This is a genomic window from Kribbella sancticallisti (assembly GCF_039530625.1).
Lineage (GTDB): Bacteria > Actinomycetota > Actinomycetes > Propionibacteriales > Kribbellaceae > Kribbella > Kribbella sancticallisti.
The window spans coordinates 261,118-369,035 of record NZ_BAAAOS010000019.1 but is presented as its reverse complement, the minus strand read 5'-3'; the positions used below and the strand labels follow the sequence as shown (position 1 = coordinate 369,035).

The window sequence follows — 107,918 nt, the reverse complement described above, 5'->3', positions numbered from 1 at the left end:
GGCGCTGTTGTTTGGTCAGGCGTGGTCGCCGTCGAGGCGTTTGTGGAGTTCTACGACGGCGTTCTTGATGTCGTCGTAGTCGTTCTGGGCCGCCCGTGACTCCGCGCTGATCACGCCGCAGCGGTGCACCCGGCGGAAGTCGCCGTACGGGAACTTGTACCGGCCCTTCGTCTCCTCGCCCATCTCGTCGTCGACCCCGAGATACCACAGCGAGTAGTCGTTCCAGCCGTGCTTGTCGACGTACTCGTTCTCCTGGTCGGCGGTCGGCGCGTGTTCGCTCCAGTCGTCGTGCTCGTCCAGCCGGGTCTGGCCCTTCGAGATCAGGCCCTTGGCGTGGTCGAAGGCCTTCTTGTTCAGCGTGACGGACATCTTCGCTCCTTCCAGAGGGACTCCCCGCCCAACGCTCTGCCCGGTGCCCTGACCGGCCAGTCAGCTAACCCGGAGCAGCGCCTTGCCCAGCAGTTCGCGGTTCTCGATCGCGGCGTGCGCGGCACCGAGTTGATCGAGCGGGAAAGTGCGGTCGATGACCGGGATCAGGTCGCCGCGCTGGACGCGGTCCATCACGTCCGCCCCGCTCACGGTGATCTCCCGGCTGTCGGCGCGAAGATCCATGATCCCCTTCACCGTGATGCCGCGCCGCTCCGCCTCGGCCGGGTCGTACTCCGCGAAGCCGCCGCTCGGCGCACCGTGGGCGGAGAACCAGCCGCCGTCCTTGACGGTCGTGAACGCCGCGGCTCCGAGCGTGCCGCCGGCGCCTTCGAAGACGACGTCGACGCCCCGGCCGTTGGTTGCCTCTAACACCAGCTTCTCCCAGCCCGGCTGGGAGTAGTCGATCACTACGTCGGCTCCCTGGGCTTTGACCAGGTCGAGCTTGGCTCGGCCGCGGGCCGCTCCGATCACGTGGGCGCCGGCTTTGCGGGCCAACTGGACCAGCAGCACGCCCATGCCTCCGGCCGCCGCGGTGATGAGGACCTCCTTGCCCTGCAGATCGGGTGCGAGCTGCTCGAGGAGGAGCGCGGTGAACCCGTCGCCGAAGACGGCGACCGCTGTCTCGAGGTTCAGCTCCTGCGGTACTTCGATCAGGCTGTCGGTCGGCGCTATGGCCTGCTCGGCGTGCGCGCCGAAGTCGAGGGTGCGGCCGAGCACTGTCTTGCCGATCCACTCCTCGGGGACGTTCGGCCCGACGGAACGGACTGTGCCGCCGAAGGAGTTGCCGGGGACGTAGGGCGGCTTCACGTCGAAGAACCCGCCGTGCTCGCCCTGCCGGATCGCGGTCTCGACGAAGATGATGTCGCTGATCTCGATGTCGACCAGCACCTGGTCGTTCGAGGCGACCGGAGCCGGCCACTCCTTGGTCTGGATGACGTCCGGTCCGCCGAACTCGGTCACTACTGCTGCGCGCATATCTTTCACTCCAGTCCGTGTTCGTTGGTGGAGTCGAGCCTGCAACCTCAACTTGAGTTCAGGTCAAGTCGGGACTGTCGGTGGGGATGGGTAATCTGCGAGGGGTGTCGGAGGTCGTGTTCCTGCCCGCTGACCCGCCGCGGGCGGGCCGGCTGGTCCTGTACGGCGATCTGGGTGCCCGCGAGGCGGACGGAAAGGTCGAGCTCGTGCTGCCGCGCGGCGAACAGGTCAGGCGGGTGAAAGTCCCCGCCCGGGTGCTGACCGTGTCGGAGGGGCTGGAGCTGCTGACGCAGCTGGTTGATGGGCAAGAGCCGGGCGCTGGCTCGGATGTGCGGCTCAGGGAAAGCGCAGGGCACGCGAGGCGGTTGGGGGTTGGCGCGTCGGCGGGGGCGGGCGAGGTGTCGGGTAGTTGGCGGGCTTGGGCGGCTGCGGCTTGGGCGGGGGTGGGGTTGATTGGGCGGGGGCGGTTGGTGCCTGATCGGACTGACTCGGGGGTTGGGGCTTGGCGGGTGGCGCCGTTGGATCCGGCGGATCATGGGTGGTTGAAGAGGCTGGCGGCGGCGATGCCTGCGTACGGGCATGCGCTGGCGGTTGAGGGGTCTCGACCGTTGCGGTTGGTGGAGCCGGAGCAGCTGATTCGGGCGTTCTGGGATGCGCTGGCGGACACGTTGGTGCGGACGCCGGCGGCAGGCGTCGCAGTACGGGGTGGTGCGGGTTCGTTCGCGGAGGTGGAGCCGCGGGAGTTGACCGGGTCCACGGCGTGGCTGGAAGAGACCGCGTTGAGCGAGGAGGCAGGCGCTCGCCTCGTACTGCGTATCGAGCCGCCGGAGGACGATTCCGAGTTCAAAGCCGTGCTCCAACTGCGAAGCGGAGTAGACCCGAGCCTGCTCGTGGATGTCGCGGACGTGTGGAACGCGCCGGCCGCGGTACTGGCTGCTCTTGGGGAGCGGGCCGAGACCGATCTGCTGCTGGCGCTGCGACGTGGGGCCAGGGTGTGGCCGCCGCTCGGAGCGGCATTGAAGGACGCGGCGCCGGCCGAGGTCGCCGTCGACGATCAGGCGCTGGACGAGCTCGCCGGCGACAGTGACGCGCTGGATGGCGCCGGCATCGAGGTGTTGTGGCCGGCCGAGTTGTTCGCCGGTGAGTTGGCTTTGCGGGGCGCCGTGCAAGCCACACCGACTCCGGGCGCGGTAACTGGGCCGGACTTCAACCTGACGGATCTGCTGGCATTCAAGTGGCGGCCGACGCTCGACGGCAAGGAGCTGACCGAGGCCGAGATCGCGGCGCTCGCCGAGGCGAAGCGGCCGATGATCCGGATGCGCGGCCGGTGGGTGCGGATCGACCAGGACTTGGTACGGAAACTCCGCAGCGGTGGTTCGAGGAAGCTCACGGGTGCGGAGGCGCTCGCGGCGGCGTTGACCGGGACGCTCGAGATCGACGGTGAGCTGGTCGCATTCGATGCGGACGGGTCGCTGCAGACGATGGTGGATCGGTTGCGTGTCGCCGAGGAGCCCGAGCCGTTCACCGAGCCGGTCGGATTGCGGGCGACGCTGCGGGACTACCAGCGGCGGGGTGTCGCCTGGATGGCGCAGCTTGCGGAGCTGGGGTTCGGCGGCTGCCTCGCGGATGACATGGGGTTGGGCAAGACGATCCAGGTGATCGCGTTGCACCTGCATCTGTCGAAGCGTGGCCGAGGGCCGACCTTGGTGGTGTGCCCGTCGACGCTGCTCGGGACCTGGGAGCGGGAGCTGGCGAAGTTCGCGCCCGACGTGCCGTGCCGGCGGTACCACGGCGCCGGGCGATCGTTGAGTGACCTGGTGGCCGACGAGGTGGTGCTGACGACGTACGGGGTGGTGCGTCAGGACCATCGAGTGCTCGGCGAGATCTTCTGGGGACTGGCGGTCGCGGACGAGGCGCAGCACGCGAAGAACCCGTTGTCCCGGACCGCCCGTACGCTGAGGACGTTGCCTGCGGCAACCAGGCTGGCCTTGACCGGTACGCCGGTGGAGAACAGGTTGTCCGAGCTCTGGTCGATCCTCGACTGGGCCGCGCCGGGGTTGCTCGGGACGCTGGACCGGTTCCGGCACGACGTGGCGGTGCCGGTCGAGCGGTACCGCGACGAGGAGGCGACCGCCCGGCTGGCGCGGGTGACCCGGCCGTTCCTGCTACGCCGGAAGAAGAGCGATCCGGGCATCGCGCCGGAGTTACCGCAGAAGACGGAGCACGACGTCGTCGTACCGCTGACCGCGGAGCAGGCCACGCTGTACCAGGCGGTCGCGAAGGAGACGCTGGCGAAGATCGAGGAGGCCGAGGGGATCGCGCGGCGCGGGCTGGTGCTGAGCCTGCTCACGCAGTTGAAGCAGGTCTGCAACCACCCGGCGCAGTTCCTGCACGAACACGGGCCGCTCCCCCGGCGTTCAGGGAAGCTGGCCGCGCTGGACGAGTTGCTCGACGTGATCCTGGCCGAGGGCGAGTCGGTACTGATCTTCAGCCAGTACGTCGAGATGTGCCGGCTGATCGAGTCGCACCTGGCGGCGCGGCAGGTGCGGACGTTGTTCCTTCACGGTGGGATCGGGGTGCGCAAGCGGGAGCAACTGGTCGAGCAGTTCCAGGCCGGCGAGGCGCAGGTGTTCCTGCTGTCGCTGAAGGCCGGCGGGGTCGGGCTGACGCTGACGAAGGCGACTCATGTCGTGCACTACGACCGCTGGTGGAATCCGGCGGTCGAGGATCAGGCGACGGACCGGGCCTATCGGATCGGCCAGGACCGGCCGGTTCAGGTGCATCGACTGGTCACCGAGAACACGCTGGAAGACCGGATCTCGACGGTGCTCGCGGCGAAGCGTGACCTGGCGGATGCGGTGGTCGGCTCCGGCGAGGCCTGGTTGAGCGAGCTCTCCGACACCGAGCTCACGGAACTCGTCGAGCTGTCGACCACGCCCGCGAAGTCGGGGGCGGCGAGTGCCTACAACCCTTCTGCTGTGGGGAAGGGCGAATGAACGAGCGGACGCCGTGGCAGGGGTGGCGGCAGCGGGACGGGGAGAACGCGGGTCTGCCCGCGGCCAAGGGACCGGGGAGCCGACGGCCGTTCGGGGCCACCTGGTGGGGCAAGGCCTGGCTGGACGCGTTGGAGCATCGGGCACGGCTGGATCCGAATCGGCTGGGGCGTGGGCGGTCGTATGCGCGGCGCGGGAGTGTGCTGGAGCTGACTGTCGATCCCGGCGTGGTGACCGCGTCGGTGCAAGGCAGCCGGCTCACGCCGTACCAGGTGACGGTGAAGATCCGGGCGTTCACCGATGCCGAGTGGGACGCCGTGCTGGACGTGGTGTCGGCTCAGATCGGGCGGGTCGCGGCGCTGCTGGACGGGGAACTTCCGCCGGAGGTGGTCGACGACGCGCAGGCCGCCGGCCTGGAACTGCTACCGGACGCCGGTGAGGTGCGGACCGACTGCAACTGCCCGGACTTCGCCGTGCCCTGCAAGCACTCGGCCGCTGTTTGCTACCTGATCGCGGACGCGTTGGACGACGACCCGTTCGAGCTGTTGCTGCTGCGCGGGCGCCAGAAGGACGAGTTGCTGTCGGCTCTGCGATCGCGTCGGTCGGCCGGAGGCGATCATCCCGCGGTCAAGACGCGGCCCAGCGGAGTACTGGCGAAGGCGGCGTTCGCTCGGGAGCCGGCGGCGGTGCCGGTGCCACCGAGGCCGTTGAGTCAGCCGGGGGCGCCGACCGCGGTACTGGTTCTGGAGCCGCCGCGGCAGTCGGGGGTCGAAGGGCGGGATCTGGTCGCGTTGGCGACGGACGCGGCGCGGCGGGCGTGGGAGTTGGCGTCGGGTGACGGCGACGGCGGGCTCGGGCTCACGCGCGACGAGGATCTGGCTCGGCGGGCCGCCGGCCTGCTCGGTACGTCAGGCCTGGCTGACCTCGCGCATCGGGCGGGGGAATCTGCCCGGGTGCTGACGAACTGGGCGGTCGCTTGGCGGGAGGGAGGCGCGGGAGGGCTCGCCGTTGCGGTCGCCGAGCCGTTCGACGTCGACCCAGCGACCCTCGCGGAGGGCCGAGAGGCGCTGACGACGTACCGGCCCGGCGCCGCCCCGCTGTCGGTCGAAGGGAACCGGATCACCGCGGAGCGGCTTCAACTCCGGCTGGGTTCCGACGGGCTCTGGTATCTGTTCACCCAGCAGTTCAGCGACTGGACGCTGAGCGCGCCGCCGTCGGCCGACCCGGTGGAGTTACTGCGTGCGTGACGCGAGGAAGGCCTCGGCGAGGCGTCCGATCAGGTCGTACGGGATCGGCTTGTTCAGCGGGAACTTCAGCGTGCCCTCGCCGGATTTGTACGGCTCGATCTCTTTCGCCGGCACGTCATCGAGCGGTGGGATCGGGTAGATCGAGATGTGCTTCTTCCAGCCGCTGAAATGGACCAGGTTCTTGCCGTCGAGGGTGAACGTCGGCATCTGGTAGCTGATTTTCTCCCCCGCGTCCGGCACCACCGCCCGGATCGTCTGCCGCACCCGCTGCAGGATCTCCTGGACGTCCTCGGGGAACGACGCGATGTACTCGTCGACGCTGCCGAAGTCAGTGGTCGCCATCTGCCCATCGTGCGCGCCGAGGGGCATGGGGGCAACTACCGTTCCCGCGGGTCCTCGCGACAACTACCTGCCGAGGTCGGCCTTGAGCTCCTCGACCAGGCGGGCGGCGATCTTGGCGTGACCCTCGACCGAGGGATGCACCCGGTCGGTGCAGTCGTCCTCGGTGATCCAGCCCTCGGTCCCGACGTACCGGATGCCTTGATCGCCGACCAGCTTCACCGCCGCCTCGATCTCGTCCGCGTACTTCCCGCTGAACGGGCTCAGAGCAACGATCTTGCTGTCCCCGTACTCCGCCCGCACCCGCCGCAGGTAGTCGCCGTACTGCGCGGCCGTGAGCGTGTCGTCGTTCACGCCGAGGTTGAGCACCACCAGATCCGGCTGCTCCACCCGCTCGGCCCGTGAGCCGGCGTAGTTCCAGCCGAACGACTCGGTCCCCGGCGGCACCTCGCCGTTGCCCGGCTTGATGATCCCCTGCCGCCCGAACCCCACCTGGTACGCCGAGGCGCCGAGGGCGCGGGCGGTCAGGTACGCGTACGACTTGCTGCCGTCGGCGCCGTCGGACTCCGGGTGTGCGCTGAGCGAGCGGACTCCCTGGGTGATCGAGTCGCCGTAGAACTCCAGCCGGGGACCGCCGGGGCGTCCGCTCAATCGCAAGCGGGTGTCCTGGTCGAGCACGAGCCCGGCGAAGACCACGGCGCAGCCGAACGGCGGGTTCCACCGGTTCGCGTGCTCGTTGACGTCCTTCACCACGATCTCGACCTTGTGCTGCCCGCGCTCGGCCGCCAGTTCGATCACCGGCTGGTCGACGACGTAGAGCCGGGGCTCGCCGTCGTCCAGGGAGATCCATAGGTGCGGCGGGACGGTCAGGCCGTCCACGTCGAACAGCGCCTGGACCCGCTCGCCGTTGAAGGTGAACGAGATCCGCGACCCGGAGTTCACCGTGGTGGCGATTCCCGGCTGCTGCCCCCACTGGCCTTCCAGCACGATCCGCGGATCCGCGGCTGCCACGACCTCGCCCGGCACGAATGCCACTGCCCACTCCCCTGCTCTGGTCCTCACCGATCGGTCGCCATTCTGCCGGATCGCGCCGGCCGGCCGACGACACGCGTCCACTTCCGGTCAAGTGCCTTTTGATGGAAACATGATTCCGGTGAAACGGGTTACGGAGGAAACAGTCGGGCTATCGCGCTATCTACTGGCAGCCGTGCTGATCCGCGGGGCGAATGACGGCGCGGCGATCGGGCTGGTCCTGCTTGCGGTCAGTGTGTATGGCGGAGTGGCCGCTGGCGGAGTGCTGGCTGGTGCTCTCACGTTGCCGCATGTCGTGGGGCCGCTCATCGGGCGCCTGCTGGATCGCGGCCGGGACAGCCGGCGCACCTTGGCGCTGGGCTTCGTCACGTACGCCGTAGCCCTCGGCAGTGCGGCAATGCTGCTAGGACGGGCGCCTTTGGCCGTAGTCGTGGCAGTCGTGCTGGTGGCCGGCTGTGCTGGTCCCCTGTTCGGAGGAGGCCTCAGCAGCCGCCTCAGCTCCCGGCGGGCGATTGCCCTCGACACAGGAACCTGGGGCGTGGCGACCATCGCCGGGCCGGCTGCTGCCGGTCTCCTCGCGGTTCACGCCGGTCCGCTCACAGCAGTACTCATCCTCTGCGCCACGGCCTTGGCCTCGGCTGTCGTGACGCTCACCCTGCCTGCACTCGAGACCTCTGGTGGTGGTTCCAAGAGCCGTGGCGTACTACGCCTGTTCCTGGGCGACCGGCAACTGAAGAGAGTGGCTTGGTGCTTCGTCTTCGCAGGCCTGGGAACGGGCATCTTCCCGGTAGCAGCCCCACTCCTCAGTACTGCGGTACAGCACTCCCCCGGCTCGGGTGGTCTGCTCTTGACCGCGTACGGCGCCGGCAGTCTCATCGGGTCGCTCCTGGTTGCGGCGCGTCCTCCGACGGGTCCACCGCTCAGACGAGCCGGGTGGTGTCTGGCGGCGATGGGGCTCTTCCTAGTCGGCGCGGCTGCCGCACCGGAGTACGAGTTGGCTTTGGTGGCGTTCGGGTTGGTGGGGCTGGTGAACGGGCCCTTCCTGGCCGCTGCGATGGAGGCGTGTCGTCAGAACGCGCGCCGGCTGACCTCCGTGCTCAGGTCTTCGTCACCATTGCGAGCCTGAAGATCGGCGCGGCCTCGCTGGCTGGTGCGGCAGCCGGTCTGCTCGGGAACGGCGGCGGCCGGGACATTTTGCTCGCCGCCGCCACCGCCGTCGGCATCGCCGCCCTCGCTGCAGTTGGGACCCGGTCCCGCGGCGGGCAGGTGCCGCGGGACCGGGTGGTCGAGGGGGCGGTCAGAAGCCGGAGTTGCCGGGGCCCCGGATGAGGTTGAAACCGAAGGCGTTGTTGAGTCCGCCCGAGCCGGTGCCGGAAACGGTCACGTAGTTGAAGGTGGCGCTGCCCGCGACCTGGATGTCGATGCCGTAGGTGCCCGTGTTCTGGACCTTCACCTTGTCGAAGGTCAGGTTGGTGACGTTCTTCTGCCAACTCATCGAGATGCCCTGGTACGTGCTGTCGATGATGTCGACGTCCTTGACCAGCACGGGCGCGGTGATCTCCCGGGCCTCGGCGTAGATCCACAGACCACCCTGGCTGCTGTTCCAGTCGGTGTTGAAGCCACCGGCCCGGGTGATCGTGTTGCGCTGGACGACCGTGGTGCCGCTGAACGGCTGGGCCGAGTGCCACGTGCTGACGGTGATGCCGGCCGCCGTGTAGACCGTGTCGGAGAGCAGGTTGTCCTCGATCCGGTTGCCGTTGCCGCCGTAGATCGCGGCGGTGTTGGCCAGCGCGGGCAGGGTCGCGGTGTTGAAGGTGAACGCGCAGTTGGCGACCGCGCTGTTGAACGACCACATCGCCATCGCGTCGTCACCGGTGTTGCGGAAGACGCTCTGGTCGACCCGGCTGTTGCTGACCGGGCTGCCGTCGCCGCTGAAGGTGTTGAGGTTGAGCCCGTCGGCGAACATGTCGCGGATGCGCACGCCGGCGACGTACAGGCCGTTGGTGCCGCTGTTCGCCCAGAGGCCGACCTTCGAGTGCTCGAGCCAGACGTTGTGGATCAGCGAGCCGGTGCCGAAGTTGCCCTCCAGCGCCGCGTCCGTCGTCACCGAGCCGTCCGGGTCGCGGTACCGGACGTCGCCGGCGAAGTAGAAGTCGGCGAGTTGCACGTTGCCGCCGGTCGCGAAGAAGCCGCCGCGGCCGGCGTTGCCGCGGATCGTCGAGTACCACATGCCCGCGCCGCGGATGGTGATGTTGTCGACGTTGACCCGCGCCGTCAGGTCGAAGGTGCCGGCCGGGATCCACAGGGTCTTCCCGGCGGACTTGGCCGCGCTGATCGCCGCGTTGAAGGCTGCTGTGTCGTCACCAGAACCCGACACAGCGCCGTACGCCGTGAGGTCCACCGAGTTGGCCGGCATCGTCAGCGCGGGCGCGACGACCTCGGTGTCGATCAGGTCGATCGTGATCGGCGTCGACGTGTCGTTCTGCAGCCGCAGGACCGTACCGGCCGGGTACGACGGCAGCGTGGAGCGGACCTCGTCGTAGAAGCGGTGACCGCCGCCCAGTCCCGGGTCGTTCGGGAACGGGTAGAGGCCGTAGACCCAGCTGTACGCGGACGTCAGCGGGAGGTCCTTCACCTTCGAGCCCCCGACGTAGACACCCAGCGGCGCCGTGATCCCGGTCCCCGCAGCGTTATCGGGGATGGAGTAGCGCACGACGATCGAGTTGGCCGGCTTGGTCAGGGTGAACTGCGTGTACTTACCAGCGTTGTCTAGCCGCACGGCACGACGCCCCGACGACTCGGACGCCACAGTGCGGTAGGTCCGGTCCGGGCCGATGACCACACCGTTCGTACTGCTGCTCTCAGCCTCGTACTCCGTGTACGGAACCGTCGCGCCTCTCGTAGCGAGCGCAGCAGATCCCATGACAGCCAAGTCGTCGAGTGCGACGTTCCCGCTGTCGCCACTGTCGTACTGGTAGCCGACCAGGTTCAGTCCCGCGCGGAGTGGCAAGGTCTGCTGCACGGTCGACCAGCCACTGGTGACAGGTAAGGAGACCTGACCTGCCTTCACACCGTTGGCGTAGACGCTCAGGGTCTTCGTGCTGCCGCTGGAATTGCTGTAGCGAAGCGTGGTGGTCGCGTTGCCTGCCGCGGTGATGTTCACGGTCCGGATCGCGCGACTGCCCACTGAGGTGAACCCGGTGACGTAGCCGGTCCCGGCGTACCCGGCGATCGCAGTACCGACTGTGGTGCCGCCGGAGAGGAAGGAGCCTTCCAGTGCTGCTCCGCCGGACGGCGGTGGGTCGGTGGGTGCGGCGACGGTGATGTTGTCGAGGTTCACGTTGCCGGAGTCCGTGCTGTCGAACTTGTAGGCGATGCTGTTGGCACCGGCGACAACGGGGACGGCCTCGGCAGCAGTGCCCCAGGTGTCCCAGTTGGCGGTGGCAGGCAGGCTGATCTGCCGTACCTTGCTGCCTCCGGCGTAGAGGGACAGCGTCATGGCTGCGCCGGTCCCGTTCGCGTACCGCAGGGTGATAGTGCTCGAGCCCGCTTTGGGCGAGGTGACAGAGAAGGTGGTTGCCGCGTTGCCCTTGTTGGCGTCGGTGTAACCGCCGACGAAGCCCGAGCCGCTGTAGCCCGGGTGGTCGGTCGCTACCACCGCTCCCCCGGACAGCGTCGCCGACTCTGCTTCCAGAGTCCCTTCGGCAGGCGCGGGTGTGTCGGTCACCGTCAGCTTGTCCAGGTTGACGTTGCCCGAGTCTGTGGAGTCGAAGCGGTAGCTGAGGGAGTTGGACCCCGACGGCAAGGTCAGCGTGGTCTGAAGGTCTGCCCACGCGTCCCAAGATGCTGACGGCGGCAAGGTGACCTGCTGAACCTTCGTGCCGGCGCGGTAGAGCGACAGCGTTTTGGCAGAGCCGGTGCCGTTCGCGTACCTCAGAGAGAGCTTGTAGCTGCCTGCTGAAGGGACCGACACAGAGGCTGTGACCGCTGCCGTGCCCTTGTTCGTATCAGTGAAACCACCGACGAAACCTGAGCCGCTGTATCCGGAGTGATTGGTCTCTACGACCGCTCCTCCGCTGCGGGTGGCGTTCTCTGCCTCGACGATCGACGTGAAGCCGGCCGCTGATGCTGGAGACAGATAGGAAGTGGCCAGCAGTGCGGCCAAGAGCGCGACGAACCTCTTTTTGGGCATGACTGTGGAGCCCTTCTGTCAGCGAAACGGGGCGGAAACTAACCTTTGACTGCACCACTGAGGGCGTTGGACTTCAGGAACAGCCGTTGGAACAGCAGGAACAGCGCCACCGGAATCACCGTCGAGATCGCGAGTGCCGCCAGGAACACATCGAGCTCGACGAACTGTTGCAGCGCGGGTAGCCGGACGGACAGCGGCTGGCGATCAGGATCGGGCAGCACCAGCAGCGGCCAGAGGAAGTCCTTCCAGGCCGCGATGATCGCGAACACCGAGACCACTCCGAGGATCGGTTTGGACATCGGCAGCACCACCGACCAGAACATCCGGAACGGCCCGGCGCCGTCGACCCGAGCGGCTTCGAACACCTCCCTGGGCAGATTGTCGAAGAACCGCTGCACCAGCAGGATGTTGAACGCGTTCGCCCCGGCCGGCAGCCAGACCGCCCAGAACGAGTTGATCATCGAGGCCTTGAGCAACGGCGGATCCACGATGGTGAGATACAGCGGGACCAGCAGCACCACCGACGGGACGAACAAGGTCGCCAGGACGACCCCGGTGAGCACCTTGCGGTACCGCGGTCGCAGTACGGACAGGGCGTAGCCGGCAGTGGTCGCCACCAGCAACTGGACGAACCAGGAGCCGGCCGCCAGTACGACGGTGTTGAGGAAGTATTTGTCGATCTCCACTCGCGACCAGGCGGTCGCCAGGTTCGCCCAGTCGATCCCGTTCGGCCACAACGCGAGTGGTGCGCGCAGAGTGTCCTGAGTCGGGGTGATCGCGGCCTTGGCCAACCAGAGCATCGGCCCGAGACCCACCACGAACAGCAGAGCCAGCAGCACGACATGCACGCCCAGCGCCGTACGGCGTACGCGAGGGCGGCGCCAGTCGGACGAGGAGAGGATGCCCCGGGTCATGAGCGGCTCCAGGACCGGGTCAACCGGAAGTACACGGCCGAGAGGATGCCGAGAACGACGGCGAGCATGATGCTCAAGGCGGTCGCGGCGCCGTACTCCCCGCCCAGGCTGTTCGCGAACGCGTAGTCGTAGATGAGCAGCAGGATCGTCATCGTGGAGTTCGCCGGACCGCCGCCGGTGAACAGGAACGGCTCCAGGAACACCTGCGACGTCCCCACGATCTGCAGAATGAACGTGATCAGCAGGACGCCTCGCAGTTGCGGCAGGGTGATGTGCCAGATCTTGCGCCAGATGGAGGCCCGGTCGATCTCAGCCGCCTCGTAGAGGTCAGTGGAGACACCTGTCAGTGCGGCCAGGTAGATGATCACCGTGCCTCCTGCAGCGGCCCACGTTGCCTCGAGAACCAGCGCAGGCATCGCACTGCCCGAGTCCTGCAACCAGGAGACCGGACCGAGCCCTACCGTGCCGAGGATCGTGTTGAACACTCCGTTGGGGCTGGCGTCGTAGAAGAACTTCCAGAGCAGCACGGCCACTACAGGCGGGATCACCACCGGCAGGTAGGCCAGAGCGCTGTAGAGACCCTTGAAGCGACGCACCTCGCTCATCAGGACTGCTGCGACCAGCGGCACGGGGTAGCCGAACAGCAAGGCCAGCAGGGCGAAGTACAGGGTGTTCTTGACGGCGGTCCAGAGGAGGGGGTCCGCCAGGACGTCCTGGAAGTTCTGCAGGCCGACGAACGTCGCCGGGGTGACCAGGTTGGTCTCCTGGAAGCTCATCACCACGGCCCGGCCGATCGGGATCCAGGAGAACACCCCGAACACGATCAGCAGCGGGAGCAGGAAGACCAGGGTGCTCAGGCCGCCGCGACGAACCCAGCTGACTGGGCTCCGAACGGCTGCTGTCTTCCTGAGCAGGGGAATGGTCTCGGTCGCCATCGGGCTACTTCCGGTCGAGGAGGGCCTGGGCCTCCGCGTCGGCCTTCTTGAGCAGGTCGGCGATGTCTGCGTTCTTGTTGGTCAGTACGGACTGCACCACCGGGTCCAGGATCTTGTAGACCTCCTGGGTGGACTTGGTCGGCTCGTTGACCAACTGCTGGTCGAACATCTTGTCGGTGTAGGGCTTCATCTGGGCCAGCGGCACGTTCACGTAGTCGGCCACCCACCCCAGCGACTTGTCGTAGGTCGCCTTGTCGAACACCGGCAGTTCCGGCGCACCGACGGGTTGCTTGGAGGCTGCCTTGGTCTTCGCATCCAGTACTGCGGCGTCCTTGTCAGCCAGCTTCTTCAGGTAGAAGAAGTCGATCCACTTGACCGCCGCTGACTTCACACTGTCGTCGGCCTTGGCACTGACCGTCGCCAGCGTGCCGCCACCCAGTACTCCGGCGTCGGCGTTGTCGGCGAGCGGAATGACCGTCACGCCGTAGTCTGCGGGCTTGAGCGCGTTCTGGGTGAACAGCGAGCCGTAGTTGCCGCCACCGGAGACGTACATGCCGATCTGCCCGGCAGCGAACGCCTGGTTGATCCCGGCCCAGTCATAGAGGAAGTTCGATCCCATGCTGTTGTCGTCCCAGCGCATGGCCTTCAACCGCTGCAGTACTTCGGTCATCTGCGGTGAGTCGATCTCGGCCGTCGCCGTGTCGCCCTCGAGCTTCTCGGTCCGGCCGCCGAAGGCGTAGTCAAGCGTGGTGAGGATCCAGCCGCCGGTGTTGCCGGTGGTCAACTGGGCATAGCCCGCATTCCCGGTCTTCTCGGCGATCTGCTTGGCGGCTGATCGCACCTCGTCCCAGGTGGCCGGCGGCTGATCAGGGTTGAGCCCCGCCTGCGCGAACAAGGTGCGGTTGTAGTGCAGCGCCTGCCCGTACGCGGCGATCGGGACCGCCCACAGCTTGCCGTCGGCCGCTTGGCCCGCCTTCGCGACGGTCTCGCTGAACTGCTTGCCGTAGGGCAGCGCCTCGACCTGACCGCTGATGTCGGCGATCTGTTTGCGCTCGATCAGCCCGCGCCCGTCCGTGAACGGCACGGTGAAGACGTCCGGCAGGGTTCCGCCGGCCAGTTGGGCGGTGAACGTGGTCGCCGTCCAGTTGTACTCCTGCGGCACCACGTCGATCATCGGGTTGTCCTTCTCGAACTGCGCGACCCGGGCGTCGAAGGCGGCGATCGCGTCCTTGTCGAGACCGGGGTCCCGGGCGACCTTCACCGTGACCGGGCCGTCCGGCGCTGCGGCGGTGGGGCTGTCGTCCGAACAAGCTGTCAGACCAGCCGCGAGGGCGACCACGAGGGCGATGGGCGTAATGGACTTCATGGTTCTCCTACGAGTTCGTGGTCAGCCAGACGGCTGTGTCAGTGGGTAGACGGTCACCAGCAAGGGCGGAGCTGGCGAGAAGAACAGAGGCGTACCGCGGTAACGCGACCGGCTCGTCGCCCAGGTTCACCAGGCAGAGCACCTCGCCCCGCTGGAAGGCGATCACGTCGTCGGTGTTCAGCTGGTGCCAGGACAGCTCACCGGCCAGTCGTCCGCGCAGGGTGAGCGCGGACCGGTAGAGCGCGAGCATCGAGTCCGGGTCGCGCTCCTGCGCCTCGACCGAGTGCCTGCCCCAGCCGGCGGGCTGCGGCAGCCACGGCGTGAAACCCTGCGAGTTGAACCCGAAGCTCGGACCGGTCGTTGTCCAGGGCAACGGTACTCGGCAGCCGTCCCGGCCGGGATCGGCGCCTTCGGAGCGGTGGAAGATCGGGTCCTGCAGCGCGGCGAGCGGTAGATCCTCGACCTCGGGCAGGCCGAGCTCGTCGCCTTGGTAGATGTAGAGCGAGCCGGGCAGCGCCGCGGTCAGCAGTGCTGCCGCGCGCGACCTGCGCTGCGCCTTGTCCAGGTCGGTGGGGACGCCGAACCGCTTGCTGTCGAAGGCGAACGAGCTGTCCTCCCGCCCGTACCGAGTAGCCGGCCTGGTCACGTCGTGGTTGGACAGCACCCAGGTCGGCGGTGCGTTGACCGGCTCGTGCGCGGCCAGCGTCGCCTGGATCGACGCACGCAACTCGGCCGCGTCCCAGGGCCGGGACATCAGGTCGAAGTTGAACGCGGTGTGCATCTCGTCGGGCCTGAGATAGCGGGCGAACCGGACCGGATCGGCGAGCCAGATCTCCCCGACGAGCACCCGCGGCTCCTCGTACGAGTCCGCCACCGCTCGCCACGCGCGGTAGATGTCGTGCAACTCGTCCCGGTCGACGTACGGGTGGTCGGCGCTCTCCTCGTACGACGGGAACGCCGGGTCCTTGACGGGCATGGTCGCCGAGTCGATCCGGATCCCGGCCACTCCACGGTCGAACCAGAACCGCAGGATCTCCTCGTGCTCCCGCCGTACGTCGGGGTGGTTCCAGTTGAGGTCGGGTTGTTCGGGGGTGAACAGGTGCAGGTACCACTCGCCCGGCGTACCGTCCGGGTTCTTCGTCCTGGTCCAGGTCTGGCCGGAGAAGCTGGAGACCCAGTTCGTCGGCGGCTCCTCGCCACCGCGGAACCAGAACCGCTCCCGCTCGGGTGATCCCGGACCGGCTGTCAGCGCGGCCTGGAACCACTCGTGCTCGCTGGACACGTGGTTCGGGACGACGTCGATGATCGTGCGAATCCCGAGTGCGGCCGCGTCGGCGATCAACTGTTCGGCCTCCTCCACGGTGCCGAAGACCGGGTCGATCACCCGGTAGTCGGCCACGTCGTACCCGCCGTCGGCCAGCGGCGACAGGTACCACGGGGTGAACCAGATGGCGTCGATGCCGAGGCTGCTGAGGTAGGGCAGTCTCGACCGCACGCCGGCCAGGTCGCCGGTGCCGTCGCCGTTCCCGTCGGCGAAGCTGCGCGGGTAGATCTGGTAGATCACCGCGTCCCGCCACCACTGCTCTGTGCTCACCCGGACTCCGTTCATTCATGGTAGGTTTAGCGCTCCACCTTGGAGGGACCGTAGAGGTCCCCGAAAGGTGCTGTCAATGGATCAGCGGGCTCGTATCCTGGCCGCGGACGATCGAGAGGAGCTCCTGTGCGGGTCACGCTGAAGGACATCGCCGACGAGGCCGGGGTCAGCATGATGACGGTCTCGAACGTGGTGAACGGCAAGCGCGCCCGGGTCTCGCCGGAGACGATCGAGCGGATCCAGCGGATCGTCGCCGAGCGCGGCTACGTGCCCAGCGCGTCCGCCCGCAGCCTGGCCGCCAAGTCGTCCCGGCTGATCGGGCTGCTGGTGCCGGCCGCCGACGAGGACAGCCTGATGATCAGCCCGCACAACGTGGCGATCGTCGGCCAGATCGAGCGCGAGCTGCGCAAGGGCGGCTATCACCTGCTGCTGCGCGGGATCGCCGAGCCGGCCGAGGTCGCCGAGGCGCTGCAGTCGTGGAGCCTGGACGGCGCCGTCCTGCTGGGATTCCTGGACGAGGAGATCGATCGGCTCACGCCGCGCACGGTCGGCAAGGTGTCGCTGCTCGCGATCGACAGCTACTCGGCGAACCCACTGACCACCGGCGTACGGTCCGACGACTACACGGGTGCGCTGCTGGCCGCTCGGCATCTGCTCGAGCTCGGCCATCGTGAGATCGTCTTCGCCGGACCGTCCTTCTCCGAGGTCGGTGTGGTGCACCAGCGGTTCGAGGGGTTCCAGGCCGCCTTCGCCGAAGCGGGTCTGCGGTGGCGCGAGCGGCTGGTCACCGCGACCACGACACATGCCAGCGGGCGCGAGCTCGGCGGCCGGCTGATGACCGAGCACCCGGACGCGACGGCGGTGTTCGCGACCGCCGACATCCTGGCGATCGGGATCATGGAAGGTCTGGCCGATAGCGGGTACTCCGTGCCCGGCGACGTTTCCGTGCTCGGGTTCGACGATCTCGACCTCAGCGCTTACGTGACGCCGAAGCTGACGACGATCGCGCAGGACATCCCGCAGAAGGCGGCGATCGCGGTCCGGCTATTGCTCGGCACGGTCGAGGGGAAGGAACATCCGGCGGATCCGATCACGCTGGATGTCCGGCTGATCGAACGCGGTTCGACCGCCGCCCCGCGCTGAGTCACTGGGCCAGAACAGCGATCACTTCCTGATCGGTGGTCTGCCGGAAGTCGTGGTACCACTGCCCGACGCCGACGAAGAGCCTCGGTGTGTGCGGGCAGACGACCTCGTCCGCCACGGCCCGGACCCGCGACAACCCGGCCCGCGCCGCGACCGGTACGGCGACGACCACGCGCTCGGCCTCCCGGGCACGCGCGACCAGGCACGCCGCCAGCATCGTCGAACCGGTCGCGATCCCGTCGTCGACCAGAACGACCGGATGGCCGGCGAGCGCGACGGCCGGGCGGTCCACCCGGAACCGCCGGGCCCGCAGCGTGACCTCGGCCCGCTCTCGTTGTTCGATCGCGGCCAACTCGTCCGCACTGATACCGGTCGAGTCGACGAGCGACTGGTTGATCACCCGGACGCCGTTCTCCCCCACGGCGCCGAGGCCCAGTTCCGGCTGGCTCGGCAGGCCGAGCTTGCGCACGATGATCACGTCGAGCCGCGCACCGAGCTGAGCGGCCACCTCCGCCGCGACCGGTACTCCGCCGCGCGGCAGCCCGAGGATCACGGCGTCCGACGTCACCCGGCCTCGCAACTCCTCGGCGAGCCGGCGTCCCGCGTCCTCACGATCGGCGTACAGCATCAACTTCCTTTGTACTCTCACCACCCGTCCTTGCGGGCCCGGGCCTCGAAGAGCAGGATCCCGGCGGACAACGCGACATTGAGCGAGTCCGCCTGCCCGAGCATCGGAATCGAGACAGCCCCGAACCCCTGCTCGAACCACCGGCAGTCGAGCCCACGCCCCTCCGAGCCGACCACGAACGCCGTCGGCCCACCCCTGTACTTCGGTACGCGGTAGCTCCCGGTGGCGTCGGGATCAGCGAGGTGTACTTCAAAGTTGTGCCGGCGCAACCACGCGGCAGCTCCGGCGATGTCGTCGAACTCGAGAACCGGGGTGGTGAGGACCATGCCACGGCTGGCGGCGTACACGGTCGGGTGGTTGAGCCGGGCCCGTCGACTGGTCAGCACGAGGCAGTCCGCGCGAGCCGCGTCGACCGTACGAATCAGCGTGCCGAGGTTGCCGGCGTACTCGACTCCGTCGGCGACCAGGACCAGCGACGAGTCGTCGAACCGGAATCGGTCCGGCTTCCAGACGGGAAGTCGCGCGATGGAGAGGAGTCCGTCCGACCTGCTTTTGCGGGCAACCCGGGCGAACAGCTTCGGTGAGATCCGGTAGACCTCATGAGCGCGCGCGGCGGCGCGTTCCGCAGTACTGGGGTCGGGTGCTGCTTCAGGGCAGTAGTACAGAGTGTCGATGGTCGTCGGGGTGGTGAGGAGCTGGCTGTGCTCCCAGTTGCCCTCGACCAGGATCCGACTGGGAACGGAATCCTTGCGAACGGCGAGCAGCGCGCGGGCTCGCGGGTGCTGCGTGCCGATCGGCAAGGCATCGAGATAGGACGGTGCCATGGGTGACTCCGGTGAATGAGAACAGCAAGCTGTCCGGGGACGACCGCCTGGGTCGCCCGCACCGGTACAGCTGCTGGGGTCGGCTAGAGCGTTCGAGGACGCACTAGCCGAGCAGTCTCATCATGGTTCGGATGGTAGACAGCGCCCACCCGGCCGTCATCCGCTTTTTTTCGCTGGACTTGTCGGTGGCGCGTTCTACTGTGGGCGGATGGCTACTGGTCCTGCGGTGGAAGCGGTTGATCTCGTCAAGCAATTCGGCACGAATCGAGCGGTCGACGGCGTCAGTTTCGTCGTCCCGGAAGGGACGGTGCTGGGCCTGCTCGGTCCGAACGGGGCCGGCAAGACGACCACCGTGCGGATGCTGACCACGCTCAGCGTGCCGACCAGCGGGACCGGCCGGGTTGCCGGCTACGACGTCCTCAAAGAGCCTGCGGCCGTGCGCCGCAGCATGGGACTGACCGGCCAGTCCGCCACCATCGACGAACTGCTGACCGGCCGGGAGAACATCCGGCTGATCGGCAGGCTCTACGGGTTGCCGACCAAGTACCTGCGCAAACTGGCCGACGAACTGCTCGAGCGGTTCCTGCTGACCGACGCGGCCGACCGGGTGGCGAAGACCTACTCGGGCGGGATGAGGCGACGACTGGACCTGGCGGTCAGCCTGGTCGCCTCGCCACCGGTGTTGTTCCTCGACGAGCCGACCACCGGACTCGATCCCCGGAGCCGGGCGGACCTGTGGGAGGTGTTGCGCGGACTGGTCAAGGACGGGACCACCCTGCTGCTGACGACGCAGTACCTGGAAGAAGCCGACCACCTGGCCGACGAGATCGTGGTGATCGACAAGGGCAAGGTGATCGCGGCCGGAACGCCGACGCAGCTCAAGGATGAGGCGGGCCGGGCGAGCGTGGTCGTCACGGTCTCGTCTCCGGCCGACCTCCAGCGCGCCGCGGAACTGCTGCGCGGGCACGCGAGCGAAGTCCACGTCGAGGAGGTGAGCCGGCGCCTCACCGCACCCGCGACCGGTCTCGCCGACATGACCCGGATCGCCGGGGTCTTCACCGACAGCGGTATCGACATCGACGACCTGGGCCTGAAGAGACCGAGTCTCGACGACGTCTTCCTGCATCTGACCGGTCACCGCGCCGAGGAGACCGACGAACTGGACGAGGCGCTGACCAGCACCGAGAAGGAGGCCCTCCGATGACCGCCACGGCCGTCGCCGCCCGTCCGCCGATCCACCAGCGCACCTTGCTGCAACAGTCCCTGACGGTCGTGTGGCGCAACCTCCTGCACATCCGGCGGATGCCGGAGATGCTGCTGGACGTGACGATCCAGCCGGTGATGTTCGTGCTGCTGTTCGCCTACGTCTTCGGCGGTTCGATCAACGTGCCCGGCACGTCGTACCGCGAGTTCCTGCTGCCCGGCATCATGGCGCAGACGATGGTCTTCTCCTCCGCGGTGGTGGCGCTCGGGCTCACCAGCGACCTGGAGAAGGGCATCGTCGACCGGTTCAAGTCATTGCCGATCTCGCGGGCCTCGGTGCTGGTCGGGCGCAGCATCTCCAGCCTGATCCACTCCAGCATCGGCATCGTGGTGATGGGACTGACCGGCCTCCTGGTCGGCTGGCGGATCCGCGAGGGCGTCGCGAACGCGGCGCTGGCCTATCTGGTGCTGCTGCTCTTCGGCTTCTCGATGATCTGGCTGGGCATCTGGGTCGGCTCGCTGATGCGCTCGGTGGAGGCGGTCAACGGCTTCATGTTCACCGTGATGTTCCCGCTCACCTTCGTCGCCAACACGTTCGCGCCGCCGGAGAACATGCCCACCTGGCTGCGGGTGATCGCCGAGTGGAACCCGGTCTCCGCACTGACGGCGGCGTGCCGTGACCTGTGGGGCAACGGCCCGGCCGCGCCTGCCGACGCTCAATGGCCGCTGCAGCACCCGGTCGCCGCCTCCATCGGGTGGTCGATCATCTTCACCGTGATCTTCGCTCCGCTGGCACTGGCCGCCTTCCGGCGCCGCTCCCAGGACTGAGCCGCCGCTCCCGCGAGTTGTCCACAGGTTGGTGACGGCCCGATTTCGATCCGCCGGTGGCGGTCGATAAAGTCCGGTCTCTGGCCGTCTCCCGGGGCGGCCGGACCACGGGAGGAGATGCGCGATGGATGCGACGTTGCTGGACGCGGAGGCCGAAGCGGCCGTACTGCGCGTCTACCGTCAGGTCTTCGCCGTGCTCGCCCGCGAGGCCGGCGCGATGATCGTCGACCCCGAACTGCTCGACGCCGACCAGGCGATCCTCGACGCGTTCGCCGAGGCGGGCAGCGACGGGCTGACCGTCGAGCAGGCCACCCTCGCCTGCCGTGGCTACCCGCACGACGTGATCGTCCGCCGGTTCGAGGTGCTGCGGCAGTACGGCGCGATCACGAAACTGGTGGACCGGCCGAACGAGTTGCGCCACCGAGCCGCCTTCGCGCCGTACGTGATGCTGATGTTCCTCAAGCGGATGTCGGTGCAGGGCGGTCAGGCCGAGCTGCACCAACTGCTCACCCTCGAAGCACACAGCGTGAGCGACCCGCGGGCCGTCGCCGAGCAGGGGCAGGCGTCGGTCGAGCGGCTGACGAAGGTGTTCCGGCTGCTCGGGAACGAACTTTCCATCCTGGTTTCCACCAGCACCACCACGCAACTGCGGGAGAACGCGCAGCTCGCCTGGGGCAACGAGCGGCTGATCGAGCAGGCCGAGAAGGTGCACCGCATCGTGCTCGACCGCTGGCCGACGCTGCACCAGGCGTGCACGCAGCTGCGGATGTCTTTGGCCGCGTATGCCGATGCTGTCCAGCTCGCCGCCGGGCGACTGGTGGAAAGAGCCGGTACTACGCGGGCGCTGGGGTTGCTGCCGATCGAGACGTGGCTGACGTTCACCCGCGGCAGCGATACCGAAGTACTGGCTGGTGTGCTTGACGGTCTGCTCTTCGACGCGGCCGCGCCGGAGTTCACTCCCGAGGGGATGCTGGAGGCGGTCGAGTCGGGCCGCCGAACCGGTACTGCGCGAATGGCGCCGCCTCGGCCTTCCTCCGAGACGGACGCGCCTGAGTCCGCTGCTGCGACGGATCGGGAGGATCTGCGCGCGCAGGCGGAGCGGATTCTGGCCGGGCGGGACAGCGTGAGCATCGTCGACGTGGTGGACGACGCGGGCGACTGGATCACCGCGCGCCGGGTGCTCGCTGAGCTGACCGCCGCCCATCTGCACGACGAGCTCGACTATGAGCTGATCTGGGAGGACGGGATGCGGATCGATCCGTCGGCCGGGACTCCGTGGGCGACGCATGGTTCGTTCCGGCGGGTGACGCGATGACGTCCCCGGAGGTCGCGGACAGCGGACGCGGTAACAACGGCGCCGTGGACAGCGGGCGAAGCTATAACGCGTTGTGGTGGGCGAAGGTGCAGTCCGCCGGGCCGTTGCAGGTGTCGCCTGACACCCCTGCCGTCGCCGGCCTGACCCGCGCGGCGGAGCCCGACGGCCAGACCATCTGGATGCTCCCGACCCTCCCGGACGGCGCCGGACACGCAGTACTGGAAGAGCTGGGTACTCCCCCGGTCGCCGTCGAGCAGCCGAACGAGACCGCCCGAGTCCTCGCAATCTGCGTAACCTGCTGCTGGCCCGACCGAAGCGGCCCCACTTGGCCCGGCGTCGTCGGCACCCTGGCACAAATCAAGGCTGTCTACGCCGGCCTCCGAGGTCGCCCCGAGCAGTCCAGCGACCTAACCCTCATCATCGGCAGTCTCCGCCGCCTCCACGCCACCGGCTGGCTCCTCTGGAACGAAAAGGCAGGCGAGGTCCGCCTAGGCCCCCGCACCATCACCTGGGGCCCTACCCAACTAACAGGCCTGAGAGAACTCTGCAGAATCCTCCCGGACCCACCACCCGCAGTACTAGCTGCACCTCCCGCCCCTGAGCCCACCCCCGACCCCCTCCCCTCCGCAGACAGCTCTCATTCAGGCACTTCGTCTGCGGCGGAGGAGGGCGCATGACCGAGCAGCACGCCTTGTTCGATGCTCTGTTGCAGGACCTCAGCGACCGCAGCCGGGACGAAGTACTGGCTGCCTTCAGCGCCGTGCAGTACGCAGCGCATCCAGTTGCCGAAGTCCAACTAGCCGGACTCCGTGACGTCACCCTCCGCCGCCAGGTCGGCAAAATGCTGAAGCTGATCGGCCGCACCCTCGTGCACGTCGACGGCACCCACTGGACAGCCGGTTACGCCGACGACATCGCCGAAACCCTCACCGCGCAAGGCTGGCAACCACTCTCGGTCGTCGACCGCGCAGTACTCGTCCTCGTCCTCGTGCACTCGGTCGCAATCCCCCGCAGTGAAGGGATTCTGACCGGCGACAGCTGGAAGTCCGCCCGCCCGACCACGGTCGACGAGCTCCGGACCACCAGGATCAGCAGCGAGGAGCGGCGACTCGCGCTGCAGCGACTCCGCGCCGCCGGCCTGATCCAGCTGTCCGGCGACCACTCCGGCGGACCGAGCTACATCCCCGGCCCACAACTCCAACGCCTCACCCCGGCCGCACGACGAAGGCTGCAGGACCAACTGATCCTCGCAGCCGCCCCATCCAGTCCCATCGCGGAAGCCATCCGCGCCCGCAAAGGCATCACCACTGAAGAAGGAGCGGCATGAGCAGTCCCGTTGAGGACGGACCGTTCGACATCCTCGGCTCGAAGGTGCTGCTCGGCGTTCAGGTCGTCGACCTGTCCCGGCTGTCGACCCACCCGATCCCGATGGTCGGCCAGGGTCTCGTCACGGTCGCGGGCCAGGGCCCGGTCGACTCGAACGGCGCCGGCAAGTCCTCCTGGATCGCCGCGCTCTCCCTCCTGCACGCCGACGACCAGTGGCGCCTGACGAGCGGTGCGCCCGGCGCGGCCGAGCTCCTGTTCACCGCGGAAGCCGCCGGCCAGGAAGGCAGCTGGTCCAACGTCGACCGCGGCTACATCGTCGGCGTCTTCTCCGATCCCGACCTGACGGAGCTGGCCGAGATCGAGGCCGCCGCGATCACCGTCTGGTTCCGGATCAACCGCAAAGCGTCGTACCTGGATCTGCGCTGGAAGAACGGCCTGCACGTCCCGTACGGGTCGACCGAGGCCGAGCGGGCCGCCGGCGCCGACGCACTCTGGGCGGCGCTGCCGCACTCCAACGGCCGCACCGACTTCCACGCCAACAAACTCTCCACAGTCCTGTACGGCGGCCAGGTTCGCTGCGTGTCCTTCCTCTCAACGTCGGTCAGGTCATCGCCAACGGCCAACCTGCTCGCCGAGCCGTTGAACGAGCTGGGCCCGGCCCGCATCTTCAACGCGATCGCCACCCTGACCGGGCTCGATCACGAGCTCGAGCAGGAGCAGGCCCATCGCTCCGCCGAGCACACCCAGCGTGAGGCGACCAAGCAGGCGTCGGCTGACCTGCTGCGCTGGGAGCAGGAGATGGCCACCGTCGAGGCGGGCATCCTCCAGCGAGGTGCGGCCCGGGAGGCGCTGGCCGCGGCCCGCGAGTCCTGGCAGGCGCGCAACGCCCGGCACCTGGTCGACGGCGACGCGCGGAACACCGAGATCGTCCACGAACTGGCCGAGCTCGACCTGCGCATCGCCGAGCAGGAAGCCAAACGCGAGTCCGTCGACAGCGAGATCGAAGCGTTCGGCAGCGAGGAGAACCTGCTGCGCGACGTCCAGCTGACCCGCCAGGAGCGCGACAAGCTCGACGCCCGCGACCGCGAGCTCGATCTGGCTCAGCGTTCGGTTCGGGAGCAGTTGGAGCGGCTCGGGCAGGAGCACCGGCGACTGCTGGAGGTCGGGCGTTCCGCCGACGGTCGGGACCTGGCTGCGGCGGCCGACGAGCAGGAAGAAGCTCGGGCGGTGCTCGAGGAGCACATCGGGCGGGACCACGCGGCGCGGTCGTTCGTGGACCAGGCGACGGCTGAGCTGCGTGAGGCGGAGAGCGGTCAGACGGTCTCGGCTCCGCAGCAGCAGGTGCTGGAGAACGCCGGGATCGAGTGCGGCGCGCTCACCGATATCACCGAGCTTTCTACGGCCGATCGTGTCGAGTGGGAGCCACGGCTGGCTCCGTATCGCGAGGCTGTCGTCGTCGATGTCGACGACGCCACTCTCGCCGCGTCGGCCTTGGCTGACGCCGGTTATGCCGGCTTCCTGCTGGTCATGGCGAATCGGCCCGGATCTGTTCGCCTGAAGGGCGGCCCGGCCTCTGCCGACAAGCGATTCAAGCTGGACGCGTTCTTCGCGGCTCTCGCCGAGCGGTCAGCGAAGGAGATCATCGACGACGCCGCTGGTGTCGTCGCCGTCGGGCAGTTCGAGGAGGCGATCACCGGGCGCACTGCTCGGATCGAGGCCGCCCGCCGTCGACTCGAGGCTGCCGTCGAAGCTCGCTCGGCCGCTTCCGCCGCTCTGGAGCAGGCCCGCGCCCGAGTAGAGCAAGCCGAGCGCCGTACTGCGGCCGCCCGCGCGCTGGGGGCCGCCGCCGACATCCAGGAGCAGATCCTGGCGCTCCGCGAGGCAAACGACCGCCACGAGGACGACCGCGACACCCTGGCGCCCGCACTCCAAGCCGCGAAGGAATCAGCCGAGGCCGCGGCCGGGCAGCAACTCGTCCGGGACGAGCGCCTGAAGAACCTCGAGGCGACCCGGCGTGACCACGGCCGCATCCTCGACGACCTGGCCGGCCGACGGCTCGTGCTGCTGGAGGAGCAGGTCGGGCTCGACCTCGTCACCCGCACGACGGCCTGGGGAACCACTCCGGACGAGGCGTCGGAGTTCCTGCTCGGCTTGCCGGACGACGCCCAGCGCCGTACGACAGCAGACTGGAATCACCTGGCCTGCACGCAACTGGACGACGTAGTACGGCGTTGCTTCCCGAACGCACGGTCGCGTGAGGAGATCCCGTCGGAGTTGTGGGAGATCCTCAACGGTCCTGACGGCTGGTCGAACGGGACGCTGGGCGCGCGCGTCAGCCTCGTACCGGCCTTGCAGCGAACGTTGGCGAGCCACCTGGCGCAGCACGAGACGTTCGACAGCCTGCAGCAACAGCAGATCGCGAACCAGCGCGTTGAGCGGAACGCAGCGTTGGAGCGAGCCCGCGAGGGACTCGGCGAGGCGGAGAGCACGGCCCGGGCGCACCGCGCATCGCTTGCCGACGGCATCAAAGCGCGGCTCCGGCTGGTATCGGCCGAGTTCGACCGACTCGACCAGCAGTACGGCGGGTATGGTGCGAAGCTCGAGTACCCTGAGCCCGACCCGCCGGCCGAGCCCGACAAGCCGTGGCGGTGGACCGTCACGCCGAAGTGGCGCCGGTCCGAGGGCGGCCCGTTCTCGGCGTTCAACGTCAAGGGCAACACCGCGCAGATGGACGAGAAGGCCGTCAAGCTGGTGTGCGCTGCCGCCCTGGCCGGGGGAAGCGACCGGCCGCTGCTGCTGATCCTCGACGAGCTCGGCCGGAACCTGGGTTCTCAGCACCGTCGCGAGGCGGTCGCCCTGTTCGAGCAGATCGGCCGCGACCGGAACATCACCGTCATCGGCGCCTTGCAGGACGACATGGAGCGGTATGCCCTGTCGTCGTCCCGGCTGTACGTCAAGCTGCGGCGAAGCTCCGACACGATGGCCTACAACCAGGCACCCGTCGTCAAGGGCAACGAAGACTATGCAGATCGAGTAGAGCTTCTTCGCACCTGGCTCGACTCCTACCGAGGTCCCACGCCGACCCTCGAGCTGGCACCAACCCTCGACGCCCCGCCAGACCCGGAGCCGAGCGCCCCGGCGACGGACTCATCCACAGAGGCGAGTTCTGCCAAGCCCATCAAGAAGGCAGCTCGCCGGAAGCCATCAAGCAGCCTCAGCAGTGACGATGCGTCGCCTGCTTCACGAGTCGCGGCCGGCTCGGCATCCTCCGAGGACCCCCAAGATGCCCGCGGTGAGGCCGGCTGAGGAGGGCGGGGTGCGCGTGGCGGGTGGATTTCCGGCGGAATCTTGCGGAAAACCGACCCCAGTGGTCAGGCATGACCTACTGCTCCTTCACACTGGAGCGGTGAGGTGTCAGCAGCGGGGCGTTCAAGATCGCTTCAGCTGTTCACACGGAGTAGGCGGAGCTCTGGCCAACCTCTCATCGAGCGGCGTACCGTCCGTGGGACAGGTCCAGCCGGCAGTCGATCGGAGGGCGTGAGATGTCATCTTGGCTACTACGCGCCCAGTGGTCTCACCGCGACGAATCAGTCGAACACCGCGCGCTCCGCGTCGGTCGTACGCTGACCGCGGTCGCCGTGGCCTTCCCGGACGTCCACCTGTGGACGCAGGACGAGCGCTGGGGATACCACGTGCTCGAGGCCGACGCCTCGACGCCGCTGGAAGAGATGGTCGAAGCGACCACCAAGGTCTTGTCGAACGGTTCGAGCACCACGCGCCTGCACCTGCAGAGCACCGGCGAGCTTCCCTGGCTGTTCGACCTGTCCATGGGCGGCACACTCACGACCGTCGCCGATCAGCTCACTCTGCACTGGAGTGACGAAGACGCCCTGAACCAGTCAGAGCGCTTCGCCCAGGTACTACGCGCCGTCGTCACGATCTGGGAACCCGAATGGGCCAGCATCGCCGACACCGAACTGGCGGCAGCCGCCGGCGTCTTCCGCCGAGGTATCCCGATGATGGGTTGGCTCACGTACGTCCGCGGCCTGGTCGCCGGCGCCCACGGGATCGACATCAACCTGACCCCGTTCGAACGCGGCACCCTCCTCCAGGCCCCGGTATCGCCCGCAGACCTGACCCCCATCCACATCTGCGCAGCCGCTGCCCTCGTCGGCATCTCCCCCGACGACCTGTAGATCCAACCGGCAACTCCGCGCACCGAAGCGCTGCGGCACCGAAGCTCTGCGGCGCCGAAGCTCTGCGGCGCCGCGAACAGACAAAAGCACGGCTGCGGATGCCGTGGCATCCGCAGCCGTGTTGGTCGATCACCGCGACGGTTGTGGCGCTTCGCAGTCGATCTTCGGATTCGCTCCGACGTAGTTCAGCGGACCGGCGACGATCGTGACGAGGATGGTGCCCACCTTGGCACACGAGGCGTCCGAACCGGCGAAGTAGTTCCGCTGCGCTGCCGCGGCGAGACCGATCAACAACCAAACAACCACGATGACTGTGACGACGCGAGAACCGGTCGTTGAGGCTCTACGAGTGCGCATGTGCACCTCCTGGCAGTGGTCCACCCCCGTGGATCCACAAACTGGTGCCCCCAGGTGACGCAGCGAAAACCCCCGCCTCGCTTGTCGATCCCAGCGACGGCTGTTCGTCATCCAAGAGACCGCCCATCCCGGACGGCCCGGCCGGTGCTTGGCATCGGCGGAAAGAAGGGATCGACCATGAGCAAGTTCCTGTACCTGTACCGCGGGCCGGCCACTCCGATGGAGGACTTCACCCCGGAGCAGGGCGAGGCGCAGATGAAGGCGTGGACCGACTGGATGGGCAAGGCGGCATCGGCGGTCGTCGACCAGGGCAACCCGCTGGCGCCGCGAGTGTCCGTGCGCGACGACGGCTCGACCGGCGAACCGAGCGACCAGAACGGCTACACGATCGTCGAGGCCGACGACCTCGAGGCTGCTCGCGCGCTGCTGACCGGACATCCCTTCCTGACCGAGGGAAAGGGCCGCTTCGCCGTGGAGATCTTCGAGATCCAGCCGATGTAGCAGCCGGGTTCAGACCTCGGCGAAATCGAAGTACGGCTTGATGTTGGTGTTGACGTAGTTCCCGATACTCGAGGCAGCCATCAGCCCGGCGAAGGTCGGCTGCGGCACCTCGTAGTACTGGTAGACGCTGCCGCTGACGTACTCCACCTCCAGCGTCCCGCTCGCCACGTCATACCCCACCGACCGCACACTCGCCGAGGTCACCACCCGCCGCAGCATCCGCCGTCTCCCTTCCAGAATCCGAGCAGCCGACGGTACGCCGTACTGGGGTTAAGGCGGGCCTTTCGGGCCGGCGGGTTGGAGTGTCGCGAGGATGCGGGAGAGCTCACCCAGCGCGGCATGCAACTGGTCGACGGTCGGGCTGTCCAAGGCACCCGGCCCACCGGGTTCCTCTTGCGATGCTCCCAGGCCGGCCGCGAATCTGGTCCGGACGTCAGCAGCCGCAAGGTTGAGCGAGGTGTCCAGCGCCTCCTGCAGTTGAGGGCTGGGCACCATCTCCGGACGCTTGCGCCACTTGGCCACAGTGCGTGGCGAGATCCCGAGATGCTCGGCGAACGCCTCGCTCGTCAGGCGCATCGCCAACTGCAGGGCCCGCGCGTGGTGGCCCGTCCACTGATCGATGACTGTCATCGGCTCGCTCCCAGCTTGATCACTCTGTGCAATCAGATTACGTCGATCAGGTGACGCCGTGGGTGCATCATCGGTGACCTGTGGATACAGCTCCAGTTCATGGTCGAGCGCTCCGGCCAGGCGTTGACTGTCGGCATGGACGAGATCAGCGGCAGACCCGCGACGATGCTCCGGCCGAGAAGACGCCACCTGAAAGTCGCGTCCCCACCCGGCCCCCGGCGGTTCCACCTCATCCGCCACGTCGACGTCTCCGGCGTGAGCGGCACCGGCGTAGTAGCCGAAGGCGTCGAATGGTCCGACGGCACCGTCACCCTCCACTGGTCCGGCCGCTACCCCACCACCACAGTCTGGCAAGACGGCATAGACGCCCTCCTCACCATCCACGGCCACAACGGCGCCACCACCCTCCGATGGCTGGACAACTAATCCCGGTAGGGCCGGCCCGTCCCCAGCGCCGGCTCTACCGACCCATCACCTCAGCGTTCGCCGGAAGGCCAGCCCTCGCCGGACGGCTTGTCCTTCTGCGCTGCTGCTTGCTCCTGGCTCTCCGCCGACTCCGGTACCAGGGGTGGTCAGCCGGCTAGGGAGCGGAGGGCTCGGCGGGAGGGGGTGAGGAGGACGGGCTTATAGGGGCAGCGGGCGTCGGTGAGGGTTTCGTAGGCGCGGATGGCTCGGTCGGCGGCGTCCCAGCCTTGCTCGGCGGGGCTTTTGCCGAGGCCTCGGTTGCGGACCAGGGCGCCGTAGAAGGCGGAGCAGAAGACGGTCGCCTCGTACCAGCCGATCACTGTGCTGGTGCCGATGTAGGTGATGTCGTCCTGGAGGCAGTCGCGGATCGCTCGTTGCCACTTGCCGATGCCGGTCTTGCAGCCGTCGGCGATGACCACGCCGCTGGCGATGCCCCAGGAGCGGTCGAGGAACCAGTCCGCCAGCGCGGTCAGCGAGACCTGGGTCTGGCCGTCCGTCGACAGAAAGGAGGGCTCCTCGCTGTGGTCACCGTGCGCCATCACGTGCAGCACCGTCGAGGGGGTGGTGAGCGCGGAGAACGCGGTCTCGTGGTCGCGGGTGCGGACGAAGTTCACGTCGATCACAGGGCTGTTCCAGCCGGCGTTGATGTTGCTCGTGATGCCCTGGACGAACGTCATCGACGCGTCGAAGGAACTGTCCAGGCCGAGGTCCACCAGCGTGATCAGACGGTTCTTCATCGCCCACCCCTCGACCGAGTCCCGGTCCCCGCCTCCGAGGCCCCGACCCATCATGACCCAGGCCTCGGACAGTTTCGCCCCGCCGTCCACGGATACGGTGGCGGCAGCGGCCCCGACCCGAAGGATGTCCGATGAGCGAACTGGCACCGACCGTCACGCTGAGCAACGGAACCGCCCTGCCCCGGCTCGGGCTGGGTACGTCGCCGATGAAAGACCAGGAGGTCGAGCAAGCCGTAGTACAGGCTCTGGAGGTGGGCTACCGGCTCATCGACACTGCCGAGGCCTACCGCAACGAGGTCGGGGTCGGCCGCGGGCTGAAGGCTGCCGGAGTACCGCGCGAGGACGTGTTCGTCACCTCCAAGTTCAACAAGGAGTTCCACAGCATCGAGGGCGCGCGGAGGGCATTCGAGGCGAGCGCGGAAAGGCTCGGCCTCGACTACCTCGACCTGCTGCTCATCCACTGGCCGAACCCGGACCACGACCGGTACGTCGACGCCTGGCGCGGCCTGATCGAACTCCGCGAGGCCGGCCTGGTCCGCGCGATCGGCACCTCCAACTTCAAGCCGTCCCACCTGCAGCGGCTGATCGACGAGACCGGCGTCGCCCCCGAGGTGAACCAGGTCCAACTGAGCCCGGTCTGGACCAAGCAGACCGAGCGCGAGTTCCACGCCACCCACGGCATCGTCACGGAAGCCTGGAGCCCACTCGGCAAGGGCACGGACCTCCTGGACCACCCGACCGTCACCGCAGCGGCCAAGGCTCACGACAAGACGCCGGGCCAGGTAGTACTCCGCTGGGAGGTCCAGCAGGACGTAGTACCGATCCCCAAGTCCTCCAACCGCCAGCGGCTCGAGCAGAACCTCGCAGTGTTCGATTTCGAACTCACCCCTGAGGAGATGACCGCTCTGTCAGCACTGGACGGCACCGGCAAGGCACCAGCCGACTCGGACCAGTTCGGCCACTGACCTTCCTCCTGAGCTAGGCCTTGGTAGCGATGTAGTACGCGTTGAACACATCCTCGTCGACGTGGGTGACCTCGACCGAGGTGAAGCCCGCGTCGGCGAGCATCTGCTCCGCCTTCTGCTGTCCCCAGACCGTGCCGAGTCCGTCGCCGTCCAGGGACAGGGAGACGGTCAGGCAGTGCATGGTGGAGATGCCGTAGAGGAACGTGGCGAACGGGTTGTCGAGGTTGTCCTCGAGGTTGCTCGACGCCTGGATGTCGACCATCAGGAACACCCCGCCCGGCCGTAGCGCTGCGGAGACGCCGGCGAGCACCTGTGCCGGGTGTGCCTGGTCGTGGATGCTGTCGAACGCCGTGATCAGGTCGAACCGTTCCTGCTCCCCCAACTCACTGACATCCCGTACTGCGAACTCCGCGTTCCGCAGGCCGAGCCTGCTCGCCTCCTCGCGAGCCGCGGCGATGCCCTCGTCCGAGAAGTCGTAACCGACGCAGTGGCTCTGCGGATACGCCTGGGCGATCAGGTTAACGGCGTGCCCGCTCCCGCAGCCGACATCGGCGACCTCGATCCCACTCCGGAGGCGCTCCGGCAGCCCGGGTACGAGCGGGAGGATGCCGTCGATCAGCGCGGCATCGAACACAGCGCCACTGTCCTCGGCCATCAGCCGGTGGAACTCGGTGTACTCCGAGTAGGGCACTCCCCCGCCGTTGCGGAAGCACTCGACCAGGTGGGACTCGACTCCTGCGAGTAGAGCGATGAACTGCATGGCTCCGGCGAGGTTGCCGGGTCCGGCGGCGCGAGTGAGCGACGCTGCGTGCTCCGCTGGTAGCCGGTAGGTGCGGTCGGCGGCGTTGTACTCGACTACTCGCGCCGTGGTCATCGCGCCGAGCCACTCGCGAACGTAACGCTCCTGAAGGTTCGCTGCGCCGGCAATCTCGTGACTGGTTGCGGCTGGCAACTTGGCCAGGGTCTCGTAAAGCTCTACCTGGTGGCCGATGCTGACCAGGAGCGCCAGCGTGGCGTTGTTGAGTACTCCGCTCATTTGCTCGCCGAACGCATCGGCACGAGCCTGGTCGAAGGCGGGGGTGACTGTGTCGGTCATGGTGAGCTCCTCGGGTCGGTCATCTCCCAGCATCGACCGGCCACCGGGCGCCGGGCATCGGTGAACTCGCCTACTTCTGGTCGTGCAGAGCGAAGGCTGCAGCCTCCGTGCGATTCCGCAGGCCGAGCTTGGCCAGAAGGCTGGCGACGTGGTGCTCTACTGTCCGGCGGCTGATGTAGAGGCGCTCAGCGATCTCCGGGTTCGGCAGGCCTTGCGCTAGGAGGCGGAGCACGTCCTGCTCGCGCTTGGTCAGTGCGCCGAGGCTCCTGGCGCCGACTCGTGCAGCTGCGGCTCCTGCAGAGCGCAGCCAGGCTGCGGCCGCATTGGCATCTGTGGATGCGCCTAGATCCTCGAAGACCGCCAGGGCGATCCGTGCTTCGGCGGCAGCCGGCTCGGGGTCCTCTCGAGTCATGACGAGTGCTAGGGCCATCCTGGTTCGCGCTGCCTCTAGCGGCATGGCCAACTGGCTGAACCTCGCCTGCGCGGAGGTCAGCAGTGCCGTAGCGCCAGTAGCCCGTCCTAGGAGGCGTTCGGCGCGCGCTGTGATGAGCAGGCTGTCGGTGCGATTACCTAGCTCTGCAAGGCGTTTCGCCTCGCTCCTTGCTGCGTCTACCTGACCTGTTGCCAGGTACGCGTCACCTAGAACTTCACGAAGGCGCGCCTCTTCCGGGTAACGACCCGCGGTGGAATCCAGCTGACGCAGTACGAAGGAGATTGCGGTAGGAGCCTCCCCCGCGGCTAGGTAGGCGGCAGCCAGTACAGGCCGTACTACCAGGTGATCCTCAAAGCCTTCCAATAGGTGCCGGGCCTCAGTCGCTCGCCCCTGGGCGAGGCGGAGATCCGCAAGATAGGCAACAGCCTCCGCCCGTACTGCGGGTAACGAGTCCCGCGCCAGGTTCGCTGCAGCAGCCAGCTCATTCTCGGCCCTCGCCCAATCACCAGTGGACACCAGTACTGCGCCGTACGACGCCCGGCAGGCCGCGTGGAGATACGGGCATCCGTAGCGCGCGATGAAGTCGTCCAGCGAGTGGCTCCACTGCACGACGCGGCTGAAGTCGGCGCCACGGACACAGCACTGCATCAGCTGGCAACTGGTGAACACCACCGTGTCCAGGCTCGATCCCTCACCACCCAACGCACCTGCCATCGCCTCGTCCAGTAACGCGGTACCAGCCTCGACCTGCCCGAGGCCGATCAGCACCGAGCCGCGCATGCTGAGTGCGCAGAGCTCCAAGTCGTGGTCGCCGACCTCCAGGGCGATCCGGTGGGCCTCGTCAGCACAGACCGCAGCCTGCGCGGGATCGTCCTCCGTGTCTGCCTTGGCCAGCAGCGCCCAGGCCCTGAGCACCGGAAGGTCCAACGGCTCGGCGAGCCGAACCGCCCGCGCTGCCCAACCTCTCGCCACGGCACGGTTCCCCGCGTTCGCCACGTAGAGCAGGCTGAGCCCCACGGCGACCTGGACCGCCTGGGCAGGGTCGGTGCGGCTGAAGTCCGCATAGGCCCGCTCCCAGCAGGAGAAGGCCGCCCGGACATCGCCCAACCACCAGTACGCAGTACCCAGGCCGGAGAGGCCTTCGGCGCTCTCATCCGCGCCGAACGCGTCCCGTGCCACCAACCAGTCCCCCGCGGCCAACGCCCTCTCGCCGGCCTCCAGGGGACCACCACTCCCCGTCACCCTTCGACGGTACTCCCGCTCAGGTGGTGAAGGAGCCGGTCACGACCGAGTAGGACTCGACACCGTTCTTCTGGGACCAGAGGCGGATGCGGACCAGGGTGCCGTCGGTGACGGAGAAGTTGCAGAACGACCAACCCTGGTAGTCGGCGGTGGTGGTGTCGTCGAAGCACTCGTGGGCGTCGTACCAGAAGCCGACCGGGCTCTGGTAGAGCTGGATGGCGGCCCGAGCGCTGTGCCCGTCAGCCTGGTCATCGTGCACCCCGAGCCACTCCCCGTCGGTGCAGTAGACCGCCGCACTGAGCCGCGAGTTCAGCAACTCCTTGGACGGATTGGCGTAGCAGTTGGCGGGCGTATTGGCGGACGCAGGCGTGCTGGTCAACAGCGTCGCAGTCAACACACCGACAGCGGCCAGCGCGGCCGAAGTACGTCGAAGAGAAACGGGCATGAGGCGGCTCCCGGAAGAATCGGTCTGGGTCAGACGCGATCCTAGGCACCCGATCGCCGCCGCAGACCAGGTTCCTCTGTCCAGAACCGGACCCTGTCCACTACTTGCCATAGGCAAGCTGACACGCTGCGGCCCCCGGGGAAGGTGGGAAGTTCCCGGGGGCCGTGGCGCTATCAGCCAGGGGTTGTCAGCTGCAACCCGAGGTGCTGCCGCAGCCTTCGCAGACGTAGCAGGAGCCGCTCGGGCGCATCTTGGTGCCGCACGTGAAGCAGAGCGGCGCGTCGACCGAGGTGCCGGTGATCAGTTCGAACATCTCGGCGGTGGTACGGACCTCGGAGGACAGCGGCTTGGCGGCCGCGGCCTCGGTCGGGACCTCTTCGACCTCGACCTTCTCCGCCACCGGCTCGACGGTCTTCAGGGACTCCGCCTCCGAGATCTCGACGGGGGCCGGCTCGTAGGAGCCGGTGTCGAGTTGGCGGGAGCGCTCGTCGGCCGAGTAGATGCCCAGGGCGGCGCGGTCGTCGAACGGCAGGTAGTCCAGCGCCAGCCGGCGGAAGATGTAGTCCATGATCGACTGCGCCATCCGGACGTCCGGGTCGTCGGTCAGACCGGCCGGCTCGAACTTCAGGTTGGTGAACTTCTGGACGTAGGTCTCCAGCGGCACACCATGCTGCAGCGCGATCGAGATCGCGATCGAGAAGGCGTCCATCACCCCGGCCAGGGTCGAGCCCTGCTTGCCCATCTTCAGGAAGACCTCACCCAGGCCGTCGTCGGGGTAGGAGCCGGCCGTCATGTAGCCCTCGGCGCCGCCGACGCTGAAGGAGGTGGTGCGGGACGGGCGCGACTTCGGCAGCCGCTTGCGGGTCGGCCGGTACTCGATGACCTTCTCGACGACCTTCTCGGCCGCGGCCTCGGTCGACGCCTCGGCCTTCTTCGCCTTGGAGTCCGACAGCGGCTGACCGACCTTGCAGTTGTCGCGGTAGACGGCCAGCGCCTTCAGGCCGAGCTTCCAGCCCTGGAAGTAGACGTCGGCGATCTCCTCGACCGTCGCGGTCTCCGGCAGGTTGACCGTCTTCGAGATCGCGCCGGACAGGAACGGCTGCGCGGCCGCCATCATCCGGACGTGGCCCATCGGCTTGATCGCCCGCTCACCCATCGCGGTGTCGAAGATCTCGTAGTGCTCGGGCTTCAGGCCCGGCGCGTCGACGACGTGGCCGTTCTCGGCGATGTACTCGACGATCGCCTCGATCGTCTCCTCGGTGTAGCCGTACTGACGCAGCGCCCGCGGCACCGTCTGGTTGACGATCTGCATCGAGCCGCCGCCGACCAGCTTCTTGAACTTGACCAGCGAGAAGTCCGGCTCGATACCGGTGGTGTCACAGTCCATCATGAAGCCGATGGTGCCGGTCGGTGCGAGCACCGAGGCCTGCGCGTTGCGCCAGCCGTTCTTCGCGCCGACCTTCAGCACGCCTGCCCAGGCGGCGGTGGCGTGCTTCTGCACGTCCTTGTCGATCTCGTGCACGGTCCGGATCGCGTCGTTGGCCGCGGCGTGCTTGCGCATCACCCGGGTGTGCGCGTCCTTGTTGCGCTCGAAACCGTCGTACGGGCCGACGATGCCGGCCAGCTCCGCGGACCGCTTGTACGACGTACCGGTCATCAGCGAGGTGATAGCGCCCGCCAGTGCGCGACCACCGTCGGAGTCGTACGCGTGGCCCGTTGCCATCAGCAACGCACCGAGGTTCGCGTAGCCGATGCCCAGCTGCCGGTACGCGCGGGTGGTGTCGCCGATCGCCTCGGTCGGGAAGTCGGCGAAGCAGATCGAGATGTCCATCGCGGTGATGATCAGCTCGACGGCCTTGACGAAGTTCACCGAGTCGAAGGAGTCGTCGTCGGTCAGGAACTTCATCAGGTTCAGCGACGCCAGGTTGCAGGACGAGTTGTCCAGGTGCATGTACTCCGAGCACGGGTTGGACGCGGTGATCCGGCCCGTCTCCGGGGTGGTGTGCCAGTCGTTGATCGTGTCGTCGTACTGGATGCCCGGGTCGGCACACGCCCAGGCGGCGTGGCTGATCTTGTCGAACAGCTCGCGGGCGTCGACGGTCTCGATGATCGAGTTGTCGATCCGGGCCCGCAGGCCGAACTCGCCCTTCTCCTCGACCGCACGCATGAACTCGTCGGTGACGCGCACCGAGTTGTTCGCGTTCTGGTACTGCACCGAGGTGATGTCGCGGCCGCCGAGGTCCATGTCGTAGCCGGCGTCGCGGAGGACACGGATCTTGTCCTCCTCGCGCATCTTGGTCTCGACGAACTCCTCGATGTCGGGGTGGTCGACGTCGAGCACGACCATCTTGGCCGCGCGCCGGGTGGCGCCGCCGGACTTGATCGTGCCGGCCGACGCGTCCGCGCCGCGCATGAAGCTGACCGGGCCGGAGGCGGTGCCGCCGGAGGACTGCAGCAACTCCTTCGAGGACCGGATCCGGGACAGGTTCAGACCGGCACCGGAGCCGCCCTTGAAGATCAGGCCCTCCTCCTTGTACCAGTTCAGGATCGAGTCCATCGAGTCGTCGACGGCGAGGATGAAGCAGGCCGACACCTGCTGCGGGGACGTGGTCCCGACGTTGAACCAGACCGGCGAGTTGAAGCTGAAGTACTGGTGCAGCAGCATCCAGGTGAGCTCGTGCTCGAACACCTCGGCGTCGGCCGGGGCGGCGAAGTAGCCGTGCTCCTCGCCGGCCTTGCGGTAGGTCTTCACGACCCGGTCGAGCAACTGCTTGAGGCTCCACTCGCGGTTGTCGTGACCGACCGCGCCGCGGAAGTACTTGGTGGTGACGATCGTGGAGGCGTTCACGCTCCAGTAGTCGGGGAACTCGACCCCGCGCTGCTCGAAGACCGTCTCACCCGTCTTCCAGTTCTGCTGCACGACGTCGCGACGCTCCCACGTCACCTCGTCGTACGGGTGAACACCCTCGGTCGTGAAGATGCGCTCGATGGTGAGTCCCGCGGGCGCGTTCTTCCGCCCGCGGAACCCGGCCGTCGACCTCTTGGTCGACCCCGAGTGGCCGGTCACCGTCTCTGTCATGTTGGCTCCTCGCCTGTCCAATGTCGCGGTCTGTCGGGACCGCCCCGTTGAGTGCTGCTGGTACTGCGTACTGCTGGTTCCCCGATTTATGTCTGGGTCGTCTCCTGCCGCGGCGGCTCGGTGCCTTCCGGCTCCTTCTCCGCTCGCAGCAGCGCGATCTCCGTCTCGAAGTCGTCGGCGGACTCGAACTGCCGGTAGACGCTCGCGAACCGCAGGTACGCGACCTCGTCGAGCTCGCGCAGCGGACCGAGAATGGCCAGTCCGACCTCGTGCGCGGGCACCTCCGGCGAGCCGCCGCCCTTCAGCGCGTCCTCGACCTGCTGGCCCAGCCGGGCCAGCGCGTCCACACCGACCGGCCGGCCCTTGCAGGCCTTGCCGACGCCCTGGATCACTTTTTCCCGGCTGAACGGCTCGGTGGCGCCGGAGCGCTTCACGACCGTGAGCTGCATCTGCTCGACGGTGGTGAACCGCTTCTCGCAGACCGGGCACTGCCGCCGGCGGCGGATCGCTCCGCCGTCCTCGGCGACCCGGCTGTCGACCACTCGGGAGTCCACGTGCCTGCAGTAGGGACAGTGCATGGCAGACCACTCCTCCCGTGAGCGACCACCCCCGCCTGGGGATGAATCTGTGGATCAGCTGGGGACAACTTGTGTATGACCTGTGCGTAACCAACCACTACCTGTGGATGACTTACAGGCTTGTAACTACTACATCTAGGGATGCTACGTCCGGCCTCCGACAGTTTGCAAGAACGGCCGAATCTCGCGCGCGTCTCTTTGTTCCAACACCCGCGCGGGCCCGTGTACTCCCGCGTGGCGCCGCCGGGACGACCTTTTCGAGGAGCAAAATGCGCCCCGGTCAATCCCCCGTGCGCGGCACGCAGAAGTCGAAGTCGCAGCCCCTGTCCGCCCCCAGGACGTGGTCGTGAAATAGCCGCCGGTACCCCGTCGCCGGGGCCGCCGCGGGCGCCGGCAGCGCGGCCCGGCGGGCCTCCAGCTCCTCGGCAGGGACGAGCAGGTCCAAGCTGCCGGCCGACACCGACAGCCGGATCAGGTCACCGGTCCGGACCAGGGCGAGTGGACCACCGAGCGCCGCCTCCGGCGTCACGTGCAGCACGATCGTCCCGTACGCCGTACCGCTCATCCGCGCGTCCGAGATCCGGACCATGTCCCGTACTCCGGCCCGCGCGAGCTTCCCCGGAATCGGCAGATAGCCCGCCTCCGGCATGCCCGCCCCCAGCGGACCCGCGTTCTGCAGGACCAGCACGTCCGACGCCTCCACGTCCAGCTCCGGGTCGTCGATCCGCGCAGCCAGGTCCGCCAAGGAGCTGAACACCACCGCCCGCCCGGTGGTCTCGAAGAGCGCGGGATCTGCCGCGGATCGCTTGATCAGGGCCCCCGACGGCGCCAGCGAGCCCCGCAACCACACGAGCCCACCCTTGTCCCGGCTGGGTGCGTCCAGGGGCCGAACCACGGAACGATCCACCCAGACAGGACCGTCCCCCAACCTCTCTCCTAGCGTCTCCCCAGTCACTGTGAGTACAGAGAGGTCTAGTAGGTCCCGCAGTTCATGCAGTACTGCGGGCAGTCCCCCAGAGGCATGCAGATCCTCCATGTAGTGCTCCCCGGTCGGCTTGAGCTCCACCAGCACCGGTGTTGTCTCGCTGAGCTCATTCAGCTCGTCAGGGTCTACCGACAGCCCGAGCCGACCTGCCATCGCCGTCAGGTGGATCAGCGCGTTCGTGGAGCCACCTATCGCCAGCAGCACCCGCAGGGCGTTCCGCAGGGAGGCTGCGGTCACCACCTGGTCCGGAGTACGGCCGGCGGCGGCGATCTCGACAGCCGCAGTACCGGTGGCTTCTCCTAGGCGTAGGCGATCAGCGTGGACCGCAGGGGCAGCGGCGCTGTCGGGCAAGGCCATCCCGAACGCCTCCACCAGACAGGCCATCGTGCTGGCAGTTCCCATCACCGCACAGGTGCCGGTAGTAGTCGCCAGGTTGCGCTCTACCCGGGCGATCTCAGCCGCATCGACTTCACCGGCGCGGTAGCGGCCCCAGAAGCGGCGGCAGTCAGTACAGGCGCCGAGCCGCTCGCCCTGGTAGCGACCGGTCGACATCGGCCCGGTGACGAGCTGGATCGCGGGCCGGCCAGCCGAGAAGGCACCCATCAGCTGGGCCGGCACCGTCTTGTCGCAGCCGCCGACGAGCACAACCGCATCCATCGGCTGCGCCCGGACCAACTCCTCGACGTCCATGGCCATCAGGTTGCGGTAGACCATCGCTGTCGGCTCGAGGAAGCTCTCCCCCAGCGAAATGGTCGGGAACTCCATCGGCAGCCCTCCGGCCGCGAGCACGCCGCGGACCACCGACTTCACCAGCTCTGGTTGTTGCCGGTGGCAGGGGTTGTAGTCGCTGAAGGAGGTCGCGATGCCGATCACCGGCCGGTCCAGCGACTCCGGCGACCGGCCGCTGGCGTGCAGGAAGGTCCGCCGCAGGTAGCGGGAGAAGTCCCGATCGCCGTAGCTGACCAGCCCGCGGTAGATCCCGCTCTCGTCGCTCATCCGGCCAGCACATCATCCGGCAGCACGATCCCGGGCGTCTGTCTCAGATGTTCGGCCAGCAGCGAGAGCATGGCGGCGGGCGGAACGGCTCCGGGAGCCCGTACGGCGTCGGACTCGATCAGGCCGCGCAACAGCAGGCTGTGCTTGCGCAGCCCGAGTGCGATCCCCGCCTGGAACTCGAAGTTCACCAGCGGCAGGTAGTCCATCCAGACGGCGCGCGCCGCCTCGAATCCACCCTGGCAGTACGCCGAGACGCAGGCGAGCAGTCCTTCGGGCACGGAGAACCCGGTCATCGCACCGGCGGCCCCGACGGCGAGTTCGTCCAGCAGGCAGGTGCCGCCGAGTCCCCCGAAGACAGGCACGTCGAGTCCGGCCACCAGCTCGGCCACAGCCGGCGGGCTCGGGGACGACTCGGACTTCACCGCCACCACAGCGGGCACCATCCGGATGGCGGCGACCAGGTCGGCCACAGCGATCGAGACACCGCTGACCACCGGATAGTCCTGCACCACGATCGGCTGATCGGTGCGGTCGGCAACCGCTCGAAGGTGCTTGCCCAGGGCATCCGGATCCGCGGTGTTCACCTGAACCATCAACCCGGCCAGCCGATCGCCGGCGGCGGGCAGGATGTTCTCGGCCTCGGCACACACCTGATCGAGCTCGAGCGCGCTGATCCCGACGACCAGCGGCAACGAGGCGGTGGAGGCGACCACCGTCTCCACCACGGTCCGGCGCTCGGCGGGACTCAGCCGGGCAGCCTCGCCGAAGACACCGAGGACGGTCAGCCCGGCAGCGCCGATGCTCTCGTAGTGCCTCACCTGGCGAGTCAGCGAGTCCATGTCGACCGCCGAGCCGTCGGCGGTGAGCGGCGTGGCCAGCACGCCCCAGACCCCGGGTCGCAACGTCACGGAGCTCCTTTCGTCGTGACCGCGGTGGCGACCGTGTAGGCCTCGAGGCTCTCGGTGCCGCCCTCCCTGCCGTATCCGGACGCCTTCACGCCGCCGAACGGCGAGGCCGCCGAGGCGAGCGCGACCTCGTTGACGCCGATCATGCCGACGTCTAGTCCCGCGATCGCCTCGTCCGCCCGAGCCAGCGAGGCGGTGAAGACGTAGGCGGCCAGGCCGTAGGGCACGGCGTTGGCCTGCGCCAGGCCGTCCTGGAGTGTGCCGAACGGCAGAATCGGCATGATCGGCCCGAACGGTTCGTCCCGCAGTACGGCGGCGTCGGGCGGGATGTCGGTCAGCACGGTCGGTGGGTAGTAGAAGCCCGGGCCGTCGGGCCTCTCACCGCCACACAGGACTTTGGCGCCGCTGTCGTCGACCAACGCCTCCACGGCGTCCACCCGGCGCTTGTTGGCAAGCGGTCCAACGCTGAGCCGACCTACCCGTTCCACCACGGCGTCGACGAACTGGTCGAACACTGCCTCCTGGGCGAAGATCCTGCTGGGCGAGATGCAGACCTGCCCGCTGTTGCGGAACTTGGACCTGACCAGGGCGTCGGCTGCCCGGCCCAACTCGGCCTCGTCGAGGTCGTCGAAGACCAGCACCGGCGCGTGACCACCCAGCTCCAGCGTCAACGGCTGCAGCCGCTCGGCCGACAGGCGCACCAGCGTCTGACCGACCGGCACCGACCCGGTCAGGGTGATCTTCGCGATCACCTCAGAGCCGATCAACCTCTCACTCACCCGCGGCGGATCCCCGGTGATCAGATTGACCACCCCGGCCGGCACTCCGGCGTCAGCCAGAGCCCGGACCAGCTCGGCGGCCGTCCGCGGAGCCTCGACCGCCGGGCACAGGATGATGCTGCAGCCATACGCGACAGCGGGAGCCAGCTTGCGGGCCGGCAACGACGCCGGGAAGTTCCAGGCGGTGAATGCCGCGACCGGACCAACCGGCCGACGTTCCACCCAGGAGCGACGACCCGGTGCTGTAGGCAACAACCTTCCGTACGACCGGACCGCTTCAGCTGCGAACCAGTCGAAGTACTCCGCCGCCTGCCGCACCTCGGCCGCGGCTTCCTCGAGCGGTTTGCCCTGCTCCTCGGTCAAGATCGCCGCGATCTCGTCGACTCGTTCCAGCATCAGCCGCGCTGCCTGATCGAGCACCTCCGCCCGATCGGACGGCGCGGTACGGCGCCACACCTCGAAGCCCGCGGCCGCTGCGGTCAACGCTTCGTCGAGGTCTGAATCGGTTGCGTTGGGCACCGACGCGACCACCTCCTCGGTGGCCGGGTTCAGTACGTCGATGGTCCGCCCGTCCGAGGCCTGCCGCCAGCTCCCGCCGATGAACATTCAGCCCTCCTGCCGAGGAGTCAGTACTACGAGGCTCAGCGACGGCAGGGGTAGTTCCAGCGACAGGGTCAACCCGTCGTCGGCGTCGACCTCGACGTCGTCCGCGAGTCGTTCGAGGCCCTGCCGGTCGGCGATGGTGGCGAGTTGCTCGGGTGTCGGGTCCTGCGGAGCGCCCAGGTCCTGCCAGACCGTGTGGCTGTTGCTGTGGTTCCGGTCGATCCGCCACTGCTCGACCTTCCACGCGCCGCTCAGGCCGCGCAGTTCGACCTCCACCGCCGCGGCGGTGGCGTCCTCGGAGTACTGATCGTCCGCGTGCCGCCAGACGATCAGCGCGACGCTGCCGTCGGACGAGCTGCGGCTGGCGAGTACGTCGATCTCCTCCGGCAGTCCGTTGCCCAGCGCACCGAGATCGAGGTCGACGGCTGCGGACGAGGTGGCGCCGAGCCGGCGGTCCCGGAGGTGGGAGAAGGCCCGGTACGCGTTCATCAGCGGCTTCTCGATCCCCGAGGCGGTGACGAAGCTCCGGGTGCCCTCGAAGTACCGCTCGCCTTCCATCGAGAAGCTCCAGGTGGTTGCCTCGCGCACCTTCGCGGCGTGTGTCGCGTTGAGGTCGAGCACCTTCTTCATCAGCTTGGCCTGGAAGACCGGGTAGTACTCGTTGTTGCGGTAGACGAAGTTCGCGTTGTCGTAGATGCCCCAGTGGGCCGGCACGGACGCGTCGCACTCGTCGACGATCGCGGGCAGCCCCGTGAAGGCAGGGAACTCCTCCATCACCGCGAGCATCCGGTCGATCTCCCGCAGCATCTTGGTGGTGGACGGCGACTGCTTCACCGGTGCGGGCGAGCCGATCGGGCCGTACGTGCGCCAGGGCGAGAAGGCCGAGCCCTTCGTGTGGAACGACACGAAGTCCAGCGGCAAGTCCTGTTCGGAGCACGCAGCCAGGAAGCCGCGGAGGAACGTCACCCCCTTGTCTCCGCCAGTCACGGTCGGACCACCTACCCGCCCGTCAGGGAGCACGCTGCGGATCGCGCGCGCCGTCACGGCGTACAGGTCGTGGAACTGCTCGGGGGTGCCGCGCCAGTAGAAGATGTCCGGCTCGTTCCAGAGCTCCCAGAGCCACTGCGACACCTCCTCCTCGCCGTACCGGTCGAGGCAGTGCTGCGCCAGGGCAGCGACCAGACCTCCCCACTTCTCGTAGTCCTTCGGCGGGTAAGACCACCAACCCGCCTCGTACCCGCTGTACTGCGTTGGGCTGTTCTCGAACGGGTACTCCGCCTTGGCCTCCTCCGGCACCAGCGCCAGCGGCGTGAACGCGAGCTCCACCAGCGGGTGGTGGCCAGCGGCAACGATCGTGTCGTAGGTCTGATCGGCGATGGTGAAGTCGTAGAAGGGCTTGCCGTCGGCATCTTCGTGGTAGACGTTGCCGCTCCCCCAGTGCGGCAGGCCGAGCCCGGTGCCGCTGTTGAAGATGTAGTGCGGCCGAACGTGGTACGGCGTCTCCGCGAACCCGCCGATCGTCTGCAGGGTCCGGCGGCCCTGTGGGGTGTAGGTCCAGTTGATCTCGTCGTAGCCCAGGCTCGCCCACGGCCGGTCGAGGATGCCCTGGTCGTCGTTCACATCCACGGTCACCCGGGCCTGCCGCACGTGCGGGGCGTCCGGATCGGCCGGCGTGTAGGGCACCTCCTGGACACCGCTGCGGGAGCTGTTCTTGTCAGGCACATCGGTCTCGGTGGTCATCTCAACCTTTCAGTCCGGTGCTGCTGATTCCTTGGATGATGAAGCGCTGGGCGAACAGGAAGACGAGCAGCGGTGGCGTCACGGCCAGTACGGTCGAGGCCATCACCACCCCGTAGTCGACGTCCCCGTACGCCGACCGGAACGTCACCAGCGCGAGGGGAAGCGTCTGCATGCCCGGGGAACTCGTCGAGATCAACGGCCAGAGGAAGTCGTTCCAGGCGCCGAGGAAGACCAGGATCCCGAGCGTGGCCAGGGCCGGCCGGATCAGCGGGATCACGATGTGCCGGTAGGTCTGCCAGGCGCTCGCGCCGTCCACCCGGGCGGCGTCGGTGAGATCGGCCGGCAGGTTCACGATGAACTGCCGGATCAGGACGACGCCCAGCAGCGACACGATGTGCGGCAGCGCGAGAGCGCCGTACGTGTTCAGCAGGCCGAGCTTGTTGAACTGCTGGAACAGCGGGACCAGTACGACCTCGCTCGGGATCAGCATCGTCACCAGCAGCAGGCCGAAGACCACGCTGTTGCCCCGGAACGGCAGCTTGGCCAGCGCGTAGCCCGCCATCGAGCAGACGATCAGAGCGAGCACGGTCGAGCTGACCGCGACCACCGTGCTGTTGAAGAAGGCAACGAAGATGTTCACCGCCCGGCCGCCCGGGTCGACCAGCATGCCCCAGTTGGCCGTGGTCGGCTCGGCCGGCACCAGTTGGTTGCCGTTGACCGTCGATCCCTCGAAGGAGGAGGAGAGGGCCCAGAGCAACGGAAGTGCCCAGAGCAGCGCCATCAGCAGTGCCGCGCCGGTGGCGATCCATCGCGCCCTAGCCATTGTTGGCCGCCCGCCGGGTGAGGAGTTGCTGCGCGACGGCGACCACCAGGATCACCAGCGCGAGCACCCAGCCGATCGCCGCGGCGTACCCGGTCCGGAAGTCGCGGAAGCCTGTCTCGTAGAGCATCTGCAGCACCACCCTCGTACTACCGCTCGGACCACCCGCGGTCAGCAGGTACACCTGTTCGAAGACCTTGAAGGAGTCGATCAGCCGCAGCAGGATCACCAGCCCGAGCACCGGTGCGATCCCCGGCAGCGTGACGTAGCGGAACTGCTGCCACGCGCTGGCGCCGTCGATCCGCGCCGCTTCGTACAGAGGCTTCGGGATGTCCTGCAGCGCGGCGAGGAGGATCAGCAGTGGGAAGCCGACGCGCCACCAGAGCGTCAGCAGGACCACCGCACCCATCGCCTCACCGGGTTGCGTCAACCACTGCTGGGTCGGCAACCCGACCCGCTCCAGCACGGTGTTGAGCGATCCGTTGACCGGGTTGAGCACCAGGTTCCAGATCAGCGCCACCGCCGCACCGGGCAGCAGGTACGGCGAAACGAACGCCGCGCGCAGCATGTTCCGCCCGGACAGATCGCGGTTCAGCACCAGCGCCAGGATCAGCCCGACCGCGATCAGGATCGGCACGTTCAGTACGACGAACAGCAGGGTGTGCCCGAAGGCGGCGCGGAAGTCGCTGTCCCGAGCCAGGCCCAGGTAGTTGTCCAGGCCGACGAATCCACCAGTCCCGTCGGCGACGTTCACATCCGTAGTACTGAGGAAGAGGCCGTTGACCACCGGTACGGCCCACAGCAGCAAGTACAGAAGGGCGAACGGGGTCAGGAAGAGCACGGCCGCGCTGCTTCGGCTTCGGCCCGGCTTCGGGACGGTTCGAGTGACGGGAGCGGATCGGACCCGGCTGGTGAGGACACTCATGACGGCTCCTTCATCGTCGCGGTCGCCCGGGCCGCGGCCCGGCGGAGCTCGGTCTCGACGTTCGCCCGCTGGTAGACGACGTCGTCCATCGCGTCGTTGAGGTACTGTTAGGCCTGGTTCCAGCGGTACGCGTACGGCGCGAACCGGGCGTGCTTGGCCTGGTCGATGAAGACGCTCATCTTGCGGACCAGCGGATCCTTGCTGGCCTTGATCGGCTCGATCGCCGCGCGGCTCGCGGGCGCCTGCGCGCCGGCCCAGGCGACGCTGCCCTCGCGGACCAGCCAGGAGATGAACTTCTGCGCCTCGGCCTGGATCCACTCGTCGTTCTTGCGCTGCTTCGGGATGCAATAGATGTGGGAGGTCGCGACCACCGCGCGCGGGCCGTCGAAGAACTGCGGCAGCGGCGCCACGTCGAGCTGGGTACCGCGGTCCTTGTTCGCCTTGAGCTGTTGCGCCAGGCCCCACGGGAAGGTGCAGACCATGCCGACCTTCTGGTCGGTGAACAGCTGCCCGACCTGCAGGCCGGTGACGAGTTGCTGCGGCTCGACCTTGTAGCGGTGCACCAGGTCCTGCTCGAACCGCGCGGCCTCGAACCCGGCCTCGCCGGCGAACATCGCCTGGCTCCGCTCGTCGATCAGGTCGCCGCCGGCCTGCCAGTTCATACTCAGCCACGGCATCCAGACGCCGGACTCGCGGATGAATCCCCACGGTCCGGACTTCTTCAGCGCCTGCGCCGCCGCCAGGAACTCGGCGCCGGTGGTCGGTGGGCGATCCGGATCCAGCCCCGCCTTCTCGAAGAGTTGCCGGTTGTACCCCAGTGCCTGCGGACCCGTGCTCATCGTCACGCCGTACAACTGGTCGTCGACCTGGCCGAGCTGCCAGGTGCCGTCGATGAAGTCGTCCGTCGCGAGTCCGAGATCGCCGAGCTCGATCGGGTGCAGGAACCGTTTCAGCGGCGGGATCTCGTAGCTGTGCAGGGCCACGATCGCCGGTGGAGCGCCCGCGAGCGAGGCGGTCAGGATCTTGGTCAGGTAGTCGCCGCCGTAGGCGGGCGCGGTGAACCGGACGGTGACGCGGTCCTGCGAGGCGTTGTAGCGGTCGACGATCTTCTGCATCAGACCGCCGTCGCCGCCGGTGTAGAAGGTGGTGAACTCGAGCACGCGACCGCCCCCGCGGGTCGTGTCGTCGAACGGCGAGGAGCAGCCGGCCAGGCTGGCGCCCGCGGCTCCTCCGGCCGCGAGGCGCAGCAGCCGGCGCCGGGTCAAGGTGGGCAGCACGGAGTTCTCCCTCTGACGGAGCGGTCATGAGTGGATGGGCCGGCTGGCCGGGCCGGCGGTGCCGGAGGCCTGCGACCGGGATCTCCGGCGCTGCCTCTCCCCGTGGCGGATTCTTACCGGTAGCCTGATCTCGGCGTTGTCAAAAGTCAATGGTTAACAATCGACCATTTACACCGATGGAGAGAATTCTCCTGAGGGATGGAGGGGACCGTGGCCAGTGCGCTGGACCAACTCGCGACGCAGACCGAACGCAGCCCGGCGCTGTGGGCCACGGTGGTTCCGGCGATCCGGCAGATGATCATCACCGGCGCCCTCGCCCCCGGCGAGCATCTGCCCGAGGGAGAACTGGCCAAGGCGCTGCAGATGAGCCGCGGGCCGGTCCGCGAGGCCCTGATCGAGCTCGAGCGCGAGGGCCTGGTCGTACTACGCCGGCACCGCGGCGCGCAGGTGATCGCGCTGACCGCCGACGACGTGGAGGAGATCTACACGCTCCGGCTCAGCCTGGAACGGCTGGCGATCGAGCGGGCCCTCCCCCGGCTCACCGACGAGCACCTCGCCACGATGGACGAGGTGCTCGACGGGATGCGCGAGCTCGGCCCGGAGTACGAGCCGCAGACCGCGCTGGAGCTCGACCTCGCCTTCCACCACGTGCTCTACGCCGCGGCGGGACACGCCCGGCTGGATCGCGCCTGGCAGCAGATCCGCAGCCAGGTGGCGATGTTCCTGCACTCGCGGCACGTCGCCCGGCGCGACTTCCACGAGATCGCCTACGCCGAGCACAAGGCGATCCGGGACATCGTGGCGGGCGGCGATTCCGCGGCGGCCGTCGAGGTGATCGAGCAACACCTGATCGGCTCCTACCACCGGCTGATCGCCGCCCGCCCCGACTGACTGCTCAGCGAAGGGCCCGGGCCTCCGCCACGATCAGCTCCCGCCGTACCGCGCTCAACCCCGCCGCGGCGGGCGTCGACGCGTACGTGGCCAGTACGCCGTACTTTTCCTGGCCGAGCAGTGTCGTCATCGTCGAGACCGCGGCCGGCGACGCCCCGGAGGTCAGGATCAGGTGCGCCAGCCCGGTGCGGGTGGCGACGATCTCGAAGCTGGACACGGTGCTCGCGTCACCGGCCTGGGCCTTGATCTCGTGCGTTCCGGCGGCCAGCGTGGTCGGGTCGACAGCAGCGCCGTTCTCGATCGGCTTGCCGTCCAGCGTGATCGTCGCCGGCTCGTTCGAGGAGACGGCGATTCGCAGCGCCTGGGCCCGATCGAGCTTGGCTCCGGCCGCGGGATTGAGGACTGTCACCTGGGGCTTGGCCCGTTGCAGGAAGGCCGCGTTCCAGCCGGCCAGCTCCGCCGGGCGGTTGGTGATGATGCCGTCCACGCCCGCCTTCTCCAGCGCGTTCCACCGAGCCGCGTCGTCGACAGTCCAGACGTTGACCGCGACACCCGCCGCGTGCAGCTCCGCGATCGCCGCGGGACGAGTGGACAGGGCCGCGTCGGACGGGTTGTACGCGGACAACTCGAGGTCCTTGGCGATCGCGACCGGGTCTGGATCGAGCGTGCTGCGAAGCAGGCCGAGCGGGAGCTCCGGAGCGAGCTCGTGCGTCCAGCGCAGGTGCTGCGGTTCGAAGCTCTGCACGAAGACCCGGCTGCTCATCCCGCGGTCCCTGATCTCGGTGACGATCCGCGCGACCGAGTCCCGGGTGTGTGCGCCCTTGACCTCCAGGAGCAGGTTGCCGCCTCGCGTCTTGAGCCCGTCCAACTGCTGGGCAAGAGTCGGAACCCGCTGGCCGGTGAAGGCAGGCGCGAACCACGATCCCGCATCCAGCGTGGCCACCTGGGCCGCCGTCAGCGACCGGACCGCGCCGGTGCCGTCGGTGGTCCGGTCGACCGTGTTGTCATGCAGGATCACCGGTACGCCGTCCTTCGTCGGCTGGACGTCGTTCTCGATCCACTCGGCCCGGGCCCGGCGAGCCACCTCGTCGGAGGCCGCGGTGTTCTCGGGCGTGGCCGACGACGCGCCGCGGTGGGCGAAGACGCGGAGCGGAGCACCCGGCTTGCGGATGAACGACTCCTTCGCCAGCGGAGTCACCTTGAGGTCGTCGAAGGACACGGTGGCACCGTTGACGAACAACGCCTGCACGCCGGCCGCCGTACGGTTCACCATGCTGGTGCGGAGCGACTCGCGCCCATCGACGTACCAGGTGGCGCGGGTGCCGCGGACCTCGACGGCGACGGCCACCTCCTTGCCGACGCCGACCTGGATCGGGGCGGCGGCGGTGTCGGTGACGTTCCAGGTGTTCGACGGCGTGCGCTGGGCGAACTCCAGGCCGTTGGTCGCCGTGGAACCGTTGCGCATCGTCGCGATCGACCACGGGACCGCGCCGCTCGGCGCGAGGTCGAGACCGAGGGCGACCCAGCGACCTCCGTCCAGGGCCGACTCGAAGCGGAGGTGGCTCTCGATCCGGTAGTCGGCGAGCGGCGTGCCGAAGGTGATCCGGCTCAGCTGGCTGGAGGTCGACGAGGTGCCGACGAGACGGCCGCTCTGGACTTTCCAGGCGCCTTCGACCGCGTTCCAGCCGGCCGGGAGGGTCGTGCCGTCGAAGGTCTCGTTCACTGTCGGGTTCTCAGCCGCAACGGCCGCGACTTGGTTGGCGACCGGGGCGGCTGGGTCAGCGCTGGCCGACTGGCTGGGTATCAGGGCGGCGGCAGTGGCAGCCGCGGCCAAGGCGGCAAGCACTGCGCGAGGGCGGCGGGGGGTGAGCTTCATAAACACCGAACGTAGAAAAGTCACACGAACTACGCCAGAGCTGGTGATGAATTGACCACCAACGCCGGATGGCCGCACCGATGGGTGAGGATGGCGGAATGAAGCCGATCATCCTCGACGTCGACACCGGCCTCGACGACGCCTGCGCGTTGCTGCTCGCCGCCCGCCACCCCGACCTCGACCTCAAGGCGGTCACGTGTGCCGGCGGGAACGTCGGCATCGACCAGGTGGTCGTGAACACCCTCACCGTGCTCGAGGCCGCCGGCCGTCCCGACGTCCCGGTTGCCCGCGGCGCCGCCTTACCGCTCCTCCAACCCGTCCGTACCGCGCCGCACGTCCACGGCGCCGACGGCCTCGGCAACCTCGACTGGCCAAAGTCCACCCGTACCGCGGAGGGCCGCCACGCCGTCGAGTTGCTCCGCGATGTCCTGCTGGAGGCGGCTCGCACCGGAGACCTCATCACCTTGATTCCCCTGGCGCCGCTGACGAACATCGCCCTGCTGCTGCGGACCTACCCGGAAGCCGCCGCGGGTTTGCGCGAGATCGTCTTCATGGGTGGCGCGGCCGGAATCGGCAACGCGACCGCCTCAGCCGAGTTCAACATCTGGACCGACCCCGAGGCGGCCGCGATCACCCTCACCGCCGCAGGCGAACTCGGCGTCGAGGTGACGATGTACGGCCTGGACGTCTTCTACGACGTTCCCATCACCCTGTCCGAGGCGAAAACACTCGGCGGTTCACCCTCAGCGGATCTAGCCCGCCTGTTGATCGAAAAGCGCTGCGATCTCTACCGAGCAGACCGCGCAACCATCGGCGACGCCGGCGCCGTCTGCGCGGTCATCGACCCACCCGGCCTCACCACCCGCCCGTTCCCGCTACGAGTCGAACTCTCCGGCACCTGGTCCCGCGGCCGCACCATCGTCGACACCCGCGACTGGTCAGGCGACCTGACCACCGACCCCTTCGGCCCCCAACCAAACCCCGTACAGGTAGCCACCGCAGTAGACGGCCCCCGCTACGCCAACCTCTGGCTACAAACCGTCAGCTAGCCCCCACCGCCGACATGGCTGGAACAGCCGGCGCCAGTGAGCACGAACCAGGTTGTTGGTGAGCTCGTCGAGCAACAGCACATCCGGGCCGAGCACCAGCGACAGCGCGCCTCCCTCGTTCAAGTACGGAAGGACGAAATCAACTCGCTCAGGCGACGACCTGCGGCTAGCGTCAACTCGCACTGAGGCCGCACCGACTGTTGCCCTCAGCAAGCGGGCTTTCGATCAGTCGGCACCGTCCGCGGGACGTCAGCGGACGGGAACTTGGAGGGTCTGGCCGGGGACTACGTCGGCGCGGGTGTTGAGGTTGTTGAGGTCGGCGATCTGTTCGACGATCAGGGTGGGGTCTTCGGTGGGGTTGGTCTCCTGGGCGATCGACCAGAGGGTCTGACCGGCGCCGACCTCGACCTGGACGATGTGGTCGAACTGCGGCTGCGGGTCCAGCACGCCGGCGATTCGCAGGCCGAGGACGGCGATCGCGGCGCCGAAGACGAGGACCGAGACGGTGGTCAGCAGCATCCTGCCGCGGCGGGTCAACTGCAGGGCCGACGGCTCGATCTCAGCGGCGGCGCGAGCCCGCGCGGACTGGCGGCGAGGCTCGGTCACGGTCCGGATCTGGACGTGCCGACCGAGGTCGTCGCCTGAGCAGGCGCGAACCGGCAGCCGCTCAGTGGTCGTGCCGGGGATCCTGCGACGGCGCTGACGCGGGTCGGCGCCGGGCGACGCCACCTCGGTCGTCGCGCCTGCCGGCACGCCGGATGTCAGAGCTCCTGACGCCAGGGCCGCTGTCCTCATCGGATCCTCCAGACCTCGTTCAGACCTCGTCGTACGTGTCGTCGTTCGGTGTCGATCTCTGTCTACCGGCCGCCGCCGACAGTTTTCGGCGAGCACCTCGCCGCACCGTCCCGGCGACCGGCTGCCCGACCGACCCGAACACCTGTTCGATCGAACGCCTGTACGAATGATTAACCGACAGACCCTCGATACGCAACCATTTCCAACCAGGACACGCCGTGGAAATTCCCGGCCCGGACGGCTCTATAACCCGACACACGAACAAACGTGCGAACCGACACGCCTTCGAACAGATGTTTGAAGAATCTCAGGATTCGGTCTACGGTCTTCTCAGTCGACAAAGCAAGGCCGGTGCCCGACCGCCGGCCCGACCCGAGGAGTTGCCACCGATGGCCAGGACGCCGAGCGGTTCCAGCAAGGGCGATCGCAGCACCGCGGAGACATCCGCCAAGACCGTGTCCGAGCTGCCCGACGGCCCCGCCGACGCCACCGGCCTGACCCCGCGCCAGCGCCGCGTCCTGGACGTCATCCGCGACTCGGTCGACAGCCGCGGCTACCCGCCCTCGATGCGGGAGATCGGCGAGCGGGTCGGGCTGACCAGCTCCTCCTCGGTCTCGCACCAGCTGAAGGTGCTCGAGCAGAAGGGCCTGCTGCGCCGCGACCCGAACCGGCCGCGCGCGATCGAGGTCCGCTATCCGGGCGAGGTCGCCGACGCGGCGCGGCGCAGCTCCCTGGGCGCCGTGCGGCAGACGTCGTACGACGAGACCGGGGCCGGCGACGCGCACCCGGCGGCGGCGTACGTGCCGGTGGTCGGCCGGATCGCCGCCGGTGGCCCGATCCTGGCCGAGCAGGACATCGAAGAGGTCTTCCCGTTGCCCAGGGCAATGGTTGGCGAAGGCACCTTGTTCATGCTGAAGGTCAAGGGTGAGTCGATGATCGAGGCCGCCATCTGCGACGGCGACTGGGTCGTCGTGCGCCAGCAGCAGACCGCGGACAACGGTGACATCGTCGCTGCGATGATCGACGGCGAGGCCACTGTGAAGACCTTCAAGAAGACCGAGAAGGAGATTTGGCTGCTGCCGCACAACCCCGCTTTCGAGCCGATCGACGGGCACGACGCGGTCATTCTCGGAAAGGTCGTAACAGTTCTGCGGCGTGTCTGACATCTCAGACGGCGCGCGGAGTCGCGCAGGTCATGTCAGGATTGAGATATGACGACTGTCTATGACTTCAGCGCCACCCGGATCGAAGGCAATGAACAGTCTCTTGCCGACTTCCGCGACCAGGTGCTCCTGGTGGTGAACACGGCGTCGCAATGCAGCCAAACTCCGCAGTACACCGGCCTTCAGAAGCTCTACAAGAGCTACCGGAGGCAGGGCTTCTCGGTGCTTGGCTTCCCTTGCGACCAGTTCGGCCACCAGGAGCCTGGTGACGAGAACGAGATCGCGAACTTCTGTTCGACGATCTATCACGTCACGTTTCCCATGTTCGCCAAGATCGACGTCAACGGCTCGAAGACGCTTCCGCTGTTCAACTGGCTGAAGCGTGAGCAGGGCGGGTTGCTCGGCGGGCGGATCAAATGGAACTTCACCAAGTTCCTGATCGCCCGCGACGGGAGTGTGATCGCGCGCTACGCGCCGACCCACACGCCGGAGAAGCTCGCCGACAAGATCGAGACAGCGCTCGCCGTACCGGCCCCGAGCCGGCGCGAATCGAACGACTGATCCGCCGGGAGCAGCTGGAATCGATCCCGGGGTTCCCGTGGAATCGATGCCTGCTTTCCGAATGAGACACCTGTCCATCTGCTGTCTCAATGCCTCTCGTTGCTTGTCCGACTAACTACACAAGCAATTTCCCGTTTTCCGCAACAAACCGACCGGGTGGGTCGGGAGTTGCCGTCTCCGGTTTTCGCGGGTTGGCTGTGGTCGGGAACGCGAGCAAGCTCGCGGGACGTAACTGGACACCGCCGTCGACCGCCCCCTTGCGAAAGCGCGCCGACCCGGCGAGGTGCCGGATGCGGGTGACTGACTGTCGGCGCCGACAACTGCTGCGAGCTTGCTCGCGTGCTCGGCGCTCGCTGAGGTGGAGTTGTGTGTGAGCCTGCGGCAGCTCTCTATTCCTTCTTGCTCTTGCAGTTGTTCTTGCTCTTGCAGTTGCACTTGCTGTTGGTCATGCAGTTGCTCTTTGCTGGTGGGTTAGCGGAGGACGGTCTCCGGGTTTATGTCTAGCCGGAGGCCTCGCCAGACGGGGTGGCGTAGGCGGCCGTCGGCGGCCCAGCCGGAGTAGGTGACTTCGGCTACCAGGAGCGGGTCCAGCCAGTGGGCAGCGCGGCGGTCCGTATTGGGGATGCTGGAGGCGTCGAAAGGCGGGCGGTCGATCTCCAGCGCGGCCAGTTCGGCGCCCAGTACTTCGAGCATGGTGAAGTCGAGGCCTGAGCCGACCTTGCCGATCAGGACCAGGTCGCCGCCTGGTTCGGCGTACGCGCCGCAGTAGAGGGAGCCGATCTTGCCGGACCGGTTCCCCTCCCCCGGATGCCAGCCGCAGAGAATCACATCGCGGGTGAGTACGGGCTTGACCTTCACCCAGTCCGAGCTGCGTTTGCCCGGCAGGTAGCGGGATTTCCGGCGTTTGGCGACGACTCCTTCGAGGCCCTGGGCGGCCGACAGGTCGAGCGCCTCATCGGCATCGGCGTAGGACTGCGGCACCTCCCAGAACGGGTCGCCGATGTCGAGTGACTCGAGCAGCGCGCGGCGATCGTCGTACGTTGCCTCTAGCAAAGACTTGCCGGCGAACCGGAGTATGTCGAAGACTCGCACCGACACCGGTACCTGCTTGATCAGCTGGGTGAGCTGCCGCGGATCCCGTACGTGCATCCGTCGCTGCAGCAGCCCGAAGGACGGCGCGCCGTTCTCGTCCAGGGTGACGATCTCGCCGTCCAGTACTGCGGGCAGCTCCAGCCCCGGCGCCTTCGCCAGCCCGATCAGCTCGGGGTATCCCCCGGACACGTCGCGGCTGTTCCGCGACCACAGCCGGCAGACCCCGTCGTCCACCTCGGCGATCACCCGGATGCCGTCCCACTTCATCTCGTACGACCAGCCCGGCCCGGACGGCATCTTCCCGAGCGCCGCCATCATCGGCAGCACTGGTGGAGCGGTCGCGGACATCAGACCTAGTCCTGGAGTCTCTTGAGGGCGCCGAGCACCTTCTCACGATCGGCGGTTGGCCACATCGGGGGCAAGGAGGCGCGCAGGTAGCCGCCGTACCTGGCGGTGACTATCCGGGGGTCGAGGATCGCGACGACGCCGCGATCGGTGGTCCGGCGGATCAGCCGGCCGGTCCCCTGCGCGAGCAGCAACGCGGCGTGGGTCGCGGCAACCGCCATGAACCCGTTGCCACCGGCCTCGTCGACCGCCCGCTGGCGCGCCGCCATCAACGGCTCGTCCGGGCGCGGGAACGGGACCCGGTCGATGATCACCAGATTGCAGGTCGAGCCCGGTACGTCGATGCCCTGCCAGAGCGAGAGCGTCCCGAACAGCGAGGTCTCGGGGTCTTCGACGAACTCGCGGGACAACTCCCCCAGCTGTGCGTCGCCCTGGCACAGCACCTTCAGGTCGGTCGCCTCGCGGACGGCAGCCGTCGCCGCTTCGGCCGCGCGGCGGGACGAGAACAACCCGAGCGTACGACCACCCGCGGCCGTGATCAGGTCGACGATCTCCTCGAACTGCTTCTTGCCGAGCCCGTCGCGATGCGGCGGCGGCAGGTGCTTGGCGACGTACAGAATGGCTTGTTTCTCGTACTCGAAGGGTGAGCCGACGTCGAGGCCGCGCCACGGCAGCGGCCCGGTCTCGGACTCGGAGTCGACCTCCGGCATCTCGTCGGCGCCGTCGAGCTTGTCCGACGGGCGCAGGCCGACCTGGCGGGCGATCGCGTCGAAGTCGCCGCCGAGGGTGAGGGTGGCCGAGGTGAGGACGACCGTCCGGTCCTTCAGCACCAACTCGCGCAGCAGCCCTGCCACCGTCAGCGGCGCGATCCGCAACTCGCGGCCGAACCGGTCCCGGTCGACCAGCCAGACGACATCCAGGTCGCTCAGGGCGGCGACCCGCTCGGCGACGTCGAAGATCTCCTTCACCGCGCCCTTGGACTGTCGCTTGGCGCCGTCCGGGTCGTCGTCCTTGTCGTCGGACTTCTTGTTCAGGTCCGAGTACATCCCGCGGGCGGCGTCGCGGACCAGCGCGGCGGCCTCCAGGACGACGCCGTTCGCCGCCTCGATCCGGCCCTCGCGGGTCGCGTCGAGGGCGGCGCGCAACGCGTCGGACGCGTCGATCAGGTCGTCCGCCTTGTCGTCGTCGACGAACCGGCGGGCCCGCTTGGCCGCTCGCTCGACCATCTGCGGGGACAGCTCGTCCCCGGCCGCGCCGGTGACCCGGGCGGGCAGTTCGTGCGCCTCGTCGACGATCACGACGTCGTGCTCGGGCAGCACGGTGCGGTTCTCGAACGCGTCGATCGACAGCAGCGCGTGGTTGGTGATGACGATGTCGGCCTTGCGGGCCTGCTCCTTGGCCTTCTCGGCGAAACACTCCTCGCCGTACGGGCACTTCTGCGCGCCGAGGCACTCGCGCGCGGAGATCGCGACCTGCTGCCAGGCCTGGTACTGGTGGGAGGGCGCGTGGTCACGGTCGCCTGCCTCGCCGTCGAGCAGTTGCTGCTCGGCCCAGTCGCGCAACTCGAGCACCTGCTGGCCGACCGGACCGGCCGGCGGGAGGTCGATCAACATGCCGTCGTCATCGGGAGCGCCCTCGCGGATCCGGTGCAGGCAGGCGTAGTTGTTGCGGCCCTTCTGGATCGCGTACGCCGGGCGGCGCGGCAGCAGCTTCTCGGTGGCGTCGAGCAGGGCCGGGACATCGCGGTCGACGAGCTGCGACTGGAGTGTCAGGGTCGCGGTGGAGACGACGACCCGGCGATCCTCGACAGCGTGGATGAGGGCCGGAACGAGGTAGCCGAGCGACTTACCCGTACCGGTGCCGGCCTGGACCAGGAGATGGGATCCGTCATGCATTGATCCGTTGACGGCTTCGGCCATCTCGACCTGGCCCGGACGCGTCTGGCCACCGATCCCGGAGACCGCGGCCTCCAGCAGTTCCCGCACATCTACACCCACCGCATCACCCTAGCCGGATCCGAGGACACTTTTTCGCCACCGGGCTTGAGGCTGTGGACAAGCCGGTACTCCGTGCGGCAGGAGCGCACGGAGTACCGGGTTGAGGTCAGACGACGGCGCCGCGGTCGGGTTCTGCGTCGCGGTCTCGCTGGACCCGCTTGGGCTGGGGCGGGGGCGCCGGGTAGCGGCGTTCCAGTTCGACCAGGAGCGGGGCGGCGGTGAGGTTGGAGGAGTACGTGCCGACCAGGATGCCCAGCAGGAGCGCGAGAGCGAAGTCGGCCAGGGAGTCTCCGCCGAGGAACAGCAGGGCCGCCAGGATGAACAGCGTGCTGATACCGGTGTTGATGGTCCGCGGCAGGACGTTGATGATCGCGGTGTCGACGACCGGGCCGAGAGCGTCGGTGGCGCGGGCGTTGCGGGTCTCCCGGATCCGGTCGAACACCACCACCGAGTCGTTCACGGTGTAACCGATGATCGTCAGCATGGCGGCCAGGAAGATGCCGTCGACCGGTTTCCCGGTCCAGGCGAACACGCCGACCACGATCGCGACGTTCTGCAGCAGCGCCAGCACCGCGCCCGCGCCGTAGGTCCATCGGAAGCGGATCGCCAGGTAGGCCAACTGCGCCAGCAACGCGACGCCCAGGGCGATCAGTGCCTTGTTCCGCAGTTCGCTGCCGAGCGACGGGCCGATGCTCTCGTTGCGGATCAGTTCGGTCCCGCCACCGACCCGGGAGATCGCCTCGCGGATCTTCTCGGTCTCGTCGTCGGAGATGGAGCCGGTCCGCACGGTGATGTCGTCGGTGCCGGACGCCTGGACCACCGCGGCCGGGTACCCCGCCTCGGCGACCGCGGCGCGTGCCTGGTCGGGAGTGATCTGCTGGGCCGTGCTCACCTCGAGCAGCCGGCCGCCGGTGAACTCGATGCCGAGGTTCAGACCGCGGATCCCGACGCCGGCCAGGCTGACGATGACCGCGACCGCGGTGATGACCAGCCACCGGCGGCTGTGCTTCATCAACGACGGGCGCTTGGCCTCCAGCCAGGTCCGGACCCGGCCGTGGCCGGCGATGCCGCTGATCCCGGGCCGGTTCAGGACGAACTTGCGGGAGACGAAGAACTCGGCCAGCACCCGGGTGACGACGAGCGCGGAGAACATCGACGCGATCACACCGATGCTCAGGGTGACCCCGAAGCCGCGGACCGGGCCGGCCGCGAGGAAGAAGAGCAGGCCGGCCGCGAGCAGCGTGGTGATGTTGGAGTCGGCGATCGCGGACAGCGCGTTCTGGAAGCCGCTCCGCAGCGAGCGCCGCAGTCCGTCGGACCGGCCGCCTATGTAGTCCTCGCGCGCTCGCTCGAAGACGAGCACGTTGGCGTCGACCGCCATGCCGATGGCGAGCACGAAGCCGGCCAGGCCGGGCAGGGTCAGGGTGGCGCCGAGCGCCGTCAGCGCGGCGTACGACATGCCGGCGTAGGTGATCAGGCCGATGACGGCCATCAGGCCGACCAGCCGGTAGACGAGGATGATGAAGAGTGCGGTCAGCGCGACGCCGATGATGCCGGCCCAGGCGCTGGCCTGGATCGCGTCCTTGCCCAGCGAGGGGCCGACGGTCCGCTGGTCGATGACCGTGACCGGGACCGGCAGCGAGCCGCCCTCGATCAGCGCGGCCAGGTCCTTGGCCTCTTCCTCGGTGAAGGAGCCGGTGATCGTGCTGCTGCCGCCGCCGATGCCGATGTTGCACAGCGTGCTGCCGCCGCTGGGGTCGACCTGAGGTGCGCTGATCACCTCGTTGTCGAGGACGATCGCGACCTGGCGCTGCGGCGTGTTGACCGGCTGGCAGGCCGCCTTGCCGGTGATCTGAGCCCAGATCTTGCCGCCGTCACCCTTGAACTCCATCTGGACGAACCAGCCCTGGCCGGCCTGTTGCGGGTCGATCAGGCCGTCGGCGCCGCTGACGAGCTCACCGGTCATGGCCGGCTTGGCCAGCCGCAGTACTCCGGCGCCGGTGTCGCTGGGCAGGTACAACTCCCCTGCCGCGGGCTTGGCCGGCTTCGCCTGGACGTGGTCCAGCACCTCGTGGAAGGTCAACTGGGCGGTCTTGCCGATCACCTTGGCCGCCTCGCGCGGGTCCTGCACGCCGGGCAGTTCGACGATGATCCGCGTGTCGCCCTGCCGGGTCACGCTCGGCTCGCTGACGCCGAGGGCGTCGATCCGGCGGCGCAGTACCTCGAGCGCCTTGTCGGTGGTCTCCTTGTTCGCCTGCACCGTCGGCGAGTCCTCCGCCTGCAGCACGATCTGCGTACCACCCCGCAGGTCGAGGCCGAGCTCGGGTTTCGCCGTCAGGACGACGTACGTGGACGCCGCGAGGACGAGGAACGCGAACAGAGCGCGGACCAGGGACGACCGGTTCACTACAGCCTCCGGGAGATGGGCACCCGCTGTACGGGTGTCGTGACGCAGAGCAGACCACGGGGAGTGGAACGCACAGTGTACGAACGAAGGCAACGCTTCGAACATCCCCGTCCCCCGCGCCAGGGTTGTCAGGCCTGTGCCATGGCATCAGCAGGTAGCCAAACTGATTGACGGCTCAGCTGAGCAGCACCTAACTTCGCACCACCCGTTCCGTAGTCGCTCGCGGACCGAGTGTGATCACCCCTCCGCCCCGGTGGGTGATGAGTTCCCTGAGGAGGAACAGTGCGTCGACGCATCCGCCTGACCTTCGCCGCCGCCATCGTGCCGGCGATCGCCCTGACCACCGCCCTGTCCGCGACCGGCAGTGCCGGCGCGGCGCCGAGTCCGGAACCCGGTGGCCGGATCATCCTGGTCCAGCCCGCCGCCGCCGAACCCGGCGTGAGCGCGGTCAAGGACACCTACATCGTCGAGCTCAAGCAGGACAGCAAGCTGCTGAAGAGCAAGCTCGGGTTCGCCACCCAGCGGCAGTACAGCAGTGCTGTCAACGGCTTCAGCGCCAAGCTGACACCCGGCCAGCTCGCCGCCCTGCAGAAGAACCCCGACGTCGTCGCCATCTCCCAGGACGTCTACCTGGCGAACGTCACCGACGCGACCCAGACGAATCCGCCGTCGTGGGGGATCGACCGGATCGACCAGCGCAACCTGCCGTTGTCGAGGTCGTTCACCTACACGCGGACCGGTACCGGCGTGCACGCCTACATCATCGACTCCGGCGTCGACCCGAGCCACCCGAACTTCGGCGGCCGGGCCAGCTTCGACTTCAACGGCATCGACTCGAACAACACCGACTGCAACGGCCACGGCACGCACGTCGCCGGCACCATCGGCTCCACCTCGTACGGCGTCGCCAAGAACGTCCGGCTGCACGGCGTGAAGTGGCTCAACTGCAGCGGCGGCGGCACCGCCTCGGCAGCGATCGCCGCGGTCGACTGGGTGACCCGGAACGCGGTCAAGCCCGCCGTCGCGAACGCCTCGTGGAACTTCAGCCCGAACACGACGCTGGAGACCTCGCTGCGCAACATGATCAAGTCCGGTGTCTTCCTGGCCGCCTCCGCGGGCAACACCGGCGCGAACTCGTGCGACCGGCTGCCGCGCAAGATCGAGACCGCCCTGGTCACCGCGGCGTCGACCAACACGGACGCGCGGGCGTCGTACTCCAGCACCGGCGCGTGCGTGGACGTCTATGCTCCCGGCTCGGCGATCGTGTCCACCCTGCCCGGCAACACCACCGGGTCCTACAACGGCACCTCGATGGCCACGCCGCATGTTGCCGGCGTCGCCGCGCTCTACCTGCAGACCAGCCCGTCGGCCACCCCGGCCACGGTCAAGTCGTACATCGAGGCCAACGCGACCCCGAACGTGATCAGCGGTGGTGGCACCGGCGGCACGGTGAACCGGCTGCTGTTCTCCAACGGGCTCTAGCTACTGCTCGCTCGTGTCTATCCCGTGCTCGATGGCATAGCGGACGAGCTCCGCGCGATTGTGGAGCTGTAGTTTCCGCAGGGTGTTCTGCACGTGGTTCTCGACGGTCCGGTGGGACAACACCAACCGGGTGGCGATCTGCCGGGCCGTCAAACCACGAGCCACCAGCCGTAGTACCTCTGTCTCCCGCTCGGTGAGCTGCGGCACCTCTGGCCCGGCACCGAGCCGCCTGTACTCCCCCAGCAGCAACCCGGCCAGCCCCGCGCTGAACACGGCGTCGCCTTCGGCAGTACGCCGTACTGCGTCGTCGAACTCGTCCAGCGACGCGGACTTCACCAAGTAGCCGGAGGCACCGTTCTTCACCGCGGCCAGTACGTCGGCCTGCTCGGCGCTGGCCGACAGCACCAGCACCCGGGTGTCCGGGAGGGCGGCGGTGATCTCCCGGGTGGCGTCCACGCCCGAGCCGTCCCCGAGTTGCAGGTCCATCACCACGACGTCCGGCCGGGTCGCCTTGGCGATCCGGACTCCGCCGGCCACGTCCGAGGCCGTCGCGCAGACGTCGTAGCCGCGGCTGCCGAGATCCCGCGCGACGCCTTCGCGCCACATCGGGTGATCGTCGACGATCATGACCCGCACACTCATGGCCTGCTCACCTTCATCTCCCACTCGGTTCCCTCGCCGGGAGCGGTCCGGACCGTCACGCTGCCACCGAGATCGGCGATCCGGCCGCGGATCGACTGGCTCACCCCGAGATGCCCGGACTTGTCCAGTTGATCGGGCGTCGTTCCGGCTCCATCGTCGCGGACGGACAACAGCACCTCGCCGCCGAGGTCCTCGACCACCACCCAGCAGCGGGCGTCCGGGCCGGCGTGCTTGTCCACGTTGCTCAGCGCCTCCTTGACCGCGGCAACCAGTTCGGTCGCGACCGCGGTCGGCAGCAGCACCTGCTCGGCCGGGACCACCACGTCGATCCGGGGTGTTGCCAACGGCAAGAGCAGCATGCAGAGGTCGATGCGGCCCCGGTCGCCGGTGGCGGCACGGGTGGCCATCAGCGTTCGCAGCGCCACCTCCTGCTCGGCAGCGAGCGCCGCCAACTCGACCGCCTCGCCGCCGATCGCAGTACCGCGTCGCTGCACCTGGGCGAGCACCTGCAGTACTCCGTCGTGGATCGACCGGCTGAGGCGGAGCCGCTCGGCCGTCGCGCTTTCGGCGGCAATTGCCTCGCGCAGCCGAAAGGTGGCCCGCCGCATTGTCGTCGCGGCGTACCCGACGACTATTCCGGCGACCAGGAGCAACTGAACGTTACTGAGTATTTTCGCTGCGTTGTCGACACCGCGGAGGGAAAGCAACGCCAGGCTGATTGCCGCCGCCCCGAGCAGTCCGCCGTCGCGGCCGCGGGAGATCGCCAGGGCGATGACCGGGCCGGCCGCCCAGACCGAGGTGAGCACGGAGGCGCCGGCGCGGATGTCGAGCAGGGGCTGGGCCAGCAGGGTCAGGTACATGCAGCCGACCGTGACGATCAGGTCGGCGAAGGCGAGCCGGGTGTTCCGGCGGCCCCAGTGCCGGCTGTAGCCGATCGAGGCGACGATCGTCCACGCGCCCATCACCGCCATCTGGATCACGGCGCCGGACGGGTCGTGGATGCCCGTCCAGCGGCTCCAGACACCGAAGCAGGCGAACACCCAGGTGATCACCCGGAAGACCACCAAGGCGCGCCACAACGGCAGCAGCAGGTCGACGGACTCCCCCGGCGACCGGCCGGCCTCCGGCACTGTGTTCATGGCGGACAGTGTGCCAATCCCGTGGTTCCTCACCCAGCGTGGTGTCACTCCACCGGGTCAGGTGGTCCTACTCATTGCGTGAGTGCATGATTCCCCGCTGTTGCGTGGAAATTTTCCCGAACCACTTCAGCAACACCGAATTTCCCCGTACTGTCGCGGCAGTTCTACACGCTCGGGGGAGCAATGACCACGCCGCGTCACCAAGCGCGGCGTGCTTTTTTCGGATGCAGGGAGGGAATCGTGCGCAAGATATCCGCCGGGCTGTTCAGCCTGGCTTTGGCGACGACGATCGGTCTGAGCATGGCCTCAGCCGGTAACGCCGCCCAGCCCCAGGCCCAGGACCTCGGTACTGCGCCGCCGGTCGCGAGTGAGGCACCGGCCTCGGATGAGCTGCCCAATCCGCTGGAGGACAAGCGCCGGGAGTTGCGCGAGGAAGCCTTGACCAAGGTGCTCAACGGCACCGCCAAGGCCGAGAAGCGCGGGGCCAGCACGGTGGTCCGGCTCGGTACCAAGACCGCCGGCGCCAAGGGCACCAAGACCGCCACCGCCAAGACGGCGACCGCCAAGACCGCCCAGGTGGCGCAGTACGTCGAGCTGGCCCGGGAGAAGACCGACCGGATCTTCGTCGTGCTGGCCGAGTTCGGCAACGAGCGGCACCCGAACTACCCCGACCAGGACACGGCACCCAACGTGCCCGGTCCGGCGACGTTCGAGGGCCCGTTGCACAACGCGATCCCCGCACCGGACCGCTCGGTGGACAACTCCACCGTCTGGCAGCCCGACTACAACCGGCAGCACTACGCCGACATGTACTTCGGCAGCGGCAACTCGGTGAAGAAGTACTACGAGAAGCAGTCGTCCGGCCGCTACAGCGTCGACGGCACCGTCACCGACTGGGTCAAGGTCCAGTACAACGAGGCCCGCTACGGCCGGTCCAACGGCTTCCCGTGCACCGGCAACGTCTGCAACAACACCTGGGCGCTGGTCCGGGACTCGGTGAACCAGTGGGTGACCGACCAGAAGGCGGCCGGCCGCACCACCGCGGAGATCGCCGCCGAGCTGAAGACGTTCGACGAGTGGGACCGCTACGACTTCGACGGTGACGGCAACTTCAACGAGCCGGACGGCTACATCGACCACTTCCAGATCGTGCACTCCGGCGGCGACCAGGCCGACGGTGACCCGCACCAGGGCGAGGACGCCATCTGGTCGCACCGCTGGTACGTCGGTCTGGCCGGCGGCCCGGCCAACAACCCGATCGGTGGTACCCAGCTGGGCGACACCGGTCTGTGGGTCGGTGACTACACGATCCAGCCGGAGAACGGCGGCATCAGCGTCTTCGCCCACGAGTACGGCCACGACCTCGGTCTGCCGGACCACTACGACACGTCCGGTCCCGCGATCGAGAACGGCGTGAACTGGTGGACGATCATGGCGCAGAGCCGGGTCGGCAAGCCCACTGACGGCGGTATCGGCGAGCAGGCGGCCGACCTCGGTGCGTGGGACAAGCTCCAGCTCGGTTGGCTGGACTACGAGATCGTCGCGGCCGGCCAGAACCGGACCCTCGAGCTCGGCCCGCACGAGTACAACTCGAAGAAGGCCCAGGGCCTGGTCGTCACGCTGCCGAAGAAGAGCGTCACCACCCCGTTGCAGCCGCCGTACGCCGGCAGCAAGACGTGGTGGAGCGGCGAGGGCGACAACTTCACCCACACGATGAACCGTCAGGTCACCCTGCCGGCCGGCGCCGCGAGCCTCACCTTCCAGGCGAACTGGGAGATCGAGGACTGCGACACCACCGCGTGTGACTACGCCTTCGTCGAGGTGAACGACGGCACTGGCTACAAGCCGATCCAGGGCACCATCACCAACCCGGCCGAGGGCAACGGCATCGACGGCGAGAGCAACGGCTGGAAGCCGGCCACCTTCGACCTGTCGGCCTACGCCGGCAAGACGATCGGCCTGCAGTTCCGCTACACCACCGACGCCAACACCGGTGGCTTCGGCTTCTTCGCCGACGCGATCAAGGTGATGTCGGGGGCGACCACGCTGGTCGACTCCGGTGCGGAGGCCTCGCCGGAAGGCTGGACGCTGAACGGCTTCAGCTCGGTCGGCGCGACGCTGACCACGCAGCACGACAACTACTACCTCGCCTCGCACATCAACCACGTGTCGTACGACGCGCACCTGAAGACCGGCCCGTACAACTTCGGTTGGGCGAGCACGCTGCCGGACAAGGTCGAGCACTTCCCGTACGAGGACGGTCTGCTGCTCTGGTACTGGGACACCTCGCAGCGTGACAACAACACCAACGTGCACCCGGGCGAGGGCCTGGTCCTGCCGATCGACTCGCACCCGGTCCCGATCAACCGTCTCGACGGTGGCATCTGGCGCCCGCGGGTCGGCGGCTACGACGCCCCGTTCGGCCTCGAGAAGGCCGAGAGCTTCACCCTGCACCTGAACGGCGACCCCAGCTACATCCGCGGTCAGAACGGCGTTCCGACGTTCAACGACTCGAAGACGTACTGGTTCGCCGAGCAGCCGCAGGCCGGCGTCAAGGTCCCGAACCACGGCGTCAACATCAAGGTCCTGGAGCGCAAGGGCACCACCATCAAGGTGAACGTCTCCAAGCGCAACTGACCCCGCACCACCTGAGCACCGAAAACCAGCGGCCCCGGGATCATCCCGGGGCCGCTGGCCTTTGTCGGTGCGTGAGTTCTTTCCGGATCAGTGCGCCGCGTACTGCGTGAGGTCGCCCGCCAGGTTCGCGTGCACCCGGCCGGTCAGGCGGGTGCCGTCCGCGGTGTGCTCGAGTTGGTCGACCGCACCCTCGGAGTGGATCCGCGAGACCAGGTCGCCCCGGTCGTACGGCAGCAGCAGGTCGACCGCGACGTCCGGGATGGGCAGGGAGGCCTCCACCAGCGCGCGGAGCTTGTCGATCCCCTCGCCGGTCCGGGCGGACACCACCAGCGCCCCGGTCTCCCGGTGCAGGATCGGCGCGAGCGCCATCGGGTCGGCCAGGTCGCCCTTGTTGATCACGATGATCTCCGGGACGTCCGAGGCGCCGATCTCGCTCAGCACCTCGCGGACGGCGTGGATCTGGGCGATCGGATCCGGGTGCGAGCCGTCCACCACGTGCAGCAGCAGGTCCGCGTCCGCGACCTCCTCCAGCGTCGAGCGGAACGCCTCGACGATGTCGTGCGGCAGGTGCCGGACGAACCCGACGGTGTCGGTGAAGGTGTAGACCCGCCCGTCGTTCGTGGTGGTCCGCCGGGTGGTCGGGTCCAGGGTCGCGAACAGCGCGTTCTCGACCAGCACCCCGGCGCCGGTCAGCTTGTTCAGCAGCGAGGACTTGCCCGCGTTCGTGTAGCCCGCGATCGCCACCGACGGGATCGAGTGCCGGCGGCGTTCCTGCCGCATCGTCGAGCGGGTGCCCTTCATGTCCTTCAGCTCGCGGCGCAGCTTGGAGATCTTGGTGTTGATCCGGCGCCGGTCGGTCTCGATCTTGGTCTCACCGGGACCACGGCCACCGATACCGCCACCGGCCGCACCGACCCGGCCACCGGCCTGGCGGGACAGGTTCCCACCCCAACCACGCAGCCGCTGCTTCATGTACTGCAGCTGGGCCAGCTCGACCTGGGCCTTGCCTTCCTTGCTCTTCGCGTGCTGGGCGAAGATGTCGAGGATCAGCGCGGTCCGGTCGACCACCTTGACCTTCAGCTTGTCTTCCAGGTTCCGCAGCTGGGCCGGCGCGAGCTCGCCGTCCGCGATCACCGTGTCGGCGCCGAGGGAGGCGACCAGGTTGCGCAGGTCGGCCACCTTGCCGCTACCGATGAAGGTCGCGGGGTCCGGCTTCTTGCGCCGTTGGATCACGCCGTCGAGCACCTCCGAACCCGCGGTCTCGGCGAGCAGTTTCAGCTCGGCGAGCGAGTTCTCGGCGTCCTCGGCGCTGCCTTCGGTCCACACGCCGACCAGTAGCACGCGCTCCAGCAGCAGCTTGCGGTACTCGACCTCGCTGATGTCCGTCAGCTCGGTCGACATCCCGACCACGCGCCGTAGCGCCTGGCGTTCCTCGAGCTCCAGTCCCTCGGTGCTCAAATCCTGGTCATAACCCGACGAGGAGTCCTGGTCGTCCTGATCCAGGTCAAGTTCGACGTCGGTCTCTTCGTATGCGTTCGAATGGGTCGTCATATACCTTCCATCGTGGCACGGGACACCCGGTCAGGCGACCCGATTACTGGTTCAACGACCCGGCGTGCCGGTGAATTCCCCTCAGCGCGGCAGCCAGGCCCGGTCGAACTCCCCGCGGGCGTGCACCACGGCCGGCCCGGTGAGCTCCAGATGGTTGTCCTCACGCCACGTGACCGTGACGGCCCCACCCAGTACTTCGACGCGGTACGTGACCGGTGCGCTCTGGTGCGCGGCCCGGGCGGACGCCACCGCGACAGCGCACGTGCCGGTGCCGCAGGAGCGGGTCTCCCCCGCGCCACGCTCGTGCACCCGCATCGCCACCTCGTGCGGCCCCTTGCGGACGACGAACTCGACGTTCGCGCCCTCAGGAAACGCCTCGGCCGGTGTCCAGCCCGGCTGGTCCAGCAACGGCCCCGGCTCGGTCAGGTCGTCCACGAAGGCCACCGCGTGCGGATTCCCCATGTTCACGTGCAGGGCGGGCCACTGGTGCCCGTTCGCGTCGACCACGATCCCGGCCGGTCCGGGGAAGGCCGGCTCGCCCATGTCGGCGGTGATCGTGCCGTCGTCGTTGAGCACGACGTCCTTCACCCCGGCCCGGGTGCCCACCCGCACCGGCTTGTCCCCGGCCAGGCCCGCCTCCACGAGGTACCGGACGAAGACGCGGATGCCGTTGCCGCACATCTCCGCGACCGACCCGTCGGCGTTGCGGTAGTCCATGAACCAGTCGCCACCGTCCTCGACGTACGACTGCTTCGAGCCCTCGATGATTCGCAGTACGCCGTCGGCGCCGAGCCCGGCGTACCGGTCACAGAGGAAGCGCACCACCGCTGGATCGAGATCCCCGTGCAGGGACCCGTCGGGGTCGGGCAGCAGGATGAAGTCGTTCTCCGTCCCATGCCCCTTCAGCCAGGGGAAGGTACCGGTGCTCATCCACGTCCTCGCTTCGCTCCGGGCGCGGAGGAGACACGGGATGCACAGTGCCTTTTGATGACCTCGCTCCGCTCGCTCATAGGGAGATCGTACGGTTTCGGCATGGGTGAGCAGTTGGTTGCGTACTTCTACGAGCGCGAGGACGCGGAGGCGGTCGCGCATCGGCTGCCGGTGGACGGCCTGACCGTGCGGCGGGAGAAGTTCCAGGGTGAGGACGACGACGAGGACCACCCGTGGGTGCTGGTGCTGCCGCGGGCACGGACCACGCGGTACTGGAGGCGTTGCTGGCGGAGTACGACGGCTGGCTGGAGTCGGCTGCCGTTGAGCCGACTCCAGCACCACCACCGCTACCGACGGAGCCCCGCCGGCTGAAGAAGGGCTAGCGGGCCCAGATCTCGTGGACCGTTCCGGCGGATCCGCCGCCTCGACGGGTGGGCTCGGCCGCGGCGAGGTAGCCGCCGCCTGGCAGGACCTCCAGTGCCGCCACAGCACCGATCTCGGCCGCTGAGGTGAAGGCGTCACCGGACGGGACCAAGGTGTGCTTGTACGGCGCCAGCGCCGCGCCGTACTTCTCGATGAACGGCGGTTCGGCGGTCACGTTCGCCGTGTTGCGCTGGGAGGCGCGGGGCGCGGCGACGGCCTGGGGCAGGCTCATCCCGCGGTCCAGGCGGTTCGTCAGCGTCTGCAGGACGGTCGTGATGATGGTCGAACCGCCCGGCGAGCCGAGCGCCAGGAACGGCTTGCCGTGCCTGAGCACGATCGTCGGCGACATCGAGGACCGCGGCCGCTTGCCGGGCTCGATCCGGTTCGGGTCGGCCGGGTCGTAGACCGCGGAGAAGTCCGTCAGTTCGTTGTTCAGCAGGAAGCCGCGACCGGGCACGGTGATCCCGCTGCCGCCGGTCTGCTCGATGGTCAGCGTGTACGACACCACGTTGCCCCACTTGTCGGCGGCCACCAGATGTGTGGTCGACAACCCCTTGCTGTCAGGCCGGTCCGCGGTCGCCACGCCGGCGGCGCAGGGTGCGTACGAGCCGTCCGGGGAACCGGGCTTCACCGGCTTCATCGCCGCCGTGTCCGGGTCGATCAGGCAGGACCTCTCCCTGCCGAACCCGGCCGACAGCAACTCCTTCGTCGGCACGTCCACGTACGCCGGATCGCCCACGTACGCGCCGCGATCGGCGAAGGCCAGCGCGGACGCCTCGAGGTACGTGTGCAGCGCCTGCGGGGTCGACTGCTTCGACAACTTCCACGGGGTCAGGATGTTCAGCGCCTCGCCGACGGTGGTTCCACCGGACGAGGACGGCGCCATCCCGTACACGTCGAGCCCGTTGTAGCGGACCTTCGTCGGAGCGCGGTCGATCACCTTGTACTTCGCCAGGTCCGCCGTCGTCAGGTAGCCCGGCATCACCGGCAAGGTGGTCCCGGCGGTCTTCGGCGGAGCCTTGACGACGTTCTCCATCTCCTGCGCGAGCGGACCGGTGTAGAACGCCGACGGCCCCTTCTTGCCGATCAGCTCGTAGGTCTTGGCGAGCTCCTTGTTCTTGAACACCGAGCCGACCACCGGAGCATCTCCGTTGGGCAGGAACAGCTTCGCGGTCGGCACGATGGCGGCGAACCGTGCCTTGTTGTCGAGCGTCTGGCTGCGGAAGGTCGCGTCCACGACGAAGCCACGATCGGCCAGTTCCGCGGCCGGCTTCAAAGCCTTGCGCAGCGACAGCGATCCCCACTGCTTCAAGGCGGAGTTCCAGGTGGCCAAGGTGCCGGGCACTCCGACGGAAACACCCGAGGTGACCAACTCGGGAGTGAACCGGTACGGCGCTCCGGTGGCGGGGTTGATGAACGCGTCGCGCGGCATCGTCGCGGGCGCGGTCTCCCGGCCGTCGATGGTGGAGACCTTGCGGGTCTTCGCGTCGTAGTAGACGAAGTACCCGCCGCCGCCGATCCCGGCGGAGTACGGCTCGGTGACGCCGAGCGCGGCCGCGGTGGCGACCGCCGCGTCGACGGCGTTGCCGCCGCGGCGCAGTACGGACAGGCCGATCTTGGTGGCGTCGGGATCGACCGACGAGACGGCACCGCCGAACCCGACCGAGGTCGCGTTCTTCTCCGGCAGCCGGGGCTTGTGAGTGGCCGCGGCGCTGCTCGCGGTCAAGCCGGACAGGACGAGCGCACCCGCCATCAGGGTCGCGGCCAGGCTTTTCGGTGTCACGGGTCCTCCGCAGGAGCTGGGCATACAGGGACAGGCCCTGCCTACCGCCTCAGCGGCGCGTACGCCAGTTCTCGCGCGTTCCGGCGCGTCAGTTGACCGTGCAGGAAGCCAGGAAGCGGCGCAGCAGGTCGTCGTTCCATTCCTGGGTGCCGACCGGTAGCTGCACCATCAGCCACGTGTCGCCGACCATCACCTGGCCGGTCTCCCGGCCCGCGAAGGTGCCGAGATGGAAGACCTTGCCGGCCTCCTCGGTCACCCGGACCGCCTGCAGGGTCTGGGCCTGCGGGGCCGCCCGAAGCTCCAGCTTGGCCGCCACGTCGTCGGACGTCCGCGCGCTCGGCGGCGTCAGTACGACGCGCTCCGCGGTCGCGGTGGGCTCCGCGGTCCAGCCCAGCGGTGCGAGCGTGCAGCCGATGTTCCTCCAGACCTGCTGGTTGGCGACCAGCGCGATGGTGGAACTCGAGTACGTCGTCGCCCCCTCGTCCGACCGCGACGGCGTCGCGGCGGGCGTCGCCAGAGACCGGTCCGTGTCGGCGCCCGCCGCCGGTGCACTGGCCTCCTCGGCGCCGGTGGCGACCTCCGTCTCGCCACCGCCCCACCACTTCACCTGGTTCCCGATCGCGAGCACAGCCGTCGTCACGGCGGCGGCACACAGCACGCCGGTGACCCGGCGGCGCGCCTTGATCCGGCGCAACGCCCGGCGTCCACGCGCCACGTCCGCGTCCACGTCGGCCGGCGGGATGCCGTCGACCGCACGGTCGGCGAACTGCGTCAACAGCCTCTTCACGTCGTCCACTTCTCAGCTACTCCCGGTCGCGGGATCCGTGGCCGGGTCGTCGGCCATCAGGTCCTTCAGTCGTTTCAGCGCTTTCGCGGTCTGGCTCTTCACGGTGCCCTCGGTGCACTCCAGGATCCGGGCGCAACTGGCCACGTCGAGGTCCTGGAAGTACCTCAGCACCAGGACGGCACGCTGCCGCGGCGCGAGTTCCAGCAGGGCCTTGCGGACGGCCAGCGTGTCCACCGGATCCGTCGTCTCCGAAAGCCTCGGCTCGAACGTCTCGGCCGTCACCACCTCGGGGTGGCGGCCGGCCCGGCGGCGCTCGTCCAGGAAGGCGTTGACCAGGATGCGGTGCGCATACGGCCCGGCGCCTTCGTGCCGGATCCGGTGCCAGTGCACGTACACCCGGGTGCAGGTGGTCTGGACCAGATCCTCGGCGGTGTGCACATCCCCCGCGGTGAGCAACATCGCCGTCCTCAACAGTCTGCCGCGGTCCGCGACGACGTACTCGCGGAACTCGGCCTCACGGTCACCCCCTCGCATCCACAGCCCCCAGGCCTTCTTCCACCTCGACTACGCCGCCGGGACCCGACTGGTTGCCTCGTACTGTCGCGAGCGCGCGTTCCACCAGATCGGGAGCGTCGTAGGGCAGCCAGGTGATCCGTGGATCCTTGCGGAACCAGGAATCCTGGCGCCGGGCGAACCTGCGGGTGGCCTGGGCGGTCCGGTCCCGCGCCTCGGCCTCGGAGATCTCCCCCCGCAGGAGGGCGATCACCTGGGAGTACCCGAGCGCGCGGTTCGCAGTACGGCCGGCCAGCAAGCCCTTGCCCAGCAGGTCCTTCACCTCTTCGACGAAGCCTTGCTCGAACATCCGGTCCACCCGGCGGTCGATCCGCTCGTCGAGCACGGGTCGCGGTACGTCGAGGCCGAGTTGCACGGCGCCCGGGTAGATGTAGGTGTGCTCGGGGAGCGTCGCGACGTACGGGCCGCCGGTGATCTCGATGACCTCGAGGGCGCGGACAATACGCCGGCCGTTGCTCGGCAGGATCTGCTCGGCGGCGGCGGGATCCTGGCCGGCGAGGCGGGCGTGCAACGCGCCGGACCCGTGCTCTTCCAACTCGGCCTCCAGCCGCGCCCGTACCGCGGGGTCGGTGCCCGGGAAGGCGAAGTCGTCGAGGATCGCGCGGACGTAGAGCGCCGAGCCTCCGGCCAGGACCGGAACCACCTGACGGGTCAGGCAGTCGTCGATCGCCCGCCGCGCCAACTGCTGGAACTCCGCGACCGTCGCGGTCCGGGTGACGTCGAGGATGTCGAGCAAGTGGTGCGGAACACCCTGCTGCTCGGCGGCGGTGATCTTCGCCGTACCGACGTCCATGCCGCGGTAGACCTGCATCGCGTCGGCGTTCACCACCTCCCCGGTCAACCTCTTGCACAGGGCAACCGAAAGGTCGGATTTTCCGGCCGCCGTGGGACCGACGACGGCGACGACGAGTGACTCGACCATCCCCTCAGTGTGACAGTGCCGGGTGACGGAGCGTGGATCGGCGTGAACTCGGGAACTTCCGGCCCCGAAAGGCTTGTGGTGACCCTCTGAGTTCGGTAGGAACAGGAGCAAGGGAATTACGGTCCGGACCGCTATCCGATCGACGGCGGGTCCGGGCGACCGTGACCATCGCAGCACCTACTCGGGAGGAACACCCAGTGAGCAATCCGTTCGAGGAAGAGGCGGACGCCGCCAAGGAGAACCTGGACCTGGCGGGACAGGGAGCCGAGGGGCTCAAGAGCAAGGACAGCGGTGGTGACATCGAGTCCGGTGGCGACATCGAATCGGGCGGTGACATCGAATCCGGTGGCGACATCGAGTCCGGCGGCGACATCGAGTCCGGCGGTAACGACGGCACCTGAGCCGCATCCCACACCTGGGGCTTCGATGATGGGAAGATCGCCGCTAGCTGTCTGTAAATAGATCACTACGCTAGGGAATGGGAGCCCCAGAGATGGGCATCTTCGACAAGTTCAAGGGCAAGGCCGAGGAGCTCAAGGAGAAGGCGACCGACGTCGTCGACTCCCACGGTGACAAGGTCGGCGACGGCCTCGACAAGGCCGGTGACTTCGCTGACGACAAGACCGGCGGCAAGTACGGGGACAAGATCGACCAGGGTGTCGACCAGGCCAAGGACCGTCTCGACGGCCTCGACGGCCAGGACGACGACATCGACAACGGCCCCAAGCCGGCCTGACCACGTCCCGAAGGGCCGCAAGGGATTCCTCCTTGCGGCCCTTCATCCTTTCCGGCCCGCGGCTCTTCACCCTTTTCCGGCCCGCGGCCCTTCATCCTTTTCCGGCCCGCCGCTCTTCATCCCTTTCCGGTTTGTCTGTTGGCTTCTCTAGGGTGAGCGGCATGGATCGGTTTCAGGTGATTCCCGCCGCGTACGTGGCCCTGCGCCGGGGCGACGAGGTGTTGTTGTTGCTCCGGGCCAACACCGGCTACATGGACGGCTACTGGGCGGTCCCGGCCGGTCATGTCGAGCACGGTGAGTCCGTCCTCGACGCGGCCCGGCGCGAGGTGCGCGAGGAGGTCGGCGTGGAGATCGCCGCCGACGACCTGGTCCCGCTCACCGCGATGCACCGCACCGGCGGCAACGGCCTGGCGATCGACGAACGCGTCGACTTCTTCTTCACCGCCGCCCGCTGGACCGGCGAGCCACGACTGATGGAGCCGGGCAAGGCGGCCGGCCTCGACTGGTTCTCCCTCGACAAACTCCCCGATCCGGTCGTCCCGCACGAGGCCCGCGTCCTGGCCGGCCTGCGCGACGGCAGCATTCCCCCGGTGATCGCGCACGGTTTCGGGTAGGCCCACCAGCCGCGGTGAGACGTTCGCCTGCCGTTCACCGATGCTGAGGGCAACCGCTCTAGAGTGCCTGCGATGCGTGGGCGTGAGGCCCCACGGCTGAGCGCTGGAGGCACCGATGAACGAGCAGCACGACGGTACGAGCAGGCGGCGGATCCTCCAGGCGGGCGCACTCGGCGCCGGCGCCGCACTGGGCGGCGCACTGGGCGGCGGTATCGCCGGGGCCCTGCCCGCTGCGGCCGAGTCAGGCGCCGCGACCGCTGCCGCGGAGACCACCGGCGCCAGGAGCACCAGCGCCGCGGGGAGCATCGGCGCGGCGAGCACCCGGCCCGACCCGGACAACCCGCGCTTCACCATCGCGGTCGTGCCCGATACGCAGTACCTGTTCGATCTGGACCGGGGTGATCCCGCGCCGCTGACGGCGACCTTCGAGTACCTGATCGAGCAGCGGGCGGCCGACAACATCGTGTTCACCGCGCACCTGGGTGACGTGGTGGAGAACGCGCAGGCGAGCGAGTTCGCCCAGGCCGACCCCGTGTTCGCCGTCCTCGACCGAGCCCGGATGCCGTACAGCGTGCTGGCGGGCAACCACGACATCGACGGCTCCACCGACGACCAGCGCGGCGACTCGGCGTACCTGCGCACCTTCGGGCCGCAGCGGTTCCGCCGGATGAGCACGTACGGCGGGTCGACACCGGACGGTTACAACTCGTACCACGTGTTCCGCGCGGCCGGTCGCCAGTGGTTGCTGCTGGCAATGGACTGGCGCCCGTCGGACGCGTCCTTCGCCTGGGCCCGCCAGGTGATCGCGGACCACCCGACGCTGCCGGTGATCCTGACCATCCACGAACTGGTGAACGCCGACCCCGGCAAGCCCGTCGCGTACTTCACCGAGCACGGCGAGCGGGTCTGGGACCAACTTGTCGACGGCAACAACCAGATCTTCCTCACCCTGAACGGGCACTACTGGCCGTCCGGGCGGGTGACCCGGCAGAACGCCGCCGGCCACGACGTGCACCTGCACCTCACCAACTACCAGGACCGGTACTACGGCGGCGGCGCGATGATCCGGCTGTACCACTTCGACCTGGCCCGGAACACGATCGATGTCGAGACGGTCAACCCGTGGATCCTGAGCCAGCAGCCGGCCCGGCGCAGCCTGCTCGCCGAGGCCGAGATCGAGCTCAGCGACGACACCAACCGCTTCAGCGTCCCACTCGACTTCACCGCCCGCTTCGCCGGGTTCGACCCGGCGCCAGTACGCCCGGCTCGCGATCCAGCCGCGATGGTGATCCCCGGCACGGTTGCGTACTGGCGCCTCGACGGCCCGGTCGGCACCCGCGTCGTCGACCACTCCGGCCGCGGTAACGACCTCACGCCGGTCCTGCTCCCGGGCTCACCGGCCGACAGCCTTCGCGCTACTCCCGAGCACCACCCGGACCAGCCCGGCCACGCCAGTTGGTTCTTTGCCGGTGGCAAGAACCCGGCCCGCGGCGGTTACCTGAAGACCGCCGACAACGCCCCGCTCAACCGCCTGACCTTCCGCGACGGCTACACGATCGAGGCCTTCGTGAAGCTCTCCGACGACGGGCAGGACCACTCCTGGGAAGGTCTGCTGAGCCGTCTCGGCACCGGCGCTGACGCGGGCAAAACCGGCAGCGACCCCTCGGAACCCGTCGTCAACCTCGCCTTCTCCGGCGGACGCCAGGTGCAGTGGGCCGTCTACCCGCTCGACCGCAACGACACCTTCACCAACTGGGGCCACGAGGAGGTCGCCGGCCGCTGGTTCCACGTCGCCGTGGTGAACGACGGCCGCCACACCACCTTGTTCATCGACTCCTCTGAACTCCTTCGCAACCCCGCCACCCGCTCCAACGGCCTCAGCACCACCGGCGCTGCCTGGCTGCTGGGCGCCAATCACTACGCCAACAAGATCGAGCAGTCCTTCGCGGGCCACATCGGCGAACTCCGCATCGTCGACCGCCCGCTCAAACCCGGCGACTTCCTCAGCGCGTGAGGTAGGAGCGGATCAGTCCGGCCTGGGCCGGGAGGAGGGCCAACTCTGCCGCGGTGAGGGTGGGGTTGGCGCCGCGGGAGGCGAGAGCGGCGTCCAGGCCGGGTGTGGGGTCGATGGAGTCTGCGAGATAGCCGGCGAGGGCCTTACGGAGCAACGGGGACAGCGACTCGAAGGCGGGGTCCAGGGCGACCTGGGCGAAGATGATGGCGGTCATGGCGACGTCGAACTCCGCCTGGCCTTCCTCGGCGTTGCGCCAGTCGATCACGACCGGCCCCTCGGCTGTCAGGATGACGTTCTCCGGGTGAAGATCGCCGTGCACGACGACCTGGCCTGAAGTGCCACTGGGTGCGGGGATGGCGTGCAGGCGGCGGTGCAGGTCGGCATGCATCCGACCCAGCTCCACCGGGGAGACCTCACCGGCGATCGCAGCGTCGGCGAGGGTGGGACCGCTCAGTCGCTCGATCACCATGTCGGCGCCATCGACCTGACGGACCGCCGGGACCGGATAGTCGTACTTCGCGACCCAGCGCATGAAGTCGGCCTCGTCGCGGACCGGATGACCGTTGCGATACCGCCGAAGCACCCAGGACTCGTCGATCGAGTAGACGTCCGCGTCCCGCCCGGAGGCGAAGGGTTCGGCGTCAGGCGGCAGCACGGAAGGGTCAGCCGACCTGGCAGCCGCCGGTGGCCGGCTCCAGCGGAGTGGCTCCGATGCTCGGCATCCCGAGCATGACGCCCGGCGCGGCAGCGGCCGCAGGCGCGTCCTGAGCACGTTCCCAGGCGTCGCCCGCCCGCGTACGCCGTACTGAACCGAAGACGTCCGCCACCAAGTGGTGCGGGGCGGCGTAGGTGATCTCGACGGTCGCCATATCGCCGGGGCGCGGCCTCTCGACGCCTTCGGGCAGCGCGAAGTGGACCAGGCGGTTGTCCCGGGCGCGGCCGGACAACCGATGGGTGGCGGCGTCCTTGCGCCCCTCCCCCTCGGCGATCAGGACCTCGACCGAGCGGCCGACGATCTTCTTGTTCTCGTCCCAGGCCATCTCATCCTGCAGCGCGACGAGTCGCTCGTACCGCTCCTGCACGACCTCGCGGGGCACCTGGTCTTCCATCACCTCGGCCGGAGTGCCGGGGCGCTTGGAGTACTGGAACGTGAACGCGCCGGCGAACCGGGCCTCGCGGACCACGTCGAGGGTGCCCTGGAAGTCCTCCTCGGTCTCCCCCGGGAACCCGACGATGATGTCGGTGGTGATCGCCGCGTCGGGCATCGCCGCGCGGACGTCGGAGATGATCTTGAGGTAGCGGTCGCGGCGGTACGAGCGGCGCATCGTCTTGAGGATCTGGTCGGAGCCGGACTGCAGCGGCATGTGCAGCGACGGCATCACGTTCGGGGTCTGGGCCATCGCCTCGATCACGTCCGCGGTGAAGTCGCGCGGGTGCGGCGACGTGAACCGGACGCGCTCCAGCCCCTCGATCGAGCCACACGCGCGCAGCAACTTGCCGAAGGCGAACCGGTCGCCGAACTCGACGCCGTACGAGTTCACGTTCTGGCCGAGCAGGGTCACCTCGAGCACGCCCTCGGCGACCAGCGCCTCGACCTCGGCGAGCACGTCGCCCGGGCGGCGGTCCTTCTCCCGGCCGCGCAGCGCGGGGACGATGCAGAACGTGCAGGTGTTGTTGCAGCCGACGCTGACCGACACCCAGGCGGAGTACGGCGACTCGCGGCGGGTCGGCAGCGTCGACGGGAAGACGTCGAGCGCCTCCAGGATCTCGACCTGGGACTCCTCGGCGATCCGGGCCCGCTCCAGCAGCACCGGCAGCGAGCCGATGTTGTGGGTGCCGAAGACGACGTCCACCCAGGGCGCCTTCTTGGTGATGGTCGCCTTGTCCTTCTGCGCCAGGCAGCCGCCGACGGCGATCTGCATGCCCGGGTTCTTCGCCTTCACCGGCGCCAGGTGACCGAGATTGCCGTACAACTTGTTGTCTGCGTTCTCGCGGACCGCGCAGGTGTTGAAGACGACCACGTCGGCCTGGCCGCCCTCGGGCGCGCGGACATAACCGGCCTCCTCCAGCAGGCCGCGAAGGCGCTCGGAGTCATGCACGTTCATCTGGCACCCGTGGGTGCGGACCTCGTATGTACGCATAACAGCCACCAAGAGTACGTCCGAGGGTAGACATTTCCCTACCCGGGACAGGGCGGCCGCTCACCCCGCACCAGGCGCTGTACGCCGCGACGGTCGAGCCGCGCAAGATCGCCGACCTGGTGGTGCTCGACGACAACCGTGCGAACACTCTGACTGCAGCCGGTTGCTGCGGAACGCGCGGTTCCGGACACTAACGGCCATCATCGAGCGGGCTGTGACCGCACGGTCACAGCCCGCTCGGTGAGATTGCAGATCGTTACCACCGTGGAACCGGGGATCCGTGCAGTCACCCCGCGCCTCCGCTAGGTTCTCGCCATGAGCGATTCCTCCGCCGTCGATACCGTGACGACAACAGGTCTTGTCGCCCTGACAGGTGTGAACAAGCATTTCGGTGACCTCCATGTGCTGAAGGACATCAACCTGTCCATCAACCGGGGCGAGGTGGTCGTGGTGATCGGACCGTCCGGGTCCGGCAAGTCCACGCTGTGCCGGGCGATCAACCGGCTCGAGCCGATCGATTCGGGCGAGATCATGCTGGACGGCCAGCCGCTGCCGAGCGAGGGCAAGGCGCTGGCCAAGCTGCGCGCCGACGTCGGCATGGTCTTCCAGTCGTTCAACCTGTTCGCCCACAAGACGATCCTGCAGAACGTCACCCTCGGTCCGTTGAAGGTCCGCAAGACCGACCCGAAGCAGGCCGAGCAGCGCGCGATGGAACTGCTCGAGCGGGTCGGGGTGGCCAACCAGGCGTCGAAGTACCCGGCCCAACTGTCCGGCGGCCAGCAGCAGCGCGTCGCGATCGCGCGGGCGCTGGCGATGGATCCGAAGGTCATCCTGTTCGACGAGCCCACCTCGGCGCTCGACCCGGAGATGATCCAGGAGGTTCTCGAGGTGATGATCGATCTGGCCCGGCAGAACATGACGATGGTCGTGGTCACGCACGAGATGGGCTTCGCCCGCAGTGCCGCCAACCGGGTCGTGTTCATGGCCGACGGCGAGATCGTCGAAGAGGCGACCCCCGACACCTTCTTCACCAACCCGACCTCACGGCGTGCCCAGGACTTCCTCGGGAAGATCCTCAAGCACTGACGAGACGCCCGGCGGGCCCCACGGGCCGGCCGCAACTGCAGTAAAAACACACGAAGGGGATCCCCAATGAGAATGCGCAACCTCGTCGCCACGCTCGGCGTCGCGGCGCTCGCGCTGACCGTCGGTGCCTGTGGCAAGGACGAGCCGGTCTCCGGCGGCGGTGACACCGGCGGCGGCAGCACCAGCGGCTGCGGCGACCTGCACAAGTTCGACGTCGCCCCCGCGGCCGACCTGGCCGGCAGCGCGACCTTCGCCAAGATCAAGGCCCGCGGCAACGCGATCGTCGGGGTCAAGGCCGACCAGCCGAACCTCGGCTACAAGGATGCCAACGGCAAGCGTTGCGGCTTCGACATCGAGATCGCCCGGATGGTCTCGGCGCAGCTCGGCTTCGACCCGGAGAAGATCGAGTACAAGGAGATCCCGTCCGCCAACCGCGAGACGGCGATCGCCGGTGGCGAGATCGACTACTACGTCGGCACCTACTCGATCACCGACAAGCGCAAGAAGCTGGTCGGCTTCGCCGGCCCGTACTTCGTCGCCGGCCAGGACCTGCTGGTCCGCAAGGACGACACCTCGATGGACGCCGGCAAGACCGGGCTGAAGGGCAAGAAGGTCTGCTCCGCGACCGGCTCGACGCCGATCCAGAAGGTCAAGGACGAGGGCCTCACCGAGCCGAACAACATCTCGGAGTTCAAGACCTACTCCGAGTGCGTCTCGCAACTGCTGGACAAGAAGGTCGACGCCGTCACCACCGACGACGCGATCCTCAAGGGCTACGCGGCCAACGCGCCGGAGGACCTGCGGGTCGTCGGCAAGCCGTTCAGCACCGAGAAGTACGGCATCGGCGTGCCGCTGGCCGACAAGCCGCTGCGGGACAAGGTGAACGCCGGTCTGGAGGCCTCCTTCGCCGACGGCACCTGGAAGGCCGTGTACGACGAGACGCTCGGCAAGTCCGGCTCGCCGGGCACGCCGCCCGCGCTCGAGAAGTACTGATCCGTCCCGGCTGCGGTGCCCGGTTCGCCCGGGCGCCGTAGCCGGACTCGTTCGATCGTCGCCGCTGCGCTGGCGGTCTTTCCCGCCATCGATTCTGGAAGGTCGCGATGCTCCAGGTCCTCACCGACAACTGGGAACTGTTCAGAGACGGGTTCTGGACGACGATCAGGTTGTTCCTGGTGTCCGGCATTCTCAGCCTGGTCCTCGGTACCCTGCTGGCCGGCTTCCGCGTCTCGCCGATCCCGGCGCTGCGCGCCGTGGGCACCGGCTACGTGAACACGCTGCGGAACACTCCGCTGACGCTGGTGTTCGCGTTCCTCGTCTTCGGCGCCCCCAAGATGGACATCCAGCTGCCGGGCTTCTTCTGGTCGGCCGTCACCGCGCTGACCCTGTACACGTCGGCCTTCGTCTGCGAGGTCGTCCGGTCCGGTGTCAACACCGTGTCGCCCGGCCAGTCCGAGGCCGCCCGCGCGGTCGGGATGACCTTCATCCAGGTGCTCGGTGTCGTCGTCCTGCCGCAGGCCTTCCGGGCCATCGTGCCGCCGCTGACCAGCGTGTTCATCGCGTTGCTGAAGAACACCACGATCGCGGCCGGCTTCTCCGTCCTCGAGGCGGGGGCCATCCCGGCCGTGATGGCCGAGCGCGGTGAGAACCAGATGCTCACCCTGCTCTGGATCACCATCGGCTTCCTGATCCTGATCACTCCCCTGGTCCTGCTGCAGCGCTGGGCCGAACGACGGACGGCGGTGGCCGCATGAGTGCCGTGTTGTACGACGTCCCCGGCCCGCGGGCGAGGGTACGTAACCGGCTCGCCAACATCATCGTGGTGGTGGCCGTCCTCGCCGCCGTCGGCTGGGTGCTCTACCGGCTGAACGTGAGCGGCCAGTTCGAGGGCCGCCGCTGGGCCCAGTTCCAGTACACGGCCATCCAGGAGCAACTGCTCGAGGGTCTGCTGAACACGCTCAAGGCGGCCGGCCTCGCGGCCGTGTTCGCCCTGGTGTTCGGCGCCGTCTTCGCCGCCGGCCGGATCAGCGACCACAAGATCCTCCGGGTGCCGGCCACCGCCGTGGTCGAGCTGTTCCGGGCGATCCCGCTGCTGATCCTGATGTTCTTCTTCTACTACGGCTCGCTGCAGTTCCAGCTCGGCCTGTCGCCGATGTGGGCCGTCGTCCTCGGCCTGACCCTCTACAACGGCTCGGTCCTCGCGGAGATCTTCCGCGCCGGCATCAGCGCCGTACCGAAGGGCCAGCGCGAGGCGGCGTACGCGACCGGCCTGCGGAAGAACCAGGTGGTCCGGCTGATCCTGCTCCCGCAGGCGGTCCGGGCGATGCTGCCGGCCATCGTCAGCCAGCTCGTCGTCCTGCTCAAGGACACCGCGCTCGGCTTCATCATCACCTACAACGAACTCCTCTACGTGGCCAAGCAGATGGGCGGCCGGCTCGAGTTCGGCTTCCCCTACATCCCGACCTACATCGTCGTCGCGGTCATCTACATCGGCCTGTGCTCGCTGCTGTCGGTCCTGGCCCGCTACCTCGAAAGCCGCTCGCGCCGCTCCCGCAAGATCACCGGCGGTCCGCCGCCATCGGCAGCCGAATCCGCCACCTCGGTGGAAGCCCCGCTCTAAGCCCTCTGGGGTGGGCACTCCGCCGCGACACGGGTGCCCGCCCCCGGGCGGGTGCGGGGGCGGGCGGGCCAGTTGGAGCACGTCGGGTCAGTAGATGTTGGAGGGGCGGACCATGCCTTCGGCGAGGTCGCCGAAGCCGGGGGCCATGATCGCGCCGGGGTTGCCCACGACTTCCTCGACGATGGCGGTTTCGGTGGTGATCAGCAGCGCTGCGATCGAGGCGGCGCTCTCCAGGGCGGACCGGGTGATCTTGACCGGGTCCATCACGCCGAAGTCGAACATGTCGCCATAACTGCCCGTCAGGGCGTTGAAGCCCTGGCCGACCGGCAGCTCCGACACCGTCTTGACCACCTCGTCGCCGTCGTAGCCGGCGTTGATGGCGATCCAGCGCAGCGGTTCGGCGAGGGACTGCCGGACGATCTCGCGACCGACCAGCGCGTCACCGGTCAGCTCGAGCCGGTCGAGCGCGTCCCGGGCCTGGGTCAGTGCCGACCCGCCGCCCGCGATCACGCCTTCCTCGAGAGCGGCCCGCGTCGCCGACAGGGAGTCCTCGACCCGGTGCTGCTTCTCCTTGAGCTCGACGCCCGTCGCCGCGCCGACGTGGATCACGGCGACCCGGCCGGCGAGCCGCGCGATCCGGAGCCGGAGGTTGTCCTGGTCGTGCTCGTTCTCGGTCCGCTCGAGCTCCTTCTCCAACTGGTGCAGCCGCGCTTCCACGGCCGAGGAGTCCCCCGCGCCGCCGACCATCGTCGTACCGGACTCGGTGATCGTGATGCGGTGGCACGTTCCCAGGTCGGCGAGCGAGACCGAGTGCAGGTTGACGCCCGAGTCCTCGCTGACCACCCGCCCACCCAGTACCGCGGCCAGATCCTCCAGCTCGGCCACTCGCCGGTGCCCGAATCCCGGGGCCCGCACGACCACCGAGCGGAACGTGTCGTGCACGTTGTTGCTGACCAGCATCTGCAGCGCCGGACCGTCCACGTTCTCGGCCAGGATCACCAACGGCCGGCCGGCCCGGGTGACCGCCTCCAGCGTCGGCATCAGCTCCTGCAGCTGGCTGATCTTCTTGTTGGTCAGCAGGATGAACGGGTCGTCGAAGACGGTCTCCATCCGTTCCTTGTCGGTCACCATGTACGGCGAGATGAAGCCGTGGTCGAACTCGATGCCGTCGACAACGGTCAGGCTCAGCCCGTACGCCGGTGACTCCTCGACCGTGACCACGCCGGTCTTCCCGACCCGGTGCATCGCCTCCGAGATGACCGATCCGATCTCCGGGTCGTCATTCGCGGACAGGGTTGCCACATACAACAGATCCGTCGGCCCGCCGACCTCGGCAGTGCGGGACTGCAGGGTCTGCACGACCACCGCGACGGCCTCCTCGATCCCCCGCCGCAACTGCATCGGGTTCGCACCGTCGTCGACCGCGCGCAGGCCCTCCCGGACCAGCGCCTGGGCCAGCACAGTGGCGGTGGTGGTGCCGTCGCCGGCCACCCCGTTGGTCTTCATCGCGACTTCCTTGACCAGCTGCGCGCCCATGTTGGCGAACGGGTTGCGCAGCTGGATCTCCCGCGCGATGGTCACGCCGTCGTTGGTGATGGTCGGCGGTCCGGTCAGCTTCTCCAGTACCGCGTTGCGCCCCTTGGGTCCGAGTGTCACCTTGACCGCGTCGGCGAGCGCGTTGACGCCCTGCTCGAGCAGTTGCCGGGCGTCGGTGCTGAAGCGAAGGTCCTTGGCCATGATGGTTCCTTCCAGAAAGAGTCAGGCGACCTGGACCGGCGCGGAGCCGATCGGCTTGTCGGTGGCGTCGTCGGTGATCCGCAGTTCGGCCGGTACGTCGAGGCCGTAGAGCTTGGCCGCGTTCAGGCCGAGGATCTTGCGCTTCACGTCAGCCGTCAGTACGCCGTACTCCGACTGCATGTCCTCGGGGATCTGGAAGTCCACGAACTTCTCGACCAGCCACTTCGGCTGCCAGATCGCGTAGTCGCTGGCGAAGGTGATCCGGTCCTCGCCGATCCAGTACAGGAGTTCGCCGATGATCTGGGCGAAGTACTTCGGCCGGCTGTGGATGAACGGCATCGCCACCGCCAGTCCGCCGTACACGTTGGGCTCCTGGGTGGCGATCCAGCAGAAGTCCTCGAGCCTGGGCAGGCCGACGTGCTCGACGATGAAGTTGAGCTCGGGGAACATCGAGGCGGCGTAGTCGATGTCCTGTACGTCGAACGCGTCCCGGTTCAGCGGGTAGATGGTCGGGCCCTTGTGCACGTGGATGTTGGTGATGCCGAGCTCGACGCACTTGCGAAGGTACGGTTCGGCCGGCGGGTCCGACAGCTTCCAGCCCTTCGAGTCGCCCTTCCACTCCGCCGTGTAGAGCTTGACGCCCTGGAGGTTCCAGCGGGCGTGCAACTCCTCCAGCTTGTCCAGGCCTTCGGCGCCGTCGCGGGGATCCCACGAGCCGTTGGTGATGAACTTGCCGGGGTTGTTCTCGGCCACAGCGCCGTCGCGCTCGGTGGTGTTGAACCCGTCGACGTAGAAGTCGGTCAGGTAGGTCGGCTGGAAGATCGCCTTGTCCACGTAGCCGACCTCGAACAGGTCGTGCAGCAGGTCGGCCTCGGAGTAGGCGCCGAACTTCTCCGGCGTCCAGACGTACTCCTCGGGCGACAGGTTGCGGTGGTAGTCGTAGAAACACGCGGTGAAGCCTTCGCCGTACCGGTTCCGGTTGTTCTCCGGCCGGCCGTTCCAGAAGTGCACGTGGCTGTCCACCACGTAGTACTTCTCGCCGTTGCTCTCGTACATGGTTTGCCTCCCTGGCAGGCAACAGCCTGGGCCCCGGCGGACCGGGGCCCAGGGGGTTCAGCTGGTGACCTCGACCAGGTCGAAGTCGATGAACTCCGCGGCCTCCTCCGGGCTGGAGAAGAGCATCGTCTTGTCGTCGAAATGGACCATCCGCCCGTAGTGGGTGGACATGATCTCCTCGAAGTCGGACTGGTCGAAGTCCGAGCCGAGCGCGTCGGAGATCTCGGCGAAGTCGAAGGTGATCCGGCCGACGCCGTCGACCCGGATCATCGACGGGTACTCGGTGATCGTGACGTTGTCCTTGCGGCCCATGATCTCGGCCACCACGTAGCCGTTCTGGTTGTTCATCAGGGTCACACCGCACATGTTCGAGAAGGTCCGGTCGACCGCGCCGAACTCCTTGGTCTCCGTCACTGGTCCAGCTCCTTCGGGGGTTCGAGGTCGAGATCGGCGAGCACGGTGCGGAAGGTGGCCTTGGCCGCCTCCAGCGAGTCGGCGAAGGTGACGACCTTCTCGTTGGGCTGCGACCAGATCGGCTGCAGCTCGTGGGCGGCCCGCAGGCTCTGCGGAACCCAGGTGGCCAGCCACTCGCCCAGTACGGCCTTGTTCTCCGCGCCGTGCTTCTCGTCCCGGGTCAGCATCGAGAACAGCGCCCGGCTGTAGCCCAGGTCGCGGCTGTAGTCGTTCTCGCCGGCCCCGACGATCGTGGGCGTGATGTAGTCGCCGTTGCGGGCCGAGATCTGCATCAGCAGGTCGCTGCGGAACAGCACCCCGACGAGCGACTCGAAGACGATGTTCGTCGCGAACAGCGCCTCACCCCAGTCGCCGATCGCGGTCAGCCGCTCGGCGTTCTCCCGGACGCCCTGCCAGACCGGGTCGCTCTGCCAGACCTCCTTGTGCACCTTGCCGTCGAAGCCGATGTCGGACTCGGCCAGGTCCAGGTTGAACAGCGCCAGGTCCTGGGCGAACCGCAGCTTGTGCGCCGCGTTGACCGCCATCGCGTTGTTGATCATGTTCGTCGGCGCCGACCGCTGGGCGGCGGTGAACACGTGCATGCCCAGCCCGTTCTCGGCGTGCATCCAGGCGCCGAGGTTGCGCTCGATGAACCGGACCCAGGCCGGGTTCCAGTGGTCGTAGGCCTTCGCCCGCTTGGCGTTCTCCAGGCTCAGGCTGATCTGCCGGACGATCGCCGCGTTGTTGCGGTAGATCGTCTTCTCCCACTCCTCGTTCGGGTCGCGGAACTGGTGCCAGTCCGACGAGACCAGCCGGGTCCAGTCCTGCGGGTAACCGCCGGAGCTGTTGGCGAAGCCGTAGATCCAGCCCTGCGACAGGTGCCGCTCGGGATCCGGCTGGACGTCGAAGGTGACGTCCTCGTACGTCGTCGCGCGGGCCTTGGCCGGCTTGTAGTAGTTGTAGCTGCGACTGGTCGAGCTCGGGAACGTGAGCGCGCCGGCCTCGGAGTCGGTGAACTCCGGGTGCGGGAAACTCCGTTCTTTCGTCTGTGCCATCTCAGGTCTCCTACTCCGCCACCGAAGTGGTGAACTTGTCGTAGTGGATGTGCTCCCGCGGTACGCCGTGCATCTCCAGCAGGTCGATCGCCGCGTCGACCATCGGCGGTGGCCCGCACAGGTAGGCGTCGCACTCGGCCAGCCCTGGCTCCAGCCGTTGCACCACCTCCGTCACGAACCCGGTGTGCTGCCAGTCGTCGGGCCAGCTCTCCGACAGGCAGCCGACGAACTCGAAGTCGGACAGTTTCGCGCCGAGTTCCTCGATCTGCGCCAGGTAGAACAGGTCCTCGTGGGTGCGCGCGCCGTAGTAGAACCGGACCGGCCGGTCGATGCCGTCGGCCACCAGCTGCCGGAGCAGGCTGAGGATCGGGGCGAGTCCGGCGCCACCGCCGATGCAGACGATCCGCCGGTCGGAGGACTTCTTCAGCGTGAACGTGCCGTACGGCCCGTCCAGCTCCAGCTCGTCCCCGGGCTGCAGCTTCTCGTCCAGCAGCCCGGAGAAGTGGCCGCCGGGGTACTTCTTGATCAGGAACTCCAGCGGCTCCCCGGGCAGGTTCGCCATCGAGAACGATCGATGCCCGTCGTGCCCGGGGATCCGGATGTCGGCGTACTGCCCCGGCTTGAAGACGAACGCGGCCGGTTCGACCAGGTCGAGCCGCAGCGACACGATGTCGCGGGTGACCGGCTCGATCGCGGCGATCGTGGTGCGTAGATGCTGCAGCGGTACGGCGTTGCGCAGTTCCTCCTCGTCATAGTTGATCAGCTCCACGGTCAGGTCGGAGTACGCGTGCGACTTGCACAGCAGGATGTAGCCCTCGTCGCTCTCGTACTCCGCCAGCGCGAACGTCGAGTACCGGTCCATCTGGACGTCGCCGTCCAGCAGGAACGACTTGCAGGCGGCGCACTGGCCCTCCTTGCAGCCGTGCATCAGCGCGATGCCCTGGCGGAAGGCGGCGTCCAGCACCGTCTCCTCCTCGTCGACCTCCATCTCGAGATCGACGGGCTCGAACCTCACGACATGCTTGTCACCCATCGAGTGCTCCTTGCTGCGGGCCCAGAGGGCTTGGCGGCGGGCTTGGGGGCGGGCTGGGCGATCGGTGGCGGCGGGGTGTCGCCAGGGTCCGCCGCCACCGACCTGCCTTGGGGGTGGGTCAGACCTTGGCCGGCGCGGGCCGTCCGGCCGGACCGCCTGCCGTGTACGCCGCGATGTGGGCCTCGCGGTCCGCGTCGGACATCTCGTTCAGCAGGATGTTCGGACTGGCGAAGTTGATGCCCCGGACGTCGTCCAGCGTCCACAGCAACTTCTCGTCGTCCAGGTCCAGGTGCGGCTGCGGGATCAGCGTCTTGCCGTCGTCGCGGACGTAGCCGAGGTCCTTGATGATGTCGGCCAGATCCCGGTTGTGGTGCAGCGTCTCCCACTCGCGGTGCCCGGTCAGCCGGCCCATGTTCGGCGTCGGCCGGCCCTCGTACTCCGGCCGGAACGCCTTGATGTCGGTCCAGGCGCAGGTCTCGGAGCAGTAGGTGCGCCACTGTCCGTCGACCTTCTCGGTGACCATGTCCTCGCGGATCAGCGCCGGCACCATGCAGGTCCAGCAGCGGTGCGGGTACTGGTAGTCGACGTCCTCGAAGGCGATCGGCTTGTTCTTGCCCGGGTAGCGCAGGCGGTTGTAGTTCTCCCACCACTTGCCGTACTTGTTGTACCAGCCGGGGTACTTCTCCTCGAACCACTCGAAGTCGGTGTCCGTCATCGGGTCGATCCGCCAGTAGTTGACCGGCCAGCCGGTGGCGAAGAACTGCGCGACCTCGTGCACGTAGCCCTTGTTGTAGATCCGGTTCCAGGCCTCCTCGACCAGGTCGTGCGGGATCTTCAGGCCGTACTTCTCCAGCGGGATCAGGTAGCTGCGGTAGTAGTCGTCGTAGATCCACCGGCGCCACATCTCGGCGTAGGAGTCGCGGTCCTTGCGGCGGTCCTTCGTGCCGTACTCGATGAAGGTGCCGATCGCCGCGTCGACGACGCAGTGGTTGTTCCACCAGGCGTAGCGCAGGTCCCGCTCGAGCAGCTGACGGTTGTCCTCGTCGGCCAGTGCCATCAGCAGGATCGAGTAGCCGTTGCTGATGTGGCGCGACTCGTCGGACTGGACCGAGTGGAAGACGGTCGGCAGCAGGTAGTCGCCGTTGGCCGCGGCCTCGTCGGGCATCGCCACGAACAGCGTGTTCGTGAACGCGGTCTCGGCCACCACCGTGAGGTAGATGTTGGCCGCGGTGATCGCGTCGCCGGTGATGAACCCCTCGCCGAACTGCCGGCCGATGGTGCCCGCGTAGTTGTTCGCGAACGCCTTCTCGGTGATGTCGAACCCGGCCGGGTCGATGTAGTGGTTCATGTACAGCTTCTTGAGGTTCATCTGGATCGTCGAGTGCCGGACCTCGTCGATCATCTGGACCGCCAGCCCGTTGTGGATCTCCGGGTTCGGCACCGCGTCGATCGCCATCGGCATCGCCCGGGCCGCGGAGATCTCGGGGAACGGGATGATCGACAGGAACAGCTTCTGCCACTCCATCCAGCGCTGCTGCACCTGGCGGAACATGTTGCCGCGGATGGCGCCGTCCATGGCGCCGAAGACGCGGTTGTCCTTCTCCTCCTCCATCGGGAAGTAGGACCGCATGATCTGCTTCAGCGGGTCCTTCTTCGGGGCCTTGTCGAAGGTGTAGTCGGTTCCGAAGCGTGTCGCGGGAGTCGCGAAGGTCGGCTCCCAGGACAGTTCGGTGATCTTGGCATGTGCCTTGCTCAGACTCTGCCTGCTCACGGTCTGCCTCCTCGGGGGTACAGGTCAACGGCCCGGTGCGTTGCTTCCGGGGCCGCCGTGCACCGATCACACCGCGGACCAGGCCTTGCGCTTGTCTCAATCTGAGACACAGTGGGAGGGCCCGTGCACCTACATTTGAGGGCAAGGGAGGCGTCTGTGGACCGAGCTCACTGGATCGAAGCGCCGAGGCCGGGCAAGCTGCTGCAGCTGGCCCGGGACACGTTCCTGTCGTCCGGCGACCTGGACTCGCACGTGGTGCGGGAGCCGATCCAGGCGTCGTGGCTGCGGTCCTCACAGCTCCGGGTCGACACCGACACCCTCGATCCCAGCTTTCTCGGCCTCGAAGGACCCAGCGCGCTCGCGCTGACCGCCGCCCCCGTGTTGAGCGCTCTCGCGGAGGAGCTGGCCAACGAATCCGTCAGCATCATCCTCACCGACCAGCACGGGCTGGTGCTGCAGCGGACCTGCCCGGACCCGTCACTGGTCAGGCAGCTCGACAAGGCCTACCTCTCCCCCGGTTTCAGCTACGCGGAGGAGCAGGTCGGCACCAATGGCATCGGGACCGCCCTGGAGGCTGGAGTCCCGACGATGGTCACCGGGAGCGAGCACTTCAGCGGCTCGCTCGGCGGATTCGCCTGCGCCGGCGCTCCGATCCATCACCCGGTGACTGGGGCTCTGCTCGGAGTACTGGATCTGACCTCGTCCGTGACGCACTCGAACGCGTTGCTGATGTTCTGTGCGCGGTCCACGGCGCAGAAGATCGAGCAGCAGTTGCTGGCCCGGTCCGGAGCGCGGGAGCTGGCGTTGTTCCGCGACTACCTGGCCGCGTGTCAGCACCCGGGAAGTGGTGTGATGGCGCTCAGCCCGGACCTGGTGATGATGAACAGCCAGGCCCAGCAGCGCTTCGACCGTGCGGACCAGGCTGCCTTGCTGGCCCGGTCGGCAGACGCGGCGGGAGCCGCGGACCCGGTGACGCTCGTTGCGGATCTCCCGAGCGGCCTGGTGGCTCGGATGGACTACCGGCCGGCCTTTGCCGGACCGGAGCTGGCCGGCGGCGTAGTGCGTATTCAGGTGCAGTCGGGGCTCGACTCGTCCACCGGCGCGCCGCATGCCGCAGTACCGGTGATGCCGGGGTTGGCTGGAACCAGTGCGACGTGGCAGCGGGTGTGCCAGGCGGTGGACACCAGCCGGCGCGCGGGTTCGTGGGTAGTGCTGGAGGGTGAGGCAGGGGTCGGCAAGATCGCCTTGCTGCGCTCGGTGAACCAGTTGCGCAACGGCAGTGGCCACTTCCGAGTCATGGACGCGTCGGAGTGCGGCCCCGCCTGGCTGGACACGGTCGCGGACGAATTGGCCGCGGGTGCCGGCTCGCTGGTCATCCGGCGTGCCCACCTGCTCGACAGCGACACCGTCAGCGGGCTGTCCGAGCTACTCCTCGAGTACGCCGATGGCCGGCGCGGGGTCTGGGTGGCCTTGACGATGCGGAGTGAGCCGCGCAACCCGGAGGTGGACGCGCAACTGCTTCCGCACTTCTCGCACACCGTGGAAGTGCCGCCGCTGCGCCACCACCTCGAAGACATGCACAAGCTGGTCCCCCACCTGCTGGGCCGGCTGAACCGCGGGAACAACCTGGGCATCTCCCCCAGTGCGTTGGCCCAACTGATGCGACTCCCCTGGCTCGGCAACGTCGAGCAACTCCGCCGCGTTCTGCTCCGGGTCGCCCAGCAACGCCGCTCCGGCACCATCGAACTGGACGACCTCCCCGGCGAGTGCCGAGCCACCAGCCGCCGCCGGCTCACCCAACTGGAGTCCCTGGAACGCGACGCGGTGGTGAAGGCCCTCGTCATCCACCGCGGCAACAAGGACAAGGCCGCCAGCGACCTCGGCATGTCCCGCGCCACCATCTACCGCAAGATCCGCGACTACGGCATCGTCCTGACGATCTGAAAAGGGTTTGCGAGCGGACCTCTCCGGCTCGGAGACTGCCGGAATGGTTCAGGACGATGGTCGCGCGGGAATCGACGCAGCGCTGGTGAAGCGGCTGGTCAAGGCGCAGTTCCCGCAGTGGAGCGATCTGCCGGTCTCGCCGGTCAAGATCGACGGGTGGGACAACCGCACGTACCGGCTCGGCGACTCGCTGACGGCCCGGCTGCCGACGGCGGCTGCCTACGCGCCGGCTGTCGACAAGGAAGACGAGTGGCTCCCGCTGCTCGCTCCGCACCTACCGGTCGCTGTGCCTGAGCCCGTGGGCAAGGGTGTTCCAGGTGAGGGATATGCCTTCAACTGGTCGGTTCGGCGGTGGTTGGACGGCGAGACAGCCGACGTTGATCGCATCCCGGACCTGACTGGGTTCGCGGTGTCGGTGGCGGAGTTCATCCGGGCGCTGCAGCGGTGTGATCCGGTCGGCGGGCCGGTGGCTGCCGCGCACAGCTTCTACCGGGGTGCGCCGCCTGTTCACTACGACGACGAGACCCGCCGCGCGCTCACCGCGCTCGAGGGGCACGTGGACACCGAGGCGGCCGCCGTGGTGTGGGACGCCGCCTTGTCGTCGACCTGGGACGGACCGATGACGTGGTTCCACGGTGACATCGCGCAGGGGAATCTGCTCGTCGACAAGACCGGGCACCTGACGGCGGTGATCGACTTCGGCACGTCCGGGGTGGGTGATCCGGCTTGTGATCTGGTGATCGCGTGGACGATGTTCAGCGGGGCCAGCCGGGACGCGTTCCGCAGTACGGTCGATCAGGACGCCGGCACCTGGGCGCGGGCCCGCGGCTGGGCGCTCTGGAAGGCCTTGATCGTGCTGGCCGGTGTCATCGACACCGACGCCGGGAACGCCGCGATGAACCGTCGCGTGATCGACGAGGTTCTCGCCGACCACGCGACGGCCGGTTAGCTCAGCGCAGCGGTTTCCGGTTGGTTCAGCGCAGCGAGTTGAAGGAGTCGCGGAGGATCTCGATCGCCTCGGTGGTCTCCTCCTCGGTCAGCGTCATCGGCGGAGCCATCCGCAGCACGTTGCCGTAGAGGCCGCCCTTGCCGACCAGCAGGCCGCGGTTCTTGGTCTCCTGCTGCAGCGTGGCGGTGGTCTTCGCGTCGGGCTTGTCGTTCTCCGGGTCGACGATCTCGGCGGCGAGCATCAGGCCCTTGCCCCGGACGTCGCCGATCTCGGGGAACTCCTCGGAGATCCCGCGCAGGCCGTCCATCAACTGCGCGCCGCGCTTGGCCGCGTTGGCCTGCAAATCGTTGTCGACCAGGTACTCGATCGTCGCCTTGGCCGCGCTGGTCGAGATCGGGTTGCCGCCGAACGTCGACAGCGAGTTCGCGCTCAGGCTGTCCATCAGCTCGGGCCGGGCGACCACGCCGCCGATGGCGAACCCGTTGCCGAGACCCTTCGCGAACGTCATCGCGTCCGGTACGACGTCGTGCGCCTGGATCCCCCAGAAGTGCTCGCCGGTGCGTCCCCAGCCGGTCTGGACCTCGTCGGAGATCAGCAGGATGCCGAACTCGTCGAGCACCTCCTTGAACGCGGCGTACAGGCCGTCGGGTGGGGAGGAGAACCCGCCGACGCCCTGGATCGGCTCGACGATCAGGCAGGCGACGTCACCCGCCGTACCGGTCTCGATGACGTTGCGGAGGTCGTCCACGCAGACCTTGATGTACTCGGCGTCCGGCAGGTCCTTGAACGGGCTGCGGTAGCGGTACGCGCCCTGGACGTACTGCACGTTCACCGGCGACAGGCTGCTCGCGGACCAGCCGCGGTTGCCGGTGATCGCGACGGTGCCGAAGCCGCGGCCGTGGTACGAGTTGCGCATCGCCAGGACCTGGTTCGAGCGGCGCTTCTGGGTGGCGAACAGCAGGGCCGCCTCGTTCGCCTCGGTGCCGGAGTTGGTGAAGAAGACCTTGGCGTCCGGGATGCCGGACAGCTCGGCGATCTTCTCGGCCAGCTCGATCTGGCGCCGGATCAGGTAGACGGTGGAGGTGTGCGCGATGCCGCTGCCGAGTTGCTCGCGGACGGCATCGGAGATCTCGGCGATGTCGTAGCCGATCGCGTTGGTCAGGATGCCGGCGAAGAAATCGATGTACTCCTTGCCCTCACCGTCGGTGACCCGGCGACCGGATCCCTTGACGATCTCGATCGGCTCCTCGTAGTACAACGCGAGCCAGTCCGGCATGACGGCCTTGTGACGCTCCCACAGCTCCGCATGTGTCATGTCTTAGCAATACCTCATCAGGTCCGGCCGGTGATAGTGGGCGCCTCTTAAGATGCTCTCCGTGACCATGCCGAGCATTCCGCACGTCGACATCGAGTCCCTGGACCACTTCGATCAGGTGATCGCCGCCGGAGCGACCTCGATGGCAGGCTGGCGGGTCCAGTCGGTGGACCTCAGCGGCCGTACGTCGGTGTTGCTCCACCTGTCCCCGATGGGCTCGCTGTTCCTCGGTTGCCCGCTGGAAGAGACCGCGGCGGTCTGGATCCGCGACGGTGGCGGCTTGATCTTCCCAGCGATCCCGGCGCTGCCCTTCGATCCCTACCGGGGCACCCTGTACGCCGCCGAGGAGCTCTATGCGGGCCTGTCAGGCGGCTACGAGGCGACTCCAGACGCGCAGATCTACGCGTGGTCCCGGCAGCACGACGAGAAGGGCGACACCAGCCGCACCCTGGCAGCCGCACTGCACGACCACTCGATCGCGGACGCTCTGCACGAACTCCCCGAGGGTAAGCCGTGGATCGGGGTGATGGGTGGACACGGGATCGCCCGCGCCTCGCCGACGTACAAGTCCGCCGTCCTGCTCGGCCGCACCCTCGCTCGCATCGGTCTGACCGTCGCCACTGGCGGTGGCCCGGGCGCGATGGAGGCCGCGAACCTCGGCTCCAGCCTGGCGTCGTACGACGATGCCGCGGTCGAGGCCGCTCTCACCGCTCTGGCCGCGGTGCCCTCGTTCCGCCCGTCGATCGCGTCGTGGGCCATGGCAGGGCTGGCCGTACGCCGGGACTTCCCGGGCGAAGGTGGCGTCTCCATCCCGACCTGGTTCTACGGACATGAGCCGCCGAACGTGTTCGCGACCTCGATCGCGAAGTACTTCTCCAACGCCCTCCGCGAGGATGTCCTCCTCAGCCGCGCCCGCGGCGGCATCATCTACCTCCCCGGAGCCGCCGGCACCGTCCAGGAGATCTTCCAGGCCGTCACCCCGAACTTCTACGGCGACCCAGCCACTCAGATCCCGATGATCCTGGTGGACGTCGAGCACTGGACGTCTCGCCTCCCGGTCTGGCCGCTGCTCCAGAGCCTCGCCAACGACCGCCCGATGGCCGCCTCACTCCACCTGGTCGACACCATCGAGGAAGCCGCCAAGCTGGTCACCCGCTGACTCGTCGTCTGCTCACGAAACTGCTGACCTCAGCGGCCTGTGCTACACAGGAATCCACGCGATCACAGGATTCTGGCTCGGCGCGTCCGGGAGGGAGGCTAGGCGGTGACTGTCCACGACGGGGCTGTCCGGTCCGGTTCGACGCTGGCCGCTCGGGTCGAGGCGTTGAACGCGGTCGCCGAGGATCTCGCCGGCGAACTGCTGCTGCAACCGTTGCTGGAGCGGATCCTGCGCCGCTGCACCGAACTGATGGGCTGTTCCGCCGGCTCGATCTCGAGCGTCGACGAGGCGGCAGGCACCTACCGCAAACAGGCCGACATCGGCATCCGGTGTCAGTCGGGCCAGGTGTTCCCGCTCGGCGAGGGGATGACCGGCGAGGTCGTCCGCCGGCGCGGCCCGGTCTGGTTCGACCGGTACGACGACGTCGCCGGCGGCCACATCAGCGACGAGGACCGGGCGACTCTCAAAGGGGTGATCGGGGTGCCGCTGGAGTGGCGCGGCCGGATCATCGGCGCCTGCGTCGTGTTCTCCCGGGACGAGTCCCGCAGGTTCGACCGGGCCGACGCCGATCTGCTGCGGATGTTTGCCAAGCACGCGACGGTGGCCCTGGTGAACGCCAACTCGTACGAGGCAGCGGAGGAGCGAGCCCGGCTCCATGCCGCCGCGGCCGAGCGGGAGCGGCTCCTCGACGAGGTGCACGACCTCCTCGCCCAGGGGCTCGACGAGATGCTCTCCGGGCTGGAGACCGCGGAGCGGCTGGCGCCCGCTGACGGCGAACTCGCAGATCACCTCCGCCAGGCTCAGACGTCGGCCAGGGACACGGTCGCCTCGATCCGTCGGGCACTCCTCGGCGCTGGTGTCTCGCCCCTGGAGGGCCACAGCCTCGAGGACGTACTGCGGTCCGAGCTCGGCTGGGCGGCGCGAGCCAGGGGGCTCGACGCTCGCCTCGTGGTGGCCGGGACGCCGGTGTCGCTCGACCAGGCACTCGCGGAGCAGGTTCTGCGCATCGCGCAGGAGGCGATCACGAACATCGTGCAGCACTCGCGGGCGAAAACCGTCAGGGTCGGCCTCGTCCACGAGTCGGCGTCGCTCTCCCTGCTGGTCCAGGACGACGGGCAGGGCTTCGCCGCGGGGCAAGGTCTCCATGAACCCGACGAGCACAGGACCGGCCTCGGGCTGCGCCGCATGAGCGAACTGGCTCACGCGGTCGGCGGATCGCTCTCCTTGGATTCAATGCCAGGCTGGGGCACCAGCATCCGCGCCTGGTTCCCGTACCAGCGCACGGTCGCGGCGGACGATTCACGAGTAGACGTGCTGGTGGTCGCCGAGCAGCCGATACTGCGGGCCGGGCTGTCCCGCCTGCTCGCCTGGTCCGAACCGGCCCTCTCGGTGGTAGGCGAGGCCGCCACGATCACCGAGGCGATGGACTCGACGGCGGCGCTGCGACCCGCGGTGGCGATCGTCGCGACCGACCTCACCGACGGCGCGAGGGAGTTGATCCGCGCGCTGGCCCAGTCCGAGCCCGCGCCCGCGGTGATCGCGGTCTGCCCACCCGGTGACCACCAGGCGGTGGTCGACCTGCTCCTGGCGGGTGCCCACGGATGCGTCGAAGCCTCGGCGGACGGTGCTGCGCTCGCCCGGGCGGTGGCCGCGGCCGCACGGGGTGAGTCGATCGTGCCGCGCGGTGAGGTCTGGGAGGGCCGGCTCGCGAGCGACCCCAACACGGAGGGGCTGACCGCACGCGAGCGGGAGGTCCGCGCGCTCGTGCAGCAGGGGCTTCCGGACCGGGCGATCGCCGAGCGCCTGGTGATCGCCGTGAAGACCGTCGAGAAACACGTCGGCGCGGTGTTGCGCAAGACCGGAGTACGGAGCCGCTCGGAGTTGATCGCGGCCTCCCACGGCCATCTGGGCTGACGATCCCGCGCGGTAGGGAGATCCCCCACAACAGACGGGTGATTTCCCGAATGTCACCCGGCGGTCGGTTCTCCTAGCGTTACCCCTGCAGCAGACCTTGGCGCGCTGGAGGTGTCCGGCATGGCTGTCGTACCGCTGAAGGAGATCGTCGATCGGGCACTGGCCGACCGCTACGGGGTGCCGGCGATCAACATCGTCAACGACCTGACCCTCGAGGCCGTGCTCGCGGCGGCGGTCGAGCAGCGCTCACCGATGATCGTCCAGACATCGGTCAAGACCGTCCGGTCGGTCGGCGCGGACGTGCTGATGGCGATGTGGCGCGGCATGACCGCGGGCATCGAGGTGCCGGTGGCGCTGCATCTGGATCACTGCCCGGACCGCTCGGTGATCACCGACTGCCTGGCCAAGGGCTGGAACTCGGTCCTGTTCGACGCCTCCGCGCTGCCGGTCGAGGAGAACCAGCGGCAGACCATCGAGGTGGTCCGCGAGGCCCACGCCGTCGGCGCCCACGTCGAGGGCGAGATCGAGTCGATCACCGGCGTCGAGGACGACCACGGTTCCGACGAGGAGTCGAAGCGGCAGACGCTCGAGGTGTCGCTGACCTTCATCGAGGCGACGGGGGTCGACGTCTTCGCGCCCTCGATCGGCAACGCGCACGGCATCTACTCGAGCGCGCCGGAACTGGACGGCCAGCGGGTCACCGACCTGGTCGAGGCCGCCGGCATCCCGATCGCCTTGCACGGCGGCAGCGGGATGACGGACGCGCAGTTCCAGGACCTGATCGCGCGCGGCTGCGCGAAGGTGAACATCTCCACCGCCCTGAAGATCCAGTACATGAAGGCGAATCTCGAGTACCTGCGCGACGCCGAGGCGCGTGACGCGTGGGACCCACCGTCGCTGTTCAGCCACGTCCGCCACACCGTGATCGACCTCGTCACCGGTCTCACCGACCGCTTCGGCAGCACCGGAAAGGCCTGGTGAGCACGGTGTCCGATGCCGGGGACCGGTTCGCCGTCGTCTTCGACGTCGACGGCACGCTCGCCGACACCGAACGCTTCGGCCACCTCCCGGCGTTCAACCAGACCTTCGCCGAGTTCGGGCTCCCGGTGCGATGGACCGAGGAGGAGTACGGCGAGAAACTCCGCATCGGTGGCGGCAAAGAGCGGATGGCCAGCCTGCTGACCCCGTCGTTCGTCGCCGAGGCCGGACTGCCACCCGATCCCGACGGCCAGGCGCAGGCCGTTGCCCAGTGGCACAAGCGGAAGACCGAGATCTACACCGCGATGGTCGCCGCCGGTGCGCTGCCGGCCCGGCCCGGGATCAGCCGGATCGTCGAGGAGGCGTACGCCGCCGGCTGGGTCCTCGCGATCGCGTCGACGTCGGCCGAGCCGTCGGTCCGCGCGGTCCTGGATCACGTCGTCGGCACCGCACGGGCCCGTGACTTCACCGTCCTGGCCGGCGACATCGTGCCGCGCAAGAAGCCGTCGCCGGACATCTACCTCCTGGCGCTGGAACGCCTGGGGATACCCGCCGACCGGGTGGTCGCGGTCGAGGACTCGCGGCCCGGACTCACCGCCGCCCTCGACGCGGGACTCACCTGCGTCGTGACCGTCAACGGCTACACCGAGCACGAGGACTTCTCCGGCGCGGCATTCGTCGTCGACTCGCTGGGCGACCCGGGCGCCGAGCCGATCGCAGTACTGGCCAATCACAGCCCGGCCACACCCCGCGCCTACATCACCCTTGCCGACCTGGCGGCGACGCTGCCTGCGACTGAACGGAGGCAGCAACCGTGACCGACCCGGTGACGAAATCGCCGGTCGAGCGGGTGGTCCACACGATCGCCCGGACGGCCGTGGAGAACGAGAAGTATTTCGGCGATCTCGACGCGGTCGTCGGCGACGGCGACTTCGGGTACTCGCTGGCCCGTGGCTTCGAGATCGTGCTGAACGACTGGGACAGCTTCGACCGCACCGACATCTCCACCTTCCTCAAGAAGATCGCCGTCGTCGTCACCAGCCGCATCGGTGGCACCTCGGGACCGATCTGGGGTACGGCGTTCCTGCGCGCCGCCGCGGTCACGGCCGGGAAGTCCGAGGTGGACGGACCGACCGCGGTGGCGATGCTCCGCTCCGCGGCCGAGGGGATCATGGCCCGCGGCGGCGCGAGCCTCGGCGAGAAGACGCTGCTGGACTCGCTCGTTCCCGCCACCGACGAGGTCGAACGCCAGGTGGCCCAAGGGCACGACGCGCTCACGACCCTGCAGGCCGCCGCGGCCGTCGCCAGGGCCACCGCGGACGACACCGCGAAGCTCCAGGCACGCCGCGGGCGGGCCGCCTACACCGGCGAACGCAGCATCGGCAGCGTCGATGCCGGCGCGACCGCGGTCGCCGTCCTGTTCGAAGCATTGGTGCACGAGTGGCAAGGAGACCCAGCATGAAGAAGTTCGTGAACGCTCCCAAGGATTTCGTGCCGGAGATGCTCAAGGGCCTCGCCCTCGCGAACCCGGACACGCTCAAGTACGTCCCGGAGTACAACCTGATCATGCGCACGGACGCGCCGAACCCGGACAAGGTCTCCGTCATGCAGGGATCCGGCTCCGGCCACGAGCCGGCCCACGTGATGATCGTCGGCAAGGGCATGCTGGACGCCGCCTGCCCGGGTGACGTGTTCTCGGCGCCGCCGATGGACTACGTGCTGGAGACGAGCAAGCTGCTCGCGTCGCCGAAAGGCGTGCTGCACATCGTCAACAACTACACCGGCGACCGGATGGGCTTCGACATGGGCCGGGAGATGGCCGAGGCCGACGGGGTGACGATCAAGACCCTGATCGTCGATGACGACGTCGCGGTGTCCGACTCGACCTACACCGTCGGGCGCCGCGGCGTGGCCGGCAACTTCTTCGTCATCAAGGCGGTCGGCGCCGCGTCGGAGGCGGGCGCCGAACTGGACGAACTGGTCCGGATCGGCGAGAAGGTGAACTCGGTGACGCGCACCATGGGCATGGCCCTCACGTCCTGTACTCCGCCGGCGAAGGGAAGCCCGCTGTTCGACCTCGGTGCGGACGAGATGGAGATCGGCGTCGGCATCCACGGCGAGCCCGGCCGCCGCCGGGAGAAGCTCGCCGACGCGAACACCATCATCGACGAACTGACCGAAGCCGTCGTCACCGATCTGCCGTACGAGCGGGGCGACAACGTCGCGCTGATGATCAACGGCCTCGGTGGTACGCCGATCAGCGAGCTCTACCTCGCCTACGGTCGGGCCCACGAGCAACTGGCGGGCAGGGGCATCACCGTCGGTCGCAGCTATGTCGGCGAGTACTGCACCTCACTCGACATGGCCGGTGCCTCGGTCACGCTGGTGCGGCTGGATGACGAGATCACATCGTTGCTCGCGGCGCCGGCCGAGGTCGCCGTACGGATCTTCTAGCGCGCCTAGCGCCTGAGAAGCCCTTCCGCCTGGTCGAGGAAATTGTCGACCTCTTCCATGTCGTAGCCCTCGGCGAGGCGGACGCTCCTGAACTGCACCTGGCGGATGTCGTCGGCGGTCACCGGGCGGTCGACGGGCCGGCCTTCTGCGGTGGCCATCAGGCGCTCGACGAACGCGTCGACCTGCTCCATGTCGTAGCCACCGCGCCAGCGGACGCGGGTGAACAGCGGCTCGGCCATCAGTCGCGGTTCGCGGCGGCCAACTGGCCGCAGGCGCCGTCGATCTCCTGGCCGCGGGTGTCGCGGACCGTGGTGGGGATGCCACCGGCCTGCAGGCGGCGGACGAACTCGCGTTCGTCGGCCGGGTCGGAGGCGGTCCACTTGGAGCCGGGGGTCGGGTTCAGCGGGATCAGGTTGACGTGCACCCAGCCCCAGTCGCCGCGGGCGGCGAGCTTCTCCGCGAGCAGGTCGGCGCGCCAGGCGTGGTCGTTGATGTCGCGGATCATCGCGTACTCGATCGAGACGCGGCGCTTGGTCTTCTGCGCGTAACCCCAGGCGGCGTCGAGTACTTCGTCGACCTTCCACCGGTTGTTGATCGGGACCAGTTCGTCGCGCAGTTCGTCGTCGGGCGCGTGCAGGGACAGCGCCAGCGTCACCGGGATGCCCTCGGTCGCGAGCTGGTTGATCCGTGGCACCAGACCGACGGTCGACACGGTCACGCCGCGGGCCGAGATCCCGAGTCCTTCCGGCGACGGGTCGGTGAACCGCCGGACCGCGCCGATCACGGCCTTGTAGTTGGCCATCGGCTCGCCCATGCCCATGAAGACGATGTTGTTCACCCGGCCGGGCCCGCCGGCGATCTCGCCCCGGGCCAGCGCCCGAGCGCCGTCCACAACCTGCTCGACGATCTCGGCGGTGCTCATGTTCCGGGTCAACCCGGCCTGGCCGGTCGCGCAGAACGGGCAGGCCATACCGCAGCCGGCCTGGCTCGAGACACACATGGTCGTACGGTCGGTGTAGCGCATCAGCACTGACTCGACCAGCGAGCCGTCGAGCAGCTTCCACAGCGACTTGCGGGTGGTCCCGTTGTCGCACTCCATGTCACGGACCTTGGTGAGCAGCGGCGGCATCAACTCGGCCACCAGCTTGTCCCGCGTCGCGGCGGGCAGGTCGGTCATGTCGGCGGGATTGTCGGTCAGCCTGCTGAAGTAGTGGTTCGACAGCTGCTTGGCCCGGAACGCGGGCTCACCGAGCGCCGTCACCGCGGTACGACGCTCCTCCCCACTGAGGTCGGCCAGGTGCCGCGGCGGCTTCTTGGCACGGCGCGGTTCATCGAAAACAAGCGGGAGGGAGGTAGTCATCGCCCTACATTGTCGCCCGCCCCCACCCCCATTCACAAATTCACATCAGTGACCCCGAACACCTCCGACGCCTGATCTGGGAATGGGTCTCTGTGGGTGGCCGTTGGACTTTGCATCATGGACACAGTTCGCGAGCCGTTGCTGACCGGTGTGCCTTTGTCGATCCTGGATCGCTCTCGAACCCGTTCCGGCGAGACGGAGGCCGAGACTCTGAGGGGTACGGTCAGGCTCGCTCAGCAGGTTGAGGAGCTCGGATATCGCCGGTTCTGGGTGTCTGAGCACCACAGCGTCCCCGGCGTCGTCGGTTCTGCGCCGACCGTGCTGGCTGCGGCTGTCGCGTCGGTGACCAGTCGCATCCGGGTCGGTACCGGCGGGGTGATGCTGCCGAACCACCAGCCGCTTGTGGTGGCGGAGCAGTTCGGAGTACTGGAGTCGCTGTTTCCTGGTCGGATCGACATGGGACTCGGTCGGTCGGTGGGCTTCACCAACGGCATCCGCCGGGCGCTGGGAGTCGAGAAGGACGCGGCGGAGGACTTCAGCTCACAGGTTCAGGAACTGCTCGGCTACTTCACTGGCGACCAGCAGAACCATCCGCAGGTCCACGCGCGCCCAGGCGAGGGCCTGCGCGTCCCGCCGTTCATCCTGGCGGTAGGGGAAGGCGCGGCGCTGGCAGCCTCCCTCGGCCTGCCCCTGGTGATCGCGGGGGTCAAGGGCGAGCAGGCACTCCTCAGCCTCCTCCAGCGGTATCGCGACACCTTCCAGCCGTCCGCCTGGGCCAGCCGCCCGTACGTCGTACTGGCGGCGACAGTGGCCGTGGCTGCCACCACAGAGGAGGCTCGGCGGCTCCTCCTGCCTGAGGCCTGGTCCAGCGCGTACTCACGCACCCGCGGGGTGTTCCCGCCGCTGCAGCCGCTCGACGAGGTGCTGCAGCTCGACATGACCGACAAGGAGCGCAACTTCTTCGAGCAGTCGCTCAGCGGGCAGATTTACGGCACCCCGGCCGAGGTGGATGCCGCACTCGGCGGGCTGGTGCAGCGGACGGGGGCGGACGAAGTACTGATCACCACCAACACGTACGACCGCGGCGATCTCCTCGAGTCGTATCGGCTGCTCGCTGAGGTGGCCGGGCTCCGGAGTCTCGCTAGCCGCTGATCCTCGCCTGCAGGCGCTTGCGGACGTCCGGCCACTCATCCGCGAGGATCGAGAAGACGACCGTGTCCCGGAACGAGCCGTCGGGCAGGCGTTTGTGCCTGCGCAGTACGCCCTCACGGGTGGCGCCGAGCTTGGCGATCGCCGCTTGGGAACGAGTGTTGGTGAGGCCTGTCTGGATCTTCACCCGGCCGAATCCGCAGTAGTCGAAGGCGTGCTGCAGCATCAGGAACTTGCAGGCCGGATTGACGACCGTGCCCCAGACGGCCGGCGCGTAGGCAGTCCAGCCGAGGTGGACCGACTCGTTGGCGAGGTCGACGTCGCCGAGACTCGACGTACCGACGACGGTGCCCTTGGCACCCAGCGCGCTGTCGGCCGCGAGGCGAACCACGTAGGCAACTCGCTGGGCCGATGAGGCGACCCACTGATCGCTCATCTGGTCGACGTCGGCGGGCAACCCAGCCGGGCCCCCGCCGAAGCCGCCGGCATAGACCTCCTCGTGGCCGATCGCGGCGTAGAGCGGATCGATGTCAGAGGCAACCAGCCGGTCGAGACGGACGACGTCACCGAGCAGGGAACGGCCGTCAGGAGCAATCGTCATACCGTCAGCCAACCCCCACCGGCGGGGCGAGGTCAAACGAGTAGATGCAGCAGCAACCAGACCGCGGGAGCCGTTGCCAGCAAGGAATCCAGCCGGTCCATCACGCCACCGTGACCCGGCAGCAGGTTCGACATGTCCTTGATGCCGAGATCGCGCTTGATCATCGACTCGGCCAGATCGCCCACCGTCGCGGTCAGTACCGCGACCGCGCCGACGATCGCGCCGACCCACCAGTGACCGTCGAGCAGCCACACCACGGACCCGATCCCGGCGCCGACACAGGCCAGCGTCGAGCCGGTGAACCCTTCCCAGGACTTCTTCGGGCTGATCGTCGGTGCCATCGGGTGCTTGCCGAAGAGCACACCGACCACATAGCCGCCGACGTCGCTGGCCACCACGACGAGGAAGAACGTCACCACCCGCTCGGGGCCGTCCGCCTCCGGCTGCACCAGCAGGATCGCGAACGCGGCCAGCATCGGCACGTACGCGATCAGGAACACGCTGGTGGTGGCGTCCCGGACGAATCCGATCGCACCGCGGGGCATCCGCCAGAAGATCGTCGCCAGCACCGAGAGGGCCAACGCGACCAGCAGGGCCAGCGGCCCCCCGAAGTACGCGGCGACGACCATCGCCGTCGTACCGGCGAACAGCGGGATCCGGAACAGCTTCGCGCCGCTGGTGTGGAAGACCCGCACCAGTTCGTCGACGGCCACCAGGACGGCGGCCAGCACGACGAAGATGAAGAGCACCTTCTGCCAGTAGAGCGAACCGACGATCACCGCACCGAGAGCGAGTCCGACCGCGATGGAGGCAGGCAGATTCCGCCCGGCCCGGCTCGGCACGGGCGTGCTCTGGTCGACGCCCATCACACCTCGAGCAGTTCGGCTTCCTTGTGCTTGAGCAGGTCGTCGATGGAGTCGACGTACTTCTTCGTCATCCCATCGAGCCGCTTCTCAGCACTCTTGCCCTCGTCCTCGCCCACGTCGCCGCCCTTGACGGTCTTGTCGACCTCGTCCTTGGCGTGCCGGCGGATGTTGCGCACCGAGACCTTGGCCTCCTCGGCCTTGGTCTTGGCGACCTTGATGTACTCCTTGCGCCGCTCCTCGGTGAGCTGCGGCATCACGACCCGGATCACCGAGCCGTCGTTGCCCGGGTTCACACCCAGGTCGGAGTCGCGGATCGCCTTCTCGATCGCCGCCATCGCGCCCTTGTCGTACGGCGAGATGAGCACCGTGCGGGGCTCCGGGACCTGAAAACCCGCCAGCTGCTGCAACGGCGTCGGGCTGCCGTAGTAGTCGGCGACGATGCCGGCGAACATCTGCGGGTGCGCCCGGCCGGTGCGGATCGCGGCGAAGTCGTCCTTGGCGACCTCCACGGCCTTCGCCATCTTCTGCTCGGCTTCGCGGAGTGCTTGGTCGATCACGACATTCCTCGCTTCCTCGGGGCCGCGTCAGTGCGGCCGCTCCAACCCTACGAACGCTGGTTTACCAGATAACGGACATCGGCCCGTGTGTTGGCCGCGATCTTAGTGCAACGGGCTACTGACCCGGTGAGACGACCGTACCGATCTTCTCGCCCCGGACGACGCGGGCGATGTTGCCCTCCTCGAGACCGAAGATGACGATCGGCAGCGCGTTGTCGCGGGCCAGGCTGATCGCGGTCGCGTCGGCGACCCGCAGCCCGCGGGCCAGGAAGTCGTCGTACGACAGCTGGTCGAACTTGACCGCGTCGGGATTCTTCTTCGGGTCGGAGTCGTAGACCCCGTCGACGCCCTGCTTGCCCATCAGCAGCGCCTCGGCGCCGATCTCCAGCGCGCGCTGGGCGGCGACGGTGTCGGTGGAAAAGTACGGCATGCCGGACCCGGCACCGAAGATCACCACCCGGCCCTTGGCCAGGTGCCGGTCCGCCTTGCGCGGGATGTAGGGCTCGGCGACCTGACCCATCGTGATCGCCGTCTGGACCCGGGTCTCGACGCCCAGCTTCTCCAGGAAGTCCTGCAGCGCCAGGCAGTTCATCACCGTGCCGAGCATGCCCATGTAGTCGGCGCGGTTGCGCTCCATCCCCAGTTGCTGCAGTTCGGCGCCGCGGAAGAAGTTGCCGCCGCCGACCACCACGGCGACCTGTACTCCGGCCCGGACCACCTCGGCGATCTGCTTGGCGATCGAGTTCACCACGTCGGGGTCGACGCCGAGCTTGCCGCCGCCGAACACCTCACCCGACAGCTTCAGCAGCACCCGGTGATAGGCCGGATCGAACGGCGAAGAGGCCGGATTCGTCTCGGTACCCAGGGTTTCCGTCACGACTCCGGCCTCCTCGTCGATTGTCTTGCCTAGCAGTGGTCGCTGAGCCGTCAGGCTCCGACCTCGAAGCGAGCGAACCGCTTGACGGTCACGCCGGCCTCGTCCAGCACGGCCTTCACGGTCTTCTTGCTCTCCTGGACCGACGCCTGCTCGAGCAGCACGACGTCCTTGAAGAAGCCGTTCACCCGGCCTTCGACGATCTTCGGCAGCGCCTGCTCCGGCTTGCCCTCCTCGCGGGCGGTCGCCTCGGCGATCCGCTTCTCGCTCTCGACCGTCTCGGCCGGGACCTCGTCGCGGGTGGTGTACAGCGGGCGCATCGCGGCGGCCTGCATGGCCGCGCCGCGGGCGGCGTCGATGTTGTCGCCCTCGAACTCGACCAGCACGCCCACCTGGGCCGGCAGGTCGGCGGCACGCTTGTGCATGTACGCGGCGACCTTGCCGTCGAAGACGGCGACCTTGCCGAGCTCGAGCTTCTCGCCGATCACCGCGGCCAAGGCCTCGATGTTCTCGGCGACGCTCTTGCCGTCGGCCAGCTTCTCGCCGAGCAGACCCTCGACGTCGCCGACCTTGCTGGCCGAGGCGTGCGCGACGATGTCGGCCGCGAGCTGCTGGAACTGCTCGTTCTTGGCGACGAAGTCGGTCTCGCAGTTCAGCTGGACCATCGCGTTCTCCGCCGCGGCCACCAGGCCGTTGGTGGCGGAGCGCTCGGCGCCACGCTTGGCGGCCTTGGCCGCGCCGTGGATGCGCAGCTCCTCGATCGCCTTGTCGAAGTCGCCGTCGGTGGTCTCGAGCGCCTTCTTCGCGTCCATCATGCCCGCGCCGGTGGCGTCGCGGAGCTTCTTCACGTCAGCGGCGGTGTAGTTCGCCATTCCTCGATCTCTCGTCTTGAGTGGTGCGTCAGCTGGTGGGTTGTCGCCGCCCGGGCCGGAGCCCGGCGACTGATCGCGTCCGGCGGTTGGGCCGGGGCTTGGTCGCTTCCGGCGGTCGGGCCGGGTCTTCGATCGCCGTCCGGCCGGGGCCGGGCTTTGCTCGCTGCCCGGCCGGGGGCCGGCGGTTGCTCGTCGCCGGGCGCCGCCGCCGGCCTCCGCAGTACGGGGGCCAGCTCCTGCGCCCGGCGGCTACAGACCGATCAGGCCTCGGTCTTCGGCGCCTCGGCGCCCTCGACCGGGGTGTCGTCGGCCTTCGCGATCGTCTCGGCGACCGCGGCGGACTCCGCCACCGGCGGCTGCTCGGCAACCGCGTCCGCCGCGGCGGCCGGAGCCTCAGCGGCAGGCGCTTCGGCAGCGGGCGCCTCGGCAGCCGGAGCCTCGGCGGCAGGCGCCTCAGCGGCCTTCGCCTCGGTGGTGGCGCCGTTCTGGCTCTCCAGCAGCTCGCGCTCCCAGGCAGCCAGCGGCTCCTCGGCACCCAGCTCCTCGCCGGCCGCGGCCGCACCCTGGCCACCGCGCGACATCAGACCGTCGGCGACGGCGTCGGCGACCACGCGGGTCAGCAGGCCGACCGAACGGATCGCGTCGTCGTTGCCCGGGATCGGGAAGTCGACCTCGTCCGGGTCGCAGTTGGTGTCCAGGATGCCGATGATCGGCAGCTTCAGCTTGCGCGCCTCGTCGACGGCGAGGTGCTCCTTCTTGGTGTCGACGATCCAGACGGCGGCCGGAACGCGGGCCATGTCACGGATACCGCCGAGGGTCTTGAGCAGCTTGTCGTGCTCGCGACGCTTCTGCAGCAGCTCCTTCTTGGTGACACCGGAGGCCGCGACGTCGTCGAAGTCCAGCAGCTCGAGCTCCTTGAGCCGCTGGAGCCGCTTGTTGACGGTCTGGAAGTTGGTGAGCATGCCGCCCAGCCAGCGCTGGTTCACGTAGGGCATGCCGACCCGGGTCGCCTGCTCGGCGATCGCTTCCTGGGCCTGCTTCTTGGTGCCGACGAACAGGATCGCGCCGCCGGAGGCGACGGTGCTCCGGACGAACTCGTAGGCGCGGTCGATGTACGACAGCGACTGCTGCAGGTCGATGATGTAGATGCCGTTGCGCTCGGTGAAGATGAATCGCTTCATCTTGGGGTTCCAGCGACGGGTCTGGTGCCCGAAGTGGACGCCGCTCTCGAGCAGCTGCTTCATGGTCACGACGGCCATGAGGTGTTCCTCCTGTCGCGCTCCGGCTCAGCCGGAGACGCCTGTCTCGGTTGTCCCGCGCCGGACCGGGACGGTCCGCCGCGCCTGACGCCCGCGCGCACCAATCCCGGGTGAACCCAGGACCGAGAGGTGCGCCCGCCGACCGCCATCAGGCTCGTCACCTGCTGTCAGCTTCCGGAATACGGGCGTGCGAAGTCGTCCCACTCACGTGAGACGCCACCGAAAGTCTACGGGAGACCAGCCGCGATACGCGAACCGGCCCCACTTGTCCACAGCCACCAACTTCCCGGCTGCGAAACCCCCGCTTCCCGGCACCTTCTCAGGCATGAACCCCCACCCCACACCCCACCGGCCACCCCACCGGCTCTTCCCCGCCGACTTTCCTCCCGCCAAGACGCTCCCACACGCCCTCACCGCCGCCACTTTCCTCACCATGGCGACCGCCACCTGGCTGTCCCCAACCCACCCAGCCTCCGCCACCGAGCTACAGGCCCACCCGGCCTCCACCACCGAGCTACAGGCACGCCCAGCCTCCACCACCGAGCTACAGGCACGCCCAGCCTCCACCACCGAGCTACAGGCACGCCCAGCCGCCACCACCGAGCTACAGGCCCGCCCGGCCTCCGTCACCGAACCCCCCGACGCCGTCTGGCCGCTGCACCCACGCCCCGAGGTCGTCCGCGGCTTCGACCTTCCCGCCAAACCTTGGCTCCCCGGCCACCGCGGCGTCGACCTGGCCGGCACCACCGGCCAACAGGTCCTCTCCGCCACCCCCGGCACCATCACGTACTCCGGCACGCTCGCCGGCCGCGGCGTCATCGTCGTCACCCACGGCCAACTCCGCACGACCTACGAGCCCGTGATCCCTCAACTCCCGGTCGGCACCCCAGTCGCCCCCGGCACCCCCATCGCCCACCTCTCAGCAGCCGGCACCCACTGCCCACCCCACCCCTGCCTCCACTGGGGCCTCCTCAAAGCAACCGAGTACCAAAACCCCCTGTCACTCCTCCCCGACCACCCCATCCGCCTGCTCCCCCACACCACGACCCCAGACCCCCCAACAGGACCCACCCCACCCTCCACCCGCCCAGCAGGTCCTCGGGCCATCCCCCTAGGAGCCCAGCCAACCGGTCCGGTACACGCGACACCCCAGCCAGCAGAACCTCCGACCATTCCCCCAGCAGCCCACCCAGCCAGCCCGCCACGAGCGGCACCCCAGCCGGCCCAGCCACCCCCGGCTCGACGGCCAGCGATCGTGACCCAGCAGCCTCC

The 107,918-nt window shown here is 68.3% G+C and carries 96 protein-coding genes; 39 read left to right on the top strand and 57 right to left on the bottom strand.

Going from position 1 to position 107,918, the window contains the following annotated elements:
- Positions 1-15: 15 nt before the first annotated feature.
- Positions 16-369 carry a hypothetical protein gene (locus ABD255_RS16085; RefSeq protein WP_344214529.1) on the bottom strand — a complete coding sequence of 118 codons (354 nt, stop codon included), beginning with the start codon at positions 367-369 and terminating at the stop codon, positions 16-18.
- Positions 370-429: 60 nt separating this feature from the next.
- Positions 430-1,404 carry a zinc-binding dehydrogenase gene (locus tag ABD255_RS16080; protein ID WP_344214527.1) on the bottom strand — a complete coding sequence of 325 codons (975 nt, stop codon included), beginning with the start codon at positions 1,402-1,404 and terminating at the stop codon, positions 430-432.
- Between the two features lie 86 nt (positions 1,405-1,490).
- On the opposite strand from ABD255_RS16080, the gene ABD255_RS16075 reads away from it, so the two are divergent.
- Together ABD255_RS16075 and ABD255_RS16070 are read left to right on the top strand one after the other, a co-directional pair.
- Positions 1,491-4,400, top strand: coding sequence for a DEAD/DEAH box helicase (locus ABD255_RS16075; RefSeq protein WP_425554427.1), 2,910 nt, complete (start codon positions 1,491-1,493; stop codon positions 4,398-4,400).
- The gene (locus ABD255_RS16070) at positions 4,397-5,644 is read left to right on the top strand and encodes an SWIM zinc finger family protein (protein WP_344214523.1); all 1,248 of its coding nucleotides are present in this window, start codon (positions 4,397-4,399) and stop codon (positions 5,642-5,644) included. Before ABD255_RS16075 ends, ABD255_RS16070 begins: the two co-directional genes overlap by 4 nt.
- Here ABD255_RS16070 and ABD255_RS16065 read toward each other — a convergent pair.
- Complete coding sequence (locus ABD255_RS16065) at positions 5,630-5,986, bottom strand: iron chaperone (protein ID WP_344214521.1); 357 nt, start codon at positions 5,984-5,986, stop codon at positions 5,630-5,632. The two genes, ABD255_RS16070 and ABD255_RS16065, sit on opposite strands and share 15 nt — an antisense overlap.
- Positions 5,987-6,049: 63 nt before the next feature.
- Complete coding sequence (locus ABD255_RS16060) at positions 6,050-7,018, bottom strand: SGNH/GDSL hydrolase family protein (RefSeq protein WP_344214519.1); 969 nt, start codon at positions 7,016-7,018, stop codon at positions 6,050-6,052.
- Between the two features lie 118 nt (positions 7,019-7,136).
- On the opposite strand from ABD255_RS16060, the gene ABD255_RS16055 reads away from it, so the two are divergent.
- Positions 7,137-8,141 (top strand): MFS transporter, encoded by a 1,005-nt coding sequence (locus tag ABD255_RS16055; RefSeq protein ID WP_344214517.1) that lies wholly within the window; start codon positions 7,137-7,139, stop codon positions 8,139-8,141.
- A 171-nt stretch (positions 8,142-8,312) separates the two neighbouring features.
- Here ABD255_RS16055 and ABD255_RS16050 read toward each other — a convergent pair whose 3' ends face one another.
- From ABD255_RS16050 to ABD255_RS16030, 5 genes are read right to left on the bottom strand one after another with little or no spacing between them, the layout of a single operon-like run.
- Positions 8,313-11,207: a CBM35 domain-containing protein gene (locus ABD255_RS16050; RefSeq protein ID WP_344214515.1), complete on the bottom strand. Its 2,895-nt coding sequence runs from the start codon at positions 11,205-11,207 to the stop codon at positions 8,313-8,315.
- A gap of 38 nt (positions 11,208-11,245) precedes the next feature.
- Positions 11,246-12,121: a carbohydrate ABC transporter permease gene (locus ABD255_RS16045; RefSeq protein ID WP_344214513.1), complete on the bottom strand. Its 876-nt coding sequence runs from the start codon at positions 12,119-12,121 to the stop codon at positions 11,246-11,248.
- On the bottom strand, positions 12,118-13,056 hold the full coding sequence (locus tag ABD255_RS16040; RefSeq protein WP_344214511.1) for a carbohydrate ABC transporter permease: 939 nt from the start codon (positions 13,054-13,056) through the stop codon (positions 12,118-12,120). The genes ABD255_RS16045 and ABD255_RS16040 overlap by 4 nt, the downstream gene beginning before the upstream one ends.
- Positions 13,057-13,060: 4 nt before the next feature.
- Entirely contained in the window at positions 13,061-14,422 is a 1,362-nt protein-coding gene (locus tag ABD255_RS16035; RefSeq protein WP_344214509.1) for an ABC transporter substrate-binding protein, read from the bottom strand.
- 7 nt (positions 14,423-14,429) lie between these two features.
- A complete protein-coding gene (locus ABD255_RS16030) occupies positions 14,430-16,031 on the bottom strand; it encodes a glycoside hydrolase family 13 protein (RefSeq protein ID WP_344214507.1) in 1,602 nt (533 codons plus the stop codon).
- 111 nt (positions 16,032-16,142) lie between these two features.
- On the opposite strand from ABD255_RS16030, the gene ABD255_RS16025 reads away from it, so the two are divergent.
- Complete coding sequence (locus ABD255_RS16025; protein ID WP_344214505.1) at positions 16,143-17,159, top strand: LacI family DNA-binding transcriptional regulator; 1,017 nt, start codon at positions 16,143-16,145, stop codon at positions 17,157-17,159.
- Between the two features lies 1 nt (position 17,160).
- On the opposite strand, the gene ABD255_RS16020 is transcribed toward ABD255_RS16025, so the two are convergent.
- Positions 17,161-17,808 carry a phosphoribosyltransferase gene (locus ABD255_RS16020; protein ID WP_344214503.1) on the bottom strand — a complete coding sequence of 216 codons (648 nt, stop codon included), beginning with the start codon at positions 17,806-17,808 and terminating at the stop codon, positions 17,161-17,163.
- Complete coding sequence (locus tag ABD255_RS16015) at positions 17,805-18,611, bottom strand: TrmH family RNA methyltransferase (protein WP_344214501.1); 807 nt, start codon at positions 18,609-18,611, stop codon at positions 17,805-17,807. The genes ABD255_RS16020 and ABD255_RS16015 overlap by 4 nt, the downstream gene beginning before the upstream one ends.
- A gap of 208 nt (positions 18,612-18,819) precedes the next feature.
- On the opposite strand from ABD255_RS16015, the gene ABD255_RS16010 reads away from it, so the two are divergent.
- The 7 genes from ABD255_RS16010 to ABD255_RS15980 all read left to right on the top strand — a co-directional run bounded on the left by ABD255_RS16010 (position 18,820) and on the right by ABD255_RS15980 (position 27,479).
- Entirely contained in the window at positions 18,820-19,815 is a 996-nt protein-coding gene (locus ABD255_RS16010) for an ATP-binding cassette domain-containing protein (protein ID WP_344214499.1), read from the top strand.
- A complete protein-coding gene (locus ABD255_RS16005; protein ID WP_344214497.1) occupies positions 19,812-20,642 on the top strand; it encodes an ABC transporter permease in 831 nt (276 codons plus the stop codon). The genes ABD255_RS16010 and ABD255_RS16005 overlap by 4 nt, the downstream gene beginning before the upstream one ends.
- A gap of 124 nt (positions 20,643-20,766) precedes the next feature.
- Positions 20,767-21,957 carry a hypothetical protein gene (locus tag ABD255_RS16000; protein ID WP_344214495.1) on the top strand — a complete coding sequence of 397 codons (1,191 nt, stop codon included), beginning with the start codon at positions 20,767-20,769 and terminating at the stop codon, positions 21,955-21,957.
- Entirely contained in the window at positions 21,954-22,634 is a 681-nt protein-coding gene (locus ABD255_RS15995; RefSeq protein ID WP_344214493.1) for a hypothetical protein, read from the top strand. Before ABD255_RS16000 ends, ABD255_RS15995 begins: the two co-directional genes overlap by 4 nt.
- Positions 22,631-23,284, top strand: coding sequence for a hypothetical protein (locus ABD255_RS15990; protein ID WP_344214491.1), 654 nt, complete (start codon positions 22,631-22,633; stop codon positions 23,282-23,284). The genes ABD255_RS15995 and ABD255_RS15990 overlap by 4 nt, the downstream gene beginning before the upstream one ends.
- Entirely contained in the window at positions 23,281-26,589 is a 3,309-nt protein-coding gene (locus ABD255_RS15985) for a coiled-coil domain-containing protein (protein WP_344214489.1), read from the top strand. The genes ABD255_RS15990 and ABD255_RS15985 overlap by 4 nt, the downstream gene beginning before the upstream one ends.
- A 236-nt stretch (positions 26,590-26,825) precedes the next feature.
- The gene (locus tag ABD255_RS15980; RefSeq protein ID WP_344214487.1) at positions 26,826-27,479 is read left to right on the top strand and encodes a hypothetical protein; all 654 of its coding nucleotides are present in this window, start codon (positions 26,826-26,828) and stop codon (positions 27,477-27,479) included.
- A 129-nt stretch (positions 27,480-27,608) separates the two neighbouring features.
- Here the strand turns inward: ABD255_RS15980 and ABD255_RS15975 are convergent, their stop codons facing one another.
- Entirely contained in the window at positions 27,609-27,836 is a 228-nt protein-coding gene (locus ABD255_RS15975) for a hypothetical protein (protein WP_344214485.1), read from the bottom strand.
- A gap of 177 nt (positions 27,837-28,013) precedes the next feature.
- Here ABD255_RS15975 and ABD255_RS15970 point away from each other — a divergent pair, with 177 nt between their 5' ends.
- On the top strand, positions 28,014-28,337 hold the full coding sequence (locus tag ABD255_RS15970) for a YciI family protein (protein ID WP_344214483.1): 324 nt from the start codon (positions 28,014-28,016) through the stop codon (positions 28,335-28,337).
- A 9-nt stretch (positions 28,338-28,346) separates the two neighbouring features.
- On the opposite strand, the gene ABD255_RS15965 is transcribed toward ABD255_RS15970, so the two are convergent.
- Together ABD255_RS15965 and ABD255_RS15960 are read right to left on the bottom strand one after the other, a co-directional pair.
- Positions 28,347-28,556: a KTSC domain-containing protein gene (locus tag ABD255_RS15965; RefSeq protein WP_344214481.1), complete on the bottom strand. Its 210-nt coding sequence runs from the start codon at positions 28,554-28,556 to the stop codon at positions 28,347-28,349.
- Positions 28,557-28,607: 51 nt separating this feature from the next.
- Positions 28,608-28,967 (bottom strand): helix-turn-helix domain-containing protein, encoded by a 360-nt coding sequence (locus ABD255_RS15960; RefSeq protein WP_344214479.1) that lies wholly within the window; start codon positions 28,965-28,967, stop codon positions 28,608-28,610.
- Positions 28,968-29,066: 99 nt separating this feature from the next.
- Here ABD255_RS15960 and ABD255_RS15955 point away from each other — a divergent pair, with 99 nt between their 5' ends.
- The gene (locus ABD255_RS15955) at positions 29,067-29,393 is read left to right on the top strand and encodes a hypothetical protein (protein ID WP_344214477.1); all 327 of its coding nucleotides are present in this window, start codon (positions 29,067-29,069) and stop codon (positions 29,391-29,393) included.
- Positions 29,394-29,539: 146 nt separating this feature from the next.
- Here the strand turns inward: ABD255_RS15955 and ABD255_RS15950 are convergent, their stop codons facing one another.
- The gene (locus tag ABD255_RS15950) at positions 29,540-30,169 is read right to left on the bottom strand and encodes a hypothetical protein (protein WP_344214475.1); all 630 of its coding nucleotides are present in this window, start codon (positions 30,167-30,169) and stop codon (positions 29,540-29,542) included.
- A 131-nt stretch (positions 30,170-30,300) separates the two neighbouring features.
- On the opposite strand from ABD255_RS15950, the gene ABD255_RS15945 reads away from it, so the two are divergent.
- Positions 30,301-31,134, top strand: coding sequence for an aldo/keto reductase (locus tag ABD255_RS15945; RefSeq protein ID WP_344214473.1), 834 nt, complete (start codon positions 30,301-30,303; stop codon positions 31,132-31,134).
- Positions 31,135-31,147: 13 nt separating this feature from the next.
- Here the strand turns inward: ABD255_RS15945 and ABD255_RS15940 are convergent, their stop codons facing one another.
- From ABD255_RS15940 to ABD255_RS15885, 12 genes are all read right to left on the bottom strand, one after another.
- Positions 31,148-32,230 (bottom strand): methyltransferase domain-containing protein, encoded by a 1,083-nt coding sequence (locus ABD255_RS15940; RefSeq protein ID WP_344214471.1) that lies wholly within the window; start codon positions 32,228-32,230, stop codon positions 31,148-31,150.
- 70 nt (positions 32,231-32,300) lie between these two features.
- On the bottom strand, positions 32,301-33,905 hold the full coding sequence (locus ABD255_RS15935) for a helix-turn-helix transcriptional regulator (protein WP_344214469.1): 1,605 nt from the start codon (positions 33,903-33,905) through the stop codon (positions 32,301-32,303).
- A gap of 19 nt (positions 33,906-33,924) precedes the next feature.
- A complete protein-coding gene (locus tag ABD255_RS15930; RefSeq protein ID WP_344214467.1) occupies positions 33,925-34,350 on the bottom strand; it encodes a hypothetical protein in 426 nt (141 codons plus the stop codon).
- 187 nt (positions 34,351-34,537) lie between these two features.
- Positions 34,538-37,429, bottom strand: coding sequence for a vitamin B12-dependent ribonucleotide reductase (locus tag ABD255_RS15925; protein WP_344214465.1), 2,892 nt, complete (start codon positions 37,427-37,429; stop codon positions 34,538-34,540).
- 86 nt (positions 37,430-37,515) lie between these two features.
- Positions 37,516-38,007: a transcriptional regulator NrdR gene (gene nrdR / locus ABD255_RS15920; protein WP_344214463.1), complete on the bottom strand. Its 492-nt coding sequence runs from the start codon at positions 38,005-38,007 to the stop codon at positions 37,516-37,518.
- A 280-nt stretch (positions 38,008-38,287) separates the two neighbouring features.
- Positions 38,288-39,988, bottom strand: coding sequence for a dihydroxy-acid dehydratase (locus ABD255_RS15915; RefSeq protein WP_344214461.1), 1,701 nt, complete (start codon positions 39,986-39,988; stop codon positions 38,288-38,290).
- A complete protein-coding gene (locus ABD255_RS15910) occupies positions 39,985-40,896 on the bottom strand; it encodes a dihydrodipicolinate synthase family protein (protein WP_344214459.1) in 912 nt (303 codons plus the stop codon). Before ABD255_RS15910 ends, ABD255_RS15915 begins: the two co-directional genes overlap by 4 nt.
- Positions 40,893-42,278: an NAD-dependent succinate-semialdehyde dehydrogenase gene (locus ABD255_RS15905; RefSeq protein WP_344214457.1), complete on the bottom strand. Its 1,386-nt coding sequence runs from the start codon at positions 42,276-42,278 to the stop codon at positions 40,893-40,895. The genes ABD255_RS15910 and ABD255_RS15905 overlap by 4 nt, the downstream gene beginning before the upstream one ends.
- The gene (locus ABD255_RS15900) at positions 42,279-44,015 is read right to left on the bottom strand and encodes a GH39 family glycosyl hydrolase (protein WP_344214455.1); all 1,737 of its coding nucleotides are present in this window, start codon (positions 44,013-44,015) and stop codon (positions 42,279-42,281) included.
- Position 44,016: 1 nt separating this feature from the next.
- Complete coding sequence (locus ABD255_RS15895; RefSeq protein WP_344214453.1) at positions 44,017-44,838, bottom strand: carbohydrate ABC transporter permease; 822 nt, start codon at positions 44,836-44,838, stop codon at positions 44,017-44,019.
- Entirely contained in the window at positions 44,831-45,760 is a 930-nt protein-coding gene (locus ABD255_RS15890; protein WP_344214451.1) for a carbohydrate ABC transporter permease, read from the bottom strand. Before ABD255_RS15890 ends, ABD255_RS15895 begins: the two co-directional genes overlap by 8 nt.
- A gap of 107 nt (positions 45,761-45,867) precedes the next feature.
- A complete protein-coding gene (locus tag ABD255_RS15885; protein WP_344214449.1) occupies positions 45,868-47,037 on the bottom strand; it encodes an extracellular solute-binding protein in 1,170 nt (389 codons plus the stop codon).
- A 210-nt stretch (positions 47,038-47,247) separates the two neighbouring features.
- Between ABD255_RS15885 and ABD255_RS15880 the strand changes: the two genes are divergently transcribed.
- A complete protein-coding gene (locus ABD255_RS15880; protein WP_344214447.1) occupies positions 47,248-47,928 on the top strand; it encodes a GntR family transcriptional regulator in 681 nt (226 codons plus the stop codon).
- A gap of 4 nt (positions 47,929-47,932) precedes the next feature.
- Here ABD255_RS15880 and ABD255_RS15875 read toward each other — a convergent pair whose 3' ends face one another.
- Positions 47,933-49,804: a glycerophosphodiester phosphodiesterase gene (locus ABD255_RS15875; protein WP_344214445.1), complete on the bottom strand. Its 1,872-nt coding sequence runs from the start codon at positions 49,802-49,804 to the stop codon at positions 47,933-47,935.
- A gap of 98 nt (positions 49,805-49,902) precedes the next feature.
- On the opposite strand from ABD255_RS15875, the gene ABD255_RS15870 reads away from it, so the two are divergent.
- On the top strand, positions 49,903-50,853 hold the full coding sequence (locus tag ABD255_RS15870) for a nucleoside hydrolase (RefSeq protein WP_344214443.1): 951 nt from the start codon (positions 49,903-49,905) through the stop codon (positions 50,851-50,853).
- Positions 50,854-51,102: 249 nt separating this feature from the next.
- On the opposite strand, the gene ABD255_RS15865 is transcribed toward ABD255_RS15870, so the two are convergent.
- Entirely contained in the window at positions 51,103-51,648 is a 546-nt protein-coding gene (locus ABD255_RS15865) for a LysM peptidoglycan-binding domain-containing protein (protein ID WP_344214441.1), read from the bottom strand.
- Between the two features lie 389 nt (positions 51,649-52,037).
- Between ABD255_RS15865 and lexA the strand changes: the two genes are divergently transcribed.
- Together lexA and ABD255_RS15855 are read left to right on the top strand one after the other, a co-directional pair.
- Entirely contained in the window at positions 52,038-52,811 is a 774-nt protein-coding gene (gene lexA / locus ABD255_RS15860; protein ID WP_344214439.1) for a transcriptional repressor LexA, read from the top strand.
- Between the two features lie 48 nt (positions 52,812-52,859).
- The gene (locus ABD255_RS15855; protein ID WP_344214436.1) at positions 52,860-53,372 is read left to right on the top strand and encodes a glutathione peroxidase; all 513 of its coding nucleotides are present in this window, start codon (positions 52,860-52,862) and stop codon (positions 53,370-53,372) included.
- A gap of 471 nt (positions 53,373-53,843) precedes the next feature.
- Here the strand turns inward: ABD255_RS15855 and ligD are convergent, their stop codons facing one another.
- The 3 genes from ligD to secD all read right to left on the bottom strand — a co-directional run bounded on the left by ligD (position 53,844) and on the right by secD (position 59,213).
- Positions 53,844-54,812, bottom strand: a complete 969-nt coding sequence (gene ligD, locus ABD255_RS15850; RefSeq protein WP_344214434.1) for a non-homologous end-joining DNA ligase — start codon at positions 54,810-54,812, stop codon at positions 53,844-53,846.
- Between the two features lie 5 nt (positions 54,813-54,817).
- The gene (locus ABD255_RS15845; protein WP_344214736.1) at positions 54,818-56,794 is read right to left on the bottom strand and encodes an ATP-dependent DNA helicase; all 1,977 of its coding nucleotides are present in this window, start codon (positions 56,792-56,794) and stop codon (positions 54,818-54,820) included.
- Between the two features lie 118 nt (positions 56,795-56,912).
- Positions 56,913-59,213 carry a protein translocase subunit SecD gene (gene secD / locus ABD255_RS15840; RefSeq protein ID WP_344214432.1) on the bottom strand — a complete coding sequence of 767 codons (2,301 nt, stop codon included), beginning with the start codon at positions 59,211-59,213 and terminating at the stop codon, positions 56,913-56,915.
- A gap of 282 nt (positions 59,214-59,495) precedes the next feature.
- Between secD and ABD255_RS15835 the strand changes: the two genes are divergently transcribed.
- Positions 59,496-60,695, top strand: a complete 1,200-nt coding sequence (locus ABD255_RS15835; protein WP_344214430.1) for a S8 family peptidase — start codon at positions 59,496-59,498, stop codon at positions 60,693-60,695.
- Here ABD255_RS15835 and ABD255_RS15830 read toward each other — a convergent pair whose 3' ends face one another.
- A complete protein-coding gene (locus ABD255_RS15830; protein ID WP_344214428.1) occupies positions 60,696-61,337 on the bottom strand; it encodes a response regulator in 642 nt (213 codons plus the stop codon). It lies immediately after the preceding gene.
- Positions 61,334-62,476: a MacS family sensor histidine kinase gene (gene macS, locus ABD255_RS15825; protein WP_344214426.1), complete on the bottom strand. Its 1,143-nt coding sequence runs from the start codon at positions 62,474-62,476 to the stop codon at positions 61,334-61,336. Before macS ends, ABD255_RS15830 begins: the two co-directional genes overlap by 4 nt.
- 240 nt (positions 62,477-62,716) lie before the next feature.
- On the opposite strand from macS, the gene ABD255_RS15820 reads away from it, so the two are divergent.
- A complete protein-coding gene (locus ABD255_RS15820) occupies positions 62,717-65,113 on the top strand; it encodes an immune inhibitor A domain-containing protein (RefSeq protein ID WP_344214424.1) in 2,397 nt (798 codons plus the stop codon).
- An 87-nt stretch (positions 65,114-65,200) separates the two neighbouring features.
- Here the strand turns inward: ABD255_RS15820 and hflX are convergent, their stop codons facing one another.
- A complete protein-coding gene (gene hflX / locus ABD255_RS15815) occupies positions 65,201-66,664 on the bottom strand; it encodes a GTPase HflX (RefSeq protein ID WP_344214422.1) in 1,464 nt (487 codons plus the stop codon).
- 81 nt (positions 66,665-66,745) lie between these two features.
- Entirely contained in the window at positions 66,746-67,594 is an 849-nt protein-coding gene (dapF, locus tag ABD255_RS15810; RefSeq protein ID WP_344214420.1) for a diaminopimelate epimerase, read from the bottom strand.
- 102 nt (positions 67,595-67,696) lie between these two features.
- Here dapF and ABD255_RS15805 point away from each other — a divergent pair, with 102 nt between their 5' ends.
- Complete coding sequence (locus tag ABD255_RS15805; protein ID WP_344214418.1) at positions 67,697-67,966, top strand: hypothetical protein; 270 nt, start codon at positions 67,697-67,699, stop codon at positions 67,964-67,966.
- A 7-nt stretch (positions 67,967-67,973) separates the two neighbouring features.
- On the opposite strand, the gene ggt is transcribed toward ABD255_RS15805, so the two are convergent.
- From ggt to miaA, 4 genes are all read right to left on the bottom strand, one after another.
- Positions 67,974-69,800, bottom strand: coding sequence for a gamma-glutamyltransferase (gene ggt / locus ABD255_RS15800; RefSeq protein WP_344214416.1), 1,827 nt, complete (start codon positions 69,798-69,800; stop codon positions 67,974-67,976).
- A gap of 88 nt (positions 69,801-69,888) precedes the next feature.
- The gene (locus ABD255_RS15795; protein WP_344214414.1) at positions 69,889-70,587 is read right to left on the bottom strand and encodes a hypothetical protein; all 699 of its coding nucleotides are present in this window, start codon (positions 70,585-70,587) and stop codon (positions 69,889-69,891) included.
- 12 nt (positions 70,588-70,599) lie between these two features.
- On the bottom strand, positions 70,600-71,121 hold the full coding sequence (locus ABD255_RS15790) for a SigE family RNA polymerase sigma factor (protein ID WP_344214412.1): 522 nt from the start codon (positions 71,119-71,121) through the stop codon (positions 70,600-70,602).
- The gene (miaA, locus tag ABD255_RS15785) at positions 71,108-72,082 is read right to left on the bottom strand and encodes a tRNA (adenosine(37)-N6)-dimethylallyltransferase MiaA (RefSeq protein WP_344214410.1); all 975 of its coding nucleotides are present in this window, start codon (positions 72,080-72,082) and stop codon (positions 71,108-71,110) included. The genes ABD255_RS15790 and miaA overlap by 14 nt, the downstream gene beginning before the upstream one ends.
- A gap of 197 nt (positions 72,083-72,279) precedes the next feature.
- Here miaA and ABD255_RS15780 point away from each other — a divergent pair, with 197 nt between their 5' ends.
- The 4 genes from ABD255_RS15780 to ABD255_RS15765 all read left to right on the top strand — a co-directional run bounded on the left by ABD255_RS15780 (position 72,280) and on the right by ABD255_RS15765 (position 75,446).
- Positions 72,280-72,483 (top strand): hypothetical protein, encoded by a 204-nt coding sequence (locus ABD255_RS15780; RefSeq protein ID WP_344214408.1) that lies wholly within the window; start codon positions 72,280-72,282, stop codon positions 72,481-72,483.
- A 77-nt stretch (positions 72,484-72,560) separates the two neighbouring features.
- Positions 72,561-72,818, top strand: a complete 258-nt coding sequence (locus tag ABD255_RS15775) for an antitoxin (protein WP_344214407.1) — start codon at positions 72,561-72,563, stop codon at positions 72,816-72,818.
- 161 nt (positions 72,819-72,979) lie between these two features.
- Complete coding sequence (locus ABD255_RS15770) at positions 72,980-73,432, top strand: NUDIX hydrolase (RefSeq protein ID WP_344214406.1); 453 nt, start codon at positions 72,980-72,982, stop codon at positions 73,430-73,432.
- Positions 73,433-73,547: 115 nt separating this feature from the next.
- Complete coding sequence (locus ABD255_RS15765) at positions 73,548-75,446, top strand: LamG-like jellyroll fold domain-containing protein (RefSeq protein WP_344214403.1); 1,899 nt, start codon at positions 73,548-73,550, stop codon at positions 75,444-75,446.
- Here the strand turns inward: ABD255_RS15765 and ABD255_RS15760 are convergent.
- Together ABD255_RS15760 and miaB are read right to left on the bottom strand one after the other, a co-directional pair.
- Positions 75,436-76,101, bottom strand: a complete 666-nt coding sequence (locus ABD255_RS15760) for a phosphotransferase (RefSeq protein WP_344214401.1) — start codon at positions 76,099-76,101, stop codon at positions 75,436-75,438. The two genes, ABD255_RS15765 and ABD255_RS15760, sit on opposite strands and share 11 nt — an antisense overlap.
- A 7-nt stretch (positions 76,102-76,108) precedes the next feature.
- Positions 76,109-77,587: a tRNA (N6-isopentenyl adenosine(37)-C2)-methylthiotransferase MiaB gene (miaB, locus tag ABD255_RS15755; RefSeq protein ID WP_344214399.1), complete on the bottom strand. Its 1,479-nt coding sequence runs from the start codon at positions 77,585-77,587 to the stop codon at positions 76,109-76,111.
- A gap of 315 nt (positions 77,588-77,902) precedes the next feature.
- Between miaB and ABD255_RS15750 the strand changes: the two genes are divergently transcribed.
- The 4 genes from ABD255_RS15750 to ABD255_RS15735 all read left to right on the top strand — a co-directional run bounded on the left by ABD255_RS15750 (position 77,903) and on the right by ABD255_RS15735 (position 81,290).
- Entirely contained in the window at positions 77,903-78,673 is a 771-nt protein-coding gene (locus ABD255_RS15750; RefSeq protein ID WP_344214397.1) for an amino acid ABC transporter ATP-binding protein, read from the top strand.
- Positions 78,674-78,739: 66 nt separating this feature from the next.
- A complete protein-coding gene (locus tag ABD255_RS15745; protein WP_344214396.1) occupies positions 78,740-79,666 on the top strand; it encodes a glutamate ABC transporter substrate-binding protein in 927 nt (308 codons plus the stop codon).
- A gap of 107 nt (positions 79,667-79,773) precedes the next feature.
- Positions 79,774-80,424: an amino acid ABC transporter permease gene (locus tag ABD255_RS15740; protein WP_344214395.1), complete on the top strand. Its 651-nt coding sequence runs from the start codon at positions 79,774-79,776 to the stop codon at positions 80,422-80,424.
- Positions 80,421-81,290, top strand: a complete 870-nt coding sequence (locus tag ABD255_RS15735; RefSeq protein ID WP_344214393.1) for an amino acid ABC transporter permease — start codon at positions 80,421-80,423, stop codon at positions 81,288-81,290. Before ABD255_RS15740 ends, ABD255_RS15735 begins: the two co-directional genes overlap by 4 nt.
- A gap of 87 nt (positions 81,291-81,377) precedes the next feature.
- Here the strand turns inward: ABD255_RS15735 and groL are convergent, their stop codons facing one another.
- The 6 genes from groL to ABD255_RS15705 all read right to left on the bottom strand — a co-directional run bounded on the left by groL (position 81,378) and on the right by ABD255_RS15705 (position 88,395).
- Positions 81,378-83,027 (bottom strand): chaperonin GroEL, encoded by a 1,650-nt coding sequence (gene groL / locus ABD255_RS15730; RefSeq protein WP_344214391.1) that lies wholly within the window; start codon positions 83,025-83,027, stop codon positions 81,378-81,380.
- Positions 83,028-83,048: 21 nt separating this feature from the next.
- On the bottom strand, positions 83,049-84,083 hold the full coding sequence (locus ABD255_RS15725) for an amidohydrolase family protein (protein WP_344214389.1): 1,035 nt from the start codon (positions 84,081-84,083) through the stop codon (positions 83,049-83,051).
- A 57-nt stretch (positions 84,084-84,140) separates the two neighbouring features.
- On the bottom strand, positions 84,141-84,497 hold the full coding sequence (gene mimD / locus ABD255_RS15720) for a propane 2-monooxygenase effector subunit MimD (protein ID WP_344214387.1): 357 nt from the start codon (positions 84,495-84,497) through the stop codon (positions 84,141-84,143).
- Positions 84,494-85,591 (bottom strand): aromatic/alkene monooxygenase hydroxylase subunit beta, encoded by a 1,098-nt coding sequence (locus tag ABD255_RS15715; RefSeq protein WP_344214385.1) that lies wholly within the window; start codon positions 85,589-85,591, stop codon positions 84,494-84,496. Before ABD255_RS15715 ends, mimD begins: the two co-directional genes overlap by 4 nt.
- A 10-nt stretch (positions 85,592-85,601) precedes the next feature.
- Positions 85,602-86,624, bottom strand: a complete 1,023-nt coding sequence (locus ABD255_RS15710) for a 2Fe-2S iron-sulfur cluster-binding protein (protein WP_344214383.1) — start codon at positions 86,622-86,624, stop codon at positions 85,602-85,604.
- A 118-nt stretch (positions 86,625-86,742) separates the two neighbouring features.
- Positions 86,743-88,395: an aromatic/alkene/methane monooxygenase hydroxylase/oxygenase subunit alpha gene (locus tag ABD255_RS15705; protein WP_344214381.1), complete on the bottom strand. Its 1,653-nt coding sequence runs from the start codon at positions 88,393-88,395 to the stop codon at positions 86,743-86,745.
- Between the two features lie 156 nt (positions 88,396-88,551).
- Here ABD255_RS15705 and ABD255_RS15700 point away from each other — a divergent pair, with 156 nt between their 5' ends.
- Together ABD255_RS15700 and ABD255_RS15695 are read left to right on the top strand one after the other, a co-directional pair.
- Positions 88,552-90,339 (top strand): sigma-54-dependent Fis family transcriptional regulator, encoded by a 1,788-nt coding sequence (locus tag ABD255_RS15700; RefSeq protein ID WP_344214379.1) that lies wholly within the window; start codon positions 88,552-88,554, stop codon positions 90,337-90,339.
- A 43-nt stretch (positions 90,340-90,382) separates the two neighbouring features.
- The gene (locus ABD255_RS15695; protein WP_344214377.1) at positions 90,383-91,288 is read left to right on the top strand and encodes an aminoglycoside phosphotransferase family protein; all 906 of its coding nucleotides are present in this window, start codon (positions 90,383-90,385) and stop codon (positions 91,286-91,288) included.
- Between the two features lie 25 nt (positions 91,289-91,313).
- Here ABD255_RS15695 and ABD255_RS15690 read toward each other — a convergent pair whose 3' ends face one another.
- Positions 91,314-92,603 (bottom strand): aspartate aminotransferase family protein, encoded by a 1,290-nt coding sequence (locus ABD255_RS15690; protein ID WP_344214375.1) that lies wholly within the window; start codon positions 92,601-92,603, stop codon positions 91,314-91,316.
- A 67-nt stretch (positions 92,604-92,670) separates the two neighbouring features.
- Between ABD255_RS15690 and ABD255_RS15685 the strand changes: the two genes are divergently transcribed.
- The 6 genes from ABD255_RS15685 to dhaK all read left to right on the top strand — a co-directional run bounded on the left by ABD255_RS15685 (position 92,671) and on the right by dhaK (position 99,108).
- A complete protein-coding gene (locus ABD255_RS15685) occupies positions 92,671-93,762 on the top strand; it encodes an SLOG cluster 4 domain-containing protein (RefSeq protein WP_344214734.1) in 1,092 nt (363 codons plus the stop codon).
- Between the two features lie 105 nt (positions 93,763-93,867).
- Positions 93,868-95,676: a hybrid sensor histidine kinase/response regulator gene (locus ABD255_RS15680; protein WP_344214374.1), complete on the top strand. Its 1,809-nt coding sequence runs from the start codon at positions 93,868-93,870 to the stop codon at positions 95,674-95,676.
- A gap of 120 nt (positions 95,677-95,796) precedes the next feature.
- On the top strand, positions 95,797-96,657 hold the full coding sequence (locus ABD255_RS15675) for a class II fructose-bisphosphate aldolase (protein ID WP_344214373.1): 861 nt from the start codon (positions 95,797-95,799) through the stop codon (positions 96,655-96,657).
- A complete protein-coding gene (locus ABD255_RS15670) occupies positions 96,654-97,472 on the top strand; it encodes an HAD-IA family hydrolase (RefSeq protein ID WP_344214372.1) in 819 nt (272 codons plus the stop codon). Before ABD255_RS15675 ends, ABD255_RS15670 begins: the two co-directional genes overlap by 4 nt.
- A complete protein-coding gene (dhaL, locus tag ABD255_RS15665) occupies positions 97,469-98,116 on the top strand; it encodes a dihydroxyacetone kinase subunit DhaL (RefSeq protein WP_344214371.1) in 648 nt (215 codons plus the stop codon). The genes ABD255_RS15670 and dhaL overlap by 4 nt, the downstream gene beginning before the upstream one ends.
- A complete protein-coding gene (dhaK, locus tag ABD255_RS15660; protein ID WP_344214369.1) occupies positions 98,113-99,108 on the top strand; it encodes a dihydroxyacetone kinase subunit DhaK in 996 nt (331 codons plus the stop codon). The genes dhaL and dhaK overlap by 4 nt, the downstream gene beginning before the upstream one ends.
- 5 nt (positions 99,109-99,113) lie before the next feature.
- Here the strand turns inward: dhaK and ABD255_RS15655 are convergent, their stop codons facing one another.
- Both ABD255_RS15655 and rlmN read right to left on the bottom strand, forming a co-directional pair.
- Positions 99,114-99,347: a DivIVA domain-containing protein gene (locus ABD255_RS15655; RefSeq protein ID WP_344214367.1), complete on the bottom strand. Its 234-nt coding sequence runs from the start codon at positions 99,345-99,347 to the stop codon at positions 99,114-99,116.
- Positions 99,347-100,468 carry a dual-specificity RNA methyltransferase RlmN gene (rlmN, locus tag ABD255_RS15650; RefSeq protein ID WP_344214365.1) on the bottom strand — a complete coding sequence of 374 codons (1,122 nt, stop codon included), beginning with the start codon at positions 100,466-100,468 and terminating at the stop codon, positions 99,347-99,349. Before rlmN ends, ABD255_RS15655 begins: the two co-directional genes overlap by 1 nt.
- Before the next feature lie 117 nt (positions 100,469-100,585).
- Here rlmN and ABD255_RS15645 point away from each other — a divergent pair, with 117 nt between their 5' ends.
- On the top strand, positions 100,586-101,620 hold the full coding sequence (locus ABD255_RS15645; RefSeq protein WP_344214363.1) for an LLM class flavin-dependent oxidoreductase: 1,035 nt from the start codon (positions 100,586-100,588) through the stop codon (positions 101,618-101,620).
- Here the strand turns inward: ABD255_RS15645 and ABD255_RS15640 are convergent.
- The 6 genes from ABD255_RS15640 to rpsB all read right to left on the bottom strand — a co-directional run bounded on the left by ABD255_RS15640 (position 101,610) and on the right by rpsB (position 106,646).
- A complete protein-coding gene (locus tag ABD255_RS15640; protein ID WP_344214361.1) occupies positions 101,610-102,218 on the bottom strand; it encodes a GNAT family N-acetyltransferase in 609 nt (202 codons plus the stop codon). The two genes, ABD255_RS15645 and ABD255_RS15640, sit on opposite strands and share 11 nt — an antisense overlap.
- Positions 102,219-102,250: 32 nt before the next feature.
- Positions 102,251-103,084, bottom strand: coding sequence for a phosphatidate cytidylyltransferase (locus ABD255_RS15635; protein WP_344214359.1), 834 nt, complete (start codon positions 103,082-103,084; stop codon positions 102,251-102,253).
- The gene (gene frr / locus ABD255_RS15630; protein ID WP_425554432.1) at positions 103,084-103,638 is read right to left on the bottom strand and encodes a ribosome recycling factor; all 555 of its coding nucleotides are present in this window, start codon (positions 103,636-103,638) and stop codon (positions 103,084-103,086) included. The genes ABD255_RS15635 and frr overlap by 1 nt, the downstream gene beginning before the upstream one ends.
- 118 nt (positions 103,639-103,756) lie before the next feature.
- The gene (gene pyrH, locus ABD255_RS15625) at positions 103,757-104,518 is read right to left on the bottom strand and encodes a UMP kinase (RefSeq protein ID WP_344214355.1); all 762 of its coding nucleotides are present in this window, start codon (positions 104,516-104,518) and stop codon (positions 103,757-103,759) included.
- A gap of 50 nt (positions 104,519-104,568) precedes the next feature.
- Complete coding sequence (gene tsf / locus ABD255_RS15620) at positions 104,569-105,387, bottom strand: translation elongation factor Ts (protein WP_344214353.1); 819 nt, start codon at positions 105,385-105,387, stop codon at positions 104,569-104,571.
- Positions 105,388-105,647: 260 nt separating this feature from the next.
- Positions 105,648-106,646 (bottom strand): 30S ribosomal protein S2, encoded by a 999-nt coding sequence (gene rpsB / locus ABD255_RS15615; RefSeq protein WP_344214352.1) that lies wholly within the window; start codon positions 106,644-106,646, stop codon positions 105,648-105,650.
- A gap of 325 nt (positions 106,647-106,971) precedes the next feature.
- Between rpsB and ABD255_RS15610 the strand changes: the two genes are divergently transcribed.
- Positions 106,972-107,918: M23 family metallopeptidase (locus ABD255_RS15610; protein ID WP_344214350.1), on the top strand; the 947-nt coding region annotated here is incomplete at its 3' end.

Excerpts from the sequence above, each read along its gene's own strand:
- ABD255_RS15645 (WP_344214363.1), top strand. The coding sequence starts at position 100,586 with ATGGACACAGTTCGCGAGCCGTTGCTGACCGGTGTGCCTTTGTCGATC.
- ABD255_RS15675 (WP_344214373.1), top strand. The coding sequence starts at position 95,797 with ATGGCTGTCGTACCGCTGAAGGAGATCGTCGATCGGGCACTGGCCGAC.
- ABD255_RS15640 (WP_344214361.1), bottom strand. The coding sequence starts at position 102,218 with ATGACGATTGCTCCTGACGGCCGTTCCCTGCTCGGTGACGTCGTCCGT.
- ABD255_RS16045 (WP_344214513.1), bottom strand. The coding sequence starts at position 12,121 with ATGACCCGGGGCATCCTCTCCTCGTCCGACTGGCGCCGCCCTCGCGTA.
- rlmN (WP_344214365.1), bottom strand. The coding sequence starts at position 100,468 with ATGACTACCTCCCTCCCGCTTGTTTTCGATGAACCGCGCCGTGCCAAG.
- ABD255_RS15900 (WP_344214455.1), bottom strand. The coding sequence starts at position 44,015 with ATGACCACCGAGACCGATGTGCCTGACAAGAACAGCTCCCGCAGCGGT.
- ABD255_RS15890 (WP_344214451.1), bottom strand. The coding sequence starts at position 45,760 with ATGAGTGTCCTCACCAGCCGGGTCCGATCCGCTCCCGTCACTCGAACC.
- ABD255_RS15915 (WP_344214461.1), bottom strand. The coding sequence starts at position 39,988 with ATGAGCGACGAGAGCGGGATCTACCGCGGGCTGGTCAGCTACGGCGAT.
- ABD255_RS16015 (WP_344214501.1), bottom strand. The coding sequence starts at position 18,611 with ATGGCACCGTCCTATCTCGATGCCTTGCCGATCGGCACGCAGCACCCG.
- ABD255_RS16085 (WP_344214529.1), bottom strand. The coding sequence starts at position 369 with ATGTCCGTCACGCTGAACAAGAAGGCCTTCGACCACGCCAAGGGCCTG.
- lexA (WP_344214439.1), top strand. The coding sequence starts at position 52,038 with ATGGCCAGGACGCCGAGCGGTTCCAGCAAGGGCGATCGCAGCACCGCG.
- hflX (WP_344214422.1), bottom strand. The coding sequence starts at position 66,664 with ATGACGACCCATTCGAACGCATACGAAGAGACCGACGTCGAACTTGAC.
- ABD255_RS15960 (WP_344214479.1), bottom strand. The coding sequence starts at position 28,967 with ATGACAGTCATCGATCAGTGGACGGGCCACCACGCGCGGGCCCTGCAG.
- ABD255_RS15975 (WP_344214485.1), bottom strand. The coding sequence starts at position 27,836 with ATGCGCACTCGTAGAGCCTCAACGACCGGTTCTCGCGTCGTCACAGTC.
- ABD255_RS16080 (WP_344214527.1), bottom strand. The coding sequence starts at position 1,404 with ATGCGCGCAGCAGTAGTGACCGAGTTCGGCGGACCGGACGTCATCCAG.
- dapF (WP_344214420.1), bottom strand. The coding sequence starts at position 67,594 with ATGAGCACCGGTACCTTCCCCTGGCTGAAGGGGCATGGGACGGAGAAC.
- rpsB (WP_344214352.1), bottom strand. The coding sequence starts at position 106,646 with ATGGCCGTCGTGACCATGAAGCAGCTGCTCGAGAGCGGCGTCCACTTC.
- ABD255_RS15940 (WP_344214471.1), bottom strand. The coding sequence starts at position 32,230 with ATGACCGACACAGTCACCCCCGCCTTCGACCAGGCTCGTGCCGATGCG.
- ABD255_RS16000 (WP_344214495.1), top strand. The coding sequence starts at position 20,767 with ATGGATGCGACGTTGCTGGACGCGGAGGCCGAAGCGGCCGTACTGCGC.
- ABD255_RS15790 (WP_344214412.1), bottom strand. The coding sequence starts at position 71,121 with ATGCGAGGGGGTGACCGTGAGGCCGAGTTCCGCGAGTACGTCGTCGCG.
- ABD255_RS16065 (WP_344214521.1), bottom strand. The coding sequence starts at position 5,986 with ATGGCGACCACTGACTTCGGCAGCGTCGACGAGTACATCGCGTCGTTC.
- ABD255_RS16005 (WP_344214497.1), top strand. The coding sequence starts at position 19,812 with ATGACCGCCACGGCCGTCGCCGCCCGTCCGCCGATCCACCAGCGCACC.
- ABD255_RS16050 (WP_344214515.1), bottom strand. The coding sequence starts at position 11,207 with ATGCCCAAAAAGAGGTTCGTCGCGCTCTTGGCCGCACTGCTGGCCACT.
- ABD255_RS15715 (WP_344214385.1), bottom strand. The coding sequence starts at position 85,591 with ATGGCACAGACGAAAGAACGGAGTTTCCCGCACCCGGAGTTCACCGAC.
- ABD255_RS15750 (WP_344214397.1), top strand. The coding sequence starts at position 77,903 with ATGAGCGATTCCTCCGCCGTCGATACCGTGACGACAACAGGTCTTGTC.
- ABD255_RS15855 (WP_344214436.1), top strand. The coding sequence starts at position 52,860 with ATGACGACTGTCTATGACTTCAGCGCCACCCGGATCGAAGGCAATGAA.
- ABD255_RS15965 (WP_344214481.1), bottom strand. The coding sequence starts at position 28,556 with ATGCTGCGGCGGGTGGTGACCTCGGCGAGTGTGCGGTCGGTGGGGTAT.
- ABD255_RS15930 (WP_344214467.1), bottom strand. The coding sequence starts at position 34,350 with ATGCCCGTTTCTCTTCGACGTACTTCGGCCGCGCTGGCCGCTGTCGGT.
- ABD255_RS15830 (WP_344214428.1), bottom strand. The coding sequence starts at position 61,337 with ATGAGTGTGCGGGTCATGATCGTCGACGATCACCCGATGTGGCGCGAA.
- ABD255_RS15710 (WP_344214383.1), bottom strand. The coding sequence starts at position 86,624 with ATGGGTGACAAGCATGTCGTGAGGTTCGAGCCCGTCGATCTCGAGATG.
- ABD255_RS15995 (WP_344214493.1), top strand. The coding sequence starts at position 21,954 with ATGACGTCCCCGGAGGTCGCGGACAGCGGACGCGGTAACAACGGCGCC.
- ABD255_RS16075 (WP_425554427.1), top strand. The coding sequence starts at position 1,491 with ATGGGTAATCTGCGAGGGGTGTCGGAGGTCGTGTTCCTGCCCGCTGAC.
- ABD255_RS16035 (WP_344214509.1), bottom strand. The coding sequence starts at position 14,422 with ATGAAGTCCATTACGCCCATCGCCCTCGTGGTCGCCCTCGCGGCTGGT.
- ABD255_RS16010 (WP_344214499.1), top strand. The coding sequence starts at position 18,820 with ATGGCTACTGGTCCTGCGGTGGAAGCGGTTGATCTCGTCAAGCAATTC.
- miaA (WP_344214410.1), bottom strand. The coding sequence starts at position 72,082 with ATGGTCGAGTCACTCGTCGTCGCCGTCGTCGGTCCCACGGCGGCCGGA.
- ABD255_RS15655 (WP_344214367.1), bottom strand. The coding sequence starts at position 99,347 with ATGGCCGAGCCGCTGTTCACCCGCGTCCGCTGGCGCGGTGGCTACGAC.
- ABD255_RS15925 (WP_344214465.1), bottom strand. The coding sequence starts at position 37,429 with ATGACAGAGACGGTGACCGGCCACTCGGGGTCGACCAAGAGGTCGACG.
- ABD255_RS15775 (WP_344214407.1), top strand. The coding sequence starts at position 72,561 with ATGGGAGCCCCAGAGATGGGCATCTTCGACAAGTTCAAGGGCAAGGCC.
- groL (WP_344214391.1), bottom strand. The coding sequence starts at position 83,027 with ATGGCCAAGGACCTTCGCTTCAGCACCGACGCCCGGCAACTGCTCGAG.
- ABD255_RS15685 (WP_344214734.1), top strand. The coding sequence starts at position 92,671 with ATGCCGAGCATTCCGCACGTCGACATCGAGTCCCTGGACCACTTCGAT.
- ABD255_RS15865 (WP_344214441.1), bottom strand. The coding sequence starts at position 51,648 with ATGAGGACAGCGGCCCTGGCGTCAGGAGCTCTGACATCCGGCGTGCCG.
- ABD255_RS15690 (WP_344214375.1), bottom strand. The coding sequence starts at position 92,603 with ATGACACATGCGGAGCTGTGGGAGCGTCACAAGGCCGTCATGCCGGAC.
- ABD255_RS15985 (WP_344214489.1), top strand. The coding sequence starts at position 23,281 with ATGAGCAGTCCCGTTGAGGACGGACCGTTCGACATCCTCGGCTCGAAG.
- ABD255_RS15805 (WP_344214418.1), top strand. The coding sequence starts at position 67,697 with ATGGGTGAGCAGTTGGTTGCGTACTTCTACGAGCGCGAGGACGCGGAG.
- ABD255_RS15735 (WP_344214393.1), top strand. The coding sequence starts at position 80,421 with ATGAGTGCCGTGTTGTACGACGTCCCCGGCCCGCGGGCGAGGGTACGT.
- ABD255_RS15945 (WP_344214473.1), top strand. The coding sequence starts at position 30,301 with ATGAGCGAACTGGCACCGACCGTCACGCTGAGCAACGGAACCGCCCTG.
- ABD255_RS15740 (WP_344214395.1), top strand. The coding sequence starts at position 79,774 with ATGCTCCAGGTCCTCACCGACAACTGGGAACTGTTCAGAGACGGGTTC.
- ABD255_RS15870 (WP_344214443.1), top strand. The coding sequence starts at position 49,903 with ATGAAGCCGATCATCCTCGACGTCGACACCGGCCTCGACGACGCCTGC.
- ABD255_RS15695 (WP_344214377.1), top strand. The coding sequence starts at position 90,383 with ATGGTTCAGGACGATGGTCGCGCGGGAATCGACGCAGCGCTGGTGAAG.
- ABD255_RS15745 (WP_344214396.1), top strand. The coding sequence starts at position 78,740 with ATGAGAATGCGCAACCTCGTCGCCACGCTCGGCGTCGCGGCGCTCGCG.
- ABD255_RS16040 (WP_344214511.1), bottom strand. The coding sequence starts at position 13,056 with ATGGCGACCGAGACCATTCCCCTGCTCAGGAAGACAGCAGCCGTTCGG.
- ABD255_RS15765 (WP_344214403.1), top strand. The coding sequence starts at position 73,548 with ATGAACGAGCAGCACGACGGTACGAGCAGGCGGCGGATCCTCCAGGCG.
- ABD255_RS15905 (WP_344214457.1), bottom strand. The coding sequence starts at position 42,278 with ATGTTCATCGGCGGGAGCTGGCGGCAGGCCTCGGACGGGCGGACCATC.
- ABD255_RS16030 (WP_344214507.1), bottom strand. The coding sequence starts at position 16,031 with ATGAACGGAGTCCGGGTGAGCACAGAGCAGTGGTGGCGGGACGCGGTG.
- ABD255_RS15970 (WP_344214483.1), top strand. The coding sequence starts at position 28,014 with ATGAGCAAGTTCCTGTACCTGTACCGCGGGCCGGCCACTCCGATGGAG.
- ABD255_RS15725 (WP_344214389.1), bottom strand. The coding sequence starts at position 84,083 with ATGTACGAGAGCAACGGCGAGAAGTACTACGTGGTGGACAGCCACGTG.
- ligD (WP_344214434.1), bottom strand. The coding sequence starts at position 54,812 with ATGTCCGCGACCGCTCCACCAGTGCTGCCGATGATGGCGGCGCTCGGG.
- ABD255_RS15950 (WP_344214475.1), bottom strand. The coding sequence starts at position 30,169 with ATGAAGAACCGTCTGATCACGCTGGTGGACCTCGGCCTGGACAGTTCC.
- ABD255_RS15635 (WP_344214359.1), bottom strand. The coding sequence starts at position 103,084 with ATGGGCGTCGACCAGAGCACGCCCGTGCCGAGCCGGGCCGGGCGGAAT.
- ABD255_RS15895 (WP_344214453.1), bottom strand. The coding sequence starts at position 44,838 with ATGGCTAGGGCGCGATGGATCGCCACCGGCGCGGCACTGCTGATGGCG.
- dhaK (WP_344214369.1), top strand. The coding sequence starts at position 98,113 with ATGAAGAAGTTCGTGAACGCTCCCAAGGATTTCGTGCCGGAGATGCTC.
- macS (WP_344214426.1), bottom strand. The coding sequence starts at position 62,476 with ATGAACACAGTGCCGGAGGCCGGCCGGTCGCCGGGGGAGTCCGTCGAC.
- tsf (WP_344214353.1), bottom strand. The coding sequence starts at position 105,387 with ATGGCGAACTACACCGCCGCTGACGTGAAGAAGCTCCGCGACGCCACC.
- ABD255_RS15955 (WP_344214477.1), top strand. The coding sequence starts at position 29,067 with ATGGTCGAGCGCTCCGGCCAGGCGTTGACTGTCGGCATGGACGAGATC.
- ABD255_RS16070 (WP_344214523.1), top strand. The coding sequence starts at position 4,397 with ATGAACGAGCGGACGCCGTGGCAGGGGTGGCGGCAGCGGGACGGGGAG.
- ABD255_RS15875 (WP_344214445.1), bottom strand. The coding sequence starts at position 49,804 with ATGAAGCTCACCCCCCGCCGCCCTCGCGCAGTGCTTGCCGCCTTGGCC.
- nrdR (WP_344214463.1), bottom strand. The coding sequence starts at position 38,007 with ATGCACTGTCCCTACTGCAGGCACGTGGACTCCCGAGTGGTCGACAGC.
- ABD255_RS15980 (WP_344214487.1), top strand. The coding sequence starts at position 26,826 with ATGTCATCTTGGCTACTACGCGCCCAGTGGTCTCACCGCGACGAATCA.
- ABD255_RS15990 (WP_344214491.1), top strand. The coding sequence starts at position 22,631 with ATGACCGAGCAGCACGCCTTGTTCGATGCTCTGTTGCAGGACCTCAGC.
- ABD255_RS15770 (WP_344214406.1), top strand. The coding sequence starts at position 72,980 with ATGGATCGGTTTCAGGTGATTCCCGCCGCGTACGTGGCCCTGCGCCGG.
- miaB (WP_344214399.1), bottom strand. The coding sequence starts at position 77,587 with ATGCGTACATACGAGGTCCGCACCCACGGGTGCCAGATGAACGTGCAT.